Source organism: Campylobacter sp. TJR-1 (assembly GCF_032840035.1).
Classification (GTDB): Bacteria; Campylobacterota; Campylobacteria; order Campylobacterales; family Campylobacteraceae; genus Campylobacter; species Campylobacter fetus.
In genome coordinates this window covers 1-88,669 of sequence record NZ_JAWIZX010000007.1, presented here as the reverse complement: position 1 = coordinate 88,669, position 88,669 = coordinate 1, and the positions used below count along the sequence as shown (strand labels likewise).

The window sequence follows — 88,669 nt, the reverse complement described above, 5'->3', positions numbered from 1 at the left end:
AGTTTTATCAATTAAAAGCTTATTTCTAATGTTTTATGATTGACAAATGACAGATATTAGTTTAATCAATATAAATATTTATGAATTTGGCTAATTGTTGTCGGGTTGATAAGATCTTTATAATTAAATTTAATATAGTTAGTTTATTATTTTATATTATATCATATATTTATATAGATAAATTTTATTAAATTATTAGGTAGTGTTACCATTATACTCTTTATATATTTTTATCATATTTGCATTACATTTAAGTTTGCTTTTTAGGTTGCTAGCTTATAATGAAATATATTATATTTAAGGAGTTTATTATGAGGTTATTTAGTTTAATAGTTTTACTTGCTAGTTTGGCTTATTGTGCAGTAAATTTAAATACTGCTACTAAAGAGGAGCTTATGGCGCTTCCTGGTATAGGAGAAATTAATGCTAATGCTATAATAGAGTATAGAAAACATACTGAATTTAAAAGCATAGATGAGATAAAAAACATTAAAGGTATAAGCAATAAGAGATTTAATGTTATAAAAGCCGATCTTGCAACTACAGGTAATACAGATATTAATAGTATTAAATCAAAAGCTAATATAAAAGATAAAAAAAGTAAAATATCAAATAAAGATAAAGTAAAAAATACTAATAAAACTAAAAGCAAAACTAAATCCGAAAAAAATAGTGAAGAACTGTAATAAGTAACTAATAATTACAGCTATATTAACTATTAAATTTACTGCTTTATTTTTTAAATGCAGAGTTGAGTAGAGTTTTTTGGGGAGGGTAAAATAAGAAACTATTAATACCCTCTTATTAAAAATATAATAAAGTTTTTTATTTACTTATAATTTAGTAGCTGCAATGTATGATTATAGAATAATTTTATTAAAGGATACTTATGTTTTTTTCTAAAAACAGTTCTATAACAGAAACTGAGTACAAAAATGTAGTAAATGAAAATCTGAAATTGCAAAATGAGAACGAAAGTTTAAAATCAGAACTTAAAAAACTGCAAGATGTTAGTAACGAAACCATTAAAAATATTGATGCTAAAGAGACGGCACCGAATCTTCTTATAGCTAGTTATGAAGATGGAATGGGATTTTTGCAAGGAACCATGGAAGAAAACCTTAAAATGCTTGAAAATATGAATAATTTGAATAATCAAACATTTTTAAAAACTGAAAAACTCAGAGAACAGACGACTTTGGTTGTTTCATCTATGGAAAATATCCAGCAAATAGGTAGCGGACTTCAAAATGATGCTTCTTCTTTAAATCAAAGTGTGATATCTATAGTTGAAATTATAAATTTAATTAAAGATATATCCGATCAGACAAATTTGCTCACTCTTAATGCGGCTATTGAAGCAGCTAGAGCAGGAGAGCACGGAAGAGGATTTGCAGTAGTCGCAGATGAAGTTAGAAAACTTGCTGAACGCACACAAAAAGCCACTCAAGAAGTTGAATTAAATATCGGTTCTTTAAAACAAAACTCAAATACGATGATTGATATGAGTCATAAATTTTCTACTTTATCTAATGATGTTATGCAAAGAATTGAGATTTTCAGTGAAAATATAGACAGCGTGAATGAAAATACTCAAAATATACTCAATCAATCTTTAAATATAACAAATGAGATAAATATCAGTAATGGCAAGATTGATCATATAAATTTAAAATTAAGCGGATACAAGGCGATTTTATATAACAAATTTGAAGATATTCCAGATCACACTAGTTGTAGGTTTGGTAAATGGTTTTCTAGTAGCGTAAAAGATCTGTTGTCAAATAATAAAAATGTGATAGAAGAAGTTTCCGAGCATCATCAAAATGTTCATAACGGTCTTTTGAAAGTTATGGATGTAGTTAAAAATGAAAACAATATTAAAGTCGGAATTGAAACGTTAAAAGATGTAGAAAACTCGAGTAAATATGGGTTTGAGATACTTTTGAAAGCAATAAAAGCCGTAAGAAAATAGCATTTTATTTTTAAGCCTTTTTAAATTTAAAATAATTGATAATACAAATATAAGATAGTTTTTAAATTTGAGTTGTATAATTTCATTAAAAAGGTTACGCATGACAAATAGTGAATTATCAAAACTCGATTTAGAACATATATGGCATCCTTGCACTCAGATGAGTGATCATAAGGATTTTCCTATTATACCTATTAAACGTGCAAAAGGCGCGATTTTAACTGATTTTGATGGTAATGAGTATATAGACTGTGTTTCTAGCTGGTGGGTAAATATATTTGGTCATTCAAACGAATATATAAATCAAAAATTAAGTGAACAAACTCAAAATCTTGAACATGTTATAATGGCTGGATTTAGTCACGATGGTATTATAAAACTATCAAAAAGGTTGATAGATCTGCTTCCTTATCCTTTAAATAGATGTTTTTATGGAGATAATGGAAGTAGCGCTATAGAAATTGCTCTTAAAATGAGCTATCATAAAAATATTATAAATGGCAAAAATAAACCTCTTTTTTTAAATTTAAAAAACTCATATCATGGTGAAACTATAGCGGCGCTTAGCGTCGGAGATGTAGAGTTGTATAAAAAAATATATAAAAATATTTTAATAAAAACCATAGTCACCCCCGTACCTTTGAGTTTTAAAGGTCGTGAAGTAAGCGACGATGAGGCGCTTAGCGGTCTAAAAGATATTTTAGAAAGATATGGCAATGAAATTTCCGCATTTGTGCTCGAACCGCTTATTCAGTGCGCAGGAGATATGAATATGTATAGCGCAAATTTTATAAATAAGGCTTGTGTGATGGCAAAAAAATATGATGTTGATATTATATTTGATGAAATTGCTGTTGGTTTTGGCAGAAGCGGAACTATGTTTGCCCTAGAACAGTGTGATGTGGTGCCTGATTTTTTGTGTCTTAGTAAAGGTATAACGGGTGGTTATCTACCTCTTAGCGTTGTTGTTACGAGCGAGAATATTTACGAGCAGTTTTATGATACTTATGAGAGCCAAAAGGCTTTTTTGCACTCTCATAGCTATACTGGAAATGCGTTGGCGTGCGCATGTGCTAATGCTACTTTAGATATTTTTGAAACGCAAAACGTGATAGAAAAAAATATATATCTTTCTAAATTTATAAAAAGCGAATTTGAAACATTGTTAAAATATGACTTTGTCGATAATTTTAGACAAACAGGAATGGTTCTAGCATTTGACCTGATCGGTTTTGAGGGAAAACGAATGGGTTATGAAATTTATAAAAAAGCTTTACAAAAAGGTCTACTGCTTCGCCCGTTGGCAAACACTATATATTTTATGCCGCCATATGTGATAACTCATGATCAAATAAGCTACACGCTTAGCGTTATAGATAATTTATTAAGCGAGCTTAGATAACTTTGTCTTCAGAGCTGCAAAGCTCCTTTAAAAAGCAGTTTTCGCATTGTGGTTTTAAGGCTTTACAGGTATATCTGCCAAATAAAACCATAGCTTGATGAAGAGTGTTTAATTCTGTTTTGAATGCTTTAGTAAGATCGATTTCAGTGGCTTGAGGGGTTTTTGCATCACTTAAATTCAGTCTATGAGATACTCTAAAAACGTGTGTGTCTACTGCCATAAGATTTGCATTTTGGTGTTCTATTAAAACAACGTGAGCCGTTTTTTGACCGACTCCTGCTAACTTTATGAGTTCTTTTTCTTCAAGTGGAATATCGCCTCCAAACTCATCCATAACCGATTTTGCCATTTTTATTAAATTTGCTGCTTTGTTATTAAAAAAACTACAAGAATTTATCAGTAATTTTAGTGAGGCAAGATTTGCTTCAGACAAGCTTTTGATATCTGGATAGGCGTTAAAAAGTTCAGGAGTTATCAAATTTACTCTTTTGTCGGTACATTGAGCCGATAGCATCACGCAGACTAGAAGTTCATAGAGATTTTTAAATTTAAGTTCGCTTTTAGCTCCACTAAAGTTTTGCAAAAATAGTTCTTTAATTTGTTTTATATCTTTTTTTGTTCGCATTTTGGGATTTTAGCTAAAAAAACTAAATTTTAAACAAAATTAACGGGGCTTTTTGATATAATATAACGTTTTTTAATTTTATTTTATAAAGGATAAGTATGAAAAAGGGTGTAATTTTAGCTTTAAGCTTAGCTGCTGCAGTTAGTTTAAATGCCGCAGTTTTGGCAACAGTAAATGGTCAAAATATAACAGATGAGGATTTAGCTCCAGTATTAGGACCGCACGGATCAGAAACAAGCAACGTACCAGCTGATATGAAGAAAAATCTATTGGATAGAGTTATAGAAAGAAAGCTTATGTTGGACCAAGCTAAAAAAGACGGTATAGAAAAAGATGATGAATTTAAAAAAGTTGTTAAAGAACTTGAAGATAATGTAGCTATAAATATATGGATGAAAAAACAGTTTGACGCTATAAAAGTGGATGAGAAGAAAGCAAAAGATTTTTACGAGCAAAATAAAGATAAATTTGTAGTTCCAGCTCAAGCAAAAGCAAAACATATTTTAGTTGAGACAGAAAAAGAAGCCGCAGATATCATAAAAAGTTTAAATGGTTTAAAAGGTGCCGCTCTTGATAAAAAATTCTCAGAAATTGCAAAAGAGAAATCTATAGATAAAAGTTCAGCAGTAAATGGCGGTGAGTTAGGATGGTTTGGCGAATCTCAAATGGTAGCATCATTTAGCAAAGCCGCATTTGGACTTAAAAAAGGTGAAATTACTAATAAACCTGTTAAAAGCGAGTTTGGATATCATGTTATACTGAAAGAAGATATGAAAGATAAAAGCGCAGTTGGATTTGATAAAGCAAAAGCAAATATAGAAAATCAAATGAAAAGTGAAGAGTTCAGAACTGTTATGCAAAAAAAAGTAAGCGATCTAAAAAAAGATGCAAAAATAGAGTATAAATAAGGGTAGAAAATGGGAGTTTTGGATATTGTAAAAGCAGGCGTACTAAGTGGTGATGATATCACAAAACTCTACGCTTATGCCAAACAAGAAGGGTTCGCTATCCCAGCAGTAAATGTAGTAGGCAGCAATTCCGTAAATGCAGTGTTAGAAGCCGCAAAAAGAGCAAACTCACCTGTTATAATCCAATTTAGCAATGGCGGCGCCGGTTTTTTTGCCGGTAAGTCATGTCCTAAGCCAGATATTTTAGGCGCTATAGTAGGTGCTAAGCATGTTCATCTGCTTGCTAGAGAGTACGGCATTCCAGTAGTTTTGCATACAGATCATGCCGCTAGAAAGTTACTGCCATGGATAGATGGTCTTATAGAGGCTAGTCGTGAACATAAAAAAGTATTCGGAAGACCGCTTTTTAGTTCTCATATGCTTGATCTCAGCGAAGAGAGCTTAGAGGAAAATATCTCTACTTGTAAAGAGTATTTAAAAAATTTAAGCGAACTTGATATAAGTCTTGAAATCGAGCTTGGAGTTACCGGAGGAGAAGAGGACGGTGTTGATAATTCTGGTGTAGATAACTCTCTTCTTTATACTCAACCATCAGAAGTTGCTTATGCTTATTCCGAGTTAGGCAAAATTAGCGATAAATTTAGTATAGCAGCTAGTTTTGGAAACGTACATGGAGTATATAAGCCGGGAAATGTTGTTCTTCGTCCGGAAATTCTTAAAAATTCACAAGAGTTTATTAAGCACAAATTCTCTCTAAATGACGACAAGCCGGTAAATTTCGTTTTTCATGGCGGTAGTGGTAGTGAGTTAAAAGATATTAAAAACGCCGTAAGTTATGGTGTTGTTAAAATGAATATCGATACTGACACACAATGGGCTTTTTGGGATGGAGTGAGAGAGTACGAAGCGGCTCATCACGGATATCTGCAATCTCAGATCGGAAATCCTGAGGGAGAAGACAAGCCAAATAAAAAATACTACGATCCTAGAAAATGGTTAAGATCTGGTGAAGAGAGTATGATAAAAAGACTTCTTGAAGCTTTTGATAATTTAAACTGTATGAATAAAAATTAGATTTTGGCGGCTTGTATGCTGCCAAATTTATTTTAAATTTAATAATTTTATAAATTTTTAAATTTAGCATAAATTTAAGGAACTTTTTATGGATAAAAATGATGCGTTTAGTGATTTGCTTCTACCTGATAGCGGTAAGAGACAAAGTAAAGTAGTTTATTTTAAAATAGTTTTTCTGCCTGTTTTGATATACGCTATATTTCTGCTTGGGTATTTTCGTATTATAAATTTTAGCGTTGAGCTTCATACTATAGTTATGATGGGAGTTATACTTTTTATAGCGATGCTTTTTGCTAGACATAGTGCTGAGCTTGGATGTTGTTTATTTGAGCAGAGAAAAGATGAGTTTAAAAGAGATCTTAAAAGCTATATTATGAAAAGTCTTTTGATAATAGGAAAAGATCAAAAGTCAAACGGTAGTTTTGATGAGTTTGTAAAAAGATATTCAAATGACGTTAGAAATGATAATTACGCCTCAGTTGGTGCTGGAATTTTTCCTATGCTTGGTATACTTGGTACGTTTTTAAGTATAGCTATATCTATGCCGAATTTTAGCTCATCAAGCACAGAAGCGCTTGAAACTGAGATTTCCACCCTTTTAAGCGGAGTTGGAACTGCATTTTATGTGTCGATATATGGTATTTTTTTGGCTCTTTGGTGGATATTTTTTGAGAGATTTGGTATGAGTAGATTTGAGAAGCTTATAGCTAGGCAAAAAAATGCTACAAATACTTTTTTTTGGACAAAAGAGGAGATCGAGCAGAGATATATGCAAGAAAGTCTCGGAAATTTCGAGAAGATTAGCGTAATTTTTGAGCATGTTAGCAAGCAGGATTTTTTTGAAGAGTTAAATAAAGCGGTTGAAAGAAAATTCCAAAATTTTTCTGATATGCTTAAAGTAGAAGAAGACGCCGTAAAACTAAGCAGTGAACATATAAAGCATACTATGGGAATGCTTATCAAATCTCAGCGAGATCAAAAAGATATGGTAAAAGTACATGCTGAAATAATTAATGTGCTTAATTCGTTTAATCTAAATTTGAAAGAGATGCAACTAAGATTTAGTGAGCATTACACAAGATTGCAAAGTGCTAGTGATGATAAAATAACTAAACTTGAGAGATCCGTAAATGATCTTGGTGGAAATATCTCTAAATTTGAAAATTCGCTTGAGGGTTTTAGCGTTGAAATTTTAGAGAAACAAAAACAAGCCTTAGAAGGATTTAGAGCTGCTATGATAGATGGTATGCAAGCTTTTAGAGAGGTTTTTGATGATGAGGGAACAAAAGGGGATGAGAGCAGCAAAATCATAGAAGAGCTAAAAAAGAGCATTCAAGAGATAGATGATGAGACTAACAGCGCACTAGAAAAACTAGAAGTAAATACAGAAGCAAATCAAGATGAAATTAGATAATTCAAGAGACGAAAGAAGTAATTTCTGGATATCTTACGCCGATTTGATGGCTGGACTTTTGTTTGTTTTTGTGCTGCTCATCGGAGCTATCGTAGTAAAATACGTACTCACACAAGCAGATTTAAATGCTTTAAGAATAGATCTAAATAAAAAAGTAGAAGCACTTGCTTTTAGTAGTGATGAGTTGAACAAAAAAGAAAAAGCGATAAAAGATTTCATAGAAAAATTACAAAATGCTAAAGATCGCAATTTAGCTTTATCTGAGATAAATGCACTATTTAATGAGAAACTTGCCGAATTAAGTATTCAGCTTGGAGATATAAATAGTACTCTTAGAGTGGTAAATGAGGAAAATAAAGAGTTAAGCTCCATTATAAATTTAAAAGATGAACAAATCAGTGATTTAAAAATTGCTTTAACTCAAAAAGAATCCGAATATAACAGTGTTTTGGCTGATCTAAATAGTACAAAAGAACGCATAAAAGATTTAGGTGGTATAAAATTAAAAGTGATATCGGATCTAAAGCAAAAACTTGGTAATTCCATACGTATCGATGCAAATTCAGGCTCAGTTTCGCTTCCGTCATCTATTTTGTTTGATACAAACTCATTTATGTTAAAAGATAGCGCTAGATTCGATTTGAGACGTACTTTAAAGGCGTATTTCGATGTGCTTCTAAGCGATGAGATACGACCGAACATTGATAGAATAGTTATAGAAGGTCATACCGATAGCGATGGCAGTTATCTTTATAATCTTGAATTATCGCAAAAAAGAGCTTATGAGGTAATGAAATTTATCTACTCATTTTACAAAAATGAAGAACTAGGTAAATACCTTATAGCAAGCGGTAGAAGTTTTAGCGATCTTGTTTATAAAAACGGAGTTGAGGATAAAGAAGCATCTCGCAGAATTGAGATTAAATTTAGCATCTCGGATAAAGCCACTATAAAAGAGATAGAAAAAATTCTCAATCAAAATGCAAGGTAATTTTGATAATTTTGAATGCGTAAATTTTCGTGGTCGTAGTTTTTGGATTTTAAGAGATGACAAAATCGGAGGCGAATTTAATGGAAATAAAGCAAGAAAGCTTGAGTATTTTTTAAATTCGGATTTAAGCGGTTTTAAACGCATTATATCTTATGGCTCAAATCAGTCAAATGCAATGTACAGCCTTAGCGTGTTTGCAAAGATGAAAGGACTAGAGTTTATCTATGTAACCGATCATTTAAGCGGATTTTTAAAAGAGCGTCCGAGCGGAAATTTGGCTTTGGCTTTGCGAAATGGCATGGTGATTTATGAAAGTAAAAATAGAGCTGATTTCGCTTCAAATTTAAAAAATATCGACGATATTTTAATTCCTGAGGGTGTGGCTATGAGCGAAGCCGAGTATGGGTTTAAAACTCAAGCTAAGCTTATAGAGGATTTTTCTAATCAAATCGGATTTAAATTTGATATATTTTTGCCTAGTGGTACTGGTGCTAGTGCGGCGTATTTAGCTAAAAATTTAAGCCAAATGAAAGTATATACTACGCCTTGCGTGGGCGATAGAGATTATCTTGCTTCTATGGTTTTAAATTTAGATAAAGATTCGAAATTGAATATTTTAAATCCGCCAAAAAAATATCATTTTGGGAATTTAAAGCGTGAGCTTTTTGATATTTATAAAGAGCTTAAAGACTCAACAAATGTTGAGTTTGAGCTGCTTTACGATAGTGTTGGATGGCTTAGTTTACTCTATAATTTAACTGAATTTAAAAATAAAATTTTATATATTCATCAAGGTGGAATGATAGGAAATGAAAGTCTTTTGGAGCGTTACAAACGTAAATTTAAACTAGATATGGTATAATTAAATAAAGGAGAGAATAGATTATGAAAATTTTATATAGCAACGATAGTAATTTCAAACAAGATTTTGATAAATTAGTAAATCGTTCAAATTTAGATATGCAAAATGTAATGGAAACGGTAAATAACATTATCTCTGATATAAAAGAGCATGGGGATGAAGCTTTAAACGAGCAGATTTTTAAATTTGATAAGTGGAAAGTCAATGGCGATCTGCAAATAGAGCGCAGCGATATGGAAAATGCATATAATAATCTAGATCCAGATCTTAAAAAATCTCTAAGTATCGCATATGAACGCATAAAAATATACCATGAAAAACAGCTAGAAAAAACATGGCTGAGTTTCGAAGATAACGGGAGTATTTTAGGTCAAAAAGTAACTCCTGTAGATAGAGCAGGTCTTTATATACCAGGAGGTAAAGCGGCATATCCTAGTTCGCTTTTGATGAATGCTGCCCCTGCTATAGTTGCTGGAGTCAAAGATATAGTGGTTTGCACACCTGCTGTAGGAGGAAATGTAAATGAACTTCTGCTTAGCGCTATGCATCTTCTTGGTATAGAATATGCTTATAAAGTTGGTGGAGCAAGTGCTATTGCGGCTATGGCTTATGGTACGAAAACCATAAAAAAAGTAGATGTTATAACTGGGCCGGGAAATATATATGTTGCAACTGCTAAAAAGCTTGTTTTTGGAGATGTAAATATAGATATGATAGCAGGACCTAGCGAAATAGGTATTATAGCGGGTGACAGTGCTAATCCACATCATATTGCTATAGATTTGCTTAGTCAAGCTGAGCATGATGAAATAGCAAGTAGTTTTTTGATAACTTTTAGTGACAAATTTGCAAATAGCGTCAAAGACGAAATTTATAAGATTTTGCCAACTTTAAGTAGAGAAAAGATAGCAAGAGCTAGTATAGATAATAAATCTGCCATCATAGTAGCAAAAGATATGGATGAGTGCATAGATTTGATGAATGATTTAGCTGTAGAACACTTAGAAATCGCCACGAATAATGCGTTTGAGTATCTTGCACGTATTAAACATGCTGGAGCGATATTTTTAGGTCATTATACTCCAGAAGCGATCGGAGATTATTTAGCAGGTCCAAATCACACGTTGCCTACTGGAGGAAGTGCGAGATTTTTCTCACCTCTCGGAGTGAGTAATTTTGTGAAAAAAAGTTCGATTATTTCTATGAATAAAAGCTCTATAAATGAGCTTGGAAAAGCCTGTATGAGCCTAGCAAAAGCTGAAGGTCTCGGCGCTCATGAGCTTTCTGTAAAGGTGAGATATGAGAGTTAAGACAAAATTCAATATTATTGATGTAAAATATATAAAATCTACCAAAGGAGGTAGTTATGAAAATAGGTGATTATACAAATAGTAACCAAAATTACTATTTAGATAGTGCTCAAAAAAATGCAAGTAAAGCACTTGAAAATATATCTGCTCAAAGAGCATTAAGCGGTACCGATAGTTCAAATTTGCTTATAGCAGACTCTTTGCGTAGCAGTGCAAGTTCGATTTCGCAAGGTGTAAATAATGCAAATGACGCCATTGGAGTACTTCAGATAGCTGATGCTACTTTGCAAAATTTAGGCAAAGGGGCAGATAGACTAAATGAGCTTTCTGTTAGAGCAAATAGTGCAATAAACGGACCAGAGCAAATTAGTGCTTTAAATAAAGAAGCAAATGCTCTAAAAACATCTATGCAAGACTCTTTAAACTCTGCCAGCTTTAATGGTAAAAATATTTTTGGTAATTCGCTTAGTTTCCAAACAGGAAACGGAGAAGTCGGCATAAACTTAACAGCCCCAAATGTTAATTCTTTGGACATATCTAATCAAAATACTATAAGTGACTTTTTAAAGAGCGTAAATTCGCTTAGAACTGATATCGGAAGTTTACAAAATGGTCTTATAAGCGGAATAAATGCTAGTTTAACCGCGGTTACTTCAACGAAAGCTAGCGAATCTCAATTGCAAAATAACGACCTAGCAAATAATGTGACTAACTACAACAATGCGAATTTGTTGGTAAACAGTTCAACTATGGCAGCTGCACACAATATGCAAACACTTCAACGTCAAGTATCTGGACTTTTAGGATAGTACTTTAGACGATATAAAGCGATATAGACTAAAATCTATATCGCTTTTATTTAATTTCCCTCTATGTAATTTTTGAGTTTTCTACCTACTTTTGGATGTTTTAGTTTTTTTATGGCTGAGCTTTCGATCTGTCTGACACGCTCTCTTGTCACGTTTAGTTCTTTTCCTATCTCTTCTAATGTTCTATCGCTTTCATCTTCTAAAAGACCAAAACGCATTCTTATAACCGCTTTTTCACGATCGTTTAGCTGATCTAATACTTCATCTATCTGCTCTTTTAAGTCGCCTTTTAGTATCTGTTCCATTGGGCTAAGAGTTGTTTTATCTTCTACAAAATCGCCGTATTTGCCATCATCTTCACTGCCGATTGGAGCTTCAAGACTTATAGGCTCTTTGGTAATTTTGATAACTTGCTTAACTTTATCTATACTAAGACCTACCTCTCTTGCTATGATGCTTACATCTGGCTCTTTTCCCTCTTCTTGTAGATATTTTCTATTGATTTTATTTATACGGTTTATAGTTTCTATCATATGGATCGGTATGCGTATCGTTCTGGCCTGATCAGCTATAGCGCGACTTATAGCTTGTCTTATCCACCATGTAGCATATGTTGAAAATTTATAACCTTTTTTATATTCAAATTTATCAACCGCTTTCATAAGACCAATATTTCCTTCTTGAATAAGATCCAAAAACGGAAGTCCGCGATTTGTATATCGCTTAGCTATACTAACTACTAGCCTTAGGTTTGATTTTGCCATTCTAGCTTTTGCATCGTCACTTATATTTTTACCGCGTTTTATCTGATCTAATACTATTTTTAGCTCTTTTGGTTCTAGATTAAATCCAGTTTTGCTAGCTTCTTTTGTTTGAAATAACTTTTTTATCTCTACATAAGTTGATACCATAGTTGCTTCAGGAACTCTTGATATGATATCTTCTTTTGAAAGCTTTGTTATATCTTTTAGTATGCCTTGATGGTTTTTTTTGAGTTCGGCACTAAACATAGGAAGACGATATTCAAGGCGTTTTAGCTCTTTATCAAAGTCATCATCGCTTTTTAAAGCCGTTTCCATGGATTTTACTATTTCATTTATAAGTTTGCTTGTAGGTCCAAGATCCATTAATTTATCTTTCAAAACTTTTTTCTTAAAAGTTAAATTTAACTTTGCTACTAGATCGGCTTCTTCTTCGATAGATATATTTTGTTTTGCTACTATTTTCATCCATTCTTTTTTGGCTTTTTCAAGAGCTTTAAAGCTTTCTATTACTTTTTCTGCTCTTTTGTCAAGTTTTTTTGGCTGTTTTTTTGCTGTAGCGCTATCTTCTTCGTTCTCATCATATTTAAATTCATCTTCAGTTGTTTCTTCTTCCTCTTCTTCGCTCTCTTCCTCGTCAAAACTTTTAAAAAGCTCTTTAACTCGGCGTTCTCTATTTATAAGAGGCTCTTTGTAATCTAAAATAAAATCAATAAGATACGGCACTGAGCAAAAAGCATCTATGATGATATCTTCTCCAAGCTCGATTTTTTTACTGATTTCTACCTCTTCTTCTTTTGTTAGAAGTGAAATTTGACCCATTTCTCTAAGATACATTCTCACAGGGCTGTCTGATCGTGACCATTCTAAAAGATCATTCTCACTAGTTAGATCAAATTCCTCTTCTAAGGCGGTATCTATGATTTTTAGCTTGTCTTCTTCTGATTTTTTAGCTTCTTGTATATTTTTTATCTTTGCCGCTTCTACAGCACTTATCAGCTGTGTTTTATAGAGTTCGGCTAGAGTTTCGACTTTTTTTATGGTAGCAACCGTTGGAGCTTTGTCAAACAATCTTACAAGCTTTTCAAAAGTAACATAACCTTTTGAGTTCTCTTTAAATAACTCTTCTATTTGTGCAAAAGTCTCTTTTGCTGCACTCATATAAAGCTCCTTAAAATTTATTTATCTGTTTTTGTTAAAATTAAGGATTATATCTAAAAAATAATTAAATCTATATAAATGCAGATTTTGAAATGCTTTTCAAAAACATGGAACAAAACTTGCTTTATTATTTCTAAATTTAATGCAGGAGAACATATGCAAAACGGCTATTATCAAGCTACGGGCGCGATGGTTACGCAGTTTAATAGACTTGATGTAATCACAAATAACCTTGCAAATGTAAATACAATCGGCTATAAAAGAGATGATGTCGTTATAGCTGATTTTGAACGAATATTTAAAGAAACTAGAGATATCTTACCTTTGGAAAATCATACAAGAGACGCCGCTAAATTTCTAAATAGAACCATTGATCGAGTTCCGCAGATTAATGAAATTTACACTGACTTTAATGTCGGCGGACTTAAAATGACAAATAACCCTCTGGATGTAGCTATAGGAAAAAGCGATCTATTTTTGTTAGTTGATACGCCAAATGGAGTAAGACTTACAAAAAACGGTGCTTTAAATTTGGACAATGAAGGCTACATTGTGACAAAAGAAGGTTATAGAGTGCTTCCAAATAATTATGAAAATCAGCCAGAAGAAGTCAGAGGTATTCAAATTCCTCAAGATGCTCCTGTAACTATAGATAAAGATGGAAATATTTACTCAAATAACGAAAATGTTGGTAGATTTTTTATAGCTCAGCCAAGAGAGATTAGGAATTTGCAAAAAGAGGGTGATAATCTCTTTGTGCTTCCAAATTTAAACGAGTTAAATGATGTAGAAAATAGCGGTTCCGTCGCTCAAGGATACTCTCAAATTTCAAACGTAAATCCTGTTATTGAGATGGTAAATTTAGTAGAAACAAATCGTCTTGTCGATATGTATCAAAGAGTTATGTCGACACATATGAATGATATAAATCAAGAAGCAATTACTAAACTTGCTTCACCAAAAGTTTAATTTGTTAAGGATAGATAGATGATACGCTCACTTTATACGGCAGCTACTGGAATGGTAGCTCAGCAAACCCAGATAGATACCACATCGCATAATATAGCAAACGTAAATACAATTGGATATAAGAAAAATCGTGCAGAATTTGCCGACTTGATGTACCAAACTATGCAGTACGCAGGAACACCGACAAGTACGACAACTATGAGTCCAACTGGTATGGAAGTAGGTCTTGGAGTGCGTCCTACTGCTATAACTAAAGTATTTGGTCAAGGGTATTTTAAAGAAACAGGGAATAATCTAGATATGGTTATAGCCGGTAACGGTTTTTTCCAAATTCAGCTTCCTGATGGTACTACTGCTTATACTAGAAATGGTGCATTTAAGCTTGATGGAGACGGAAATATCGTTAATAGTGATGGTTATAGGCTTCTTCCAGAGATGAATATACCAGCAGACGCAACTCAAATTTCTGTAGGAGTCGATGGCACGGTATCCGTGCTTCAACCAGGAAATCAAGAGATGACTCAAATAGGTCAGATTGAGCTTGCAAATTTCATAAATCCAAGTGGACTTCACGCTATGGGCGATAATAATTTCTTAGAAACTGCCGCAAGCGGTGCTCCAAATATAGGAAACGGCGGTACTGACGGTTTTGGTCAAATAAAACAAGGTTTTGTTGAAATGAGTAACGTGCAATTAGTTGAAGAAATGACCGATCTTATAACCGGTCAGCGCGCCTATGAGGCAAATTCAAAAGCGATTACAACAGCAGACGAGATGCTTCAAACAGTAAATCAGCTAAAACGATAATTAGCTAATAATTTTTAATTTTCTCCTCCTTGCGTCACTCCATTTGTATAATTGCAATGGAGTGAAATTATGAAATATACAGTTTAAATTTAAAAATAAGCATTTATAAAACACTCATTAAAGTTAAAATAATTTATTTAATAAATCAAAAAAATTATTAAATAATAAAAAATATAATGATAACAATATTAATAATATATAAAATTTTATTGTTTTTTAAGTTAGCTCATTGTAGACTTTCAATTCCATTATGAAAATAATTGTCAATAACAAACTTATAATTAAGGTTAAATTTATGAAAATAATTCTTAAAATTCTTTTTATATTACTTATACCCTTTACTGTTCTTTTTGCAAATTATGAAAAAGAGGCAAAAAGCATAGAAGAGATATTTACTCAAGTTATAGAACTTTATAAGAACGGTAAGGATACTGAAGCTAGAGAGCTTACTCAAACTGCGTATTTCGGGCATTTTGAAAATTTAGAAGGCGGTATTAGAATAAATCTTGGTCAAAAAAAAGCTTACTCTATGGAAAAACAGTTTGGAGATATAAGAAAAGCTATCAAAGCGGGTCAAGACGTCGCTAAAATAGAAGCTATGATAGCAAATTTAAATACCGAGATAAAAGAAGTTTTGCCTACTATAAGTAGCGGCGTGAAGCTCCAAGCCCAAAAGAGCGATGACGGCGGTTTGGCTGCTGCTGGAATGAGCTCTTCTGTCTTAGAGTCAAATCCATGGGGTAGCGTTTATGAAAATATAAAATCTAGTTTAGATGATGCTATTTTGGCTTATGACAAAAAAGACGGCGAAGCTCTTAAAAATGCTATGAATAAAGCTAAATTTAATTATTATAGAAATATGGAGCTTGAAATAGCCGTTAGAAGATATGCCACTCAAAGGCTAGATCAAATGATACAGCAGATTATGGGTAACGTGATATCAGAAAATGTAAATATGCAAAAAAATGCATTTGAACAGTCTATAAAAGATATCGACGAGCTTATAAGCAGCGCTATCAATAAACTTCCAGAAGAGTCTTATGTTTTAGCTCCTAAAATAGAAGTAGAAGAAAAAAAAGTAGTAGATTTTACTCCTACTGTGCAAAATATAAAAGATAAAATGCAAAATGTACTGTCTCTATACAAAAGCGGTAGTATAAAAGAAGCTATAAGCGAGGCCGGAGATATATATTTTGATGAGTATGAAGCAAGCGGTATGGAGAGTAAAATAGGGGCTATAGATATCACGCTTAAAACTGCAACTGAGGCTAGTTTTAGCAAGATAGTTTCTCTTATGAAAAGCGGAGTTAGTAGCGATAAAGTATTGGCAGAGCAATACAATCTATTCTCTTTGCTAGAAACCAGCCTTGAAAAAAGTAGTACCGATCTTAGCGGATGGGCTCTTTTTATATATGCGCTTAGTATAATTTTAAGAGAAGGATTTGAAGCTCTCATAATTATCTCCGCAGTAGTAGCTTATCTTATAAAAACCGGAAATAGTAAACATCTAAATATCGTCTATAGCTCGATGATAGTGGCTATATTGCTTAGTTTTGCTACAGCGTGGGCCGTAAATTTAATATTTGGCTCAAATATGGCTGCACAAAGCAGAGAGATAATAGAAGGTGTTGTTATGCTTATAGCAGTCGGACTTCTATTTTATGTCGGATTTTGGCTGCTTAGTAACGCCGGAGCTAAAAAATGGAACCATTATATACAAGGACACATCACTAGTAGCCTTACTAGCGGAGATAGTAAAGCGCTTTGGTGGACTCTGTTTTTAGCAGTATATAGAGAAGGAGCCGAAACCGTGCTATTTTATCAAGCTCTTATATTTGATGCACGTTCAAACGGCGCTCTTGGTATGGTCGGACTTGGATTTGTTGCTGGTATAGTAATACTTTTTATACTATATTTTATCATTAAAGCGTTCTCATTAAAGATAGCTATAAAACCATTTTTCATAGCTACTTCGGCTATTATATTTTATATGTCGATAGTATTTGTGGGTAAAGGCGTAATGGAGCTTGTGGAAGGAAAATTATTTGTTCCAAACGTTATAGAGTCTATTCCTACTATAACTTGGTTGGGAATTTATCCGTACTATGAGAGTTTGATACCTCAATTTTTGATGATACTAGCTCTTATAATAGGAGTATATATAATAAAGCAAAAACAAATCAATCTTAATAAAGGAGAACAAGTATGAAAAAAATACTTTCAGGAATGTTGGCACTAAGCCTTGCAGCAGTTATTACTATGGCAGCTGAGCAGCCTATCGGTGAGCCGATAGAGAAAAACGGTATGGAAATAGCCGCTGTTTATCTTCAACCTATAGATATGGAGCCAAAAGGTATAGACTTAGCTCCTAGTTTAGCAGATATCCATCTTGAAGCAGATATCCATGCTATAAAAGGAAATGCAAACGGATTTGGCGAGGGTGAATGGGTGCCTTATCTTAAGATAGCTTATACTTTAAAAAACATAGACAACGGTAAAACACTGCAAGGAACTCTTATGCCTATGGTAGCAAGCGACGGTCCTCACTACGGCGCAAATTTAAAAATGACCGCCGGAGTCGGTAACTATGAACTTACATTTCATATAGATAATCCAAGTACTCAAGGTTTTGGACGCCACGCAGACAAAGCAACGGGAGTTGCAAAATGGTGGGCACCGTTTGATGCAAAATATACATTTAAATATACAGGTGCTCCAAAAGATTAATCAAGCAGTTTGGCTTAAGTATAAATTTAAAAAGTCCGGCTGATTTTTGGCTGGATTTTTAAATTTAAAAGATCTCTGCTTGAGTTTTAATAAATTTTGCGCCGTTTAAAATGAACTATAAAATTGCGCAATTTATCGGCTAGTGATTTTTTAAATTTAAAAAGGTGCTATGATGGCAATTTTCTTTTATCAAGTTGTTTTGGCTCTATTTGGGTTTAGTTTTATAATCTCATTTTTAGATGTAAAAGAGCATATTAAAAATATATTTTTACCAGCTGTTGTCGGTATTTTCGTCGGTTTTATACTATTTGGGATAACTAAATTTGCTATTATCGCAGATGATGTAAAATTGTTTTTTGATACGCTTTGTTTGGTGGCTCTAGTTTTATTTTTATTTTGTTTTAAATTTAAAAATAGTTATGTTGTATCTTTAACCGTCTTTTTACTCGCAGTCGGATACGGATTTGATTACCGTTATATAAGTATGAATTTCACTATTTTTACCGGTGAAATTTTAGATAGTTTGAGTCTTAGCAATCTATTTTTGATCTGTTTTGCTCTTGTGGTTTTACTGCTTGCATATTTTATTTTAAGATCTGTTTTAAGTCTAGTTTGTAAGTCTGTTAGGCTGTTTTTTGCTATTTTTAGCACTGTGATTTTGATAGTGGATAGAGCTGGATTTTTAACTCTTGGCTTAATGCAAAACGGAACCGTTCCTACTTACTCCAATACTCTTTCTGTTGTCGCAAAAATAGTTTATTTCGATAGTTTTTTACCTATTGTATTTTCACTATTTTTAGCTATTTTAGCTCTTTTTAGTTTAAGTAAGCTTCCTAAAAAAGCACTTTATAAAGATATTGTTGAGTTTAGAATCATAAATGCCACTAGAACGCAGGGATTTAGAAATGCTTTTTTTGCATGGCTGCTTGGAGCGATTATAGTATGTTTTAGTTTATTTTATATATTAGTATCTTCAAGACCGCCTTCTATAAGTACTCCTATTATAGTAGAGCCGATAAACGGCGAGTTTAAATTCGACGCTGCAGCTTTGCTTGATGGAAAACTCCATAGATATGCTTATATCACCGATGACGGACATGAAGTTAGGTTTTTTCTTATAAATAGATTTAAAGATAAATTAGCTCCTGTTGCTGTTTTTGATGCGTGCGCGATATGTGGCGATATGGGATATATAAAAAGCGGCGATAATCTTATATGTATTAGTTGCAATGTAAGAATATTTCTTCCTAGCGTAGGTAAAGCAGGAGGCTGCAATCCTATACCCTTTGATTATAAATACGACGGCAAAAACGTTACTATAGGTTTGCAAGAGATACAAAAAGGTGCAACATTTTTTAGCAAAATTGTCGAAAAAAAGGTTGTTGATCCAGTTAGTAAAAAAGAGATTTCAAATAGCTCTAAGTTCAATTATATTTATTACGGAAGGACGTATTTTTTTGAAAACCATGATAATCAAATGCTGTTTGAAGAAAATCCGGAAAATTACGTTACTACTTCTGGCGAATTAAAGGAGTGAATAAATGTTTTTAAATTTGATAAAATCTTCTATAACAGGGTCTAAAGAGAGTAAAATCCTAGCTTTTATAACTATATTTTTGTCTGTTTCATTGATAGCTTGCATGCTGAATATAACTTTAAAAATAGGAGATGAAGTAGCAAAAGAGTTAAGAAGTTATGGTTCAAACATCGTAGTACTTCCAAAATCAGATAGCTTAAATATAGAAATAGCAGGTAAAAACTACTCTCCTTTGAAAAATGAGGATTATCTAAAAGAGAGTGATTTACACAAGATAAAAGAGATATTTTGGAGAAATAATATAACAGCGTTTGCACCGTTTTTAACCGCTAAAGCCGGTAATTACGATATAGTTGGTACTTACTTTAGCAAAGATGCAAATGTAGAAGGAGAGCCGGACTTTAGAAGCGGCGTAGAAAGTTTATATCCGTTTTGGATAGTTGATGGAAGATATCCGATTGATGATAGCTTAGATGAGGTTTTAGCAGGAGAAAAGTTAGGTCTTAAAGTCGGAGATGTTTTAAATTTAAATAACTATATCGTAAAAGTCGTTGGAGTTTTAAAAGGAGCTCAAGACGAGAGTGCGAAACTAGTTATGAGTCTTAAACTAGCTCAAAATATCGCGAATAAGCCAAATTTGATAAACAAAGCCGAAGTCGCCGCTATGACGATACCAGAAAATGATCTTTCGTTGAAGGCTAGGAGGGATCTTGAGAGTCTTGATAGCGTTGCTTACGATAAATGGTACTGCTCCGCTTATGTTAGTTCTATAGCTTATCAGATCAGCGAAGAGTATCCAAATGCTTCTGCAAAGGCTGTTTTAAGTGTTAGCGAAGCTCAAAGTGGCATTACAAAAAAGATTCAAAATTTAATGGGAGTCGTGAGCGTGATATCGCTTATCGTATCAAGTATAGCTATTACGAGTTTAATGAGTAGCGAAATTCATAGGCGCAAAAAAGAGATCGGTCTGTTAAAAGCACTTGGAGCAAGCGGGTTTATCATCTATGCTCAGTTTGCAGCCGAAGTTTTTATAGTTTGTATAGCCGCTTCTTTACTTGGAAGTTTGGCTGGATATGCTTTAAGCTTCATTATAGCTTATCAAATATTTGGAAGTTTTATCGGAGTTAGTTTTATGGTGCTGCCTATCAGCATTGTTTTTGGAATGCTTATTTGTATTTTAGGCGGAATACTTCCATTAAGAAGTGTTATAAATTTACTTCCAGCTGAGGTGTTATATGGTAGAAAATAGAGCGTTTTTTAGAAAAATTATATTTAAAAGTATAGCAAATAGCGCAGTTAGAAGTTTTGTGATATTTATCTCTATTTTGCTTGGAAGTGCTGTTTGTGCAGCTTTTATAAATATATATGCAGATATAGACAAAAAAGTTACTAGCGAGTTAAATAGCTATGGTCCAAATGTTATCATAAGTCCGTTAAGCTTAGAAAACGGATATATAAAAATGGCTGATTTAGATGCAAAACTAAGCGGCATTAAAGAGTTAAAAGCTAAAAACGAATACCTTTTTGGTAGTGTAAATATAGGCGTTACAAGAGCGGTTATAATGGGCGTTAATTTCTCGAATTTAAAAGAAATTATGCCGTTTTTAGATATAAAAAGCGGCGAGTTTATAAATATTGATTTTGATGATAAAAATGCACTTATAGGTGAGGATCTAGCAAAATTAACAGGCGTTAAAGTCGGTGATATCATAGAAATAAGCTCTCCAAACTCAAATGAAGTTTATAAAGTTAGGATAAAAGGTATCGTTTATGATGGGCAAAAAGAGGACTCTTTGCTTCTTATATCTTTGAGCTTGGCTCAAGAAATTTTAGATAAACCAAATTTAATAAACTACGCCGAAGCCGCTATAAGCGGTAGTTACGATAGTATAAAATCTCTTTGCTCATCTCTTAGTACTAGCGAGTTTAAATTTGAAGTTATCAGCAAAGTTTCAAAGGCTCAAGGTCAGATATTAGATAAAATAAAGCTTTTGATGGCTCTTATAGGAGTTACTATTTTGTTTATAACATCGGTTTGTATAAATACTAGTTTAAGCTCTATTTTGCTATCGAAAATCAAAGAATTTGCGCTTATAAGGGCTATCGGAGCTAGCAAAAGAGATGTTTTAAAAATAATATTTTCTGAAATTTTGGTTATTAGCATTGCTGGATCGTTTTTAGGAGCTTTAGTCGGCTATTTGTTGGCTATTTTTCTTGGTAATTTGATATTTTCTAGCGGAGTTGATTTTAGGTTTGTTAGTCTTGTTGTTTCTGTTATTTTAAGTCTTGTTTTTGCATTTATCGCTAGTTATTATCCTGTCAAAAAAGCGTTAAATCAAAATCTTGCAGACTTGTTAAGGGAGTAGAAGTGGAAGTTTTAAATTTAAAAAATATAAGTAAGTATTTCAACGAAGTTAAAGCACTTGATGATATAAATTTTAGTGTAAATAAAGGTGAATGGATCAGTATAATGGGGCCAAGCGGAAGCGGTAAAAGTACGCTTGTAAATATACTTAGTCTTATGGATAGTCCTACTTGCGGCGAACTGATATTAGGCGGTGAAAATGCAAGCCATCTAAATGATGATCAAATTTTGGAGTTTAGACGTAAGAAAATAGGGCTTGTGTTTCAGCAGTTTCATCTTATACCTTATCTAAGTGCTATCCAAAACGTAATGTTAAGTCAGTATTATCACAGCTGCATAGATAAAGCTAGTGCTAAAAAAGCTTTAGAAAAAGTCGGACTTGCTCATAGAATCGCGCACAAACCAAGTGAGCTTAGCGGCGGAGAGCAACAAAGAGTTTGCATAGCAAGGGCTCTTATAAATGATCCAGATATAATAATAGCCGATGAACCGACGGGAAATTTAGACGAGGCAAATGAAAAAATAGTTTTAGAGCTTTTTAAAGAGCTTAAAAATGACGGTAAAACTCTACTGCTCATCACTCACAATGAAGAGCTTGGCAGATATGCAGATAAAGTAGTATATCTAAAACATGGAAAACTTGATAGAATAGAGAAATTACAATGAAAAATATAGTTTTTGCGGCGGTATTTACACTGATTTTAGCAGGATGCGGAAGCGGACTTAAACATCATATGGCTTTAAATGATAAAGACGGATTTGACACTATTTACGATCCGGCTCTCAAAGAGCTTAAAATAGCAAATTGGAACGAACCTTATATACTATTTTTCTTCACTACTATGTGTGGAGCTTGCACGGCTCAAGTACCGGCTTTAAATGAACTTGTAAAAGAGTATGGTTCAAAGATAAAAGTTATAGGAGTTATGGGAAATTCTCTCGGGTTTGATGGCGATATGATGGCTTTAAAAGATAAAGGCGTTGAGTTTATGAGTGTATCAACTAAAAAATCCGTAGATTATTTTTCAAATATCGTTGGAGGAATTATGGGAACGCCGGTTACTTACGTTTTTGATAAAAATGGAAAAATATCTAAACAATTTTTAGGCTTATATCCTAAATCCGCTCTTGAAAACGAACTAAAACTACTTTTAAACTAGGTTTTATAAAATATTAAATGGTTATATGCTATCCTTGCAAACTTCTAATTTAGAGTTTCAAAGGTGGCATTATGATACAAACTTACGCCGAATGGGATGAGCAAGAGCTATTGATGCTTAGTATCCCGCATTCTAATAGCGACTGGAAGCCTTATTTAAATGATATTTTAACTAGCTATGAAGAGTTGATAAGCGCTGTTAGCAGTTATCAAAAATTACTTCTTATAGCGCCTCAAAAAAGCGACTTTGATAGATTTTCTAAATTTAAAAATGTAGAGTTTTTAGAAGTCTTGACAAATGATACTTGGATAAGAGATTACGGTGCTATTGATGTAAAATGCGGTTTGAAAACCATTAGTTATGATTTCAAATTTAATGCATGGGGCGGTAAATTTGAAAGTTCTTTAGATAATGACGTCAATAAGAAACTCTTTTCGCATTTAAAAGGCGAGCTTGTAAGCATTCCGCTTATTTTAGAGGGCGGCAGCATAGAGTTTAACGGTGATGGTGTACTTCTAACTACAACCAACTGCCTTTTAAATGATAATAGAAACTCGCTTAGTAAAAATGAGCTTGAAATCAGACTAAAAGAGCTTTTTGGGCTAAAAAAAATTATCTGGTTAGAACACGGTTTTATAAAAGGCGATGACACTGATAGCCATATCGATACTCTTGCTAGATTTATATCAAAAGATACTATAGCTTACGCATCTTGCACAGATAAAAACGATGAACATTATTTGCCTCTTAAAGAAATGGAAAATGAGCTTAAAAAAACAGGGTTTAATCTAGTTCCTCTTGAGCTTCCAAAGCCTGTTATGTTCGAGGGACGCAGGCTCGGAGCTACTTATTGTAATTTTATATTTGTCAATGGCGCTCTTATAGTTCCTACTTACGGTGATAAAAAAAGCGATGAGCTTGCTTTAAGTACGCTTAAGCAAGTTCTAAATTTAGATATAATAGGAGTGGATAGCACGGTATTTATCAGGCAAAACGGCAGTCTACACTGCTCTAGTCAAAATAGATTTAAGGGAGATAGATGAGAGTATATCCTCCAGTAGTAGCAGGAAGCGTAGCCGTAGTATTGGCTATCATAAAGTTTGCTATAGGTTTGGCTAGCGGTTCTATGGCTGTTTTGAGCTCCGCTATAGATTCGCTTTTAGACTGCCTTGTATCGGCTTTGAACTATTTTGCGCTTAGAAAATCAAATTCCGATCCAAACTCCAAATTTAATTTTGGTTATGGCAAAATAGAGGCTTTAGTGGCTCTTTTTGAAGGTGCTTTTATCATAGGGATAGGCATTTTTATCTGTTATTCAAGTGTAACGAAAATAATAAATCCAGGAAAATCAATCGAAGTCGGCGCAGGTATGATAGTTATGATTATATCTATTATCCTTACTGGAGCTTTGGTGTTTTACTTGCAGCGCGAGTATAAAAAAACCGGAAATTTAATAATAAAAGCCGACGCGCTTCATTATCAAACAGATCTTGTGACAAATGCGGCTATTTTAGCGGCTTTGTTTGCTATATGGCTTAGCGGATATGATATTATAGACGCTCTTTTTGGTATCGGTATTAGCGTTTATATAGTTTTTAGTGCGTTTAAGTTGCTAAAAGAGGGCGTTTATATCTTACTTGATGGAGCGCTGCCTGAAAGTATGGTAAGTGAGATAATAGATATTATAAATTTAAAACACGAAGTAAAAAGTTATCATTATCTAAAAAGTCGTATAAGCGGAGAAAAGTACTATTTTAGCGTACATTTGGTATTTGATCCTAGCATATCTCTTAGTAAAGCGCACTCAGTAGCAGACGATATAGAAAGTGAAATAAGATCTAAATTTAATAGACATAAATGGGTTTTTGATATGCATTTTGATACTGAAGACGATAGAGATAAGGAGGAGTTGTGAAAGTAGCATTAGTAGCACATAAATTTTATGGAAATAAACCAGATACGATAAAACGTACTACAAAACTTATAGAAGAAGCAGCCAACAAGGGTGCAGAGCTTATCGTGCTTGAAGAGCTTCATCAAGGCAGTTATTTTTGTCAAGATGAAAGCGTTGATAGTTTTGAGTTGGCAAATGACTTTGAAAGCGATATAGCTTATTGGGCTGAGGTGGCCCATGAGTTTAAAATAGTTTTAGTTACTTCTTTGTTTGAAAAGCGCTCAGCAGGACTGTATCATAATACTTCTGTTGTGTTTGATAATGATGGAAGAATAGCCGGAAAATATAGAAAAATGCATATTCCAGATGATCCGAATTTTTATGAAAAGTTCTATTTTGCTCCAGGAGACCTTGGGTTTGAGCCTATAGATACTAGCATAGGCAGACTCGGAGTTTTGGTTTGTTGGGATCAGTGGTATCCAGAGGCTGCTAGACTTATGGCGCTAAAAGGAGCTCAGATACTTATATATCCAACGGCTATAGGTTGGTTTGATGGCGATAGTGAAGACGAAAAATCCAGACAATTAGAAGCATGGGTTGCTGTACAAAGAGGACATTCAGTAGCAAATGGACTACCAGTAGTTACTGTTAATAGAGTAGGTTTTGAAGCTGCTCCAGATGGCAATGGCGGTATTAGATTTTGGGGAAATAGTTTTGTTTTTGGACCTCAAGGAGAGGAATTGTTTCGTTCAAATAGCACAGATGAGCTTGCCGATATAGTTGATATAGATATAAAAAGATGTGAGCAAGTAAGAAGATGGTGGCCGTTTTTACGAGATAGAAGAATAGACGCGTATGAAGGACTTTTAAAACGATTTATAGATTAATTATAAACTGAGTTATCTAAGTAACTCAGTTTACTAATTCAAAAAAATAGTAAAAATCCATTGATAATAAGAGCATTAACTAAATCTATGAAAAATGCTCCACAAAGCGGAACTATGATAAATGCCATATGGCTCATACCGTAGTGATTTGTGACTGTTTGCATATTTACCATTGCTGTTGGAGTCGCTCCTAAGCCAAATCCACAGTGTCCAGCAGCCAAAACCGCAGCATCATAGTCTCGTCCGCAAAATCTAAAAGTTATAAAAATAGCATAAAATACCATAAGTGCAACTTGAGAGATAAGTATAGTAACGATAGGAAGCGCTAAAGATACGAGCTGCCAAAGATTTATACTCATAAGAGCATATGCCAAAAATAGAGATAGGCTAACATTCCCTATAACGGATACTTCTCTGTCAAAGACTTCATGAATTTTAAATGCTTGAAGTAAATTTCTAAGGATAACTCCCACGAATAAACAGTATACAAACGTAGGTAGAGTAAAATTCACGTTTAGCGTTTTTACGTAATCTGATACGAAGTTTCCTATCAGCAGACATAAAGATATAAGTGCTAAAGACTCTATAAAAGATTGCTGAGTGATGAGCTTTTCTTTTCCGGGCTGTTCAAAATTTAAAATAGCGGATTTGTCTTCCACATTTGTATCTGGTGTTTTTAGCTTGTATTTAGTTATAAGAAATTTAGCCACAGGACCTCCTATAACACCTCCTGCTATAAGTCCAAACGTAGCGCTTGCCATTGCTACTTCATATGCTGCACTAAAGTTATAAGGCGCTTTTATGAACTCGTTCGCCCAAGCTCCGCCAGTACCGTGACCGCCGCTCATAGTTATAGATCCTCCAAGCAGTCCTATAAGAGGATTTTCTCCAAGACCTAAGGCCACTCCTATACCGACTGCGTTTTGCAAAATTAGTAATCCGCTTATAATAAATAAAAATATAACGAGTTTTACTCCTCCTTTTTTAAGGGATGCAAAATCAGCCAAAAGCCCTATGCTTGAGAAAAACGCCAGCATCAAAGGATCTTTGAGAGATGAATCAAAAGCTAAATGTATATTTGCAAAAACATATAAGCACAAAAACAATACAGCCGCTATAATACCGCCTACAACAGGTTCTGGTATATTATAGTCTTGCAAAAACTTTACTCTTTTTATCACAAAAGAGCCAAGAAGCAGCACTAAAACCATAACTACTAATGTGGAGTACGAATCTATATTTATAGTTTGCATTGATATTCCTTTTTTATTATAATTTTATTTATATATAATAATTATGCCAGAAATATTTTAATAAAAATACAAAAAATCACTCCAAAAAATATCAAAGTCTCTCTCTAGCCCTAAAATCGGGCATTATATTTTCTATAAAATCGTAAAAACTCTTTTGATGATGCGGATAGAGTAGGTGTGTCATCTCGTGAAGTACGACGTACTCGATAAAAAGTTCATCTTTTGTTATTAAATTTAAATTTAAGTTTATATAGCCTTTTTTGGAGTTGCAACTGCCCCAGCGAGAAGTCATTTTTTTAATGCTTACGTGAGTTACTTTTTTGGATATTTTTGGTTGATAAAATTCTATGTATTTTTGAAATATCTCTTTGGCTTTTAAGCGTAGAAATTTATCGAACTGCGCTTTACAAGGAGCTAAAATTTGAGTGCCTAAAACTAAAACTTCTTTGATATTTTCATCAAATTTAAGTTCATAAGCATTTCCTAAAAATTTGATTTTGTCGTCTTTGGGTTTTATCTTTGCAAGAGTATTTTCTAACCAATTTTCGTTTTTACTAAGCAAATTTAAGATATTTGTTTTCGAGGTAAAAAAAGGAGCGGATATACTTATATCGCCGTTTGGAGCGACTTTTAGACGTAGATATTTTACAGGTTTATAGTTTATAGTCACATCAAATTTACCAAATTTCAAACTAGACGTTTTAGTTGCCATTTTTTACTTCTCCAGCGCAGAGTATTTGCAAAAGCTCTTGCCCATTCATCTACGCAAAATCCTATCCAAACACCGATTATTCCATATTCTAAAATTATACCAAGATAGTATCCTATAGGAAGTGAAACTCCCCACATAAAAAGTGCTCCCATTATAAATGGAAACCTGGCATCTCCGCTAGCTCTTAGCGAATTTACCATTATAATATTAAATGTTCTGCCGCTTTCAAGCACTAAAGAAAGCGTGAAAAGAGGCCGCATTATGGATTTTAGTTCCTCGGTTAAATTTAAACTATTCATTATCTCCTCACGGCTCAAATAAAATATAAAAAGCACTATCCAAGTAATGAGCGCCCCGATTTTCAAGCTTTTAAAAGCTCTTTTATAAGCTTTGTCAAACTCGCAAGCTCCTACTAAATGACCTATTATTATCTCGTTTGCAAGACTTATTGATGTAGCGGCTAAAAATATAAACATAGACATCTGAAAATATATGGTTTGTACACTAAGGCTCGTTTCCCCCATGCTTGCTACAAAACTAAACGCTACCATATATTGACCTATCCAAAGCAAATTTTCTCCGGCGCTAGGCAGTCCTACTTTTAAGATCTTGGAAAGTATATCTAAACTAAATTTAAAAAATAATCCAAAAAATATATGCACTTTGGCTATTTTTACTAAAACATACATTAAAAGTATAATTCCCACGCCTCTAGCAAATATAGTAGATATAGCAACTCCGCTTAATCCAAAATTCGGAAGCCCGAATAGTCCAAAAAGCGCTATAGCATTTCCAAAGATAGTTAAAATGTTCATAAATACGGATATAAGCATTATAGCAAATGCATAATTTTTCACTCTTACAATTGCAGCTATGACTATACTAAGGGCTTCTAAAAACAGTGCTAAAGATAGTATATGAAGGTATTTGAAACTATCTTCTATGACTCCTACTGGAATTTGCAGAAGTTCTAAGGCTTTGTGCGTGTTTAAAAATATAAATGCGGCACATATAAGCCCTAAAATACCGTTAAAACTAAGGCTGATATGAATGGCTCTTGTTGCTAAGTTTATTTTTCTTGCTCCTAAACTTTGTGCTACTACTACGCTACAGCCTACGCTAAGAAAGCTAAAAACTGTTACAAAAAGGTTGAAAATTTGATTTCCGGCTCCCATAGCTCCTACTAAATTTACATCTACTTTTGCTACCATAATCGTATTTATAATAAGAGTTAAAGTACGAAGTAGCATATCGAAAAATATCGGAGTTGCCAACCTCGTTAAATTTAGTTCTTTCACTCTTTATCCTTAAAGCCAAAAGTCGAGCCTACACATTTTTGCGAACTTACTATGAGTTCAAAATTATGAAGTTTCAAAATGAGTTTAACGATGTAAAGTCCAAGCCCAAGCGAACTGTTCCAGTCGTAGTCTTGTGATTTGTAAAATTTTTTTAATATCAGCTTTAGTTCGGCTTCTTCTATTCCCTCTCCTGCGTCTTTTATGAAAATTCCGGATTCATTTAGAAGTATTTCTACATCTTTTTTTGAGTATTTAAGAGCGTTTTCGCATAAATTTAAAACTACTTGATATATCATATCATAATCTGCTTTTAGGGATTTTTCTCCTATTATTTTGATTTTTTGATCTGGGTATTTTTGTTCTAGATTGCTTATTGCTTCTTTGCAAAGTTTTCTTGCGTCAAATACGCTTAAATTCGGGGTAATATCGCCGCCAAATACTATTCTTAGCTTGTTTAATATGTTGTTTAATCTATCGATATTTGATATTATTTTGTTTATAAATTTAATTCTTATCTCTTTGCTTGCATCATCATCAAGTATTGTTTGGGCAGACATTTTAATAACTGAAATCGGATTTTTAAACTCATGACTTATGCCGCTTAGCAGATTTTCTAGCTGTGTATTTTTTAACCTGATTTTAACAGATTGTTTTTTTAATTTCTTATCTTTTTTATTAAGAAGTTCTTTTATCTGTCTTGTTTTATACATAGAAAGTTCGTATGATATATATATTAAAATTATCGATAAAAAAAGGCTTACCGTGATTACTATATAAATTTTATCTATAAATTCCACGCCAAGTACTAGCCAAAAACAAAACAGAAATAGCGCTATAAAAACAGCGTATAAAGCTTGTATTTTTAGCAAAGTTTGTAGCCTTCGCCGCGAACTGATTTTATATATTCTCCTGCATCTTCTAGCTTTGAGCGAAGACGCTTAATGGCGATATTTATAGTTTTATCGTTGGCGTTTTCTTTCCAAATTTCTTCTAAAAAATAGTCTCTAGTAAGCAAGATATTTCTATTTTTCATAAACTCATAAAGCAAGCAAAACTCAAGTTTCGTAAGTTCTTTTGTCTTTCCGTCTACTTTTACTTCGTTTGTTTTTAAATTTAGAATTATGTTTTTAAATTTATAAATGGACGCCGTTTTATTCGAGCGCTTAAGAAGAGCATTTATCCTAGCAATAAGTTCATTTATCTCAAAGGGTTTTGTTATATAATCATCGCCACCGCTATCAAAACCGTCTAATTTGTCTTTGTTTGAGCTTTTTGCGGTTAGAAAAATAACTGGTTCATTATATCCTTTTGCTCTTAGAGACGCTACAAATTTAGATCCTTCTATGCCGTTTAAATTTCTATCCACGATAAGAAGATCTGTATCTTCTTCGTCTAAAAACTGCTCAACTCGTTTTGTGTCTAAAAAGGTCGTTACGTTAAATCCAGCTCTATTTAAATTGTATTCCAAAAGCTCACAAAGATCTATTTCGTCGTCTATGACAATTATATTTGCGCTAATATTTTGATTCATAAAGTATATTTTATCAAAATATTATTAAACTTCTACCATACAAAATATATCTAAATTTAAAAAATAGTATAATTTTTTTAAATTTAAAAAATATTTTAAATTCAAGTAGATTAAAGTTACGATTTATCAGCCATTTAATCAAACACTTATAAAACTTTATGTATAATTGACAACTTAAAATTCTGGTATTAAGGGAAAGTTTATGTCAAGGGGATTTAGTAGGGATGATCTAAAAATTCTAAGCCTTTCGTCGCTTGGCGGTATGCTTGAGTTTTATGATTTTATCATATTCGTATTTTTTGCTTCTTATATCTCTCATCTATTTTTTCCTCCCACTCTTGATCCGTTTTGGGCTTTATTAAATACTTATGGTACATTTGCTGCTGGTTATCTTGCTAGACCTCTTGGTGGGATAATTATGGCTCATTTTGGCGATAAAAACGGACGTAAAAATATGTTTATGCTCTCTATTTTGCTTATGGTTATACCTACTTTTGCTTTAGGTCTTATGCCTACTTTTGAAAGTATCGGTTACGCTGCTCCCGTGTTTTTGATATTGGTTCGTTTATTCCAAGGTATCGCTATAGGCGGTGAGCTTCCTGGGGCTTGGGTTTTTATAAGCGAGCATGCTCCAAAGCAAAATTTATATTTTAGTATAGGAGTTCTTACTTCAGCAGTAGTTGCCGGGATACTTCTTGGAAGTATCGTAACTATGATAGTAAAAAATATCTGGAGCGATGATGCTATACAAGGCGGAATGTGGCGCGTACCATTTATAATAGGAGGAATTTTTGGGATAATTTCTATTTATCTTAGAACTTATCTTAGTGAAACTCCTATATTTAAAAAAATGCAGGAGTTAAACGATATAGATAAAATGCCTATAAAAACAGTTTTTAAAAAGCATAAAATAGATAGCATTATGTCGATGTTCGTAAGCTGGGTTTTGACCGGTTGTATAGTCGTAATGATACTTTTGATGCCAAACTTTATGCCAGAAGCGTTCAAAGCTAGCGGTTTAGAAGTAGGCAGATTAACTACTATATATATGCAGATGGCGTGTATAGTATTTATGTGTGCGGGATGTTTTATCTACGGTAGCGCCTGTGATAAATTTGGAGTTAGCAAGACTACTATTTTATTTTCGGCTATATTTATAGTGTCTGTTTTTGCGTATTTTTATATATTATATAACGGCGGAAGCTTTAATGCGGTTTTATCTGCGTATCTGATAGCCGGTTTTTTTGGCGCTATCGGACCTTGCGGAGCTCCATTTTTTATGACCGCACTTTTTCCAAATAAAATTAGATTTAGCGGAATATCATTTTCTTACAATATAGCTTATGCTATTGCTGGAGGATTTACTCCGCCGTTTGCTGTAGCTATGGTTCATAGGTTTAATCCTATGTATCTTGGGTATTATATGGTTATTTTAGGTGTCGTATCCGTACTATGTGTGTTATGGTTTATCAAATTTAGAGAAGATATAAATAAAGGCTAAATCATGGCACTAATAGATCTAATAGAAGTAAGTAAAAGATTTGGCGATAAAGAGATATTAAAAGACGCTAGTTTTAGCGTAAATGAAAAAGAGCGAATAGCCATTATAGGCAAAAATGGCGGCGGTAAAAGCACTCTTATGAAGATACTTTGCGGCGCTTATGAAATAGATAAAGGTAGGATCATCACTCAAAATAATTTATCTATCCAGATGCTCTCTCAAGCTCCGAAATTTAGCGATGGGCTTAGCGTTAAAGATGCTTTAAATAGTGAATTGAAAGAGATATTTGACGCTAGAAGCGAGTATGAGAATGTTTTAAATTTGATATCTGATGAACCAGATAATAAAGACTTGTTATCTAAACAAGATGAGCTGGTTAAATTTATAGAGAGCAAAGATGGTTGGAACATAGAAAATAAAATTGAGCGAATTTTAGATAGTTTTGTACTTAGAGAGTATGAAAATCGCCCTATAAATAGTCTTAGCGGAGGCGAGATAAGGCGCGTAGCTTTGGGCGCTTTGATACTTAAAAAACCAGATGTTCTTTTACTTGATGAGCCAACTAACCATCTTGATGTTTATATGGTTAGATTTTTAGAAGAGTTGCTTTTAAGTTCAAACCAAACCATCGTATTTATAAGCCATGATCGTTATTTTATAGATCGCCTTGCTACTCGTTCAGTAGAGATAGAAGATGGAGGTTTGAGAAATTTTGAAGGCGGATATGCGAATTATTTAACAAAAAAAGAAGAAATTTTAAAATCTTTAGCCAAAACTCACGAAACACTTATAAAACAGTTAAAAAGCGAAGAAGAGTGGCTAAGACGCGGAGTAAAAGCTAGACTCAAAAGAAATGAAGGAAGAAAGCAAAGAGTTCTTTCCATGAGAGAAGAAGCAAAGAAAAATCCAAGTCTTATAAGGCGTGTAAAATTAGAGTTAGAGCGTGCTACAAAAAGTTTTAATCAAGGCGGAATAAATCAAAATAGAAAAAAAATGCTTTTCGAATGTAAAAATCTATCAAAAAGCATAGATAATAAAATATTATTTAAAGATTTTAATGCTAGAGTATTGCAAGGCGAGAGAATAGGCATAGTCGGTAGAAACGGCAGCGGAAAATCAACCTTGCTTAAAATTTTACTCGGAGAGCTTGAGTCTGATACTGGCATCATAGAGCGCGGTGAGATTAAAATAGGCTATTTTGATCAAACAAGACGCGGTATAGATGACGATAAGTCTTTGATTGAACTATTTTGTCCAAACGGTGGCGATCATATAATGGTTCGAGGTAGAAATTATCATGTTTACGGATATTTAAAAAACTTTTTGTTCCCAAAAGAGTTTTTAGATAAACCAGTTTCTGTTTTAAGCGGAGGTGAAAAAAATCGCCTTGCATTAGCTCTTTTATTTACAAAAGAGTACGACTGTTTAATACTTGATGAGCCTACAAACGATCTTGATATAGCTACTATCAATATTTTAGAAGAGTATCTACTTAGCTTTGAAGGAGCTATTTTGATAGTTAGTCATGATAGGTATTTTATAGATAAGATTACAAATAAATTGTGGGCTTATGAAAACGGCAAAATAGAACAAATTTATATGGAGTATAGCGAATATCTGGATATAGAAGATGAATTAGAACAGTTAAACGATATAGAAAAAGAGCTTTCGCTGAGTAGTGAACAAAGCAAAGAAAAGCAAAAAACAGCTCCTGTAAAACTCTCATATAAACAAAATCAAATTCTACAAACTTATCCAAATTTAATCGAAGCTCTTGAAACTAGGATAAAAGAGTTAAATCATGCTCTTTCTACTCCTGAAATTTATCAAAAAGTAGGACTTCAAACGTTATTTGAAGAGTTAGAAGAGAAAAAAGGCGAGCTAAATTCGCTTGAAAATGAGTATTTTGAAGTGCTTGAGCTTTCTGCTCTAAATTAAGGATAAAAAGTGAATGATAGACAGACGTGGAGTTCTAGGCTTACGTATATTTTAGCGGTTGCGGGTGCTACTGTTGGTTTTGGTGCGACTTGGAGATTTCCTTATTTGGTCGGACAAAATGGCGGCGGTGCTTATGTTATAACTTTTTGTATAGCTATGATAGTTATAGGAATTCCTATGATTTTAGTAGAAAATGCTATTGGTAGAAGACTACATATCAACTCCGTAGATGCCTTTGGAGGCACTGCAAATGGTAAAAAGATACATAAAGCATGGAAAATAGTAGGTTGGATGGGGCTTTGCGGAGCTTTTGGAATTATGGCTTATTATATGGTTATTGGCGGATGGGTACTTAATTATATTTTTAATATCTTAGTAGGTAATTTAAATTTAAGTAGTGTGACAGATGCCATTACTACGGCTGAGTTTTATGATAAAAATATCATCAACGCACCCTTTGCTATCAGTATAGCTACTATTATTTTTGTACTGATAAACTATGTTATTTTAGCAAGAGGCGCTGTTGCCGGTATAGAAAATGCGGCTAAATATCTAATGCCTATTCTATTTTTATTGATGATTTGTATGGTTATTAGAAACTTAACTTTAGACGGCGCTCTAGAAGGAGTTCGGTTTTATTTAACGCCTGATTTTAGTAAAATCAACACTAAACTTTTTATAGATGTTTTGGGGCAAGTATTTTTTGCGCTTTCACTTGGCTTTGGAGTTATGATAACTCTTTCTAGCTTTGTAAGAAAAGATGAAGATTTGATTAAAACTTCAGTTATCACCGGAGTGTTAAATACGGTTATAGCAATTATTGCCGGATTTATGATATTTCCGTCTCTATTTACATTTGGAGTATCTCCTGATAGCGGACCTAGCCTTGTGTTTAAAAGTCTTCCTATAGTATTTTCCCATATGTTTGCAGGAGAGGTTTTTGCTATAGCGTTTTTTAGTTTGCTTATGATAGCCGCTCTTACTACGTCTTTACCTATTTATGAAGTTTTAATAACCGTTTTAGAGGAAAAATTTAAAATTCAACGCATAAAAGCTATCGTATTTGTTCTTAGTTTTATCTTTATACTTGGCAATATACCATCTCTTATGGCTACGAATATTCTTTCTGAATTTAGCATTTTTGGTAAAAATATATTTGATGCGTATGACGCTATAAGCGCTACTATATTTTTTGTGCTTACATCTCTTTTGTGTGCGATTTTTGTTGGTTGGGTATTAAAAGATGAAGCAAAAAAAGAGATTTGTTATGGTACAAGCAGCCATAAAAAAGTAGTCGATATCTGGTTTTTTTATATAAAATACATTATACCGTTTTTGATTTTAATCGTATTTGTAAGCAGTTTTTATGATAATTTTATAAAGTAAATTTACTAAACTATGATAATATTTATTAAAATTTAAAAGAGGTTTTTCATGCTAGAATTTTTGATAGGCGCTTATCTGATTTATACTATTTACAAGATAACTCTTAGTCTAATAGAGATAAATTTTATAAATATTAATAGTAAAAAACAAGCAGTAGTATTAAGCGAGACTGATTATAAACAAGCAGCAAAAGTTGCTATTATAAATCAGAAATTTAGTATATCAAATACCGTATATTCGGCTATTTTGTTAATCATCTGGTCTATTTGGGGTGCTTCTTTTTTGCAAAATATGATAGCTCCGAATGGCAGTATATTTGAAAATACGCTGTTGGTAGTAGTTTTTTTGCTTACTAGCGCTATTTTACAGCTTCCGTTTGATGTGTATAGTTCATTTGTAAAAGATAAGAAACTCGGTTTTTCAAATATCACGTGGAAGATATTTATTGTTGATACTCTAAAGTCGTTTATTATGATAGTTATTTTTGGAGGATTGGTGTCTTGGCTTATACTACTATGTTTTGAGTGGCTTGGAAATAGCTGGTGGATATGGGCTTTTGGACTTAGTTTTGCTATTATTTTGCTTATAAATTTAATATATCCTACTATCATCGCTCCGATATTTAATAAAGTAACACCGCTTGCAAACGAAGAGTTAAAATCGGCTATTGGTTCGCTTCTTACAAAATGCGGTTTTAAAAGTAGTGGAGTTTTTGTGATAGATGCTAGCAAAAGAGATAAGCGTTTAAACGCATATTTCGGCGGATTTGGAGCTACGAAAAGAGTTGTTTTATTTGATACTTTGATAGAAAAATTAACTCAAAATGAGATTATAGCGGTTTTAGGACATGAGTTAGGGCATTTTAAGCATAAAGATCTTCTTAAAAATATAGCGCTTATGTTCGTAGTGTTATTTTTACTTTTTGCTATATTTGGAAATATACCAAACTCTATTTATTCATCACTTGGGCTAAACAGCGGCGGCGGAAGCTTTTTTATATTTTTATTTTTGTATTCTCCTATAGTATCTGCGTTTTTTGAGCCGATTATGTCGGCATTTTCAAGGTCTCATGAATTCGGTGCGGATGAATTCGGTGCGTCAGCTACTACAAAAAACGATATGATACAAGCTCTTAAGAAATTAGGCAATGAAAACAAAGCTTTTCCTATCTCTCATCCAGTTTATAGCTTTGTTCATCATTCGCATCCTAGTCTTTACGAGAGGATAACAAAGCTTGAAAATAGCTGATGCTTTACAAAGAGCAAAAGAGCTCGGAGGTTCGAATTTAGCTTTTAGCCTGATGGGTTTTCACCTTAAAAAAGATAGAGAATGGATATTTTTACACAAAGAAGATAAGTTAGATTTCGTAGATGAGTTTTTAATACTACTAGATAGATATAAAAACGGTGAGCCTTTGCAGTATATAACTAGATCTTGTGATTTTTTAGATTACGAGTTTGAGGTCGGAAGAGGAGTTTTAGTACCGCGTTACGAGACTGAAATACTTGTGCAAAAAGTAGTGAGTATTGCTAAAAATTTAGAAAATATAAGTATATGCGAAATAGGCATAGGTAGCGGAGTGATAAGTATTAGTCTTGCTAAAATACTAAAAAACTGTAAATTTACAGCTACTGATATCAGCGAAGATGCTCTAAAATATGCCAGGAAAAATATATCTAAATTTGGAGTACAGATAGAACTTTTTAATACGTCTTTTTTAGATGGAGTGGAGGGTGATTTTGATATAATAGTTTCAAATCCACCATATATAGCAAAAGATTATAAACTCGATAAATGGGTTATGAGCGAACCGTCTCAAGCTCTTTTTGGTGGTGAAAAAGGTGACGAAATACTTAAAAAAATAGTAAATTTAGCAAAAGATAGAACAAAATTTTTAGTTTGCGAAATGGGATATGACCAAAAAGCAAGTTTATCAAATGAACTTGAAAAAGCAGGTTTTAAATTTGAGTTTTATAAAGATTTGGCTGGATTTGATAGAGGATTTGTAGCTTATAGATAAAGGAGAAACAATGAAAAGAATAAAAGATTTATATCTATTTTTGCTTGGAATTTGCATAGGCGTGGAGATTGCTATCGGGGCTTTTTTGGCTCCAATAGTATTTTTTCCGACAAAATATATAGGCGAGGGAGTTCTTACTCACTTTCAAAGTGGGCAGCTGATGACTCAGGTTTTTTTGAAGTATAATATCTTGTTGCTTATCGTATGCGCATTTTGTGTAATCTATGAGATTATAAATTTAATAAAAAATAAAGACGAGGTATTTAACTTCAAATTTAGTACTTTTATGTTGAGCTTGATAAATGTTATATTAGGTGCTTCATTTGTTTTTTACTTCACGGATTATATAGTAAATGCACAAAATATGGGGGCCGAGGCTACTCAAACAGCGGCATTTGCAAGTGTTCATAAAGTAAGCGAAGTTGTAATGAAAATAATGATGCTAGCTCAAGCTCTGCTGTTTTTTATGAGAGCATACTCTAAGCGTTAGCTAGAAGAGGCTGCTTTTGTAGCTTCTAACATTTGAGCTAGAGTTATTTGTATCCTCGACATCAGACTTGCTTTTTGAGAATTTAATGATTGGAGCATATCTTTTGAATACGGATTATTGCTATTTTGCATTTGCGAAATTTGTTGTTCTATTTTCATTAATTGATTTTTGAGTTTTGTTATCTGTTTTTTGGAGTTTTTGTGTTGTACTCTCCTCTTTTTCATCGCTTGTCGTACTGCTTACGTTTTTAGTTGTCATCTCTTTTTCGTTTTTTAAAGAGAGCTTTATGTTAGATCGATTTTCGTTTGAAATTTGATAGTTGTTTGCTAAATTTGTATTTATACGCATTTTTTATCCTTTTATTGTAAATCGTCATAGGCTTATATAATTTAATATAAAAAGCTTTATTAAAGCTGCTAATTTGTATAATTTTTAAATTTTAAAAGGAATCTTATGCGAATTAGAATTTATTATGAAGATACCGATGCTGGCGGTATAGTTTATCATTCAAACTATATAAAATTCTGTGAAAGAGCTAGAAGCGAGATAGTTTTTAAAGCCGGTATCAAATTTAGCAAAGATAGACATTTCGTAGTTACAAAATTACTTGCAAATTACATAAAACCGGCTGTTTTGGGCGATATTTTAGAAGTCAAAACTTGCCTTGAAAGCATAGGCAAGGCAAGTTTAAGTTTAAATCAAAATATATATAGAACAGAAAGCATAAATCAAGTATTAAAAGATCCCGAACTGCTTTTTACGGCAAAAATCACGGTTGGATTTATGCTCTATGGCAAACTTGGCAGGCTCGAGCCTGAGCTGGTTTCGTTGTTTTCATCTAAACTATAAAATCCAAATTGAGTTGTTTTCATAATTTTCGTATTATAAATAACTTGATTTTCTATGACTTGTTCGTTTAAAAGAGGATTCGCATCTGTATTTATAAAATTAGTATATAAAAAATCAAAACCAAATATCGTAGAGTAGGCTACCCAGTCATAAGTAATATTTTGTCCTAAAATTTCATTTATAGTAGTTATTTCATCGTCTAAAGTAGATATCGAGTTGGCTATATACATATTTTTTCTATCAAGAGGTTGAGTCAAACTAAGAAGTGCGTTGTTGTAATTTATCTGTGTTGATAAAATAGCATACGGATCTAAGTTAAAAACACGAAATTGTGAGCTTAAAAGAGCTGTTTTAATGAGTGGAGTATTTAGAAAAATAGATGCGTTTTTCAGCCTAGAGTTGTTTTGTAAAATCGGATTTAAATTTAATTTATTGCCGCTAATCTCTTTTATATAAGCATTTTGATTGACGCTTAGTATGTAATTGTTTAGAGTATTTCCGAGTCTGCTACCGTCAAAAAATACAGCCACCTTTGCGTTTGAATACTCAAGTAGTTTATCTATCTGATCTTTGTAGTCTATACCGCCGAAAAATATATTTTCAGCTTTAATGCTAGTCGAGTTTGTATTTAAAGTAGGTATATAAAATACTAAATCAGAGTATTGCGGTTTTGAAATGGTTGATATTCCATTATTTGTCAGCGGAGCGATGACATATTTAAATCCTTGTTTTTTTAAATTTAAAATACCGTTTGATAACTTTATAGCAGATTCGTCATCTGTTAAGAAAAATTTTATATTTGCATTTATACCTCTTTTTAATACGTAAGAAAATATAGCGTTTGTAACTATCAAAGAGTAGCTTTTGATCACTTTTTGCGGTGTTAAAACGGCTATATTGACGTCTGCTTCTGTTCCCATACGTCTATTTTGCTGCATAGATATCTCGTTTTCAGCGTTTAGGGTATCAAAAAAACTTCTCAAATCATTAGTCGAATATTGTTCATTGTATCTTGCTAAAAAGCTTATATATAGTTCGTTTTTTATAAGATCTTGCAAACATTTTGTGTTGCAAATTTGAGGTTCTAAGTTTATATAAAATATTTGAGCCGGAGGTATTTCGGATATAATCTGAGTTTTTGAAAATAAGATGCTTACGCAAGCCAATATAGTGATAAATTTTTTCATAAATATCCTTTAATTTTTTTTAAATCATCTATAAATTTCTGTTTATGGCTAGGATTTTTAATGATCCAAAAAGCCGAATAAGTCGGCATGATAAGACTATTTTTAAATTTAAAAATACCGCCTCGCACACTCTCAAAAGCGCAATTTCTATCTTTTGTAATCCTAAAAAAAACATCTTTACCAAAACTAATGATAAGTTTTGGTTTTACTATATCAAATTCTTGCTCAAAGTAAGAATAACACTGATCATACCACGTATCTTTTAGGATCATGTCATCTTTTGGTCTGCATTTTAGCATATGAGTAAAATATAGCTTTTGGATATCGATTTGAGCAAGATTTAAGCACTCTTTTAACTCATCATTAAAAGCAGCAGATCCGTTTTTATCTTCATCAAAACTAGGAAAATTCTCTACCAACATAACATTAGAAGATGCTTCTTTACCCCCTAAAACAGCTTTATTTCTACTTTTGCATAGTTCGCAAAGATTGCAATTTTTTATCTGCTCTTCTAATCTTTTTAAATTTGAAAAATTATTTTTATGAGTTAAAATCTCTGAAATTTCAGCTCTATTTATAAATTTATATCCAATTGCCTTATAAAAATATAGTTGGTATAAAATATTATTATTGCTCATTTAATATACTATCTAAAAGATTTTTAAATTCATATAAATTTATAGTTTTGCTAAATTTTTAAGAGCATCTCCATCTACTCTTAGACTTATCCACTCATCAAGAGTTTTTGCACCTATTTTTTTATAAAATGCAAGGCTTGGTTCATTCCAGTCAAGGCACTCCCATTCAAGCCTTCCAAGAGAGTTATCTATACATTTTTTTGCTAAAAATTTTAAAAATTCTTTGCCTATACCTTTGTTTCTAAAATCTTTTTTAACATATAAATCTTCAAGATATATACCGCCTTTCCCAAGAAATGTTGAAAAAGAGTAGAAATAAATAGCGTAGCCTATTATCTTGTTATCTGCTTCACAGACTAATGCGTTTGCGTACTTTTTTATAAATAACGACTCATAGAATATATCTTTTGTGCAATTGACTTGATCGCCCATATTTTCATACTGTGCAAGCTCTTTTATGAGTGATAAAATATCATCCAAATCATCTTTTACAGCTTCTCTGATACGAAACATTTTGTAGCCTTTTGTTTAAATTTAAGGCTACAATTATATCATTATATTAATTAATGTAAGTAAAATTTACCCGAGTCTCTCACCGTGACTTGCTATATCAAGTCCCTCTCTTTCTTCATCTTTTGATACTCTTAAGCCGATTGTTTTGTCTATAATTTTTAATATTATATAGCTCGCTATACCACTATAAACTACCGTTATCGCTACTCCTATTATTTGAATTTTTATACTAGACTTAGCTGCGCTTATGCTTTCATCGCAAAATACCGCAGTTAAAATCGCTCCTATGATTCCTCCAATACCGTGTATACCAAAAGCATCTAAGCTATCATCATAGTTAAATTTTCTTTTTATTACCGTTATGACGTAATAGCAAACCCCCGAAGATATAATACCTATAGCCAAAGCGCCGCTTGCATTTACGTATCCTGCTGCAGGAGTTATGCCAACTAGTCCGCACACGGCTCCGCTAGCAAATCCAAGAGCTGAGGGTTTATTTTTATGAATCATTTCAAAAAATAGCCAAGTTATCGCTCCGATTGCGGTTGCAACTTGAGTTACAAGCATCGCCATTGCGGCTCTTGCGTCTGCTGCTAGAGCGCTTCCTGCGTTAAATCCAAACCAGCCAAACCAAAGCATCGCGACGCCAATCAGCGTTAAAACTAGATTATGCGGAGGCATAACTTCTTTTTTATATCCAAGGCGCGGTTTTAATATAATAGCTCCGACAAGTCCTGCGACCCCTGCATTTATATGTACAACGGTTCCTCCTGCATAGTCCAGTACGCCGTGATGTGCAAGCCAACCGTTGCTTTCCCACACCCAGTGAGCTGTCGGTGCATAAACAACTAAAACCCAAATAGCTATAAATATCATAAGAGAGCTAAATTTAACTCTCTCTGCGAAAGATCCCGTAATTATAGCACAAGATATAATAGCAAAAGTCATTTGAAATACGATAAAAACAGACTCTGGAATGCTACTGGCGTTTGGATGAACTGTGAGAGTTTGCTCGCTTGAGACTACACTTACTCCATTTAAAAATAAACGGTCAAATCCTCCTATAAAAGGATTTCCATTCGTAAATGCTATAGAATAACCTATAATCATCCAAAGTACGCTTACCATCGCTACTGTCGTGAAGCTTTGCATCATTGTTGCTAGTATATTTTTCTTTCTTACCATACCCGCGTAAAAGAGTGCTATACCAGGTATTGTCATAAAAAGTACCAAAGACGTGCTTATAAGTAGCCACGCGGTATTTCCGCTATCTATTTTATCAAACGAAACTACCCAATCGCTACTAAAAAGCGGAGCTGTAAATGATATTAAAAATAAGTAGTTTTTCATTTTATTTTCCTATATAGCATCTTCGCCGCGCTCATTTGTACGTATTCTTATAACTTCATCTAAATTTGATACAAATATTTTTCCGTCTCCGGTTACGCCTGTTTTTGCCGCCGATATAATTGCATTTACTATATTTTTAACTTCATGATCGTTGACGGCTATTTCTACTTTTAGTTTTGGTATATAATTTATCAGATACTCTGTTCCTCGGTAGTTTTCTACGTGTCCTTTTTGTTTTCCATAACCTTTTATCTCTGTTATAGTTATACCGCAGACTCCTATTTTATCAAGTTCGCTTCTAACGTCCTCAAGTTTATGAGGTCTTATAATAGCTGTAACTAACTTCATCTTTCTGCCTTTCAAATTAAATTTTTAAAATTGTATAAAAAATATTATAAAATAAAACTTAAATAATAAAAAATTAGTATATAATTTAAAATTAACTTTTAAAGTGATTAAAAGAGATCTAAATTTAAAAGCAAACAAAACTTAAAAGGTTTTTTAAGTAATTATTTGATAAAATCCAAGACTTAATTTATGACAAAAGGAAAGTTATGAAAAGAACTTATCAACCACATAAAACTCCTAAAAAGAGAACTCATGGTTTTCGTGGAAGAATGAAGACCAAAAATGGTAGAAAAGTGATAAATGCTAGGCGTGCCAAAGGCAGAAAAAGACTAGCTGCATAGTTATTATAGATAGGCAAACTTGATTATAGATAGGTTCAGCTCTATTAGCGATAGCAAAGAGTTTATACGTGTTTATCAAAGTGCTAAAAAGTGGCACTTTGAATGCGCAGTTATCTATTTTTTAGAGTCTGATACTACTAAATTTGCAGCAGTCGCCAGTAAAAAGGTTGGAAAGGCAGTCGTAAGAAATAGAATAAAAAGAGTTTTAAGGTCTGCTTTTTTTAACTTTAGTAGCGAGCTTAAAGATGGTATTTATATTTTAATAGCAAAGGCGGGACTAGAAAAAATGCCATTTGATAAAGTAGAAAAAAATCTTAAATGGGCTTTGAAAAAGGTGGATTCCATAAAATGAAAGTAATTTTTTGGAATTTTATTGTTTTTTATAAAAAGTACATTTCGCCAATCCTGCCAAAATCCTGCCGCTACTATCCAACTTGTTCAGAATATGCCTTATGGCAACTAAGATATAATGGATTTTTTTACTCTATAGTTGCTATTTTTTTAAGGATTTTAAGGTGTAATCAACTATTTCGTGGTGGCATAGATTATCCATTAGTAAAAAGAAAATTTACGCCTTATACTATCTTTTCAAAAAACAAACCGTGTAAAATGAATTTTTGGTTTGTTCCTCATAGAAAAGGTGGGTTTTATTTGATAAAAGTATTTGATTCATTAAAGGAAACATAGTGTTAGATAAACTTTCAACCCAAAAAAGACTTCTTATAGCTACGGTTATTTCCATACTATTTTTTATAACTTATGATTATTTTTTTATTCCTAAAAGAACTGTCGATATAAATCAAACTGCTTCTTATGCAGAACAAAATAGTTCATCGGCAAATAGCGCTCCAGCTTCACAAGATAGCATAAATGCTTCAGATAGCGCAGCTCCTGTTACTTCTAATGCTAGTAAAAATATAGTTCAAATTTCGGGAAAAACATATAATGCAACTATAGATGAACTAGGACGAATTAGTAGTTTTGTACTAAATGAGTCCAAATTTAAAGATGAAAACGACAAACAGATCTCTCTTGTGAGTTTAAATCACTCTCCGCTTCCACTAGAAATTAGATTTTCAAATAAAGATTTAAATGAAGAAGCTTTTAAAGTAGCTTATACTAGCAGTGCAGAAACTATAGATGTTACCAAGTCTCCGGCCAATGTGGTTTTGACTCAAGCTTTAAACGGCGTTACTTTGACTAAAACGATTACTTTTTATCCAGACGGAGCTTATGGTCTTAAAGTAGAACTTAGTAAAAACGAAGATTATTTTATCACCCCTGGATTTAGACCAAATGTTGTTGTAGATGGATATACCGTTCATGGAACATTAATGAGAAAAAGCGACGGCAGTCTTGAGATAATAGAAGATAAAAAAGCAAAAGGCGACGAGAGATTTACGGGCGTAGATATCTTAGCTAATAGCGATAGATACTATACGACATTATTTTATGAAGTAGATAAAACACTAGATGTTTATATACAAAACGATAGTGCTGAAAATACGCTATCATTCGTAAAGAGTTCGGGTAGTTTTAGCACTAAAGGTTATATAGGTCCAAAAGATCATAAAATTTTAAAATCTATTGATCCAAATTTGGTTGATGTTATAGAATATGGATGGTTTACATTTATAGCAAAACCAATGTTTTTACTACTTAGTTGGCTGCATAATTATATAGGGAATTGGGGTTTTGCCATAGTCGCTCTTACTATCGTGATAAGAATTGTGTTGTTTCCTCTAACCTATAAAGGTATGGTGTCTATGAATAAATTAAAAGATCTAGCACCAAAAATGAAAGAGATTCAAGCAAAATACAAAGGCGATCCTAGTAAGCTAAATGCTCATGTAATGGAGCTTTACAAGAAAAACGGCGCAAATCCTATGGGGGGATGTTTGCCGATACTTATTCAAATTCCGATATTTTTTGCGATTTATAGAGTATTATTAAACGCTATTGAATTAAAAGGCGCTCCTTGGATATTTTGGATAAAAGATCTTGCGATTATGGATCCGTATTTTATACTTCCTGTTTTGATGGGTGCTACTATGTTTATTCAGCAAAAAATTACTCCCGCAAACTTTACAGACCCTATGCAAGAAAAAATCATGAAGTTTTTACCTTTGATATTTACATTTTTCTTTGTAACTTTCCCTGCAGGTCTTACGCTTTACTGGTTTATAAATAATCTTTGTTCGGTTGCTCAGCAACTTGTGGTAAATAAAATATTTAAAAAACAGAAAGAGCAAGCTATTATGGAGAAAAATCATGAGCGTTAAAATAGAGGCAAAAGATCTGCAATCCGCCTATCTAAAAGCTGCAGAAGAGCTCCATTGTTCAGTTACTGATCTAACAGATATAAAAATAATCCAAAATCCAAGTAGAGGGCTTTTTGGGTTATTTAAAAAAGATGCCATTATAGAAGCTAATTGCTCCTCTCTAAGAAAACACCATGATTCTAAAAATAGTTTTAAAGAGTCTAAGAATGACTCTTTTGAGTATAAAAAAGATAGAAAAAAACGTTCTACAAAATACCAAAACGATAAATTTGAAAAAAATGATAAACAAAAAGTAGAAAAACCTACAAAACCTGTAAATATATCAAATTTAGAAGATAAAAAAGAGCCTCTTGAAATTCATAAAGAGGTTAAAGAGATCTTGCATGAACCAAAAACCAAACGACTAGAGATAGATCACTCTATTTTTGATACTTTTCATAAGAGTGATGATGCTAAAAATTCGCCTACTAGGTTAAAACTAAAGCCAAACGACTGCATAGACGAGATAAGATCCGGATTAGAAAAATTATTTAAAGCAAGCTGCTTTGAGATAGAAATTTCAGATGTAAGCGAATTTGATAATGAAACACTTTTTATTAAGCTAGATGGAGCTGACGCTGCACTTTTAATCGGCAAAGAGGGATATCGTTATAAAGCTATATCATACCTTCTTTTCAACTGGATAAACTCAAAATACAATCTTGGAATTCGCTTAGAAATAGCCGAGTTTTTAAAAAATCAAGAGAGTGGGATAGCTGCATATTTATCAGGAGTTATCGATAGAGTAGAGACTACAGGAAGGGCTCAAACAAAACCTCTTGATGGAGTTTTAGTTAAGATAGCACTTGAGCAGCTAAGACAGAGATTTCCTAATAAATATGTCGGTATAAAAAGCGGCGATGAAGGTCGCTATGTAGTCGTAAATGACTTTTACAAAAAATGAATATAGTCGCACTTGCTAGCGCTTATGGCGTTGGAAGTATTTCGATAGTAAGATTAAGCGGAGATGGTGCTTATGATCTGGCGATAAATTTATGTAAAAAACCTCTTATTCCGCGCTATGCTCATCTAAGAAAATTGTATTGTGAAAATATGGTTTTTTTGGATGAAGCCATAGTTATTTATTATAAAGCTCCATTTAGTTTTACGGGTGAGGATGTTGTGGAGTTTCAAACTCACGGCGGCGTTGTTGTAGCAAATTTAATTATAGATGAACTTTTAAGGCTCGGAGCTAGAGTGGCAAATCCCGGAGAGTTTAGTAAAAGAGCTTTTTTAAACGGCAAAATGGATCTAGTTAAAGCCGAAAGCATACAAAGCCTCATAAATGCTAGAAGCGAGGGCGCGGCTAAGATTTTAGCTAGAACAATGAATGGAGAGCTTAGCGTTTTTGTAAATTCATTAAGAGATGAGCTTATAAAAATACTTGCTTATACCGAAACCTGCATAGATTACGCTGATGATGATCTGCCTAGTGACATTCTACATAGTTCAAAAGATCTACTTTTAAATTCCTACAAAAAACTAGAGCATATTATAAATATTTCAAATTCAAAAAAAGGTCTTATCGATGGATATAAAGTAGCTATAATCGGTAGGCCAAATGTCGGTAAGAGTTCTATTTTAAATTCACTTTTACACTATGAAAGAGCTATCACTAGCGAGACTGCCGGTACTACTAGAGATACTATAGAAGAGCAGATAAAATTTGGATCTCATTTGGTTCGTATCATCGATACTGCGGGTATTAGAGATGAGTTTGATAGTAGTATAGAAGCCGCCGGAATAGAGTATTCAAAAAGAGCCGCAAGAGAAGCCGATATTATATTTTGTGTATTTGATAGCTCACAAAAAGCTAGTTTAGAAGATAGGCAAATTTTGGAATTTATATCAAATTTAAATAAAAAAACTATTTATGTATTAAACAAATCCGATTTGGAATTTAAATTTGATATAAGCTTAAATGCTGTTTTAGTATCTGCTAAGCTAGACTCTACTCCGCTTAGTAAAGAGCTTGAGTCTTACTTAAACTCACAAGATACAAACGATATAATGCTAAGCTCAAATCGACAAATAGAAGCTTCAAGGTTAGCTAGCGAGGCGATTAAAAATGCACTTGAATTGTTAAATGAAAGTGAGTTAGAGTTATTTGCTTATGAATTAAATATCGCTTTAAAACATATAGGAAGTATAACAAAACCTATGGAAAATAGTGAATTATTAGACAAGATGTTTAGCAGTTTTTGCTTAGGAAAATAATCTTTTTAGAGGTGAAAAATGGACAAAAAAATAGTTAAAGCTCATAAAATAAGTGATAGCGAGTATGCAAAGATATTAGAAATTCTTGGCCGTGAGCCAAATTTGCTTGAACTTGGGATATTTTCAGCTATGTGGAGCGAGCATTGTAGCTATAAATCAAGTAAAAAATACCTAAACGGTTTTCCGACTAAAGCTCCTTGGGTTATACAAGGACCGGGTGAAAATGCCGGAGTTATTGACTGCGGAGATGGCGTGGCTGCCGTATTTAAGATGGAAAGCCACAATCATCCAAGCTTTATAGAGCCTTTTCAAGGAGCAGCGACTGGAGTCGGCGGTATTTTCAGAGATATATTTACTATGGGAGCTAGAGTCGAGGCTAGTTTAAACTCTCTTAGATTTGGTGAGATAAGAGGAGAGGATCCTTTAAATAGACATCAAAGATATCTTGTAAAAGGCGTTGTAGGCGGTATCGGTCACTATGGAAATTGTATGGGAGTTCCTACTGTAGGAGGCGAAACCACGTTTGATCCTAGTTTCAATGGAAATATTTTGGTTAATGCTTTTGCCCTTGGAATTTGTAAAAAAAATGAGATATTTTACGCTAAAGCAGAAGGCGTTGGAAATCCAGTAATTTATGTAGGTTCAAAAACAGGTCGTGATGGTATAGGCGGCGCAGTTATGGCAAGCGATAGTTTTAATGAAGAAAATAAAAGCTTACGTCCAACTGTTCAAGTAGGCGATCCGTTTGCTGAGAAGCTGCTCATGGAAGCTTGTTTGGAGTTATTTAAACAAGATTATATAGTAGGTATTCAAGATATGGGTGCAGCAGGGCTTACTTCTAGCAGTTTTGAGATGGCAGGACACAGTAGCAGTGGTATGAAAATGTATCTCGATAAAGTTCCTATGAGAGAAGATGGTATGACTCCATATGATCTTATGCTTAGTGAATCTCAAGAAAGAATGCTTATTTGCGCTAAAAAAGGTTGCGAAGATAAGATAAAAGAGATATTTGCAAAATGGGATCTCTCGGCTGAAATCATAGGTGAGGTAACAGATACTGGTATTATGGAGTTATTCTGGCATGATGAGTTAGTAGGAAGTATTCCTATAGATCCGCTTAGCGAGGCTGCGCCTGTGCTTGATAGAGCCGTCAAAAGACCTGCTTATCTAGGCGAGATAAAGGATTTAAATTTAGAAAATTATCCTAAATTTAAAAATCAAGATGCATTTTTGAAGCTATTAAAAGATCCAAATATAAGCAATAAATCATTGATTTATGATCAATATGATGCAAATATCGGCACAAATACGATTAAAAAACCGGGAAATCTAGGTGCTGCTATTATAAGAATAAAAGAAAACGGCAGAGCCATTAGTATGGGTATGGAGTGCAACACTAGACATAATTACGTAAATCCAAAAATCGGTGCAGCAGCAGCAGTCGCGGCAAGCGGCAGAAAAGTTGCTATGAGTGGCGCAACTCCGCTAGCTATAACTGATTGTTTGAACTACGGAAATCCGCAAAATCCAGAAGTTATGTGGCAGTTTGCAAATGGCTGTGAGGGTATAAAAGAAGCGTGCGCCGCTTTGCAAACCCCGGTAGTTAGCGGAAATGTTAGTTTATATAATGAAACAGATGGAGTAAGCGTTCAACCGACGCCCGCTATAGTAACTGTCGGAGTAAATGAGAACGCAGACAAGAGCCTAAATAGTATTTTTAAAAACTCAGGTACAGCCGTATATTTGCTAGGCGATACTAGCGGAGAGTTTGGCGGAAGTTTATATGTAAATGCCTTATATGGAGTTTGCAAAGGCGAGTTGAAGGAGATCGACTATAAAAAAGAGAGAGCTCTTTGGGACCTTGTTATAGAGGCAAATAAAATAGGTATTTTAGAGTTTGCGAATTCCGTAGGAGTAGGTGGAGTTGCTATGACTTTGGCCAAAATGAGCGCCGTTTCAAATTTAGGTTTTGATGGCGAATGTAAATTTGATGATTCAAAATGGATTTTTGATGAAAGTTTTTCACGCGCCGTTGTTGGAGTAAAAGATGAGAGTAAATTTAAAGAATTAGCAGATAAACACTCTGTCAAATTTGAAAAAATCGGCTTAAGCACAGGAGAAATATTTAGACTAAATGATATTAAAATAAATTTAAATGAACTAAAAAATATATATTTTAATGAGTTCTCTAAAATAATTAAAAGCGAAGATTGATGCATATTTTCATTATAATTGCGATTGTTGTTGCTATTTTTTATATTCTTAGTAAGAGTTATATAAAAAAACCCACCGTAAATTTCGGCGGTAATTTTGATAATAGATCTTTTGATATTTTAGATGCTAAGTTTTTCGTAAGACTTATAGCAAAAGTTGCAAAAAGCGATGGAGTTGTATCTAAAGAAGAGGCTTATTATATATCTTTAATATTTGATGATATATGCAATAAACTTAAAAATGCAAGTATCAGATATGAATTAAAAGAAACTTACGAAATAGAAAAAAATAGTTCAAATACTGCATTTAGCATAGCTTTAGAGTATAAGACCAAGCTTAAGCTTAGTGAGCAAGCTTGTGTAAATATAGTTATGTTTTTACTAAATTTAGCTTACATAGACGGCGAGTTCAACAGCGCTGAAAAAGAGATCTTAAATGAAGTTTGTGACGGATTTGGTATCGGTAAGTTTATAAAAGATACTCTGTTTGAGCGTTTTGAAAGCGAGTTTAGAAATAAGCAAAGTAACCAAAATACTACTAACAAAGATCCGTATGAGGTTTTAGAGATCAATAAAGACGCTAGTTTTGATGAGATAAAAAAACAATATAGAAAACTTGCTAAACAAAATCATCCTGATTTCTTAATGGGGGCAGACGAAAAAGTCATTAGTAACGCTACAAAGAGACTTCAAGAGATAAATGAAGCTTACGCGGATTTAAAAGCTAAGTTTGGAAAATAGATATTAAATTTAAAAAAGGAGAGATTTATGAGAGCGCTTATCAGTGTGAGCGATAAAAGCGGGATCGAGCATTTTGCAAAAGGACTTGAAAGCTTAGGTTTTGAGATTTTGAGTACCGGCGGAACTTATAAAACATTAAAAGAAGCAAATTTAAAAGTGGTCGAAGTCAGTGATTATACCAAAAGTCCTGAGATGTTTGATGGTCGCGTAAAGACTTTGCATCCAAAAATTCACGGTGGAATTTTACATAAAAGAGATGACGCTAGTCATGTAAAACAAGCAGGTGATTTTGGTATCGGCGCCATAGATTTAGTTTGCGTAAATTTATATCCGTTTAAAGAGACCACTATCCGAACTGATGATTTTGGTGAGATCATCGAAAATATCGATATCGGCGGTCCTGCTATGGTAAGAAGTGCGGCAAAAAACTTTAAAGATGTTATCATCGTAACGGACGTAAATGACTACGACACGGTTTTAGAAGCTCTAAAAACCAGCAGCGATAGCTATGAGTTTAGACTGGGTATGATGATAAAAGCATTCGAGCACACCGCTAGTTACGACTCTATGATAGCAAATTATATGAACGATAGATTTAAAGGTGGTTTTGGCGAAAAAAGATTTATAAGTGCGGCAAAAGTGTTTGAATGTAGATACGGCGAAAATCCTCATCAAAAAGGTGCTGCTTACGAGTTTGACAGCTTTTTGAGTTTAAATTTTACTCAGCTAAAAGGCGAAGCAAGTTTCAATAACATGACAGATATCAACTCAGCCGTTTCTATCGCTAGTAGTTTTGGAGATACTCCTGCGGTAGCTATCTGTAAACACGCAAACCCTTGCGGTTTTGCTATAGGTAAAGATGTTTTAGATAGCTATGAAAAAGCTTTGAAATGTGATCCTGTTAGTGCATTTGGCGGAGTAGTAGCGATAAATGGAACTCTCACAAAAGAGCTTGCGCTTAAGGCTAAAGAGATATTTATAGAAGTTATCATCGCTGCAAACGTTGAAGACGGCGTTTTAGAAATTTATAGTGATAAAAAACGTACAAAAATCTTTACTCAAAATAACAAATACCTTGTGCAATCAGGCGATAAATGGGATTTTAAACACATAGATGGCGGTTTCGTATTTCAAGAAAAAGATTACGTGAGCGATGATGAAGTTGCAAATGCAAAATTAGTAACTAAAAAACAAGCGGACGTTAGTGAGCTAAACGACTTAAAGATCGCTTGGAAGATAGCTGCACTTACAAAATCAAACTGCGTAGTTTATGTAAAAGACGCCATGCTTTTAGCTATAGGTATGGGTATGACAAGTAGAGTAGATGCCGCTAGAGCAGCGGTGACAAAAGCTCATGATATGGGTATAGATCTAAGAGGCTCTTCGCTTGCAAGCGAAGCGTTTTTCCCGTTTAGAGATAGCATAGAGATAGCTAGTAAAGTAGGCGTTAAAAACGTCATTCAACCAGGCGGTAGTATACGTGATGAAGACGTTATCGCTGCGGCTGACGAGTCAGGTATGAGTATGTACTTTACTGGTATCAGACACTTTTTGCATTAGACTTTTTGCTTGAAATGATTTTTATTAGAGTTTTGTATTTTTATCTTTATTGATATTTGCAAACTCTACTTATAATATTATCTGAAATTACCGTATATCATTGTTATAATAACTTAAATTTAACTTTTTCTATTGATTGCCATCAATGTTTATCGCTAAAAATAATACTATAATACTATCAAATTTAAAAAGGGTCAATATGAATTATTTTGAAAATTGGCAGAAAATAAAAGCAGACGGTGCAAGTTTAGATTTTTATAAAAAAACTGAAAATCAAACCGAGCTTATAGGATTTGATTCTTCAAGATGCATCCCGCCAGAACCTATGGTAAATGCGGTAATCGCTCTAAATTTTATAAAAGATAAAAATATAAAAGTCGTAATGATAAATCATAAATTTCCAGCAGGTCTTATACCGAAAATAGAAGATAAATTCGACTATACAAGTGAGAGTTTAGAAGATGGAAACGTAAGACTGATTTTTAGCTTAAAAGACGGTGCTCAATCGTCCTTGCTAGATACAAAATGTGAATGTCATGGCTAAGCTTTTAAGTACGTTTGCGCCGCCTTTTAAACTAGTCGGCGCTTATTTTGTGATCTCTATTGTATTTGCGATATTTTCGGTTTTTTTATATAAATTTAGTGATTTTGATGTTTTGTTGAATTTGCAAACTGCTACTTTTTTACACATATTTTTAGTTGGATTTGTTATTAGTATTATCAAAGGTTCAATTTATCAGCTTAGTTCAGTTATCCTAAATAGAGCATTTTTTACTTTAAAAGGTGCATATATCAATGTTTTTGCTTATATTTTGGCACTTATATTGTTTTTAAACGGAATGTTTTTTGAAAATACTTTGCTTATATATCTTGGCTCTATTATTTTATTTTTAAGTTTGCTTTATTTTGATATTTGCTATCTTTTGAGTTTTTTAAATTTAAAGATAAGTAGTTTTTCTCAACTCTGCCTTTTTGTATCTGCTATAATGTTTTTGATGGGTATTTGTCTTGGAATGCTTCTAGTGCTAATTATGTTTGGCTGGTTGGACGTTGATTTTATAACGATACTTAGGTTTCACTTATATTTTGTTTTTGGGTTTATATTTTTTACGGTTATTGGGGCTTCTAGTGTACTTTTACCTATGTTTAGTTTGGCTCATAATGTTAATTTCGGGCTATTTTACGCAAGCTTTACGCTTTATATATCTGGATTTTTTCTTATTTGGTTTTTACTGGATGGAGCTTTAAAAGTTATTTTGAGTGCAGCCGTATTGGCGATTTTGCAGTGGATTTTGATATTGAAAAATAGAGTTAGAAGAGCTTATGATTATTGGAATTTGAATCTTATTTTTAGCTTTTTTATGCTTGGTTTTTCGATATTTGCATACTCTTTTTTGAATTTAAATTTAGCTGTTTTTACTCTATTTTTCGGTTTTTTATATCCTTTTATCGTAGCTCATATATATAAAATTATGCCATTTTTAATCTGGTATCACTATATATCAAAATTTGTAGGAAAACTAAAAATTCCGAATTTAGAAGATATGATTATGAAAAAAACTGCTTATTTCGGACTTATTTTTAATATGCTAGCTATATTTTTTATATTTTTTAAATTTGAGTATTTAGCACAGGTTTTTATGCTTGTTAGTGTTATTTTAGTGCTAGTTAATATGATAAATTTTTTAAGATACATTAATTTCGGAGTTAAATTATGAAAGACAAAATATATGGCGAATTGAAAAAAATAATAGATCCCGAAATTGGCTTTGATATAGTCTCTTTGGGGCTTATTTACGATGTTGAGGTGTCTGGAGACAAAGCGGTTATAACAATGAGTTTGTCTACCAAATCTTGCCCTTTACATGAGCTGATTTTGAGCTGGGTAGAAGAGGCTGTTTTAAGAGTAGTAAAGGAGTGTGTGATAGATCTAGTTTGGGAGCCGGCATGGAATATTGATATGGCAAGTGATGAAATAAAGGCAATTTTAGGATGATTGAAAATACCGATAAATTAAGTATTATTTTATGATTTATTAAGTATTTAATCAGTATCATTAACGACACAAATTCAAAAAGGAGTTATGTGAGAACAAATACGATAGGCAAGAAAATTGCACTTAGCATGATTGCAGTATTGTTTATAAGTTTTGTTGTTATGCAGTTTATTATTGTTGGACAATTTAATAATTCCGCAACACAAACTACAAAAAATAACTTAGATATGCTAAGCAAATCAATATTTCAAACTGTGCAAGCAGCTATGAATACGGGCGATCCTGTTATGATAGAAAAGTCGGTAAAGGACGCCGGAACTATAAAAGGTGTTTCCTCTATAGAAATTTTTAGATCAGATGACCTTTCAGATGGGTTTGGTTTGGAAAAAGTAGTTCCAAAAGATGATATTATAAAAAAGCAGTTCTCTAATCCTCAAAATCTAACTTTTGATCTCAAAGAAAAAGGGGATCATAAATTAAGACTAGTCACTCCTTTGGTTGCAAAACAAGAGTGTTTGTCTTGTCACGCTACGGTAAAAGAGGGCGATGTTTTAGGAGTGATGGATCTTTCATACTCTTTTAACGAGATCGACGCAGATCTTAGAAATAAAAGCTTGATATTTTCACTTATATTTGTAGTATCTCTTATCGTTACTACTTTGGTTGTGCTTCTTGTGCTTAAAAAAGTAGTTATATGTCCTGTTTTAGAGCTTTTAAGCAGAGCAAAAGATTTAGCAAGCGGAGATGGCGATTTGAGTGCTAGAATAATAGTAAAAAACGATGATGAAATAGGGCAGAGTTGCAAAAATATAAATATTTTTATAGAAAAAATACAAGGCATAGTAAAAGCGGCTCAAGGAAGTGCAAAAAGCGTTGAAAATGAAACTATAAATTTAAATACAAATGCTTCTATGTTATCAAATAGTACAGAAGCAGGAAAACTGCAAACTAAGAATTTATTTGAAGTAAGCAAGAGCGTATCTGACGAGCTTGATATCTCAAGAGAGATAGCGAATAAAGCCGCATCGGCAAATAAAAAGTCATACGATGAGCTAGATGATATGATAAATTCGCTAAATGACGTTGTAAACAGCCTAAATGATACAAATACCAAAGAGCAAGAGATAGCTGAAAGAACAAATTTAGTCGTTAAGCAGACTGAAGATATGAGAAAAATCCTTGATATGATAGGCGAAGTGGCCGATCAAACAAATCTTTTAGCTTTAAATGCAGCTATAGAGGCAGCGCGCGCAGGAGATATGGGAAGAGGATTTGCAGTTGTTGCAGAAGAGGTAAGAGTTTTGGCCGAAAGAACAAACGACTCTTTAAAAGATATTGATTCGAATGCACAAAATATGATAAAAGCTGTTCGAGATCTAGGCTCATCTTTAAATGAAAATGCAGTTCATATAGCATCTTTAAGTGATGAAGCAAATAGCCTTATGGATATGGCTAGAACTACTCAAAGTACGACATCTGAGTCTATGAGACTAGCAAATGAAGTAGCAGACAAAACTACTGATATAAATAGTAAAATTGAGAGTTTATTAGAACAGTCCAAAGAGTCCGTGACAATACTTGATAACAATACAAAGATAGCTTCTAAATTTATCAGTGCTTCTCAAAGTCTAAAAGAGGTGTCTTTGGATCTTGAGAATAATCTTAACAAATTTAAAACTTGATTTTAAATTTGTGCAAGTTAAAGTATCTCCAAATATTTGTTTGGGGATACTTTTGGATTACATTAGTCCGGCTTCTTTTTTCAAACGCTCTATATATAATTCACGCAGTTTTGGTGAGTATTTTCCTATCTTTGCGTTGTTTATTAGTTTTCCGTCGGCTTTTATAACAGGTAGAAGTATCAAAGTGGCAGCGCTGATAAATACTTCATCGGCATTATAAACTTCATCCATAGTAAATTTTCTTTGTTCTACTCTAAGTCCGGCTTTGTTTGCTAGTGCTAGCAAAACTTTTCGTCTTATTCCAGGCAAGATCTCATTGGAAAGAGGTTTAGTGATAAGGGTATCGTCTTTTATTATAAATGCGCTGCTACTACTTGCTTCTGTTACAAATCCATCTTCTACCATAAAAGACTCATAAGCACCTACTTTATACGCTTCATTCTTTGCATAACATTGAGCTAGGAGAGATATTGATTTTATATCTCGTCTTTTCCATCTGATATCAGGAGTGCTTATTATTTCTATTCCTGTTTTGGCATATTCATTGTTAAATATCTCTTTTTGATAAACGAACGCCATCACAGTAGGTTTTAGTCCTTTTATAAATTTAAACTCACGTTCGCTCACGCCTCTTGTAACTTCCATATAGATACCGCCTTCTTTCACGCTGTTTTTTTCTATCAATGCGTAAAGTATCTTTTCAAATTCATCTTTATCTATAGACAGCTCAAGCTCGATTGCTTTAAGGCTTCTTTGAAATCTATCCCAAAAATCTTCTTTATCGACTAGCTTTGAGTTTATTATAGGAACTACTTCATAAATTCCGTCTCCAAATATAAAACCACGATCAAATATGCTGATCTTAGCATCGTTTTTATTTAAAAATTCCCCATTTAAATATACGATGTTTTCTGCGTCACCTGCTGCCATAATATCTACTCCTATTAAAATTTCGAGTATTTTATCCATATTTCACTTATTTTTGATATAATATATTATTCAAAAAATAAAAAAAGTAAAAAAAGATGTTAGAAAAACTAAGAAAATTTATATTTAAAAAACTGTTTATCGTATCAAAGCAACCTGTATTATTTAAAGATCTTCTTGAGGCTAATTGCCTATTTAATGAAGGAATGCTAGTTGATCCATCTAAGTTAAATTTTAGATTTAGAGACGGTAGACTTTATATTATTTATGGAATTTTATGCTTTATTATATTAGCTGCGGCGATTATCATTTTGCATAAAATTTTTGAAAAAATAGACTTTCATTACTCTATTATAGGCACGATGATTATGACGGCTCTTGTTTTTATAGGATTTGATTTTTTTAAAGTTTGGGCTAGAAAAAGTATAAGTCATGAACTTATAAAAAAAGCTTGGGATATACATTTTCCATATTTTCCTTATGAGAAATACTCTCAAAAAATAGAGATAATTTATAATGAAGCCATCAAAAAAGAGATACCAAGAAAAGATCTTGAAAAATATGTTTTAGATCAGCTTGTTCTTAGAGTGTCATCTGATAAATAACTCCGTATTTGCCATAATTTTTGCTTGCTTTTCAGCTATAATTTTTAAGAGATAGCTTATTTTTTCGTCATTACATATAAGTTTATCCTCTACATCGTCATAGAAATAATAAGGAAGTTTGTTCAATTTTTTGCCTATCATCTCAAATCTTGTTATTATGATATTCATATCTGAGTTAAAATGAGCTTCTATGATATCAAATTTATCTTTATTTTGTATCGATTTTATGTAATCTTTTAAATTTATAAGTAAGCTATTTATCTCATAAAGATTTTTATAAATTTCTAAGTATATTTTAAAATTTTTACTTCTGTCATTTTCTAAAACCGCTGTTTTATAACCGCTTAATGCAATTAGAACCGAGTTTTCTTTTACTACAAATTTGCCTTTTTGATTATAGATAGATTTTGCCAATATATCTAGTTTTTTTATAAGTGTATCGAAATTTGAACTTAATTTTAGCTCGGTAGATCTTCTGAAAAATAGAACAGTTACGCCAAAAGCTACAAAAAATCCTATCAAAATATCCGTTACTCTAAATATTATCAAATCTATAAAATCAGTTTTTATCACAGAAAAAATTAGCGTAAAAGCCAGCATAAACATAGATGTAAAGTATATGGTCGGGAAATTTTTCAGATAAAACGTAAGAAAGATCGAAATGATAATAATAGGTATAAAAATATAGTTTGTTTTGAAAAAGTATATAAGAACAAGCCCCAAACAAACGCCGATTAATGCTCCTTTTATATTATTAAATCCAACAACTTTCGTCATATATGAACTTGCTCTGCTTACGCTAAGTACTCCGATAGCTATCCATACTCCGTGATTTATCTGCGTTAATTGAGCTATTAATATAGCTATAGATACGCCAAGTGCTAGTTTGATCGAGTTTTGTACGGCCGGGTTTTTTAAGTTTATATCAGAAATTATCATTTTTATGCTTTTTTCTTTAGCATTTTCTAATTTTATTTTATCTTCTCCTCCATTTTTTATAAGCCAAAATTTGGAGTATAAAACATTCAAAGAAGCTCTGAATATAAGGTATTGTGTATCGTTTAGCTTATCTATAGCATCTGTTTTGATATATGCGTTTTTGTCGTTAAATATATTTTTCAACTCTTTTAAATTATGTGTGATTTCATCTTGTATCTCTTTTAGTAAATTTTCATCTTTTATGGTTCCAAAGTATCTCTTTATAGCGATCAAAGAGTGAAAAATATCTTCTGACTTATATAGATAAAATATCGCCCTTGCGTGGTGTATGATAATCCTCTCGTCTTTTAAATTTGAACTTTGATTTGCAAATATCTTTTTTATCGCTTCTATATGTTTCTCACACTCGGCGCTAGAGTATTCAAAATTCTTTGTATTGAATAGGTTTTTGCTCATGTCCATAAGATCTTCTAGCAAAAGATTGTAAGTTTTTTTAGTAAATTTTCCGTATGTTCCTATGTGCATTATACGAAAAATTGAAGCTATAATTCCGCCGATAATTATCCCGAAAATACTGTTTTTAACTTCTAAATCACCGCTGCTTTGAGCTATTAATGCTACTAGTCCTGAGATATTGACTATAGATAGTATTTTGTTTAAATTTTGATTAAATAAACTACTTAATCCTACAAAAAGCATCCAAATAAATGTAGGTAAAAACAGCAGCCAGCTCGCTTCATAAGCTAATTTTGCAAACGGTAAAAACATAGAAGCTAAAACCACATATAAGAAAAAATATTTAATCTTAGTAAAATCGCTTCCATCAAGAGAGTTGATAAAAAATAGATTCATAGACGCATTTGCAGCAAAAATAGCTCCGTAAACACCGAAAAAATAGTAAGCCATACATCCGCATACTATCATAGAAATAGACGCTTTAAGGGCAAAACTAAAGGCAAAATTTGCCGGATCGTATGTTTTTATAAATTTAGAAATAGCTATGTTCATCAATAGCTCATATTATCGATGATCTGGTTTTTATATCTTATTTTTTCTAGTTTAGCTTTTAAAACTTTATTTTCTTCTAAAAGAACGTTTAGTTTATTTTTTAATTCCGCTATATCACGGCTAGTGTAGTAGATCTCATTACTGATGTAAATTTTCGGTATCGTAACGCAGAGTATTAGGAGCAGCATAAAATATGCAGCCATGAGAGATTGAAAGTTTAGATTATGCTCTTTTTTAAGCTCTTCATCATGCCTTTGTAACAGTTCGTCTTTATCGCTCATACATTCCTCTGTATATGAAAAATTCTCATTTTAGCACAGCTGCTTCTTGGATTTTGTTTTATTTCATCCTCGCTCGGAGTTATCGGTTTTTTTGTTAATATTTTTCCTATTGAATGGTTATTTCCGCACTCGCATTTCATAACAAAATTATCACATATGCAGCTTTTTCCCCACTCTTTAAATGTTGATTTTGCTATTTTATCTTCTAAAGAGTGAAATGAGATTATATCTAAAATTGCATTGTTTATTTTTGAACTTTTTATTAAATTTAAAAGATTATTTAGCTCGTCAAGTTCTTTATTTACTTCTATTCGTATCGCTTGAAAAGCCAAAATAGCTATGCTTACGCTTCTGTTTTTTAAATTTGAACGACCTATAATACTAGATAACTCTTTTGCTGATTTTATAGGAGATTTGCCTCTTGCGTCTACTATTTTTTGAGCTAAACTTTTTGCATTTGGAAGCTCTGCGTATTTATAAAAAATATCCGCTAATTGATCTTTTGAATATGAGTTTATCAACTCTTTTGCGCTAAAAGTCTGATTTTTATCCATTCTCATATCTAAATTGTTGCTATTTATGCTAAATCCTCTTTCGTCAAGATCTAACTGAAGTGAGCTAACTCCTATATCGGCTAAGATACCTCTTATATCTTCGTGGTCTATTTTATTTAAAATTCCTGCAAAATTACTTTTATAAATTTTTATTCTATCTGAGTATTTTTCAAATTTAGCTTTGCAAAATGATAAAGATTCGCTATCTCTATCGCAAGCTATGATTTTTAAATTTGGATTTGATATCAAAATAGCTTCGCTGTGTCCACCGTACCCTAATGTACAATCTAATATAGTACCGTTTTTTATATCTTTAAAAGAGTTCAAAACAGGCTTTAACAAAACCGGTATATGAGGCGAATCCAACACGTTTCCTTAATATAAGATTATTTTAGTATGTTAGCATAAATTTATTGAAGTTGTAATAAAAGCCGGATATTTGCTATAATTATCACAAATAATTTAGGAAAAGTTATGAATATTGAATACTCTATGGGTGAGATAAAAAAGATATCCGCATCTATGTTTAAAAAGAATTTTTTCGGTATATTCCATGGATCTATATCGGCTAGAATCGAGCATAATCAGTTTGTTATCAATAAAAAAGATGCGATATTTGATGGACTTAGCAACGATGATCTGACTTTGCTTTATTCCAAAAAAGATTATAGATGGAACGATGCTAGCATAGATAGCGATATACATCTAAATATATATAAAAATATCGGCGAGGCAAAATATATTTGTTACGCGATGCCGCCTTATTTGACAGCTTACAGCATGGATCATATAACTATTGAACCGCGAGATTACTTTGGATATATGAAATTTGATAATATATTTATTTATGATATAAAGCAATTTGATGATTGGTATGAGAGAGCTCCATCTGAGATATGTAGGTATATGATAGAAAAAAACAGCAATATCATGGTTATAAAAGGATATGGTGTTTATGTATATGAAAGAACTGCGTATGATCTGGCAAAGACGGTAGCTCTTTTAGAAAATAGTTGTAAAATGATAAATTATGCAAGCAGATTTCAAAATTTAAATTTAGGTTTGTGAATTAGTAAAAAAGTTAGTAAAATTTTACAAAATTTAATTTTAGCATATGATTTTAAGGTAATTTAAACAGAGTTTTGGTAGAATTGCGATGTTTATTGCGATTTATGATAAAGGAAAATTATGTTAACTTGGATGCAGAAGCATAAAAAGTATTTGGTTGTGACTATTTGGATAAGCACTATTGCATTTGTCGGAGCAGGTTTTGTTGGTTGGGGTGCTTATGATCTTAATAGTAATAGAGCAACTTCGGTAGCGAAAGTAGGAAATAGAAATATTACAATCCAAGAATTTCAAAAAACTTATAGCAATTTATATAATTATTATTCGAGTTTATCTGAGGGTAAATTTACTCAAGAACAAGCTGATGAAATGGGGCTTGATAGAATCGCTTTACAAAGATTAATCCAAGAAAATTTATTTTTAAATTATGTTGACGATATAGGACTTATGGTTTCCAAAGAGGAACTTATAGCGGCTTTGACGTCGGATGAAGGTTTTCAAGTAGATGGTAAATTCGATAAAAGCAGATATGAAGATACATTAAAAAGAGCTAGAATCACTCCAAAAGATTTTGAAAATGAACTTACGAATAAACTTTTATTAAACAAATTTTTTGATGCTATAAATTTAAAAACAAATCAGACGGATTTGGATATTTTGGCTTCTAGTTATTTTATGGAAGATAAGGTTTCTATAAACATTATCAAAGCCGATAAAAACAGTATTTCAGTAGATGAAAACGAGTTAAAAGATCTATGGGAAAAAAGTAAAAATAGATATCTAACTAAGAGCAAATTTGAGCTACAAACAAAATTTATACCGCAAACTAATATAGATGTGAATGATACCGTTTTAGAGGAATTTTTTGAAGAAAACAGAGGCAATTATAGAGACGGTTTTGATAAACTTTTAACTTTTGACAAAGCAAAAGATGACGTAAAATACGATTATGAGCTAAAACAAGCTAGAAAAACAGCCCTTGAAGAGTATTTAAAGATAAAAAAAGGAGAATCAAACGCTACTACTGCAGTAACAGTATTAGAAGATAATGAGGATTTTCCTATAAATGAGCTAAGATATGCTAAAGTAGGCGATGTTTTAAAGCCGTTTGAGTACAAAAACGGATATATGATAGCAGAATTAGTTGGCAAAAATATGCCAGAAGTGATGAGCTATGAAGAGGCAAAGGATGCTCTTACCAAGGTTTATATGGATGAAAAAGGTAAAAAACTTCTCGAAGAAAAAGCAAAACAATCTTTGAACAATTTTAGTGGAAAAGATATAGGATTTGTAAGTAGAGATACTAAAAAAAGTATCGACGGACTTAGCGAAACTGAGTATTTAACGTTTATCATGAAGCTATTTGAAAGTCCAAATAAAAACGGATATGTTATGTTAGATACAAAGGCTGTTGTGTATAGTATTTTAGAGCAGAGACTTTTAAATTTAGATAAAGTAAAAGAGTATAATGCTCTACTCTCTCAAAATGCTAGTGCTATAAAAAATGGACAATTAGAGCGAGATCTATTAGATGCTTTGCAAAAACGTTACAAAATTGAACAATACTATAAAAGGTAATAATCGTGGGAACTAAGATACTTGGTATAGACATCGGCTCCACACAAATTTGTGCTATTATGGCTGAATGTGAGAATAGCAGCACTAGATCAGATAATGCGATTAAAGTGATAGGCATGGGGTCTGTAAAATCACAAGGATTAAAAAAAGGTTCTATCACAAATATTGAATTAGCATCAAACTCTATTAAAGCAGTCGTAAATGATGTAATGAGAATAGCAGGAACAAAATTTGATAAAGTTATAGTATCCATATCTGGTAAAGATGCTAAAAACATAGACTGCAAAGACGTTATAAACATACCAGAACGCGAAGTAAATATAAAACAGATTGAACGTGCTATAAGCTCAGCCGAATATAAGGTAAAGATCCCGCACGATTATGAGATCATACACACTTTACCGTATAATTTTAAAATAGACGAACAAGACAATATAGAAGATCCGCTTGGTATGAACGGCACTAGACTTGAAGTTCAAGCTCACATTATCGTAGTACAAAAATCAGCAGTTATGAATTTAAGAAAAGCTATAGAAAAAGCTGGTTTAAAAGCTGATAATATAGTATTATCCGGCTATGCTTCAGCTATAGCTACTTTGAATGAAGATGAAAAAGCTTTGGGAGCCGTACTTATAGATATGGGCGGAGCTAGTTGTAATATGGTTATTCATTCTGGTAACTCTATTAGGTATAATGAGTTTTTAGGTGTAGGCTCATCAAATATCACAATTGACTTATCTACTATTTTACATACTCCTCCTACAGTTGCAGAAGATATAAAAGTTAAATACGGAACACTTAAAAATCAAGGCAACGAGCTTATCGTGTTGCCTGATTTGGGAGATGAAAACTCAAGCCACGAAGTTGATATTAGCGTAATTACAAAAGTTATTTATATGCGAGTAGAAGAAACTTTGATGATACTTGCTAAGATGCTTAGCGAGAGTAATTATAAAGATCTAGCAGGAGCAGGAGTTGTGCTAACTGGCGGGATGACAAAATTAGACGGCTTAAGAGAGTTAGCCTCAGCCGTATTTGATAGCATGCCAGTAAGAATAGCTAGACCAAGAGAGTTTGAAAGCTCTATAGACGTATTTAAAGATCCTGCAAATTCGTGTGCGATAGGGCTTTGTTTGTATGGTGCTGGTTATTTTACTCCTTATGAGATAGACTCTGAAAGAAAACTAAGATACAAAGATGAACCTATGATAAAAAATAGAGGTTTAATATCTGTAAAAGAAATGGATGAAAAGCGTGATCAAGTATTACACAGTGACACTAAAGATAAATTTGATAAAGATTATGAGATATATGAAGGTATTGAAGATGAAATTAGCATAAATACTCAAAATAATGACCTAAAAGGTATTGATTTAAAGATAGAAAATGACGATTCTATAAAGAACGATGTTGGAGCCAAAAGGATAGATATGGCAGATAGCATTAATCCGTTTTCTAAGTTTATTAATTATCTAAAAAATTTATTCTAATAAGGGAGATGATATGGGCGGTTTCACAGTAGAAGAGAATAAAAACATATATGGCGCCAAAATAAAAGTTGTTGGAGTAGGCGGCGGCGGCGGCAATATGATAAATCATATTGTAAGAGAAGGCATAAATAATCAAGACGGAATGAGATCCGTTGATTTGATAGCTGCAAATACCGATGCTCAAGCATTAGAAGACTCTTCGGCTACAACTAGAATACAGTTAGGAGAGAAAAAAACTAGAGGTCTTGGTGCAGGTATGGTTCCTGAAGTCGGTAAAGAAGCTGCCCTTGAGAGTTATGAAGAGATCAAAACTACTTTGGAATATTCTGATATAGTTTTTATAGCGTCTGGATTTGGCGGCGGTACAGGTACCGGGGCAGCTCCCATAATTGCTCAAGCCGCTAAAGAGGTAGGCGCTTTAACGGTAGCTGTTATTACTACTCCTTTTGCTTTTGAAGGTAAAAAAAGAATGAGATTGGCTCTTGAAGGTATAGAGGAACTAAAAAAAGAGTGCGATAGCATAGTTGTTATACCAAATCAAAAACTTATGGGAATAATAGACAAAAAAGCTGGTATAAAAGATAGCTTTAAAGAGGTTGACAATATATTAGCTCGCGCTGTTAGCGGTATGAGTTCCATAGTATTGAGTTCTGGAAAAAGCGATATCAACCTTGACTTTGCCGATGTTAGAACTGCTATGAGTCATAGAGGATTATCTCTTATGGGAGTTGGAGAGGCTGATGGTGAAGAAGCAGCACAAGAGGCTCTTAAAAATGCGATCCAATCTCCGCTTCTTGATGATATGAATATCAAAGGCGCAATGGGAGTTTTAGTGCATTTTAGATTCCACCCAAGCTGCCCTATGAGTGATATAAGTGAAGCCATGCTTATAGTAGAAGATAGTGCAGACGCAGATGCTGATATATTCTTTGGAACTCTTACTGATGATACTATGGAAGAAGGAAGAGTTCAAGTAACTTTAGTAGCTACTGGTTTTTATGATAAAAACAGTACAAAACAGCCTGAGGCTGCTCCTGTGCCTGAAGCAGTTCAAGAAAAAAGAGAACAAAATATATTTGGTGCTTACAGAAGAGCATCTGGATATGATGTAAATGTGAATTCAGATGATCTAGATATACCAACAGTGAGCCGTTTTAAATTAGATTAATATATTAAACCCCCTTATTATCCTTTGTTTAGCCAAATATGGCTAAACTCCGGACGATATTCAAAATGCATTGTATCAAAATGTTCCCATCTTCCTCCCCATATAAAACCATTTTTTTCAAAAACTTCTACTATATCTTTTGGTATATTATTATGATATTTCCCGTCTTTACTCCATTGCCAGTAGTCGCTCATATTGACATTTATATCTATGGCTATACCCCAGCTATGAGCCGATAAAAGATCGGTTTTTGATATTTTTCTATAGTTGAAAGTTCCTGCTGGATTATCTAAGTATTTTAATAAATTTGGATTGTTTTTTACCATAAAATCCAGTTCGTCGCTAACTTTCTGCAGTGCTTTTGCAGCACCGTTTTTTGAGTTAAATTTAAATGTTTTATTGACTGAATTTTTAAGCCATACGACATCAATTAAATTTGATTGCACTTCATTTTTTGTTTTTCCATATATTTTTGAGAAAAATTGCTCATTTCTGAATCTCCCCGCATCTATAAGTTTTGCATCAAGAGGCTCAAGCAGCGGATAATCATAAGCCAGCATATCTTTTATGCTTGGACGCTTTATGAGTTCATCATATGTTTTTTGTTTTCCATCATCAAAAATCATACTAGAATTATCATCAAAAATTACTTTATTGTCTTCTATTTTCACTCCATAACCATTTTGAAATGCTGATTTTTCATCTTGTATGATTATATTCATAGATGTTATTTTAGAAAGTAATAGAGCCTCATCGCTTATGCTTTCGTTTCCTTTTCCTATCTCTAGATCGGTTATGGCGATTTTGCCTATCATGGCCCTGCCGTTATCTTTAGTTTTTATCCCCCATGAGTCATGTACCGATGTTAAAGTTCCGTTTATATCTCCTGCATATATCATAATATGCCCGGGCATATAAAGTAGTGTTAAAAACGGAATTGCGTATTTTTTTATCATATCTTTTTTCTCATTATTTGTTAAATTTTTTAAATTTATAACTCTGCCAATTTGTCCTTGAGCTTTTGAGTTTCTAGGTAGCCAAACACCAAATGAGCTAAAATAATCTTTTATAAATAGTGAGCAGTCTCTTAGCTTGTTTTCTCCACCCCATCCATAATTTTGACCAAGCAGTTCATTTAATGTTGTTTTTAAATTTTGGCTATTTATTGTTTGAAACTGTTTTGCATACTCTTTGCTTATTGTGAAGTTATTTTTAAATTTAAAAGAGAAGTAATCCTCAGAGTCGTACGGAAATATCGATCCTATCCTAGAATAAAACAGAAAATTACCGTTTTCATCTTTTATCGCTTCATTATCTTTTGTAAATACCGCAAATTTATATCTTTGAAACTCATCTGCTTCACTTTTTGTTAGCAATTTGATATCTTTTGATCTAACAAAACCCCACAAAGAGTCGCTTTTTACGAATGCCCACGCACCGTCTTTACTAAAATGAGATACTAAAAGTGGATGAAAAGCACCTAAAACAGACTCTTGCAAGTAATCAAACGGATATCCTTCTCCGGCTTTAGATGGATCTAAAAATAGTTTTTCTATAGTTGGAAAATCCCTAACTTCGGTATTTGCAATTGTAATAGCAGGCTGCAAAATGCTTTTGAACTTATCAAAATTTGCATTATTTTTTTGAGCCAAAAACCACTCATCGCTTCTTGGGAGTTTACTCTCTCCGTAATACTTCTTATTTGGACTGTTTTTATATATGTTAAAAGCCCACATAAGCTCGTTTTTACTCTCTTTGATCTCATCGTTCCAGACGCTAAAAAACTTACTTAATAGCTCAAATTCGTTAGCTTTGATACTTTTACCAAGATCTGGTAAAATACTTGCGTTTTGCTCAAATTTAAGGCTAAGTATAGGTTCTGGTTGCGGAATTTGATCTATTTTGGGAGCGCACCCGACAAAAAATAGTACTAAAACAGAATAAACAAGTCTTTTCATATAATTTCCTCAAATTTTTAGTATAATATAGTAATTATAACAAAAATAGGGTTTGATTTGTTAAACGATATTTTAAACATTTTAAATGATTCTAATCTATTTTTAACCGGCGGTGGCGGAGTTGGAAAAAGTTATACTATCAAAGAGATAATTAGCCACTATAAAAGCGGGTTTAAAAATGTAGTTGTGCTAGGAAGCACCGGTATAAGCGCTGTTGGAGTAGGAGGTGTTAGTTGTCATAGTTTTTTTAAATTTGGAATTAGCGAGAATTTTGAAGAGTTAAAACTTCTTGATAAAAAGCAAAAATCAAAGTTAAATGAGCTAAAAAAAATACTTAAAAATTGTGATTTATTAATCATCGATGAGATTTCCATGGTAAGCGCTGAGCTTATGGAGATGATAAGTTTAAGACTTATTTGGTCTGGATTTAGAGGCAGGGTTTTGCTTGTAGGGGATTTTTATCAACTTCCGCCAGTAAAAAAATCTGTTCAAAATCTATTATTTAGCTTTAATTACGCATTTAGCTCAAATGCTTGGAATAGTCTAAATCTCACAAATGTAGAGCTTAGAGTTTCAAAAAGAACTAAAGATATCAGCTTTTATAAGATACTATCTAAAATACGAATAGGAGTGATAGACGATGAAATTTGCGACTTTTTAAAAAGCAAAATGGTGCGTGAAATTCCAAACAATATAACTGCTCTTTTTGGTAGAAATTATGAAGCCGATAGATTAAATGAACAGCGTTTAAACGAGATAAACTCTAATTTAGAGACGATAGTGGCTAAAACTAAAATTTATGATAACTCACTGCACAGCGTTGCTTTACAGAAATGGATTTCAAATTTGAATTCTCCTTGTGAACTTAGGCTAAAAAAGGGAGCTAAAGTTATGTTTTTAGCTAATAAATGGGGTGAATATTATAACGGAGAGCAGGGTATTATAAGAGAGTTTGTAAAAGGAGATGACGGAGTTGAGATTATTTTAGTGCAAAAAGATAGTGGAGAAGTCATAGGAGTAGAACCACATACTTATGAGCTATATGATTATCATATGAAAGATGAAGAATTGTCGCAAACTTTAAAAGCCAACTATATGCAGTTTCCTTTGAAATTAGCTTACGCCATTACTATCCATAAATCTCAAGGTATGAGTATAGAAAAATTTGCCTGTAACTTGGATAATATATTTGCAAACGGTCAGCTATATGTCGCACTTTCAAGAGCTATTAGCGCAGATGGACTTTATATACAGTACACAAAAAATATAGATTTCGCAGATTATTTAAAAAAAGTGGTTAAGATAGACAATGAGGTTAGTGATTTTTATAGAAATAGCAAATTTATAAAGGAGAATAACATATGAGAAAACCGATTCTTTTTGTTCTATTTTGTGTATCTATGATTGCAGGAACTCTGCGTATAGATAATTTTGAGAGCGATTTATACTCAAAATCAGGAGCAAATAATATGAAAAAAATCTCCATGAGTTTAGAGTTTATAGCTAGAGACGAGAATGTAAATGAGTCTGCTATTTATGATTCTTTGAATGTTGTAGTTGGTAGTTTTTATGCCGAAGATCTTATGACTTCTAGAGGAAAAGAGAGCTTTAAAACAACTCTTATAAAATATATATCAAAAAAATATTCTTTAGATATCGATGAAATTTATATAATAAGTCTTAAGATTTTGAACGAAATAGATATAGAAAAGATAATAAAAGCTATAAAAGAAAGAGATCTTTGCCCTACAAATAACGGAGCAAAGAATAAAACAGATAACTATAATTTAAATTTAAATAAAGACTTTGGAAAAGATTTTGGAGAAAATTAGATATTTTTGCTATTTATAAATTTAAACTTAGCAAACTATCTAGTCTTAGTTTGCTAATATATCAAAGTTTTCAGGGATATTGGGTTCCAAAATTCCTGTATTTATAGGCTCATTTTTCCTCGTGTTTGTAAGAGTTATTTTCACTATATTTCCTAGTTTATCGCTATAGCTTATCTCTGATGGCAGTGAGTTTTTTACCTTAATATTATATGAAGTGTCATCATATACTGCTTTGAACTCGTTGTTAGAAACTTTTTTTGCTGCCCTTAAAATTTCTGTTAAATTTGGAGAGTCTTTTAAGTCTGTAAGTATGGCTTGTTCTAGCTCAGGCTCTAAAATCGTAACTCTTCCGTAATTAAAATATATAAGTTTAGTGGCAGGGGTTTTATAATGCCAAAATGCGCCTATTTCTTTATGTGCTACAAAGTATCCCGTATACGTTATTTTTTTATTTTGACTCGTGACTGTTTGCGTGAAGTTGCTTGAAAGCGTATTGAAATCAAGTTCGTTAGCTCCAAAAACGCTGATGGCAATGGCTAAAATGATTATAAATTTTTTCATATTTTTCCCTTAGAGTCTGAGTACTTTTAAAAGGTATAATTTTACCTAAAATAAGCTAACAAAAGCATAAAGCATAAATTTAACCGTTTTTAGATAAAATAACAGTTTATTAAATTTGAAATAAGGTTAAAAGATGATTACAGCTATTGCAAAGAAAATTTTTGGCACTAGAAACGATAAAGAGATTAAAAAATATTTCAAACGTGTCGCATTGATAAATGCTCTTGAGGGCAAATATTCAAATTTAAGCGATGATGAGTTGAAGAGTGAATTTAGTAAGCTAAAGGTCGATTTATTATCAAAAAAAGTGACAAAAGATGATATTTTAAATGATGTTTTTGCAATAGTCAGAGAAGTTTCAAAAAGAACTTTAAATATGCGCCATTTTGATGTCCAGCTTATAGGAGGAATGGTTTTAAATGACGGAAGAATAGCCGAAATGAAAACCGGCGAAGGAAAAACACTAGTTGCTACGCTTCCAGTCGTTTTAAACGCTATGGATGAAAAAGGTGTTCACGTCGTCACCGTAAATGACTATCTTGCAAAAAGAGATGCTACGCAAATGAGTGAAATTTATAACTTTTTGGGTCTTAGCGTAGGTGTAATTCTGAGTGGCGAGTATGATGATGAAAAAAGAAAAATCGCTTATAATAGCGATATAACTTATGGTACGAATAATGAATTTGGCTTTGACTATCTGCGTGATAATATGAAATTTGAAGTCGGTCAAAAAGTTCAAAGAGAGCATAATTTCGTTATCGTTGATGAAGTAGATAGTATATTGATAGATGAGGCTAGAACGCCTCTTATCATAAGTGGTCCTACAAATCGCACTCTTGATGGTTATATACAAGCAGATGTAGTTGCTAAACAGTTAGTAAGAGGCGAAGCTGCTGATCCAAGAGTTCCGAATTCTAAAGCTACTGGAGATTTTGTAGTAGATGAAAAAAACCGTACGATAATGATAACTGAAGCAGGTATAGCAAAAGCCGAGAAACTTTTTGGGGTGGATAATCTGTATAATTTAGAAAATGCTATTCTCAGTCATCACCTTGACCAAGCACTAAAAGCGCATAATTTATTTGAGAAAGATGTTCATTATGTCGTAAGAGATTCGCAAGTTATTATAGTCGATGAGTTTACCGGACGACTTAGTGAAGGCAGAAGATTTAGCGAGGGACTACATCAAGCGTTAGAAGCTAAAGAGGGCGTAAAAATTCAAGAAGAGAGCCAAACTTTAGCAGATATTACGTTTCAAAACTACTTCAGAATGTATTCTAGACTCTCTGGTATGACCGGTACTGCTCAGACTGAAGCTACTGAATTCTCTCAAATTTATAAGTTAGAAGTTATATCTATACCTACAAATGTTCCTATTAAAAGAGTAGATAGAGATGATCTTATCTATAAAACTGAAAATGAAAAATTTAAAGCCGTTATAGAAGAGATAAAAAGATCAAACATAAAAGGTCAGCCGGTTTTAGTCGGAACTGCAAGTATAGAAAAGAGTGAGATATTTCACAAAATGTTAGTTAAAGAGAAAATAGCACACTCTGTTTTGAATGCTAAAAACCATGAAAAAGAAGCTGAAATAATAGCTCAAGCCGGAGCAAAAGGCGCCGTAACTATAGCTACAAATATGGCTGGACGCGGTGTCGATATACGAATAGACGATGAAGTTAGAGAGCTTGGAGGACTTTATATTATAGGAACAGAACGCCACGAAAGCAGACGTATAGATAATCAGCTAAGAGGACGTGCCGGACGTCAAGGAGATCCGGGGCTTAGTAGATTTTATCTTAGTCTTGAAGATAGTCTTCTTAGGATATTCGGTAGTGATAAGATAAAAGCTATAATGGACAGGCTTGGTATAGAAGAGGGTGAAAGTATAGAGAGTAGACTTGTAACAAGAGCTGTTGAAAATGCTCAAAAGAAAGTTGAGAGTTTACATTTTGAGAGTAGAAAGCATATATTGGAGTATGATGATGTCGCAAATGAGCAAAGAAAAACAGTATATAAGTATAGAGATGAGCTTCTAAATCCAGATTATGACTTAAAAGATAAAATTATATCAAATAGACAGGATTTCGTAAAAACTCTGCTAGATGAGGTCAATATATTTGATGGCGGACTTGGAGATGAGTTTGATATATCAAGACTTTGCGAAGTTGTATATGGCGAGAGCGGAACTAAGATAGACGAAGATGAGATAAAAGGACTGGATTATCATAGTTTAGCAGATAAAGTAATAGATAAACTTGCAAAAGATTATGACGAGAAGATGTCGGTTATAGATGATGAACAAAGAAAAAATATAGAAAAAGTTCTGTATTTGCAAGTTTTAGACGGTGCTTGGAGAGAGCATTTGTATCAAATGGATATATTGAAAACTGGTATCGGGCTTCGTGGATATAATCAAAAAGATCCGCTTACCGAGTATAAAAAAGAGAGTTACAATCTATTCATGGAGCTTGTTAATAGACTTAAAAATGAGAGTATTAAGACGCTTCAGATAGTTAGATTTAAAACAGAGGATGATGAAAATACGGATAGAGCTTTAGAAAAAATGCAAGACGAAACAAATTTGCAAAATAAATTTGAAAAAAAACCTGCAAGAAATGAACCTTGCCCGTGCGGAAGCGGAACAAAATATAAAGATTGTTGCGGAAAAAGCGGTCCAAAAAAAGGAGTTTTTGCCTAGTATGGTAAAATATCTACTATTAAAATATCTAAGATTTGATAAAACTCAGCCATTTATCACGCTTTCTTCTATTTTGGCGTTTTTAGGCGTAAGCATAGGTTTGATGGTGTTGATAGTCGCTATGGCTATAATGAATGGGTTCGATAAAGAGTTTGAAAGAAAGCTTTTTACTATGAACTATCCTATAACGATTTTAAGTCATCTTAAAGGATCGATTTCAAACTTAGACGTAGATGAATTAAGGCAAAAGTTTCCGAATTTAAAACTAAGTCCATATATAAGCACTCAAACTATATTGAAAAACGGTTCTCAACTTGAGGGTGGACTTGTATTTGGAGTGGATTTCAATGATGAAAAAGAGATAAACTCAGTTATAAAAGACGCTATAAAAGATAGTATTCCTACTGGATTTGAGATAGTTATCGGCAAAGGCATAAAAAATGAATTTATGCTAGGAGAAAATGAAAAAATTACTCTTATATTTATGCAAAACAGCCCCACTGGACTAGCTATAGTTCCTACTATGAAGCGATTTAACGCTGTAGCGGACTTTAGTTCAGGACTTATCGCTTACGATAAAGCGTATAGTTACACAGATGTTAATGCTTTGAGAAAAGTTCTTGGGTATGATGATGATAAATTTGATGGCATTCATATATACTCTCAAAATCCAAAACAAGATATCATAAAGTTAAACGATATCTTGCCGCCGGGTCAAAAAGCAGTTGGCTGGTGGGAGCAAAACGGTAATTTTTTTAGTGCTTTGGCACTTGAAAAAAGGGCACTTTTTATAGTTTTAATGCTTATTATCTTAGTTGCTAGTTTAAATATCATAAGTTCTCTTTTAATGACTGTTATGAACCGCCGACAAGAAATAGCTCTTTTGCTTGCTCTTGGTGCTAGTAAAAATGAGATTAAAAAAAGTTTTTTTACTCAAGGATTATGTATAGGCGGAAGCGGGATCTTGTTTGGGCTTGCTCTAGGACTTTTTGGCGTATGGCTACTCGGGAGTTTTGATATAATAAATTTACCAGCAGATGTTTACGGAAGTAGCAAGCTACCTATGGAGCTATCTTTGAGCGATTTATCAATGATAATTATAGGTGCTATTTTTATAGTCGCATTTTCATCGTATTATCCTGCGAAAAAAGCAAGCAACGTAGATATATTAACAACTCTTAGGAATGAGTAGAGCTATTTGCAATCGGCTTTTTTTGCAGGTTGCTCAACATACGCAAAACCGGTTATCGGCGTGACTTTTATAAATATGCAATCATTATTAGTATGAGTGAGTTTTATCGTACATATTTTTGTAATAAGATCTTGAGAATGTCTAGTATTGCTTGTAACATTTTCTTTGTATGGGCGTCCTAATTCATCAAAAGTTATTCTAGTAGGAGATCCTTGTTTTGAGCATCCGTCTTGCAGTTTAACATTTATTATATTATATGTATCTTCTAAATTTAACTCTTTACTAGCTTCTGGGCTATTAGAATCAATGGCACCAGAGTATCCTGATGACATATACTTTGATGGGTTTAAAGGGTTTTTTGCCAGCTCTGTTTTATTTGGAAATCCAGCAGAATCGCCTATTATATCGTTAAATATATTATATGTTTGCTTATTTTTTGTTTCAATGGTTTTGGTAAAAAAAATTTGCCATCTACCTTTATACCAGTTTGTATCTTTTGTATCAAATTTATCATCTATTATAGCTAAATGTTGGGTGTATCGAATGTGGCTTACTATCTGATCTGCTGCTAAACGAAGATCATTTCTGTTTAATTTAGGAATCGTAAAAGACGCCATTATACCGACTATGACTAATACTATAATAATTTCTATTAGTGTAAATGCTTTTTTCATAGTAGTAGTATAGCATGATTATATTATTTTACAGAGATAAAATTTGTCGATTTGTTTGCCGAGTTTTTTTATTTTTATAACGGTTTGGTCGCAGTTATCATTTTTACTCCTAGTCAAAATATACTCTTTACCTTTTAATACGCCATAGAATTTCAATCTTACGGCTAAATTTTGATCCGTTTTTACATAGCTTATACCAAGTTCATTAAGCTTTTGAGCGAGTTCTTTTGCAACATCGTATTTATAGGCAAAATGGTCTTTCGGATCTTTTAAAAATACATATAAAAAGTTATGAAATATAGTAGCAGACGAGTTCAAAAATAGAGTTGTCAATACTATAATTGTAATAAATTTGTATTTTATTCTAAATTTGGGGAGTCTAGCTCTATATGAGCTAAAAAACGTACGTACCATGACAGGCATAAAAATCACGCAAAAAGGTAGAAACATTTCAAGGCTAGGGCGTTGTCTTATAGATATTATAGAGCAGATTCCGAAAGCGGTTATAGCAACAAACCAAAGAAAAGTTTTTTCCTCTTTTATGGCGATTCTGTATACCGTATATATAAAATATATAAAAATTAATGGCGAAAATACCGCCGCAAATACGCCTATCGTGTCTATAAAATACCCTTTTGGTTTTCCATAAGCGTCGATACCGTTTAACCAAAACCATGCTAAACAAAATATTAGCCCGAAAATAGCTAATTTTTTATCTCGTTTGAATATTCCAAAAAATATTATAGCTATATATAAACTTATAAAAGGTTCGCTTATTATAAGTGATACTAAAAGCGTAAAAATAAAAGATTTAAACATTTTATTTTGTTCGAAATATATAATAAGCAAAGTTATAAATATCACAAATCCGGCTTCATTTATCAGTATAGCACTTGCCAATACTCCTGGTAAAAACATATATAAAATAGCCGAAATAAGTCTATCGGATTTTCTTTTTAATATAGGCTTTGAAACTTTATATATCAAAAATATATTTAAAAAATGTAAGATCAAAAAAGGAAGTCTTAAAGCATAGTCATTGCGTCCAAACAACATAGTAGAAGCATTTGTAACTATGGTTAAGAAGTTTGTTTTTTGGAAATAAATAATTGCTTCGTTGTAGCTTATGCTTAAATTTGAAACACTATAAATGAGTAGTAAAATATTAAATATAATAGCGCTAAATAGCAAAAATAACTCATTTTTAAAAATACTAATACTTTTCATGTCGCAAAGCAAATACAAACATTAACGATACGGCGCTAATAACACTGATAAGGCTTAAAAAAGCTCCCCATCCATACACTATATATAAAAAACTAGGCATAAAACTTCCAAGAGCGCCACCTGCGTAATAAAAGCTTACGTACAAACCGTTTGAGATACCTTTGTGCGAATCTGCTAATTTATTTATAAATCCGCTTGCTATGGAATGAATGATAAAATTTCCAAGACAAAAAACCAACATTGCACAAAACATTACTAAAAAGCTTTCAAATCTAAATATCTGAAGTGCAGCTAAAAATATGATTATACCGATTATTATCGCATTTAAAGGCGTTTTTAATATAGCGATTATTTTTTTAGAATTAAATGCTACTAATACGCCTATGATGTATCCAAAATACATCATACCTGTTTTACTGCCGCTATATTCATTGCCTAAATTTGCAAGCTCAAACGGTATAAAATTTAGTATAGCTTGAAATGAGAAAAATATACCAAATATCATAAGATAAATATATAAATTGTGTTTGATTTTTAAAATATGAGCTATATCTTTGAGTTTTGGCTTTATAAGGCTAGCGCTTATGTTACTACTAAATTTAAAAACCAAAAAAGCAGCCATTAAAAGCAATATTCCAACCAATAAGAAGAAGATTCTCCACCCAAAAATATCGGTAAATAATCCACTTAAAAATCTACCTAAAAATCCGCCTATTATAGTGACTCCGACATATGCTCCTATGGCGCTTGTAACATTTTCTTTGGTAGAAATTTGAGATATGTAGCTCATGATTCCTGTTAAAACCACAGGTACTATAAGTCCTTGAAATCCGCGAATATTTAAAAGCCAAAAATATGAGCTTGTAAAACTAAATGTTATCTCACTTCCCCCAAGTAGCAAAAATGCGACTACAAGCAGTTTTTTTATCTCGATTTTTTCTAGTAAATATCCATAAAATATACTAGCAAATGCTAGTGGCGCCATCATAGAAGTTGTAAATAAAGTAGCTTGTGTTCTTGTAATGCTCAGTTCTTTTTCAAATACCGGACCTATAGGCTGAGTTGCGTACAACACGCAAAGCGTAAGTCCTGTGCAAAAGTACATAATTAGCAGTTCTACTTTATTCATAGTTTAATCCAGCTTTATATCCCAGAAAAACTCTACCCAATCATGCGCCTCTTTTACGCTGTATTCAGGTAGCAAAAGAGCTTTGGTTTTGTAGTAGATAGTTGCTACTTTTATCTCTAAATTCGGATATTTTTTTAAAAGTTCTTTTTTTATAGCGATCATACTTTCACCGCTGTCTATTATATCATCCGCTATCAGAATTTTCTTAAATTTGCTAAGGTCCGGAATATTAAAAATATTTATAGTATCAAGCTTTTTTGTATCTTCATAATGAACCGAGTTCAAGCTAAAACAATTTCTATTGTTTAATGCAACGCTAAGAGAATGAGCAAGAGTTAAACCGCCTCTAGCTATACCTAAAATTGCGTCCGGATCAAATTCGTTTTTTATATTTTTTGCCATTATTTTTATATCTTTTGCAAATGATTCATAGTCATAAAATATCATTTAATCTCCTTAATTTATACCGATAAGCTCGCCAAAAAACGATGGAGCAGACGTAACTAGAAATGCTAAAAAACTTATAAGCGTTAATGTGATAATGCCTAAGTTTATATCTTCCCATTTTCTTAGAACTAGTTTAACTGTAAAATATGAGATAAAACCTATACTAAGTCCAACGGTTATAGAGTAGGTAAGAGGCATTAAAATAACAGTTAGAAACGTTGATACGCATATAGCCGGATCATTATAATTCACTTTTCCTAGTTCACTAAACATAAGAACTCCAACCATAACAAGTATCGGATAAATAGCGTTTGATGGTATAGAACCAAATAAAGGTAACAAAAATAGAGTTAATACAAATAGCATTCCGGTAAAAACTGCACTAAGCCCTGTTCTTCCGCCGGCTTCTACGCCGCTAGCACTTTCTGCAAAAGCAGTTATCGTACTAGTTCCTACTATGGAGCCAACTACGCTAGATATCGCGTCGCTTTCTAAATTTTTAGCAAGTTTTTTAGTTCCTTCCTCATCGTGGTCGTTAAATAAATTTGCTCTATTGCAAACTCCTGTTAAAGTTCCTATCGAATCAAAAAGGTGAGTGATAAAAAATGTAATGATAGCAGGAAGTAAAGAGAGTTTAAGAGCGCTTAATATATCAAGTTCGCCAAATATAGGAGATAAAGAAGCCGGAGCTGAAAATATCTCATTTGGAGCTTGATAAACTCCAAATATCCATGCTATCATCGATGTGGCAACAACGGCTAGTATAAATCCGGCTTTTAGTTTTAAAGCCCAAAAAGTAACTATCAAAACAAGACCTAATATACCTATAAAAACTTTTGGATCAGATACGTTTCCTATTGCGACTAAAGTAGCAGGACTAGCTATTATAATACCCATCTGTTTAAGTCCGACGAAGCAGATGAAAGCACCTATTCCGGCACTTATGGCTCGTCTTAAATCTATAGGAATATTTTTTATAATCCAAATTCGAAAATTAGTAAAGCTCAAAATGACAAATATAATCGCACTTATACACACAACGCCAAGCGCGGTTTGCCAAGGTATTTTCATACCTATAACAAGCCCGTAAGTAAAATATGCGTTTAATCCCATTCCTACGCTTAGCGCAACTGGAGTATTTGCCCAAAATCCATTAAATATAGAAGATATTATCGTTATAACCGCAGTAGCCGTAAGAAGTGCTTCTTTTGGCATACCGGCGTCGCTCATAATTAGCATATTTACCGGCACTATATACATCATTGCTAAAAATGTTGTAAGTCCGGCGTTAAATTCCTGTTTTACTGAAGTGTTACTCTCTTTAAGCTTGAAATAATCCACTTCGCCTCCTTAGTCGTAAATTTGTAATTCGTTGTATAAACTATCTCTTTGTACAGGGATAAATCCGCTTGTTTGCACAAGCTCTATAAATTCATTTTTACTTTTTCCGTGTTTGCTTTTTGCTCCGGCGCTACTTTGGATACTCTCATTTTCTATAGTTCCATCTAGATCATCGGCGCCAAACTCTTGAGCTACCATTGCTAAATTTAAAGTAGAAGTTGCCCAATAGGCTTTGATATGTTTAATGTTATCAAGAAGTATTCTGCTTATAGCTATAGTTTTTAAAATTTCAGCCGAACCTAAAAATTCATCTACTTTTAAGTAGTTATTATTTCTTTGATAAACAAGCGGGATAAAAGCGTTAAATCCGCCCGAATTAGCGTTTTTGATGGCTTTATCTTGCAGATCCCGTATTCGTAATATATGATCAATTCTATGAGCGCGGCTTTCTATATGACCAAATAACATTGTAGCATTGCTTTGACGACCTTTTTTGTGCCATAAAGAGTGGATTAAAAGCCAGTTTTTACTGCTTACTTTGCCTTTGCATATTTGTTCTCTGATATCTTCATCAAATATCTCTGCTCCGCCTCCTGGCATAGAATCTACTCCGTATTCTATCATTTTGTCTATAGTCTCTTCATAACTAAGACCGTGTTTTCGTTTTAGATAGTCTATCTCAGCTGCGGTCATAGCTTTGATATGCAAAAACGGATATTTCTGTTTTATCATTTTAAATATTTCTAGATACCACTGCGGCGTTACAAAAGGATTGTGAGACGATACGATATGTATCTCTTTTACGCCGTTTTTTACAGATTCGTCTACTGCTTTCATTATCTCTTCGTGAGTCATTGTATAGGCGTTATCATTTTTTCTATGAGCTGAAAATGCACAGAATTTGCATGTATCTGCGCATAAATTTGTAGGATTTATATGCCTGTTTATGTTAAAATAAACTTTGTTAGAGTTGAGTTTCCGTCTTATTTGATTTGCATATTTTCCAAGAGTAAAAAGATCTAAATCATATAACATTAAACCTTCGTCGAATCCCAACCTCTTTTTGTTTTGAAGTTTATCTAGTAGATTCATATATGTTTATTTTACCTTTTTTTAAATTTAAGAGACAATTATATGCTAATAGGGCTTAAAAAAGCTTTTTTTTTGGAAATTTTTGATAAAATTTTGGCAAAGGAATAAAATGGGTAGAGTAAGCAGCATTAAATTTTTAAAATCCAAAGACGAAGATAGCGTACTTGCTAGCTGTAAAGACGGAGTTTTAAAGTGCAAAAAAGCCCTTAAAAAGCAGTTTATAAAATTAGGTGGTAGAAGCTTTGGTACTTATCAAAGCAAAGAGATAGATAAATTTTTTAAATGCGCTTTTGAGGCTACTAAGATCAGCTATTTTGGTGAATTTGCTCCCGATGATGAGCAGCTTCCTATATCTGTTATAGCACTTGGAAGTTACGCTTTAAGTGAAATGAGCGTTAGAAGTGATATCGATTTTTTTATATCTTATAAAAACGTAGCTGGCTACAATGTAAAAGATATAGTAAAAAGTTATATTAAATTTCTTAAAGATATAAATTTAGATATTAATCCGGTATATTATGAGATAGACGAGCTTTTTGATGCTATAAAAGACGATTTAGAACTTAAAACTATGTTTTATCAAGTGCGTTATGTATGTGCATCAAAGCAGCTTTATAAGATGACTAAAGATAAAATTTTTGAGTTAAAAGAGTATAAAAAAGATGATTTTATTAAATTTCATTTAAGTAAACTTACTCCATTTGACGAGATTAAATTATTAAGCCAAAAACCAGATATTAAAAACGGCTATGGTGGATTTTATGACTTTAAAAGAGTTTTTTGGCTTTTAAATTCTGTTGATGAAAATAGTCCAAAGTCGCACGCGCTTAAATTTATAAGTGAAAAAGAGATCAGCGAGTTAAATTTAAGCGTTGATTTTATCAGTTCGCTAAGATCGGCTTTGCAAATAAGTGGCGGAGATGATGAGCTTAAAAGCGAGTATCTGTCTGAAGTAAGCAGTGTTATGCAGACTAAAGAAAAAAAGATGCTTAGCGCCGAAGTTTTGCTTATGGTAAAGACTTTATCGTCTATGCATACTATATATATTTACTCAAGATATCTTGCTAAAACTGTTTTTAGAAGATTCTTTGATAGCGGTTTAAATTTTACTCAAAAAAGAGTTTTAAGACTTGAAAACGGATTTTACAATATAAATGATACTATTTACGCTCCGATTCATAAAAAACCAAAAGATATATTAAATTTAGTGAGAGATCTTTTGATGCTTCCGGATATTGATTTGAAATTTGATATAGGAGCGATTTTTTACTTAAAACGTACAATTATCCAAAAAGAGTCCATTGAAAAATCCTTGGTAGAATTCAAAAAATTACTTTATAGAGATAGAAGTTTTGGTATATTAAAAGCACTTTTAGATAGTGAGCTTCTGTTTTTACTTTTAAAACCTATGGAGCATACAAGGCATCTAGCTCAGCTTGACGGGTATCATAAATATAGCGTGGATGAGTATAGTTTACTTGCCTTGTATCATCTTGAAAATATCAAAGATAGTTTTATAAAAAGCCTTCATAGCGATCTTTGTGCAGATGGAAAAATCTTGATGAAACTAGTGGCTTTGATGCATGATGCTGGAAAAGGATTAGTAGGAGATCATTCAAATATAGGAGCAAATATATTTAGAGCTTATGCAAGCAAGATAGGGCTGCCGCAAAAAGCTATAAATATGGGAGTGAATTTAATAAAAAACCACACTATTATGAATAATATCGCAAATAGAGAAGATATCTATAACCAGCAAGTTATCTTAAATTTTATCTCTCATATAGGAGAAAAACAAGCTCTTAAGCTGCTTTATATACTTACTTATTGCATAAGTAATGCTACAAATGATGGATTTTACAACTCGTATAATGCAAAGCTCCTTAGAGAGCTTTATGAAATAGCGTTAAAAAGTTTTGATAATAGCGATGAGAATTTACTCGATGAAGCTGCTAGAAGAGTTAAAAAAGAGAATCTTATAAAAAAACAAAAAGAGTTTTTGGAACTATCTAAAGACGAGCAAAATATAATTCTTTCTATATCTTCGAATTTACTTTTTATCAAATACCCGCCAAGCGAGATAATACGTATATTTTTATGGGCTCAAAACTGCTCTAATATATCAGTTGATATAGAAAATAGAGATAATTTCTGTGTTAAAATCATTGCCAAAAGAGGTTGGAATACAACTATGGTTTTAAATAAATTAGCTCATCTCGATCTTGCTTATATGGAGATTTTCGAGCTTTTTGATAGTAAATTTTTTATAAAACTAGAATATAATCAAAAAGCCGGCGATAGCGAAATGAAAAATATGGAAACTCTCATTATAGGTGCTTTATGTGACAAACAAAAAGCACTTACGAAAAAGCCGCTCATTTTAGAAAATGAGGTAAATTTTGATCTAAATCATTCAAAAATTTATGCTAAAATGAATATAAATGCAAAAGACCAAAGAGGGCTTATGGCGTATATTTTAGGCGTGTTTGAACTTTTTGATATAAAGGTGGCTAATGCCAGAATTCAAACTATAAAAAATAGAACTAGAAATCTATTTTTGATACAAAAAAATGAAAATTTAGAAACAAAGTATAGTAGTATTATAAATTTAATAACTACCAAAAATTAAAAGGAAATTTATGTGTGGAATAGTAGGTTACATAGGTGATAAAGAGAAAAAAAGTATTATTATAAACGGCTTAAAAGAGCTTGAGTATAGAGGTTATGATAGCGCAGGAATGGCTATAATGAGCGGAAATTGCTGCAGTGATATAAACTATTTTAAATCAGTTGGAAAATTAGAAAATTTGGTAAGTAAAATGGAAAGTTTTACGAGTAAAGAATTTGGCGTGGCAATAGGTCACACTAGATGGGCGACTCACGGCAAACCTACAGAGATAAACGCTCATCCGCATATTGGCGAGTATAGTTTTGTCATACACAATGGTATAATCGAAAATTATAAAGAGCTAAAAGACGAGTTAGAAACTTTAGGTATTAAATTTATAAGCCAAACAGATACAGAAGTCATCGTTCATCTTTTTGAATACTACAACAAAACTGCTCAAACTCCGTTTGATGCATATAAAAAGACTATTTCAAGACTAAGAGGAGCTTACGCGACTCTTCTTATCACAAAAGCAGCTTACGGAGAGATATTCTTTGCTAAAAATGCAGCACCTCTTATCATAGCAAAAGACGGGGATGAAATATATTTTTCAAGTTCGGATGCTCCTCTTATCGGTCTTGCAAAAGATGCTATGTATCTTGAGGATGGCAGTTTTGGCGTAGCAAAATTAGGTGAGATAAAGCTTTTTGATAAAGAAGCAAACGAGTTAAACTTAAGCTTTGCACCGCTTCCAAAAGACAAAGGGTATGCCAGAAAAGACGGTTTTAGCTTTTTTATGGAAAAAGAAATTTACGAGCAAAGTCAAGTCATCACCGAATGTTTGATGGGAAGAGTGGGTGATGATGATATAAATCTTGATATCGATAACTCTATTTTCGATGGTATAGACGAGATAGTATTGTGCGCATGCGGTACTAGTTATCACGCCGCGCTAAGCGCGAGTTATCTATTTGAAAGAGTAGCAAAGATAAGAGCTAAGGTTGAGGTTGCAAGTGAATTTAGATATAAAGAGCCGCTTTTGCGAAAGAGTTCTTTATTTATAGTAATATCTCAAAGCGGAGAAACGGCAGATAGTTTAGAAGCCCTTAAAATTGCTAAAAATGCAGGACTTAAAACTATGGCTATTTGTAATGTGGATAATTCAAGCATAGTTAGACTTGCTAGTGAAGTTATATTGACTCGTGCAGGTATAGAAAAAGGAGTAGCTAGCACTAAAGCGTTTGCTACCCAAGTCATCTGCTTGTGGATGCTGGTTTTAAAACTAGCAAAATTAAGACACAGTATAGATACAATCAATCTTCAAAATGAGATAAAAGCGCTTAGAAATATACCTAGTGTTGTGCATTTCGATAGTAGTTTGCAAGAGAGAATTTATCGATTAGCAAAACACTATTTGCATGGCCATGGATTTTTCTTTATCGGTAGAGATATATTTTATCCTCTTGCTCTTGAAGGGGCTTTAAAACTAAAAGAGATAAGCTATCTTCACGCGGAGGGTTATCCAGCAGGAGAGATGAAACACGGTCCTATCGCTCTAGCAGATACTGGACTCTATACTATCGCTTTGCTTCCAAAAACTTTGCTTTATGAAAAGACTAAATCAAACGTCGAAGAACTAGCCGCAAGAGACGCTTTTATAACAGCTATCAGTCCTGAAGCTTTTGAACTTAGCGACGATTTTATTCAAACAAATTTATACGATCATCCTATGAGCGAGTTTTTTGAGATGATGATAGTTTTACAGCTTTTTGCGCTTGAAATTTCAGTACGTTTAGGAAACGACGTTGATATGCCAAGAAACCTTGCAAAAAGCGTTACTGTCGAGTAATTGTTTTAAAAAGCAAGCTGAGTAAATTTAAACTATAAGTTAGTTTTTAAATTTAACTAGATATTAAACTTTAAAGCATTATAATTTTGCCTTTTAAAGGTGTCAGTTGGACACGTTACAAATTTACAAGGCTTATAATGCTTAATCTTCTTAACTCTTTTAAACAAAAATACATTGTAAATTTTTGGGATGTCGGCAAGGCTATGATAGCACTTGCTATTTTGAGTGCCGTTTATTTCGGCATTTTCGGTGGTGTTTGGGCGGTTACTGGTGAGATGACACGCTGGGGCGGCGAGTTTTTAGAGCTTTTTGGTATGGATTTATCAAGTTATTCATACTATAAAATGCAAAATTTAAATGGCACTCCGCTTACTCGTTTTGAAGGCATTATGCTTATCGGAATGTTTTTAGGTGCCTCAATTGCTGCTTTTATGGCAAATAAAGTTAAATTTAGACTTCCAGTAAGCGGTATTCGTGTATTTCAAGCCATAGTTGGTGGTTTACTTTCTGGATTTGGCGCAAGACTTGCTTTTGGATGCAATCTAGCTAATTTTTTCACAGGACTTCCGTACTTCTCGCTTCATACTTGGTTATTTGCCGTGTTTATGGTGATAGGAATTTATTGCGCAGTGCAAGTGGGAAAATTTAAAATTTTTCGTCCGAAAGTCGTGCTGGAGAGATGTGGAGTAAATGGCAAAGGAATAGAACATGACAAAAATAGGGCGAATAGACATTTTGCTTATGGCGTTACTATACTTGTGTTTTCTATTATTTGGTTAGTTTATCTTTTTATAAACGTACCGAGCTTCGATCTTAAAGTAAAAGCCAGTATTTCGCCGCTTGCCTTGATATTTGGCATCGCTTTTGGTTTTATCATCTCAAAAGGGCAGATCTGCTTTACTTCTTGTTTTAGAGATCTGTTTTTGTTCGGTCGTGATACGGCCGCAAAAGGTGCATTTTTTGGTATGATAATAGCAACTTTGATCGTTTTCGTGCTTATGCTAAATGGCTATAACTCTAAAATTATAAGTTTTAGTCCGGCGGTGGCTATAGGAGCGTTTTTGTTTGGTTTTGGTATCGTTTTTGCAGGAGGCTGCGAGTGCGGCTGGACTTATAGAGCTACTGAGGGGCAAATGCATTTTATGATAGTAGGTATCTCAAATTTTGTAGGAACTGCTATCTTGGCGCTTAATTACGACCGTTTTCCAGACTGGTTTAAAGACGGCCCGAAAATAAATTTACTAGATGCTTTCGGCTCTCTTGGAGGTTTGGCCTTAAATTTAAGTCTATTTGTGGTAGCACTCTTGCTGGTCGTCTTTTATAAAAAACGCTTTTTTGCAAAAGGAGGATACTAATGAAAAATTATGAGATAACTTATACTCTTGATATACAAGGCGAGGCTTGTCCTATGCCGGCTGTTGCTACGCTTGAAGTGTTACCTACTATGAAAAGAGGTGAGGTTTTAGAAGTGCTTTGCGACTGTCCACAGGCGATAAATTCTATCCCTGTTGATGCGAAAAATCGCGGTTTTGAAGTTTTATCAGTAGAGCAAGACGGTCCGACTCTTAGATTTATCATAAGAAAACCGTAGATCGATATGAGCAAATTTGGGCTAGTCTTAGCTCAAATTTTTAAATCTAGTAGTGCGGTTTTTGTTTTTAAATTCGCGGTAAGATATTTGTATAAGTATAACGCTGCTTTGTTTTTAACAATTTTATCGCTTTATGCCGGTTTATTTATTATTTTTTGCATATTTACAATCTGAACTTAGTTTATTTCTCTCATTATATCTAGCCTTTTTAGATAAGGTTCTATCTTTTTTACATTCAAATTTTCCGTTGAAGATATGTATCTTATAGAGTTTTTATCTCCGAATTCGCTAACTCCTCCAAGTCTACGTATCATTTGATTTATCGTGCCGTTTACGCCGTCTATTATGCCGGTTTTGTTTGGTAAAATAGCTCTAAAACTATCTTTAAAATAGTTAAAATGAGTACATCCAAGTACAAGTAAACTGATGTTTGATAGATCGAATTTAGATATCTCATCTTTCAAGTATTTCAAAACCTCTAGACTGTCAAATTCCATATTTTGCGCAAATTCTACAAGTTTTGGTAAGGCTAAGAGATGCGTTTTGCTTTCTAAATTTACTTTATGGATTAAATCCGATAATTTATTTCCGCTTATGGTAGCAGGCGTGGCAACTACAAGTATGTCGCCACCAGCATTTACTCCTAATTTCACGGCAGGCTCCATTCCTATTATAGGCACTGAAAAACTGCTTCTAAGCTCAGTTATAGCAGCACTAGTCGCTGTATTACACGCTATGACTATCATATCTACGCTCAAATTAGTCAAGAATTGAACACAGTTCAAACAAAGGCGGATTATCTCGTCTTTACTTTTTGTGCCATACGGTGCATTTTTGTTGTCGGCAAAATATATAAACTCCACGCCTCTAAAGCGCTTCAAAGCTTCATTTAAAAGACTAAGGCCGCCGATGCCCGAGTCAAAAATCGCTATTTTCATCATCTATCCAAATATCTCAAATTTTTCAAATAATTCTTCGTCGCGTTCTAAAAGGCCTTTTTTGATGAGGTTTTCTATGACTTCTTTTGAACAGTTTGTCTCTTTTGGCCAGCCGCGAGTGTAGCCATCGAGCTCAAATTTGCTAGTAGCGTCTATGCAAACAAGCTCGTTGCGTACAAAAATATCGCGCTTTGCATCGATATTGTTTGTTATCCTCCAAACAAGCATGTATAGATTTTCAAGCCTTGAGCTAACATCTACGAAAATCAGTATTTTAAAGTGCTCATCAAAAGGTTTAAGCTCATCAAAAACCTGTTTTACGAGTCTATCTTTGTCAAATTTAACAAAACAAATAGGACTTTTCGTGTCTAAAAAATACTGCTTTAGCTCTAAGATATTTTGATTTACGCTTTTAAATTTATATAGAAGTTTGTCGTCACTTATTAAATTTGGTGCGCTTGATGAGTTATCGACACTTGCGTCAATTCCTAGCTTTCCTCCAAAACAAGCATTTGGACTAGCATGGTCAAGCTGGTCGCAAACACCGCTAGTTATCAACATGCTTTGCGGCGAAAAACGGTTTAAAATATATTTTGTAAGATTTGCGTAGTCATCAAGATGAGGTGCACTTGATGGTACAAAAACGGCGTGTTTTACAAAACTCATCTGTCCGACTCCCCAAAATGCGTGCATAAGCTGCGTAGCGTGAGCAGGATAAAGTGCGTTAAATTTAGCTAAAATTAGATTGTGAAATACCCCGTTTTCAGGCATTTTATAATCAACCAGCTCAGGAGCCGTAGTTTTTAAAAGTGGTAAAAATATCCGCTCAGTCGCATATCCCATAAATTTATCTTCAAGCGGCGGTTTTCCGACGACTGTTGCGTGGAAAATAGGATTTTTTTTATGAGTTATTTTCGTAACTTCCATAACGGGGAACGGCTCCACCGGTGTGTAAAATCCTGTGTGATCTCCGAATTTTCCTTCGTTTTTTAGTCTATTTGTATCTACAAATCCTTCTATGACGTAGTCTGAGTCGTGCGGGATAAAAATGTCGTTTGTGAGAGATTTAACTAGTTTTGCCGGAGTTTTTCTGATGAACCCATAAAGCATAAGCTCAAAAATATTTTTTGGAAGCGGGGCTTGACCACACCAAATGTAGAGCGGATCGCCCCCGATTGCTACACTGACCGGCATTTTAAGACCTGCTTTTTTGTATTCATGAAAAAAATGAGCGGCGTCTTTGTGAATTTGCCAGTGCATTCCAAGCTCGTTTTTGCTATGTACTTGCAGGCGGTACATACCTAAATTTTGCGTGTTTGAGTTTAGATCTTTTGTATAAACTTGCCCCATCGTGATAAACGCTCCGCCGTCTTCTTCCCAAGTTTTGAGTATCGGCAGATCATATAAATTTGGTTCTTTAAATTCGCACTCTTGGGAGATGCCTTTAGTTTTTAAACGTTTTGGAAATACTGATTTTAGGCTTAAAAGATAGGTAAAAAACTCTATTTTTTCTTTAAGCGTAGAAGGTTTTGTCGGTTTTAGCAGCTTTTCTATCTCATTTGCTATTTCGTTACTATCTTTTCCGAATATTAAATTTAAAGCTTTAAAACTTCCAAAAATATTTGTTAAAACAGGATCAAATTTTTTTCCGTTTTTATCGATAGGATTTGTGAAAAGTAGAGCTTTTGAATTATCTTTTTTGACTTCTATGTAGCTTAGATGAGCTATCTCAAGATCTATATCGCAAGGTTTATCTATTATTTTTAAAAGACCATTTTTATCCAATAAATCAATGTATTTTTGCATATATCCTCACCTGAAATTTTAAATTATATTAGCAAAAAATAGATTTGTATTAGTTTAAAAATGGTCTTGTTCATCTATTTATTTGGTCTTTATACCAATCCATTTATTAAAGTCTTTCATTTTTAACTCCTTTTTATGCTTGATATTGTTTTATTTTACTTTAATTATACTTATATTATTCTTAATAATGAAATCTATTATCAATAAAATTTTATATAATTAACTTACTTACCCCTCCCCACTTTTTTCATCTCTCTCAAATTTACTCATAATTTTAAGCCTCCTTTAAGCACTACTCTTGTATAATTCCAACTCACGAAACGGGAAAGACCTTTTAACTCTTCTAGTTAGAAATCCTTTTTATTTTCGATGTTTTTTAAAT

General features: G+C 33.0%; 83 protein-coding genes and 2 pseudogenes. 57 read left to right on the top strand and 28 right to left on the bottom strand.

What is annotated here, in order from left to right; all coding sequences use genetic code 11:
• Positions 1–311 precede the first annotated feature (311 nt).
• From RVY88_RS08450 to RVY88_RS08440, 4 genes and pseudogenes are all read left to right on the top strand, one after another.
• The gene (locus RVY88_RS08450) at positions 312–686 is read left to right on the top strand and encodes a ComEA family DNA-binding protein (RefSeq protein ID WP_065844094.1); all 375 of its coding nucleotides are present in this window, start codon (positions 312–314) and stop codon (positions 684–686) included.
• A 578-nt stretch (positions 687–1,264) separates the two neighbouring features.
• Positions 1,265–1,579, top strand: a pseudogene (locus RVY88_RS09255) (methyl-accepting chemotaxis protein); the annotation flags it as partial.
• On the top strand, positions 1,580–1,975 hold the full coding sequence (locus RVY88_RS09250) for a CZB domain-containing protein (RefSeq protein WP_372683110.1): 396 nt from the start codon (positions 1,580–1,582) through the stop codon (positions 1,973–1,975). It begins immediately after the preceding pseudogene.
• Between the two features lie 100 nt (positions 1,976–2,075).
• On the top strand, positions 2,076–3,377 hold the full coding sequence (locus RVY88_RS08440) for an adenosylmethionine--8-amino-7-oxononanoate transaminase (protein ID WP_011731850.1): 1,302 nt from the start codon (positions 2,076–2,078) through the stop codon (positions 3,375–3,377).
• On the opposite strand, the gene RVY88_RS08435 is transcribed toward RVY88_RS08440, so the two are convergent.
• Complete coding sequence (locus RVY88_RS08435) at positions 3,370–4,002, bottom strand: endonuclease III domain-containing protein (protein ID WP_002848854.1); 633 nt, start codon at positions 4,000–4,002, stop codon at positions 3,370–3,372. The genes RVY88_RS08440 and RVY88_RS08435 overlap by 8 nt on opposite strands.
• 98 nt (positions 4,003–4,100) lie before the next feature.
• Between RVY88_RS08435 and RVY88_RS08430 the strand changes: the two genes are divergently transcribed.
• From RVY88_RS08430 to RVY88_RS08400, 7 genes are all read left to right on the top strand, one after another.
• Positions 4,101–4,910 (top strand): peptidylprolyl isomerase, encoded by an 810-nt coding sequence (locus RVY88_RS08430; RefSeq protein ID WP_002848855.1) that lies wholly within the window; start codon positions 4,101–4,103, stop codon positions 4,908–4,910.
• Between the two features lie 9 nt (positions 4,911–4,919).
• Positions 4,920–5,984 (top strand): class II fructose-bisphosphate aldolase, encoded by a 1,065-nt coding sequence (fbaA, locus tag RVY88_RS08425; RefSeq protein ID WP_002848856.1) that lies wholly within the window; start codon positions 4,920–4,922, stop codon positions 5,982–5,984.
• An 88-nt stretch (positions 5,985–6,072) separates the two neighbouring features.
• Positions 6,073–7,398 carry a MotA/TolQ/ExbB proton channel family protein gene (locus RVY88_RS08420; protein WP_162167243.1) on the top strand — a complete coding sequence of 442 codons (1,326 nt, stop codon included), beginning with the start codon at positions 6,073–6,075 and terminating at the stop codon, positions 7,396–7,398.
• On the top strand, positions 7,385–8,389 hold the full coding sequence (locus tag RVY88_RS08415) for an OmpA family protein (protein WP_002848858.1): 1,005 nt from the start codon (positions 7,385–7,387) through the stop codon (positions 8,387–8,389). Before RVY88_RS08420 ends, RVY88_RS08415 begins: the two co-directional genes overlap by 14 nt.
• Positions 8,379–9,251 carry a 1-aminocyclopropane-1-carboxylate deaminase gene (locus tag RVY88_RS08410; protein ID WP_038453016.1) on the top strand — a complete coding sequence of 291 codons (873 nt, stop codon included), beginning with the start codon at positions 8,379–8,381 and terminating at the stop codon, positions 9,249–9,251. The genes RVY88_RS08415 and RVY88_RS08410 overlap by 11 nt, the downstream gene beginning before the upstream one ends.
• Positions 9,252–9,274: 23 nt before the next feature.
• Positions 9,275–10,561 (top strand): histidinol dehydrogenase, encoded by a 1,287-nt coding sequence (gene hisD, locus RVY88_RS08405; protein WP_038453019.1) that lies wholly within the window; start codon positions 9,275–9,277, stop codon positions 10,559–10,561.
• 56 nt (positions 10,562–10,617) lie between these two features.
• Entirely contained in the window at positions 10,618–11,370 is a 753-nt protein-coding gene (locus tag RVY88_RS08400) for a flagellin (RefSeq protein ID WP_111738167.1), read from the top strand.
• Between the two features lie 50 nt (positions 11,371–11,420).
• Here RVY88_RS08400 and rpoD read toward each other — a convergent pair whose 3' ends face one another.
• Positions 11,421–13,292: an RNA polymerase sigma factor RpoD gene (rpoD, locus tag RVY88_RS08395; RefSeq protein WP_162167242.1), complete on the bottom strand. Its 1,872-nt coding sequence runs from the start codon at positions 13,290–13,292 to the stop codon at positions 11,421–11,423.
• Positions 13,293–13,448: 156 nt separating this feature from the next.
• On the opposite strand from rpoD, the gene RVY88_RS08390 reads away from it, so the two are divergent.
• The 12 genes from RVY88_RS08390 (at position 13,449) to RVY88_RS08335 (ending at position 25,638) form a co-directional block, all read left to right on the top strand.
• Positions 13,449–14,261: a flagellar hook-basal body protein gene (locus tag RVY88_RS08390; RefSeq protein WP_002848864.1), complete on the top strand. Its 813-nt coding sequence runs from the start codon at positions 13,449–13,451 to the stop codon at positions 14,259–14,261.
• Positions 14,262–14,279: 18 nt separating this feature from the next.
• Positions 14,280–15,068: a flagellar basal-body rod protein FlgG gene (flgG, locus tag RVY88_RS08385; protein ID WP_011731853.1), complete on the top strand. Its 789-nt coding sequence runs from the start codon at positions 14,280–14,282 to the stop codon at positions 15,066–15,068.
• Positions 15,069–15,363: 295 nt separating this feature from the next.
• Positions 15,364–17,277, top strand: coding sequence for an FTR1 family protein (locus RVY88_RS08380; RefSeq protein ID WP_162167241.1), 1,914 nt, complete (start codon positions 15,364–15,366; stop codon positions 17,275–17,277).
• Complete coding sequence (locus RVY88_RS08375; RefSeq protein WP_162167240.1) at positions 17,274–17,795, top strand: iron transporter; 522 nt, start codon at positions 17,274–17,276, stop codon at positions 17,793–17,795. Before RVY88_RS08380 ends, RVY88_RS08375 begins: the two co-directional genes overlap by 4 nt.
• Positions 17,796–17,967: 172 nt before the next feature.
• Entirely contained in the window at positions 17,968–19,332 is a 1,365-nt protein-coding gene (locus RVY88_RS08370) for a Fe-S-containing protein (protein WP_162167239.1), read from the top strand.
• A 4-nt stretch (positions 19,333–19,336) separates the two neighbouring features.
• Complete coding sequence (locus RVY88_RS08365) at positions 19,337–20,581, top strand: ABC transporter permease (protein ID WP_162167238.1); 1,245 nt, start codon at positions 19,337–19,339, stop codon at positions 20,579–20,581.
• Positions 20,568–21,698, top strand: a complete 1,131-nt coding sequence (locus tag RVY88_RS08360) for an ABC transporter permease (RefSeq protein ID WP_002848871.1) — start codon at positions 20,568–20,570, stop codon at positions 21,696–21,698. Before RVY88_RS08365 ends, RVY88_RS08360 begins: the two co-directional genes overlap by 14 nt.
• A 2-nt stretch (positions 21,699–21,700) precedes the next feature.
• Positions 21,701–22,363 carry an ABC transporter ATP-binding protein gene (locus RVY88_RS08355; RefSeq protein WP_065843772.1) on the top strand — a complete coding sequence of 221 codons (663 nt, stop codon included), beginning with the start codon at positions 21,701–21,703 and terminating at the stop codon, positions 22,361–22,363.
• Positions 22,360–22,857 carry a TlpA family protein disulfide reductase gene (locus RVY88_RS08350; protein WP_002848875.1) on the top strand — a complete coding sequence of 166 codons (498 nt, stop codon included), beginning with the start codon at positions 22,360–22,362 and terminating at the stop codon, positions 22,855–22,857. Before RVY88_RS08355 ends, RVY88_RS08350 begins: the two co-directional genes overlap by 4 nt.
• A 71-nt stretch (positions 22,858–22,928) precedes the next feature.
• Entirely contained in the window at positions 22,929–23,900 is a 972-nt protein-coding gene (locus tag RVY88_RS08345) for an agmatine deiminase family protein (protein WP_065843770.1), read from the top strand.
• Positions 23,897–24,772 (top strand): cation diffusion facilitator family transporter, encoded by an 876-nt coding sequence (locus RVY88_RS08340; protein ID WP_162167237.1) that lies wholly within the window; start codon positions 23,897–23,899, stop codon positions 24,770–24,772. Before RVY88_RS08345 ends, RVY88_RS08340 begins: the two co-directional genes overlap by 4 nt.
• Positions 24,769–25,638 (top strand): carbon-nitrogen hydrolase, encoded by an 870-nt coding sequence (locus RVY88_RS08335; protein WP_002848887.1) that lies wholly within the window; start codon positions 24,769–24,771, stop codon positions 25,636–25,638. The genes RVY88_RS08340 and RVY88_RS08335 overlap by 4 nt, the downstream gene beginning before the upstream one ends.
• 38 nt (positions 25,639–25,676) lie before the next feature.
• Here the strand turns inward: RVY88_RS08335 and gltS are convergent, their stop codons facing one another.
• From gltS to RVY88_RS08310, 5 genes are all read right to left on the bottom strand, one after another.
• A complete protein-coding gene (gene gltS, locus RVY88_RS08330; protein WP_065844791.1) occupies positions 25,677–26,891 on the bottom strand; it encodes a sodium/glutamate symporter in 1,215 nt (404 codons plus the stop codon).
• Positions 26,892–26,982: 91 nt separating this feature from the next.
• Positions 26,983–27,603 carry a M48 family metallopeptidase gene (locus tag RVY88_RS08325; RefSeq protein ID WP_251149137.1) on the bottom strand — a complete coding sequence of 207 codons (621 nt, stop codon included), beginning with the start codon at positions 27,601–27,603 and terminating at the stop codon, positions 26,983–26,985.
• Positions 27,579–28,901, bottom strand: a complete 1,323-nt coding sequence (locus RVY88_RS08320) for an MATE family efflux transporter (protein ID WP_274380336.1) — start codon at positions 28,899–28,901, stop codon at positions 27,579–27,581. The genes RVY88_RS08325 and RVY88_RS08320 overlap by 25 nt, the downstream gene beginning before the upstream one ends.
• Positions 28,898–29,770: a sensor histidine kinase gene (locus tag RVY88_RS08315; RefSeq protein ID WP_162167235.1), complete on the bottom strand. Its 873-nt coding sequence runs from the start codon at positions 29,768–29,770 to the stop codon at positions 28,898–28,900. The genes RVY88_RS08320 and RVY88_RS08315 overlap by 4 nt, the downstream gene beginning before the upstream one ends.
• Complete coding sequence (locus tag RVY88_RS08310; RefSeq protein ID WP_002848897.1) at positions 29,764–30,432, bottom strand: response regulator transcription factor; 669 nt, start codon at positions 30,430–30,432, stop codon at positions 29,764–29,766. The genes RVY88_RS08315 and RVY88_RS08310 overlap by 7 nt, the downstream gene beginning before the upstream one ends.
• A gap of 202 nt (positions 30,433–30,634) precedes the next feature.
• Here RVY88_RS08310 and RVY88_RS08305 point away from each other — a divergent pair, with 202 nt between their 5' ends.
• The 6 genes from RVY88_RS08305 to RVY88_RS08280 are packed head-to-tail and all read left to right on the top strand — an operon-like array spanning position 30,635 to position 37,767.
• Positions 30,635–31,933: an MFS transporter gene (locus tag RVY88_RS08305; protein ID WP_162167234.1), complete on the top strand. Its 1,299-nt coding sequence runs from the start codon at positions 30,635–30,637 to the stop codon at positions 31,931–31,933.
• A 3-nt stretch (positions 31,934–31,936) separates the two neighbouring features.
• On the top strand, positions 31,937–33,871 hold the full coding sequence (gene abc-f, locus RVY88_RS08300; protein ID WP_011731861.1) for a ribosomal protection-like ABC-F family protein: 1,935 nt from the start codon (positions 31,937–31,939) through the stop codon (positions 33,869–33,871).
• A 9-nt stretch (positions 33,872–33,880) separates the two neighbouring features.
• Positions 33,881–35,257 carry a sodium-dependent transporter gene (locus RVY88_RS08295; RefSeq protein WP_002848901.1) on the top strand — a complete coding sequence of 459 codons (1,377 nt, stop codon included), beginning with the start codon at positions 33,881–33,883 and terminating at the stop codon, positions 35,255–35,257.
• Positions 35,258–35,305: 48 nt separating this feature from the next.
• Entirely contained in the window at positions 35,306–36,505 is a 1,200-nt protein-coding gene (locus RVY88_RS08290; RefSeq protein WP_011731862.1) for a M48 family metallopeptidase, read from the top strand.
• Positions 36,492–37,277 carry a peptide chain release factor N(5)-glutamine methyltransferase gene (prmC, locus tag RVY88_RS08285; RefSeq protein ID WP_011731863.1) on the top strand — a complete coding sequence of 262 codons (786 nt, stop codon included), beginning with the start codon at positions 36,492–36,494 and terminating at the stop codon, positions 37,275–37,277. Before RVY88_RS08290 ends, prmC begins: the two co-directional genes overlap by 14 nt.
• A 10-nt stretch (positions 37,278–37,287) precedes the next feature.
• Entirely contained in the window at positions 37,288–37,767 is a 480-nt protein-coding gene (locus RVY88_RS08280; RefSeq protein ID WP_002848912.1) for a DUF4149 domain-containing protein, read from the top strand.
• On the opposite strand, the gene RVY88_RS08275 is transcribed toward RVY88_RS08280, so the two are convergent.
• Both RVY88_RS08275 and RVY88_RS08270 read right to left on the bottom strand, forming a co-directional pair.
• Complete coding sequence (locus RVY88_RS08275) at positions 37,764–37,898, bottom strand: hypothetical protein (RefSeq protein ID WP_274380335.1); 135 nt, start codon at positions 37,896–37,898, stop codon at positions 37,764–37,766. The two genes, RVY88_RS08280 and RVY88_RS08275, sit on opposite strands and share 4 nt — an antisense overlap.
• A complete protein-coding gene (locus RVY88_RS08270) occupies positions 37,888–38,115 on the bottom strand; it encodes a hypothetical protein (protein ID WP_202930975.1) in 228 nt (75 codons plus the stop codon). Before RVY88_RS08270 ends, RVY88_RS08275 begins: the two co-directional genes overlap by 11 nt.
• Before the next feature lie 105 nt (positions 38,116–38,220).
• On the opposite strand from RVY88_RS08270, the gene RVY88_RS08265 reads away from it, so the two are divergent.
• Positions 38,221–38,616: a YbgC/FadM family acyl-CoA thioesterase gene (locus tag RVY88_RS08265; RefSeq protein WP_002848915.1), complete on the top strand. Its 396-nt coding sequence runs from the start codon at positions 38,221–38,223 to the stop codon at positions 38,614–38,616.
• Here the strand turns inward: RVY88_RS08265 and RVY88_RS08260 are convergent.
• From RVY88_RS08260 to RVY88_RS08240, 5 genes are all read right to left on the bottom strand, one after another.
• The gene (locus RVY88_RS08260; protein WP_162167233.1) at positions 38,556–39,803 is read right to left on the bottom strand and encodes a hypothetical protein; all 1,248 of its coding nucleotides are present in this window, start codon (positions 39,801–39,803) and stop codon (positions 38,556–38,558) included. The genes RVY88_RS08265 and RVY88_RS08260 overlap by 61 nt on opposite strands.
• Entirely contained in the window at positions 39,800–40,441 is a 642-nt protein-coding gene (locus RVY88_RS08255) for a uracil-DNA glycosylase family protein (RefSeq protein WP_011731864.1), read from the bottom strand. Before RVY88_RS08255 ends, RVY88_RS08260 begins: the two co-directional genes overlap by 4 nt.
• Positions 40,442–40,480: 39 nt before the next feature.
• On the bottom strand, positions 40,481–40,954 hold the full coding sequence (locus tag RVY88_RS08250; protein WP_002848918.1) for a GNAT family N-acetyltransferase: 474 nt from the start codon (positions 40,952–40,954) through the stop codon (positions 40,481–40,483).
• Between the two features lie 66 nt (positions 40,955–41,020).
• Positions 41,021–42,304, bottom strand: a complete 1,284-nt coding sequence (locus RVY88_RS08245; protein WP_162167232.1) for an ammonium transporter — start codon at positions 42,302–42,304, stop codon at positions 41,021–41,023.
• Between the two features lie 9 nt (positions 42,305–42,313).
• Positions 42,314–42,652: a P-II family nitrogen regulator gene (locus RVY88_RS08240; RefSeq protein WP_002848921.1), complete on the bottom strand. Its 339-nt coding sequence runs from the start codon at positions 42,650–42,652 to the stop codon at positions 42,314–42,316.
• 206 nt (positions 42,653–42,858) lie between these two features.
• On the opposite strand from RVY88_RS08240, the gene rpmH reads away from it, so the two are divergent.
• The 14 genes and pseudogenes from rpmH to RVY88_RS09240 all read left to right on the top strand — a co-directional run bounded on the left by rpmH (position 42,859) and on the right by RVY88_RS09240 (position 55,723).
• A complete protein-coding gene (gene rpmH / locus RVY88_RS08235) occupies positions 42,859–42,993 on the top strand; it encodes a 50S ribosomal protein L34 (RefSeq protein WP_002848923.1) in 135 nt (44 codons plus the stop codon).
• Between the two features lie 25 nt (positions 42,994–43,018).
• A complete protein-coding gene (gene rnpA / locus RVY88_RS08230) occupies positions 43,019–43,345 on the top strand; it encodes a ribonuclease P protein component (protein ID WP_038454407.1) in 327 nt (108 codons plus the stop codon).
• Positions 43,312–43,680, top strand: a complete 369-nt coding sequence (yidD, locus tag RVY88_RS08225; protein ID WP_223261879.1) for a membrane protein insertion efficiency factor YidD — start codon at positions 43,312–43,314, stop codon at positions 43,678–43,680. Before rnpA ends, yidD begins: the two co-directional genes overlap by 34 nt.
• On the top strand, positions 43,680–45,275 hold the full coding sequence (gene yidC, locus RVY88_RS08220) for a membrane protein insertase YidC (RefSeq protein WP_162167231.1): 1,596 nt from the start codon (positions 43,680–43,682) through the stop codon (positions 45,273–45,275). The genes yidD and yidC overlap by 1 nt, the downstream gene beginning before the upstream one ends.
• A complete protein-coding gene (locus RVY88_RS08215) occupies positions 45,265–46,218 on the top strand; it encodes a Jag N-terminal domain-containing protein (protein ID WP_011731867.1) in 954 nt (317 codons plus the stop codon). The genes yidC and RVY88_RS08215 overlap by 11 nt, the downstream gene beginning before the upstream one ends.
• A complete protein-coding gene (gene mnmE, locus RVY88_RS08210; protein WP_038453051.1) occupies positions 46,215–47,531 on the top strand; it encodes a tRNA uridine-5-carboxymethylaminomethyl(34) synthesis GTPase MnmE in 1,317 nt (438 codons plus the stop codon). The genes RVY88_RS08215 and mnmE overlap by 4 nt, the downstream gene beginning before the upstream one ends.
• Positions 47,532–47,549: 18 nt before the next feature.
• Positions 47,550–49,745 (top strand): phosphoribosylformylglycinamidine synthase subunit PurL, encoded by a 2,196-nt coding sequence (gene purL / locus RVY88_RS08205; protein ID WP_162167230.1) that lies wholly within the window; start codon positions 47,550–47,552, stop codon positions 49,743–49,745.
• Complete coding sequence (locus RVY88_RS08200) at positions 49,745–50,485, top strand: DnaJ domain-containing protein (RefSeq protein WP_002848930.1); 741 nt, start codon at positions 49,745–49,747, stop codon at positions 50,483–50,485. The genes purL and RVY88_RS08200 overlap by 1 nt, the downstream gene beginning before the upstream one ends.
• A gap of 27 nt (positions 50,486–50,512) precedes the next feature.
• On the top strand, positions 50,513–52,045 hold the full coding sequence (gene purH, locus RVY88_RS08195) for a bifunctional phosphoribosylaminoimidazolecarboxamide formyltransferase/IMP cyclohydrolase (RefSeq protein WP_162167229.1): 1,533 nt from the start codon (positions 50,513–50,515) through the stop codon (positions 52,043–52,045).
• 199 nt (positions 52,046–52,244) lie between these two features.
• Entirely contained in the window at positions 52,245–52,589 is a 345-nt protein-coding gene (locus RVY88_RS08190) for a hypothetical protein (RefSeq protein ID WP_002848932.1), read from the top strand.
• Positions 52,573–53,763 carry a peptidase M50 gene (locus RVY88_RS08185; RefSeq protein ID WP_317051295.1) on the top strand — a complete coding sequence of 397 codons (1,191 nt, stop codon included), beginning with the start codon at positions 52,573–52,575 and terminating at the stop codon, positions 53,761–53,763. Before RVY88_RS08190 ends, RVY88_RS08185 begins: the two co-directional genes overlap by 17 nt.
• Positions 53,760–54,041 carry a metal-sulfur cluster assembly factor gene (locus RVY88_RS08180; protein ID WP_002848937.1) on the top strand — a complete coding sequence of 94 codons (282 nt, stop codon included), beginning with the start codon at positions 53,760–53,762 and terminating at the stop codon, positions 54,039–54,041. Before RVY88_RS08185 ends, RVY88_RS08180 begins: the two co-directional genes overlap by 4 nt.
• 128 nt (positions 54,042–54,169) lie before the next feature.
• A pseudogene (locus tag RVY88_RS09245) lies at positions 54,170–54,862 on the top strand (methyl-accepting chemotaxis protein); the annotation flags it as partial.
• Between the two features lie 90 nt (positions 54,863–54,952).
• The gene (locus tag RVY88_RS09240) at positions 54,953–55,723 is read left to right on the top strand and encodes a methyl-accepting chemotaxis protein (RefSeq protein WP_410494538.1); all 771 of its coding nucleotides are present in this window, start codon (positions 54,953–54,955) and stop codon (positions 55,721–55,723) included.
• 57 nt (positions 55,724–55,780) lie between these two features.
• On the opposite strand, the gene RVY88_RS08170 is transcribed toward RVY88_RS09240, so the two are convergent.
• On the bottom strand, positions 55,781–56,653 hold the full coding sequence (locus RVY88_RS08170; RefSeq protein WP_162167246.1) for a D-amino-acid transaminase: 873 nt from the start codon (positions 56,651–56,653) through the stop codon (positions 55,781–55,783).
• Positions 56,654–56,748: 95 nt separating this feature from the next.
• Here RVY88_RS08170 and RVY88_RS08165 point away from each other — a divergent pair, with 95 nt between their 5' ends.
• Positions 56,749–57,255, top strand: coding sequence for a hypothetical protein (locus RVY88_RS08165; protein ID WP_011731872.1), 507 nt, complete (start codon positions 56,749–56,751; stop codon positions 57,253–57,255).
• Here RVY88_RS08165 and RVY88_RS08160 read toward each other — a convergent pair.
• The 3 genes from RVY88_RS08160 to rsmH are packed head-to-tail and all read right to left on the bottom strand — an operon-like array spanning position 57,241 to position 60,403.
• Positions 57,241–59,202 (bottom strand): FUSC family protein, encoded by a 1,962-nt coding sequence (locus RVY88_RS08160; protein ID WP_002848945.1) that lies wholly within the window; start codon positions 59,200–59,202, stop codon positions 57,241–57,243. The two genes, RVY88_RS08165 and RVY88_RS08160, sit on opposite strands and share 15 nt — an antisense overlap.
• Positions 59,202–59,483, bottom strand: a complete 282-nt coding sequence (locus RVY88_RS08155) for a hypothetical protein (protein ID WP_002848947.1) — start codon at positions 59,481–59,483, stop codon at positions 59,202–59,204. The genes RVY88_RS08160 and RVY88_RS08155 overlap by 1 nt, the downstream gene beginning before the upstream one ends.
• On the bottom strand, positions 59,480–60,403 hold the full coding sequence (gene rsmH / locus RVY88_RS08150; protein WP_162167226.1) for a 16S rRNA (cytosine(1402)-N(4))-methyltransferase RsmH: 924 nt from the start codon (positions 60,401–60,403) through the stop codon (positions 59,480–59,482). The genes RVY88_RS08155 and rsmH overlap by 4 nt, the downstream gene beginning before the upstream one ends.
• Before the next feature lie 108 nt (positions 60,404–60,511).
• Between rsmH and RVY88_RS08145 the strand changes: the two genes are divergently transcribed.
• The 4 genes from RVY88_RS08145 (at position 60,512) to ftsZ (ending at position 65,341) form a co-directional block, all read left to right on the top strand.
• Positions 60,512–61,105, top strand: coding sequence for a class II aldolase and adducin N-terminal domain-containing protein (locus tag RVY88_RS08145; RefSeq protein ID WP_002848955.1), 594 nt, complete (start codon positions 60,512–60,514; stop codon positions 61,103–61,105).
• Between the two features lie 120 nt (positions 61,106–61,225).
• Positions 61,226–62,683, top strand: coding sequence for a peptidylprolyl isomerase (locus RVY88_RS08140; RefSeq protein ID WP_065844801.1), 1,458 nt, complete (start codon positions 61,226–61,228; stop codon positions 62,681–62,683).
• A gap of 5 nt (positions 62,684–62,688) precedes the next feature.
• Positions 62,689–64,173 (top strand): cell division protein FtsA, encoded by a 1,485-nt coding sequence (gene ftsA / locus RVY88_RS08135; RefSeq protein ID WP_002848960.1) that lies wholly within the window; start codon positions 62,689–62,691, stop codon positions 64,171–64,173.
• 13 nt (positions 64,174–64,186) lie between these two features.
• Positions 64,187–65,341: a cell division protein FtsZ gene (ftsZ, locus tag RVY88_RS08130; protein ID WP_002848962.1), complete on the top strand. Its 1,155-nt coding sequence runs from the start codon at positions 64,187–64,189 to the stop codon at positions 65,339–65,341.
• A 17-nt stretch (positions 65,342–65,358) separates the two neighbouring features.
• Here ftsZ and RVY88_RS08125 read toward each other — a convergent pair whose 3' ends face one another.
• Positions 65,359–67,299 carry a M15 family metallopeptidase gene (locus RVY88_RS08125; protein ID WP_162167225.1) on the bottom strand — a complete coding sequence of 647 codons (1,941 nt, stop codon included), beginning with the start codon at positions 67,297–67,299 and terminating at the stop codon, positions 65,359–65,361.
• Between the two features lie 57 nt (positions 67,300–67,356).
• Here RVY88_RS08125 and RVY88_RS08120 point away from each other — a divergent pair, with 57 nt between their 5' ends.
• Entirely contained in the window at positions 67,357–68,664 is a 1,308-nt protein-coding gene (locus RVY88_RS08120; protein ID WP_038453070.1) for an ATP-dependent RecD-like DNA helicase, read from the top strand.
• Positions 68,661–69,131, top strand: coding sequence for a hypothetical protein (locus RVY88_RS08115; protein ID WP_002848970.1), 471 nt, complete (start codon positions 68,661–68,663; stop codon positions 69,129–69,131). Before RVY88_RS08120 ends, RVY88_RS08115 begins: the two co-directional genes overlap by 4 nt.
• Positions 69,132–69,176: 45 nt before the next feature.
• Here the strand turns inward: RVY88_RS08115 and lolA are convergent, their stop codons facing one another.
• Positions 69,177–69,692 carry a LolA-like outer membrane lipoprotein chaperone gene (gene lolA / locus RVY88_RS08110; RefSeq protein ID WP_002848971.1) on the bottom strand — a complete coding sequence of 172 codons (516 nt, stop codon included), beginning with the start codon at positions 69,690–69,692 and terminating at the stop codon, positions 69,177–69,179.
• Positions 69,693–69,825: 133 nt separating this feature from the next.
• Here lolA and secA point away from each other — a divergent pair, with 133 nt between their 5' ends.
• Positions 69,826–72,393 (top strand): preprotein translocase subunit SecA, encoded by a 2,568-nt coding sequence (gene secA, locus RVY88_RS08105; protein ID WP_162167224.1) that lies wholly within the window; start codon positions 69,826–69,828, stop codon positions 72,391–72,393.
• Position 72,394: 1 nt separating this feature from the next.
• Entirely contained in the window at positions 72,395–73,585 is a 1,191-nt protein-coding gene (locus tag RVY88_RS08100; protein WP_162167223.1) for an ABC transporter permease, read from the top strand.
• Positions 73,586–73,587: 2 nt separating this feature from the next.
• Here RVY88_RS08100 and RVY88_RS08095 read toward each other — a convergent pair whose 3' ends face one another.
• From RVY88_RS08095 to mqnE, 6 genes are read right to left on the bottom strand one after another with little or no spacing between them, the layout of a single operon-like run.
• Positions 73,588–74,259 carry a prepilin-type N-terminal cleavage/methylation domain-containing protein gene (locus RVY88_RS08095; protein ID WP_162167222.1) on the bottom strand — a complete coding sequence of 224 codons (672 nt, stop codon included), beginning with the start codon at positions 74,257–74,259 and terminating at the stop codon, positions 73,588–73,590.
• A gap of 18 nt (positions 74,260–74,277) precedes the next feature.
• Positions 74,278–75,486: an ArnT family glycosyltransferase gene (locus RVY88_RS08090; RefSeq protein WP_065844064.1), complete on the bottom strand. Its 1,209-nt coding sequence runs from the start codon at positions 75,484–75,486 to the stop codon at positions 74,278–74,280.
• Positions 75,473–76,615: an MFS transporter gene (locus RVY88_RS08085; protein WP_162167221.1), complete on the bottom strand. Its 1,143-nt coding sequence runs from the start codon at positions 76,613–76,615 to the stop codon at positions 75,473–75,475. The genes RVY88_RS08090 and RVY88_RS08085 overlap by 14 nt, the downstream gene beginning before the upstream one ends.
• 3 nt (positions 76,616–76,618) lie before the next feature.
• Positions 76,619–77,062 carry a phosphoribosyltransferase gene (locus RVY88_RS08080; RefSeq protein ID WP_002848983.1) on the bottom strand — a complete coding sequence of 148 codons (444 nt, stop codon included), beginning with the start codon at positions 77,060–77,062 and terminating at the stop codon, positions 76,619–76,621.
• Between the two features lie 9 nt (positions 77,063–77,071).
• A complete protein-coding gene (locus RVY88_RS08075) occupies positions 77,072–78,403 on the bottom strand; it encodes an NCS2 family permease (RefSeq protein WP_162167220.1) in 1,332 nt (443 codons plus the stop codon).
• A gap of 9 nt (positions 78,404–78,412) precedes the next feature.
• Entirely contained in the window at positions 78,413–79,495 is a 1,083-nt protein-coding gene (gene mqnE, locus RVY88_RS08070; RefSeq protein WP_042960103.1) for an aminofutalosine synthase MqnE, read from the bottom strand.
• Between the two features lie 109 nt (positions 79,496–79,604).
• On the opposite strand from mqnE, the gene RVY88_RS08065 reads away from it, so the two are divergent.
• The 4 genes from RVY88_RS08065 to yedF all read left to right on the top strand — a co-directional run bounded on the left by RVY88_RS08065 (position 79,605) and on the right by yedF (position 85,543).
• Positions 79,605–82,124, top strand: coding sequence for an HD domain-containing protein (locus RVY88_RS08065; protein ID WP_162167219.1), 2,520 nt, complete (start codon positions 79,605–79,607; stop codon positions 82,122–82,124).
• A 10-nt stretch (positions 82,125–82,134) separates the two neighbouring features.
• Positions 82,135–83,952: a glutamine--fructose-6-phosphate transaminase (isomerizing) gene (gene glmS, locus RVY88_RS08060; RefSeq protein ID WP_162167218.1), complete on the top strand. Its 1,818-nt coding sequence runs from the start codon at positions 82,135–82,137 to the stop codon at positions 83,950–83,952.
• A gap of 137 nt (positions 83,953–84,089) precedes the next feature.
• Positions 84,090–85,307: a selenium metabolism membrane protein YedE/FdhT gene (gene yedE / locus RVY88_RS08055; protein ID WP_162167217.1), complete on the top strand. Its 1,218-nt coding sequence runs from the start codon at positions 84,090–84,092 to the stop codon at positions 85,305–85,307.
• Positions 85,307–85,543 (top strand): sulfurtransferase-like selenium metabolism protein YedF, encoded by a 237-nt coding sequence (gene yedF / locus RVY88_RS08050; protein ID WP_002848999.1) that lies wholly within the window; start codon positions 85,307–85,309, stop codon positions 85,541–85,543. The genes yedE and yedF overlap by 1 nt, the downstream gene beginning before the upstream one ends.
• Before the next feature lie 176 nt (positions 85,544–85,719).
• Here the strand turns inward: yedF and murI are convergent, their stop codons facing one another.
• Together murI and RVY88_RS08040 are read right to left on the bottom strand one after the other, a co-directional pair.
• On the bottom strand, positions 85,720–86,481 hold the full coding sequence (gene murI / locus RVY88_RS08045; protein WP_002849001.1) for a glutamate racemase: 762 nt from the start codon (positions 86,479–86,481) through the stop codon (positions 85,720–85,722).
• Between the two features lie 3 nt (positions 86,482–86,484).
• Positions 86,485–88,287 carry a menaquinone biosynthesis decarboxylase gene (locus RVY88_RS08040; protein ID WP_011731878.1) on the bottom strand — a complete coding sequence of 601 codons (1,803 nt, stop codon included), beginning with the start codon at positions 88,285–88,287 and terminating at the stop codon, positions 86,485–86,487.
• Between the last annotated feature and the right edge of the window lie 382 nt (positions 88,288–88,669).

Excerpts from the sequence above, each read along its gene's own strand:
- RVY88_RS08450 (WP_065844094.1), top strand. The coding sequence starts at position 312 with ATGAGGTTATTTAGTTTAATAGTTTTACTTGCTAGTTTGGCTTATTGT.
- RVY88_RS08440 (WP_011731850.1), top strand. The coding sequence starts at position 2,076 with ATGACAAATAGTGAATTATCAAAACTCGATTTAGAACATATATGGCAT.
- RVY88_RS08435 (WP_002848854.1), bottom strand. The coding sequence starts at position 4,002 with ATGCGAACAAAAAAAGATATAAAACAAATTAAAGAACTATTTTTGCAA.
- RVY88_RS08430 (WP_002848855.1), top strand. The coding sequence starts at position 4,101 with ATGAAAAAGGGTGTAATTTTAGCTTTAAGCTTAGCTGCTGCAGTTAGT.
- fbaA (WP_002848856.1), top strand. The coding sequence starts at position 4,920 with ATGGGAGTTTTGGATATTGTAAAAGCAGGCGTACTAAGTGGTGATGAT.
- RVY88_RS08420 (WP_162167243.1), top strand. The coding sequence starts at position 6,073 with ATGGATAAAAATGATGCGTTTAGTGATTTGCTTCTACCTGATAGCGGT.
- RVY88_RS08415 (WP_002848858.1), top strand. The coding sequence starts at position 7,385 with ATGAAATTAGATAATTCAAGAGACGAAAGAAGTAATTTCTGGATATCT.
- RVY88_RS08410 (WP_038453016.1), top strand. The coding sequence starts at position 8,379 with ATGCAAGGTAATTTTGATAATTTTGAATGCGTAAATTTTCGTGGTCGT.
- hisD (WP_038453019.1), top strand. The coding sequence starts at position 9,275 with ATGAAAATTTTATATAGCAACGATAGTAATTTCAAACAAGATTTTGAT.
- RVY88_RS08400 (WP_111738167.1), top strand. The coding sequence starts at position 10,618 with ATGAAAATAGGTGATTATACAAATAGTAACCAAAATTACTATTTAGAT.
- rpoD (WP_162167242.1), bottom strand. The coding sequence starts at position 13,292 with ATGAGTGCAGCAAAAGAGACTTTTGCACAAATAGAAGAGTTATTTAAA.
- RVY88_RS08390 (WP_002848864.1), top strand. The coding sequence starts at position 13,449 with ATGCAAAACGGCTATTATCAAGCTACGGGCGCGATGGTTACGCAGTTT.
- flgG (WP_011731853.1), top strand. The coding sequence starts at position 14,280 with ATGATACGCTCACTTTATACGGCAGCTACTGGAATGGTAGCTCAGCAA.
- RVY88_RS08380 (WP_162167241.1), top strand. The coding sequence starts at position 15,364 with ATGAAAATAATTCTTAAAATTCTTTTTATATTACTTATACCCTTTACT.
- RVY88_RS08375 (WP_162167240.1), top strand. The coding sequence starts at position 17,274 with ATGAAAAAAATACTTTCAGGAATGTTGGCACTAAGCCTTGCAGCAGTT.
- RVY88_RS08370 (WP_162167239.1), top strand. The coding sequence starts at position 17,968 with ATGGCAATTTTCTTTTATCAAGTTGTTTTGGCTCTATTTGGGTTTAGT.
- RVY88_RS08365 (WP_162167238.1), top strand. The coding sequence starts at position 19,337 with ATGTTTTTAAATTTGATAAAATCTTCTATAACAGGGTCTAAAGAGAGT.
- RVY88_RS08360 (WP_002848871.1), top strand. The coding sequence starts at position 20,568 with ATGGTAGAAAATAGAGCGTTTTTTAGAAAAATTATATTTAAAAGTATA.
- RVY88_RS08350 (WP_002848875.1), top strand. The coding sequence starts at position 22,360 with ATGAAAAATATAGTTTTTGCGGCGGTATTTACACTGATTTTAGCAGGA.
- RVY88_RS08345 (WP_065843770.1), top strand. The coding sequence starts at position 22,929 with ATGATACAAACTTACGCCGAATGGGATGAGCAAGAGCTATTGATGCTT.
- RVY88_RS08340 (WP_162167237.1), top strand. The coding sequence starts at position 23,897 with ATGAGAGTATATCCTCCAGTAGTAGCAGGAAGCGTAGCCGTAGTATTG.
- gltS (WP_065844791.1), bottom strand. The coding sequence starts at position 26,891 with ATGCAAACTATAAATATAGATTCGTACTCCACATTAGTAGTTATGGTT.
- RVY88_RS08325 (WP_251149137.1), bottom strand. The coding sequence starts at position 27,603 with ATGGCAACTAAAACGTCTAGTTTGAAATTTGGTAAATTTGATGTGACT.
- RVY88_RS08310 (WP_002848897.1), bottom strand. The coding sequence starts at position 30,432 with ATGAATCAAAATATTAGCGCAAATATAATTGTCATAGACGACGAAATA.
- RVY88_RS08305 (WP_162167234.1), top strand. The coding sequence starts at position 30,635 with ATGTCAAGGGGATTTAGTAGGGATGATCTAAAAATTCTAAGCCTTTCG.
- abc-f (WP_011731861.1), top strand. The coding sequence starts at position 31,937 with ATGGCACTAATAGATCTAATAGAAGTAAGTAAAAGATTTGGCGATAAA.
- RVY88_RS08290 (WP_011731862.1), top strand. The coding sequence starts at position 35,306 with ATGCTAGAATTTTTGATAGGCGCTTATCTGATTTATACTATTTACAAG.
- RVY88_RS08280 (WP_002848912.1), top strand. The coding sequence starts at position 37,288 with ATGAAAAGAATAAAAGATTTATATCTATTTTTGCTTGGAATTTGCATA.
- RVY88_RS08275 (WP_274380335.1), bottom strand. The coding sequence starts at position 37,898 with ATGCAAAATAGCAATAATCCGTATTCAAAAGATATGCTCCAATCATTA.
- RVY88_RS08270 (WP_202930975.1), bottom strand. The coding sequence starts at position 38,115 with ATGCGTATAAATACAAATTTAGCAAACAACTATCAAATTTCAAACGAA.
- RVY88_RS08265 (WP_002848915.1), top strand. The coding sequence starts at position 38,221 with ATGCGAATTAGAATTTATTATGAAGATACCGATGCTGGCGGTATAGTT.
- RVY88_RS08260 (WP_162167233.1), bottom strand. The coding sequence starts at position 39,803 with ATGAAAAAATTTATCACTATATTGGCTTGCGTAAGCATCTTATTTTCA.
- RVY88_RS08255 (WP_011731864.1), bottom strand. The coding sequence starts at position 40,441 with ATGAGCAATAATAATATTTTATACCAACTATATTTTTATAAGGCAATT.
- RVY88_RS08250 (WP_002848918.1), bottom strand. The coding sequence starts at position 40,954 with ATGTTTCGTATCAGAGAAGCTGTAAAAGATGATTTGGATGATATTTTA.
- RVY88_RS08245 (WP_162167232.1), bottom strand. The coding sequence starts at position 42,304 with ATGAAAAACTACTTATTTTTAATATCATTTACAGCTCCGCTTTTTAGT.
- RVY88_RS08240 (WP_002848921.1), bottom strand. The coding sequence starts at position 42,652 with ATGAAGTTAGTTACAGCTATTATAAGACCTCATAAACTTGAGGACGTT.
- rpmH (WP_002848923.1), top strand. The coding sequence starts at position 42,859 with ATGAAAAGAACTTATCAACCACATAAAACTCCTAAAAAGAGAACTCAT.
- yidD (WP_223261879.1), top strand. The coding sequence starts at position 43,312 with ATGGGCTTTGAAAAAGGTGGATTCCATAAAATGAAAGTAATTTTTTGG.
- RVY88_RS08215 (WP_011731867.1), top strand. The coding sequence starts at position 45,265 with ATGAGCGTTAAAATAGAGGCAAAAGATCTGCAATCCGCCTATCTAAAA.
- mnmE (WP_038453051.1), top strand. The coding sequence starts at position 46,215 with ATGAATATAGTCGCACTTGCTAGCGCTTATGGCGTTGGAAGTATTTCG.
- purL (WP_162167230.1), top strand. The coding sequence starts at position 47,550 with ATGGACAAAAAAATAGTTAAAGCTCATAAAATAAGTGATAGCGAGTAT.
- RVY88_RS08200 (WP_002848930.1), top strand. The coding sequence starts at position 49,745 with ATGCATATTTTCATTATAATTGCGATTGTTGTTGCTATTTTTTATATT.
- purH (WP_162167229.1), top strand. The coding sequence starts at position 50,513 with ATGAGAGCGCTTATCAGTGTGAGCGATAAAAGCGGGATCGAGCATTTT.
- RVY88_RS08190 (WP_002848932.1), top strand. The coding sequence starts at position 52,245 with ATGAATTATTTTGAAAATTGGCAGAAAATAAAAGCAGACGGTGCAAGT.
- RVY88_RS08180 (WP_002848937.1), top strand. The coding sequence starts at position 53,760 with ATGAAAGACAAAATATATGGCGAATTGAAAAAAATAATAGATCCCGAA.
- RVY88_RS09240 (WP_410494538.1), top strand. The coding sequence starts at position 54,953 with ATGTTATCAAATAGTACAGAAGCAGGAAAACTGCAAACTAAGAATTTA.
- RVY88_RS08170 (WP_162167246.1), bottom strand. The coding sequence starts at position 56,653 with ATGGCAGCAGGTGACGCAGAAAACATCGTATATTTAAATGGGGAATTT.
- RVY88_RS08165 (WP_011731872.1), top strand. The coding sequence starts at position 56,749 with ATGTTAGAAAAACTAAGAAAATTTATATTTAAAAAACTGTTTATCGTA.
- RVY88_RS08160 (WP_002848945.1), bottom strand. The coding sequence starts at position 59,202 with ATGAACATAGCTATTTCTAAATTTATAAAAACATACGATCCGGCAAAT.
- RVY88_RS08155 (WP_002848947.1), bottom strand. The coding sequence starts at position 59,483 with ATGAGCGATAAAGACGAACTGTTACAAAGGCATGATGAAGAGCTTAAA.
- RVY88_RS08145 (WP_002848955.1), top strand. The coding sequence starts at position 60,512 with ATGAATATTGAATACTCTATGGGTGAGATAAAAAAGATATCCGCATCT.
- RVY88_RS08140 (WP_065844801.1), top strand. The coding sequence starts at position 61,226 with ATGTTAACTTGGATGCAGAAGCATAAAAAGTATTTGGTTGTGACTATT.
- ftsZ (WP_002848962.1), top strand. The coding sequence starts at position 64,187 with ATGGGCGGTTTCACAGTAGAAGAGAATAAAAACATATATGGCGCCAAA.
- RVY88_RS08125 (WP_162167225.1), bottom strand. The coding sequence starts at position 67,299 with ATGAAAAGACTTGTTTATTCTGTTTTAGTACTATTTTTTGTCGGGTGC.
- RVY88_RS08115 (WP_002848970.1), top strand. The coding sequence starts at position 68,661 with ATGAGAAAACCGATTCTTTTTGTTCTATTTTGTGTATCTATGATTGCA.
- lolA (WP_002848971.1), bottom strand. The coding sequence starts at position 69,692 with ATGAAAAAATTTATAATCATTTTAGCCATTGCCATCAGCGTTTTTGGA.
- secA (WP_162167224.1), top strand. The coding sequence starts at position 69,826 with ATGATTACAGCTATTGCAAAGAAAATTTTTGGCACTAGAAACGATAAA.
- RVY88_RS08100 (WP_162167223.1), top strand. The coding sequence starts at position 72,395 with ATGGTAAAATATCTACTATTAAAATATCTAAGATTTGATAAAACTCAG.
- RVY88_RS08095 (WP_162167222.1), bottom strand. The coding sequence starts at position 74,259 with ATGAAAAAAGCATTTACACTAATAGAAATTATTATAGTATTAGTCATA.
- RVY88_RS08090 (WP_065844064.1), bottom strand. The coding sequence starts at position 75,486 with ATGAAAAGTATTAGTATTTTTAAAAATGAGTTATTTTTGCTATTTAGC.
- RVY88_RS08085 (WP_162167221.1), bottom strand. The coding sequence starts at position 76,615 with ATGAATAAAGTAGAACTGCTAATTATGTACTTTTGCACAGGACTTACG.
- RVY88_RS08080 (WP_002848983.1), bottom strand. The coding sequence starts at position 77,062 with ATGATATTTTATGACTATGAATCATTTGCAAAAGATATAAAAATAATG.
- mqnE (WP_042960103.1), bottom strand. The coding sequence starts at position 79,495 with ATGAATCTACTAGATAAACTTCAAAACAAAAAGAGGTTGGGATTCGAC.
- RVY88_RS08065 (WP_162167219.1), top strand. The coding sequence starts at position 79,605 with ATGGGTAGAGTAAGCAGCATTAAATTTTTAAAATCCAAAGACGAAGAT.
- glmS (WP_162167218.1), top strand. The coding sequence starts at position 82,135 with ATGTGTGGAATAGTAGGTTACATAGGTGATAAAGAGAAAAAAAGTATT.
- yedE (WP_162167217.1), top strand. The coding sequence starts at position 84,090 with ATGCTTAATCTTCTTAACTCTTTTAAACAAAAATACATTGTAAATTTT.
- yedF (WP_002848999.1), top strand. The coding sequence starts at position 85,307 with ATGAAAAATTATGAGATAACTTATACTCTTGATATACAAGGCGAGGCT.
- murI (WP_002849001.1), bottom strand. The coding sequence starts at position 86,481 with ATGAAAATAGCGATTTTTGACTCGGGCATCGGCGGCCTTAGTCTTTTA.
- RVY88_RS08040 (WP_011731878.1), bottom strand. The coding sequence starts at position 88,287 with ATGCAAAAATACATTGATTTATTGGATAAAAATGGTCTTTTAAAAATA.